This window comes from Streptomyces sp. NPDC090021 (assembly GCF_044748225.1).
Taxonomy (GTDB): domain Bacteria; phylum Actinomycetota; class Actinomycetes; order Streptomycetales; family Streptomycetaceae; genus Streptomyces.
On record NZ_JBIVFO010000016.1, the window covers coordinates 79,149 to 178,125 of the forward strand.

91 protein-coding genes, 1 tRNA gene and 1 pseudogene (1 of these 93 running past the window's edge) are annotated in these 98,977 nt (G+C 70.3%); 58 read left to right on the forward strand and 35 right to left on the reverse strand.

The features are described 5' to 3' along the window. On the forward strand, positions 1-537 hold the 3' portion of the coding sequence (locus ACIPXC_RS15150; protein ID WP_401617366.1) for a hypothetical protein. 36 nt of this gene lie to the left of the window's left edge; the window shows 537 of its 573 coding nt (coding positions 37-573); the start codon falls outside the window, past its left edge; its stop codon occupies positions 535-537. A 3-nt stretch (positions 538-540) separates the two neighbouring features. Then, positions 541-1,350, forward strand: a complete 810-nt coding sequence (locus tag ACIPXC_RS15155; protein ID WP_401617369.1) for a hypothetical protein — start codon at positions 541-543, stop codon at positions 1,348-1,350. Between the two features lie 94 nt (positions 1,351-1,444). On the opposite strand, the gene ACIPXC_RS15160 is transcribed toward ACIPXC_RS15155, so the two are convergent. Both ACIPXC_RS15160 and ACIPXC_RS15165 read right to left on the reverse strand, forming a co-directional pair. Further along, positions 1,445-1,708 carry a hypothetical protein gene (locus ACIPXC_RS15160; RefSeq protein ID WP_401617372.1) on the reverse strand — a complete coding sequence of 88 codons (264 nt, stop codon included), beginning with the start codon at positions 1,706-1,708 and terminating at the stop codon, positions 1,445-1,447. A 334-nt stretch (positions 1,709-2,042) separates the two neighbouring features. Next, entirely contained in the window at positions 2,043-3,611 is a 1,569-nt protein-coding gene (locus ACIPXC_RS15165; RefSeq protein WP_401617375.1) for a carboxylesterase/lipase family protein, read from the reverse strand. Positions 3,612-3,708: 97 nt separating this feature from the next. Between ACIPXC_RS15165 and ACIPXC_RS15170 the strand changes: the two genes are divergently transcribed. Beyond that, positions 3,709-4,281: a TetR/AcrR family transcriptional regulator gene (locus tag ACIPXC_RS15170; protein ID WP_401617378.1), complete on the forward strand. Its 573-nt coding sequence runs from the start codon at positions 3,709-3,711 to the stop codon at positions 4,279-4,281. 340 nt (positions 4,282-4,621) lie between these two features. Here the strand turns inward: ACIPXC_RS15170 and ACIPXC_RS15175 are convergent, their stop codons facing one another. Together ACIPXC_RS15175 and ACIPXC_RS15180 are read right to left on the reverse strand one after the other, a co-directional pair. Beyond that, complete coding sequence (locus tag ACIPXC_RS15175) at positions 4,622-4,843, reverse strand: hypothetical protein (protein WP_401617381.1); 222 nt, start codon at positions 4,841-4,843, stop codon at positions 4,622-4,624. Beyond that, positions 4,840-5,163 (reverse strand): hypothetical protein, encoded by a 324-nt coding sequence (locus ACIPXC_RS15180; RefSeq protein WP_401617384.1) that lies wholly within the window; start codon positions 5,161-5,163, stop codon positions 4,840-4,842. The genes ACIPXC_RS15175 and ACIPXC_RS15180 overlap by 4 nt, the downstream gene beginning before the upstream one ends. A gap of 717 nt (positions 5,164-5,880) precedes the next feature. Here ACIPXC_RS15180 and ACIPXC_RS15185 point away from each other — a divergent pair. After that, positions 5,881-7,032 carry a DUF4190 domain-containing protein gene (locus ACIPXC_RS15185; RefSeq protein ID WP_401617612.1) on the forward strand — a complete coding sequence of 384 codons (1,152 nt, stop codon included), beginning with the start codon at positions 5,881-5,883 and terminating at the stop codon, positions 7,030-7,032. A gap of 119 nt (positions 7,033-7,151) precedes the next feature. Here the strand turns inward: ACIPXC_RS15185 and ACIPXC_RS15190 are convergent, their stop codons facing one another. From ACIPXC_RS15190 to ACIPXC_RS15200, 3 genes are all read right to left on the reverse strand, one after another. Further along, entirely contained in the window at positions 7,152-7,301 is a 150-nt protein-coding gene (locus ACIPXC_RS15190; RefSeq protein WP_401617387.1) for a hypothetical protein, read from the reverse strand. A gap of 168 nt (positions 7,302-7,469) precedes the next feature. Further along, positions 7,470-8,228, reverse strand: a complete 759-nt coding sequence (locus ACIPXC_RS15195; RefSeq protein WP_401617390.1) for an ATP nucleotide 3'-pyrophosphokinase — start codon at positions 8,226-8,228, stop codon at positions 7,470-7,472. A 153-nt stretch (positions 8,229-8,381) separates the two neighbouring features. Beyond that, positions 8,382-8,699: a hypothetical protein gene (locus tag ACIPXC_RS15200; RefSeq protein WP_401617393.1), complete on the reverse strand. Its 318-nt coding sequence runs from the start codon at positions 8,697-8,699 to the stop codon at positions 8,382-8,384. Positions 8,700-8,920: 221 nt separating this feature from the next. On the opposite strand from ACIPXC_RS15200, the gene ACIPXC_RS15205 reads away from it, so the two are divergent. The 3 genes from ACIPXC_RS15205 to ACIPXC_RS15215 are packed head-to-tail and all read left to right on the forward strand — an operon-like array spanning position 8,921 to position 11,425. After that, a complete protein-coding gene (locus tag ACIPXC_RS15205) occupies positions 8,921-9,079 on the forward strand; it encodes a hypothetical protein (protein ID WP_401617396.1) in 159 nt (52 codons plus the stop codon). 34 nt (positions 9,080-9,113) lie between these two features. Next, positions 9,114-10,355 (forward strand): acetyl-CoA carboxylase biotin carboxylase subunit family protein, encoded by a 1,242-nt coding sequence (locus ACIPXC_RS15210; protein ID WP_401617398.1) that lies wholly within the window; start codon positions 9,114-9,116, stop codon positions 10,353-10,355. A 5-nt stretch (positions 10,356-10,360) separates the two neighbouring features. Beyond that, positions 10,361-11,425, forward strand: coding sequence for a branched-chain amino acid aminotransferase (locus ACIPXC_RS15215; protein ID WP_401617401.1), 1,065 nt, complete (start codon positions 10,361-10,363; stop codon positions 11,423-11,425). Between the two features lie 67 nt (positions 11,426-11,492). Here the strand turns inward: ACIPXC_RS15215 and ACIPXC_RS15220 are convergent, their stop codons facing one another. Further along, positions 11,493-12,533, reverse strand: a complete 1,041-nt coding sequence (locus ACIPXC_RS15220) for a LuxR C-terminal-related transcriptional regulator (RefSeq protein ID WP_401617404.1) — start codon at positions 12,531-12,533, stop codon at positions 11,493-11,495. Positions 12,534-12,866: 333 nt separating this feature from the next. Between ACIPXC_RS15220 and ACIPXC_RS15225 the strand changes: the two genes are divergently transcribed. Together ACIPXC_RS15225 and ACIPXC_RS15230 are read left to right on the forward strand one after the other, a co-directional pair. After that, a complete protein-coding gene (locus tag ACIPXC_RS15225; RefSeq protein ID WP_106967573.1) occupies positions 12,867-14,108 on the forward strand; it encodes an acetyl-CoA carboxylase biotin carboxylase subunit family protein in 1,242 nt (413 codons plus the stop codon). Further along, entirely contained in the window at positions 14,105-15,358 is a 1,254-nt protein-coding gene (locus ACIPXC_RS15230) for an MFS transporter (protein WP_401617408.1), read from the forward strand. Before ACIPXC_RS15225 ends, ACIPXC_RS15230 begins: the two co-directional genes overlap by 4 nt. A gap of 56 nt (positions 15,359-15,414) precedes the next feature. On the opposite strand, the gene ACIPXC_RS15235 is transcribed toward ACIPXC_RS15230, so the two are convergent. After that, entirely contained in the window at positions 15,415-16,944 is a 1,530-nt protein-coding gene (locus tag ACIPXC_RS15235; RefSeq protein WP_401617411.1) for a condensation domain-containing protein, read from the reverse strand. Further along, positions 16,941-17,960: an amino acid--tRNA ligase-related protein gene (locus ACIPXC_RS15240; protein WP_401617414.1), complete on the reverse strand. Its 1,020-nt coding sequence runs from the start codon at positions 17,958-17,960 to the stop codon at positions 16,941-16,943. The genes ACIPXC_RS15235 and ACIPXC_RS15240 overlap by 4 nt, the downstream gene beginning before the upstream one ends. A gap of 450 nt (positions 17,961-18,410) precedes the next feature. Here ACIPXC_RS15240 and ACIPXC_RS15245 point away from each other — a divergent pair, with 450 nt between their 5' ends. Then, positions 18,411-19,253, forward strand: a complete 843-nt coding sequence (locus ACIPXC_RS15245; RefSeq protein WP_037920718.1) for a bifunctional 2-polyprenyl-6-hydroxyphenol methylase/3-demethylubiquinol 3-O-methyltransferase UbiG — start codon at positions 18,411-18,413, stop codon at positions 19,251-19,253. 31 nt (positions 19,254-19,284) lie between these two features. After that, positions 19,285-20,496, forward strand: a complete 1,212-nt coding sequence (locus ACIPXC_RS15250; protein ID WP_401617417.1) for a cytochrome P450 — start codon at positions 19,285-19,287, stop codon at positions 20,494-20,496. A 210-nt stretch (positions 20,497-20,706) separates the two neighbouring features. On the opposite strand, the gene alaS is transcribed toward ACIPXC_RS15250, so the two are convergent. Continuing rightward, a complete protein-coding gene (gene alaS / locus ACIPXC_RS15255; RefSeq protein ID WP_401617420.1) occupies positions 20,707-23,334 on the reverse strand; it encodes an alanine--tRNA ligase in 2,628 nt (875 codons plus the stop codon). Between the two features lie 584 nt (positions 23,335-23,918). Between alaS and ACIPXC_RS15260 the strand changes: the two genes are divergently transcribed. The 4 genes from ACIPXC_RS15260 (at position 23,919) to ACIPXC_RS15275 (ending at position 27,438) form a co-directional block, all read left to right on the forward strand. After that, positions 23,919-25,979, forward strand: coding sequence for an LD-carboxypeptidase (locus ACIPXC_RS15260; protein ID WP_401617423.1), 2,061 nt, complete (start codon positions 23,919-23,921; stop codon positions 25,977-25,979). A 552-nt stretch (positions 25,980-26,531) separates the two neighbouring features. Beyond that, entirely contained in the window at positions 26,532-26,798 is a 267-nt protein-coding gene (locus tag ACIPXC_RS15265; protein WP_401617426.1) for a hypothetical protein, read from the forward strand. Beyond that, the gene (locus tag ACIPXC_RS15270) at positions 26,795-27,163 is read left to right on the forward strand and encodes a hypothetical protein (RefSeq protein WP_037920727.1); all 369 of its coding nucleotides are present in this window, start codon (positions 26,795-26,797) and stop codon (positions 27,161-27,163) included. The genes ACIPXC_RS15265 and ACIPXC_RS15270 overlap by 4 nt, the downstream gene beginning before the upstream one ends. After that, positions 27,160-27,438, forward strand: a complete 279-nt coding sequence (locus tag ACIPXC_RS15275) for a hypothetical protein (protein ID WP_401617429.1) — start codon at positions 27,160-27,162, stop codon at positions 27,436-27,438. Before ACIPXC_RS15270 ends, ACIPXC_RS15275 begins: the two co-directional genes overlap by 4 nt. Positions 27,439-27,473: 35 nt before the next feature. Here ACIPXC_RS15275 and ACIPXC_RS15280 read toward each other — a convergent pair whose 3' ends face one another. Both ACIPXC_RS15280 and ACIPXC_RS15285 read right to left on the reverse strand, forming a co-directional pair. Next, a complete protein-coding gene (locus ACIPXC_RS15280) occupies positions 27,474-27,839 on the reverse strand; it encodes a DUF1772 domain-containing protein (protein WP_401617432.1) in 366 nt (121 codons plus the stop codon). A 273-nt stretch (positions 27,840-28,112) separates the two neighbouring features. After that, a complete protein-coding gene (locus tag ACIPXC_RS15285) occupies positions 28,113-28,775 on the reverse strand; it encodes a maleylpyruvate isomerase family mycothiol-dependent enzyme (RefSeq protein ID WP_401617435.1) in 663 nt (220 codons plus the stop codon). A 71-nt stretch (positions 28,776-28,846) separates the two neighbouring features. Between ACIPXC_RS15285 and ACIPXC_RS15290 the strand changes: the two genes are divergently transcribed. Further along, positions 28,847-29,761, forward strand: coding sequence for a LysR family transcriptional regulator (locus ACIPXC_RS15290; RefSeq protein WP_401617438.1), 915 nt, complete (start codon positions 28,847-28,849; stop codon positions 29,759-29,761). Positions 29,762-30,065: 304 nt separating this feature from the next. Here the strand turns inward: ACIPXC_RS15290 and ACIPXC_RS15295 are convergent, their stop codons facing one another. The 3 genes from ACIPXC_RS15295 to ACIPXC_RS15305 all read right to left on the reverse strand — a co-directional run bounded on the left by ACIPXC_RS15295 (position 30,066) and on the right by ACIPXC_RS15305 (position 32,974). Next, positions 30,066-30,404, reverse strand: a complete 339-nt coding sequence (locus ACIPXC_RS15295) for a hypothetical protein (protein WP_401617441.1) — start codon at positions 30,402-30,404, stop codon at positions 30,066-30,068. Between the two features lie 438 nt (positions 30,405-30,842). After that, on the reverse strand, positions 30,843-31,664 hold the full coding sequence (locus ACIPXC_RS15300) for a class I SAM-dependent methyltransferase (RefSeq protein WP_401617444.1): 822 nt from the start codon (positions 31,662-31,664) through the stop codon (positions 30,843-30,845). Beyond that, entirely contained in the window at positions 31,661-32,974 is a 1,314-nt protein-coding gene (locus ACIPXC_RS15305; protein ID WP_401617447.1) for a multiprotein-bridging factor 1 family protein, read from the reverse strand. Before ACIPXC_RS15305 ends, ACIPXC_RS15300 begins: the two co-directional genes overlap by 4 nt. Positions 32,975-33,130: 156 nt before the next feature. Here ACIPXC_RS15305 and ACIPXC_RS15310 point away from each other — a divergent pair, with 156 nt between their 5' ends. The 8 genes from ACIPXC_RS15310 to ACIPXC_RS15345 all read left to right on the forward strand — a co-directional run bounded on the left by ACIPXC_RS15310 (position 33,131) and on the right by ACIPXC_RS15345 (position 37,973). Then, positions 33,131-33,337, forward strand: coding sequence for a hypothetical protein (locus ACIPXC_RS15310; RefSeq protein ID WP_401617450.1), 207 nt, complete (start codon positions 33,131-33,133; stop codon positions 33,335-33,337). Beyond that, the gene (locus tag ACIPXC_RS15315) at positions 33,334-33,693 is read left to right on the forward strand and encodes a DUF6415 family natural product biosynthesis protein (protein ID WP_401617453.1); all 360 of its coding nucleotides are present in this window, start codon (positions 33,334-33,336) and stop codon (positions 33,691-33,693) included. Before ACIPXC_RS15310 ends, ACIPXC_RS15315 begins: the two co-directional genes overlap by 4 nt. Before the next feature lie 155 nt (positions 33,694-33,848). Then, complete coding sequence (locus ACIPXC_RS15320; RefSeq protein WP_266906427.1) at positions 33,849-33,983, forward strand: hypothetical protein; 135 nt, start codon at positions 33,849-33,851, stop codon at positions 33,981-33,983. A gap of 96 nt (positions 33,984-34,079) precedes the next feature. Then, positions 34,080-35,579 carry an MBL fold metallo-hydrolase gene (locus ACIPXC_RS15325; protein ID WP_401617456.1) on the forward strand — a complete coding sequence of 500 codons (1,500 nt, stop codon included), beginning with the start codon at positions 34,080-34,082 and terminating at the stop codon, positions 35,577-35,579. After that, positions 35,576-36,445 carry a hypothetical protein gene (locus ACIPXC_RS15330; protein ID WP_401617459.1) on the forward strand — a complete coding sequence of 290 codons (870 nt, stop codon included), beginning with the start codon at positions 35,576-35,578 and terminating at the stop codon, positions 36,443-36,445. The genes ACIPXC_RS15325 and ACIPXC_RS15330 overlap by 4 nt, the downstream gene beginning before the upstream one ends. A gap of 47 nt (positions 36,446-36,492) precedes the next feature. Beyond that, a complete protein-coding gene (locus ACIPXC_RS15335; RefSeq protein ID WP_401617462.1) occupies positions 36,493-36,846 on the forward strand; it encodes a VOC family protein in 354 nt (117 codons plus the stop codon). A gap of 16 nt (positions 36,847-36,862) precedes the next feature. Then, the gene (locus tag ACIPXC_RS15340; RefSeq protein ID WP_401617465.1) at positions 36,863-37,498 is read left to right on the forward strand and encodes a GNAT family N-acetyltransferase; all 636 of its coding nucleotides are present in this window, start codon (positions 36,863-36,865) and stop codon (positions 37,496-37,498) included. Positions 37,499-37,559: 61 nt separating this feature from the next. Continuing rightward, positions 37,560-37,973, forward strand: coding sequence for an NUDIX hydrolase (locus tag ACIPXC_RS15345; RefSeq protein WP_401617468.1), 414 nt, complete (start codon positions 37,560-37,562; stop codon positions 37,971-37,973). A gap of 72 nt (positions 37,974-38,045) precedes the next feature. On the opposite strand, the gene ACIPXC_RS15350 is transcribed toward ACIPXC_RS15345, so the two are convergent. The 5 genes from ACIPXC_RS15350 to ACIPXC_RS15370 form a co-directional block, all read right to left on the reverse strand. Further along, positions 38,046-38,879, reverse strand: a complete 834-nt coding sequence (locus ACIPXC_RS15350) for a ParB/RepB/Spo0J family partition protein (RefSeq protein WP_401617471.1) — start codon at positions 38,877-38,879, stop codon at positions 38,046-38,048. Between the two features lie 180 nt (positions 38,880-39,059). Beyond that, complete coding sequence (locus ACIPXC_RS15355; protein ID WP_401617473.1) at positions 39,060-40,745, reverse strand: relaxase/mobilization nuclease domain-containing protein; 1,686 nt, start codon at positions 40,743-40,745, stop codon at positions 39,060-39,062. 3 nt (positions 40,746-40,748) lie between these two features. Further along, entirely contained in the window at positions 40,749-41,405 is a 657-nt protein-coding gene (locus ACIPXC_RS15360; protein WP_401617476.1) for a plasmid mobilization relaxosome protein MobC, read from the reverse strand. Positions 41,406-41,549: 144 nt separating this feature from the next. Next, positions 41,550-42,464, reverse strand: a complete 915-nt coding sequence (locus tag ACIPXC_RS15365) for a DUF2637 domain-containing protein (RefSeq protein WP_401617479.1) — start codon at positions 42,462-42,464, stop codon at positions 41,550-41,552. Positions 42,465-42,973: 509 nt separating this feature from the next. Further along, positions 42,974-44,203, reverse strand: a complete 1,230-nt coding sequence (locus tag ACIPXC_RS15370) for a DUF3631 domain-containing protein (protein ID WP_401617482.1) — start codon at positions 44,201-44,203, stop codon at positions 42,974-42,976. 307 nt (positions 44,204-44,510) lie between these two features. Between ACIPXC_RS15370 and ACIPXC_RS15375 the strand changes: the two genes are divergently transcribed. The 3 genes from ACIPXC_RS15375 to ACIPXC_RS15385 all read left to right on the forward strand — a co-directional run bounded on the left by ACIPXC_RS15375 (position 44,511) and on the right by ACIPXC_RS15385 (position 46,651). Beyond that, the gene (locus ACIPXC_RS15375) at positions 44,511-45,014 is read left to right on the forward strand and encodes a helix-turn-helix domain-containing protein (RefSeq protein WP_401617485.1); all 504 of its coding nucleotides are present in this window, start codon (positions 44,511-44,513) and stop codon (positions 45,012-45,014) included. A gap of 210 nt (positions 45,015-45,224) precedes the next feature. Further along, entirely contained in the window at positions 45,225-45,440 is a 216-nt protein-coding gene (locus ACIPXC_RS15380) for an excisionase family DNA-binding protein (RefSeq protein ID WP_401617487.1), read from the forward strand. Then, positions 45,440-46,651, forward strand: coding sequence for a tyrosine-type recombinase/integrase (locus tag ACIPXC_RS15385; protein ID WP_401617490.1), 1,212 nt, complete (start codon positions 45,440-45,442; stop codon positions 46,649-46,651). The genes ACIPXC_RS15380 and ACIPXC_RS15385 overlap by 1 nt, the downstream gene beginning before the upstream one ends. Positions 46,652-46,884: 233 nt before the next feature. On the opposite strand, the gene ACIPXC_RS15390 is transcribed toward ACIPXC_RS15385, so the two are convergent. Beyond that, positions 46,885-46,958: transfer RNA gene (locus ACIPXC_RS15390), tRNA-Gly, on the reverse strand. 179 nt (positions 46,959-47,137) lie between these two features. On the opposite strand from ACIPXC_RS15390, the gene ACIPXC_RS15395 reads away from it, so the two are divergent. The 3 genes from ACIPXC_RS15395 (at position 47,138) to ACIPXC_RS15405 (ending at position 48,506) form a co-directional block, all read left to right on the forward strand. Beyond that, the gene (locus ACIPXC_RS15395) at positions 47,138-47,350 is read left to right on the forward strand and encodes a hypothetical protein (protein WP_076044107.1); all 213 of its coding nucleotides are present in this window, start codon (positions 47,138-47,140) and stop codon (positions 47,348-47,350) included. A gap of 71 nt (positions 47,351-47,421) precedes the next feature. Further along, a complete protein-coding gene (dcd, locus tag ACIPXC_RS15400; protein ID WP_401617493.1) occupies positions 47,422-48,009 on the forward strand; it encodes a dCTP deaminase in 588 nt (195 codons plus the stop codon). Next, positions 48,006-48,506 carry a phosphoribosyltransferase gene (locus ACIPXC_RS15405; protein ID WP_401617496.1) on the forward strand — a complete coding sequence of 167 codons (501 nt, stop codon included), beginning with the start codon at positions 48,006-48,008 and terminating at the stop codon, positions 48,504-48,506. Before dcd ends, ACIPXC_RS15405 begins: the two co-directional genes overlap by 4 nt. A gap of 73 nt (positions 48,507-48,579) precedes the next feature. Here ACIPXC_RS15405 and ACIPXC_RS15410 read toward each other — a convergent pair whose 3' ends face one another. The 3 genes from ACIPXC_RS15410 to ACIPXC_RS15420 all read right to left on the reverse strand — a co-directional run bounded on the left by ACIPXC_RS15410 (position 48,580) and on the right by ACIPXC_RS15420 (position 53,226). After that, positions 48,580-49,488, reverse strand: a complete 909-nt coding sequence (locus ACIPXC_RS15410) for a Yip1 family protein (protein WP_401617499.1) — start codon at positions 49,486-49,488, stop codon at positions 48,580-48,582. Between the two features lie 481 nt (positions 49,489-49,969). Then, entirely contained in the window at positions 49,970-52,579 is a 2,610-nt protein-coding gene (locus ACIPXC_RS15415; RefSeq protein WP_401617502.1) for a (Fe-S)-binding protein, read from the reverse strand. 110 nt (positions 52,580-52,689) lie between these two features. Next, entirely contained in the window at positions 52,690-53,226 is a 537-nt protein-coding gene (locus ACIPXC_RS15420; RefSeq protein ID WP_401617504.1) for a sugar transferase, read from the reverse strand. Positions 53,227-53,432: 206 nt separating this feature from the next. On the opposite strand from ACIPXC_RS15420, the gene dnaK reads away from it, so the two are divergent. Genes dnaK through ACIPXC_RS15440 form a run of 4 tightly spaced genes read left to right on the forward strand, consistent with a single transcriptional unit; the run spans position 53,433 to position 57,629 of the window. Further along, positions 53,433-55,280, forward strand: coding sequence for a molecular chaperone DnaK (dnaK, locus tag ACIPXC_RS15425; protein ID WP_401617507.1), 1,848 nt, complete (start codon positions 53,433-53,435; stop codon positions 55,278-55,280). Next, positions 55,280-55,939 carry a nucleotide exchange factor GrpE gene (grpE, locus tag ACIPXC_RS15430; protein ID WP_030647929.1) on the forward strand — a complete coding sequence of 220 codons (660 nt, stop codon included), beginning with the start codon at positions 55,280-55,282 and terminating at the stop codon, positions 55,937-55,939. The genes dnaK and grpE overlap by 1 nt, the downstream gene beginning before the upstream one ends. A 39-nt stretch (positions 55,940-55,978) precedes the next feature. Beyond that, positions 55,979-57,157, forward strand: a complete 1,179-nt coding sequence (gene dnaJ / locus ACIPXC_RS15435) for a molecular chaperone DnaJ (protein ID WP_401617512.1) — start codon at positions 55,979-55,981, stop codon at positions 57,155-57,157. A gap of 1 nt (position 57,158) precedes the next feature. Next, positions 57,159-57,629, forward strand: coding sequence for a heat shock protein transcriptional repressor HspR (locus ACIPXC_RS15440; protein WP_030647935.1), 471 nt, complete (start codon positions 57,159-57,161; stop codon positions 57,627-57,629). A gap of 91 nt (positions 57,630-57,720) precedes the next feature. On the opposite strand, the gene ACIPXC_RS15445 is transcribed toward ACIPXC_RS15440, so the two are convergent. Both ACIPXC_RS15445 and ACIPXC_RS15450 read right to left on the reverse strand, forming a co-directional pair. Next, a complete protein-coding gene (locus tag ACIPXC_RS15445; RefSeq protein ID WP_401617516.1) occupies positions 57,721-57,966 on the reverse strand; it encodes a hypothetical protein in 246 nt (81 codons plus the stop codon). Positions 57,967-58,049: 83 nt separating this feature from the next. Then, on the reverse strand, positions 58,050-64,874 hold the full coding sequence (locus ACIPXC_RS15450) for a ricin-type beta-trefoil lectin domain protein (RefSeq protein WP_401617519.1): 6,825 nt from the start codon (positions 64,872-64,874) through the stop codon (positions 58,050-58,052). A gap of 369 nt (positions 64,875-65,243) precedes the next feature. Here ACIPXC_RS15450 and ACIPXC_RS15455 point away from each other — a divergent pair, with 369 nt between their 5' ends. Further along, positions 65,244-68,432 (forward strand): DNRLRE domain-containing protein, encoded by a 3,189-nt coding sequence (locus ACIPXC_RS15455; RefSeq protein WP_401617522.1) that lies wholly within the window; start codon positions 65,244-65,246, stop codon positions 68,430-68,432. A 69-nt stretch (positions 68,433-68,501) separates the two neighbouring features. Here the strand turns inward: ACIPXC_RS15455 and ACIPXC_RS15460 are convergent, their stop codons facing one another. Further along, positions 68,502-69,536: a helix-turn-helix transcriptional regulator gene (locus tag ACIPXC_RS15460; RefSeq protein WP_401617525.1), complete on the reverse strand. Its 1,035-nt coding sequence runs from the start codon at positions 69,534-69,536 to the stop codon at positions 68,502-68,504. Positions 69,537-69,638: 102 nt separating this feature from the next. Between ACIPXC_RS15460 and ACIPXC_RS15465 the strand changes: the two genes are divergently transcribed. Both ACIPXC_RS15465 and ACIPXC_RS15470 read left to right on the forward strand, forming a co-directional pair. Further along, entirely contained in the window at positions 69,639-69,896 is a 258-nt protein-coding gene (locus ACIPXC_RS15465; protein WP_401617528.1) for a hypothetical protein, read from the forward strand. After that, positions 69,893-70,207, forward strand: a complete 315-nt coding sequence (locus tag ACIPXC_RS15470) for a (2Fe-2S)-binding protein (RefSeq protein WP_401617531.1) — start codon at positions 69,893-69,895, stop codon at positions 70,205-70,207. Before ACIPXC_RS15465 ends, ACIPXC_RS15470 begins: the two co-directional genes overlap by 4 nt. A 134-nt stretch (positions 70,208-70,341) precedes the next feature. Here the strand turns inward: ACIPXC_RS15470 and ACIPXC_RS15475 are convergent, their stop codons facing one another. After that, complete coding sequence (locus tag ACIPXC_RS15475) at positions 70,342-70,752, reverse strand: pyridoxamine 5'-phosphate oxidase family protein (protein ID WP_401617534.1); 411 nt, start codon at positions 70,750-70,752, stop codon at positions 70,342-70,344. A 117-nt stretch (positions 70,753-70,869) separates the two neighbouring features. Here ACIPXC_RS15475 and clpB point away from each other — a divergent pair, with 117 nt between their 5' ends. Both clpB and ACIPXC_RS15485 read left to right on the forward strand, forming a co-directional pair. Continuing rightward, positions 70,870-73,470 (forward strand): ATP-dependent chaperone ClpB, encoded by a 2,601-nt coding sequence (gene clpB / locus ACIPXC_RS15480; protein ID WP_401617537.1) that lies wholly within the window; start codon positions 70,870-70,872, stop codon positions 73,468-73,470. Positions 73,471-73,628: 158 nt separating this feature from the next. After that, entirely contained in the window at positions 73,629-74,168 is a 540-nt protein-coding gene (locus ACIPXC_RS15485) for a YbjN domain-containing protein (protein ID WP_401617540.1), read from the forward strand. Positions 74,169-74,178: 10 nt separating this feature from the next. Here ACIPXC_RS15485 and ACIPXC_RS15490 read toward each other — a convergent pair whose 3' ends face one another. After that, positions 74,179-75,267 (reverse strand): glycosyltransferase family 39 protein, encoded by a 1,089-nt coding sequence (locus ACIPXC_RS15490; RefSeq protein ID WP_401617543.1) that lies wholly within the window; start codon positions 75,265-75,267, stop codon positions 74,179-74,181. Between the two features lie 525 nt (positions 75,268-75,792). Between ACIPXC_RS15490 and ACIPXC_RS15495 the strand changes: the two genes are divergently transcribed. Together ACIPXC_RS15495 and ACIPXC_RS15500 are read left to right on the forward strand one after the other, a co-directional pair. Continuing rightward, positions 75,793-76,278: a prevent-host-death family protein gene (locus tag ACIPXC_RS15495; protein ID WP_401617546.1), complete on the forward strand. Its 486-nt coding sequence runs from the start codon at positions 75,793-75,795 to the stop codon at positions 76,276-76,278. Then, positions 76,275-76,625 (forward strand): hypothetical protein, encoded by a 351-nt coding sequence (locus ACIPXC_RS15500; RefSeq protein ID WP_401617548.1) that lies wholly within the window; start codon positions 76,275-76,277, stop codon positions 76,623-76,625. Before ACIPXC_RS15495 ends, ACIPXC_RS15500 begins: the two co-directional genes overlap by 4 nt. A 73-nt stretch (positions 76,626-76,698) precedes the next feature. On the opposite strand, the gene ACIPXC_RS15505 is transcribed toward ACIPXC_RS15500, so the two are convergent. Next, positions 76,699-77,895, reverse strand: coding sequence for a pyridoxal phosphate-dependent aminotransferase (locus ACIPXC_RS15505; protein WP_401617551.1), 1,197 nt, complete (start codon positions 77,893-77,895; stop codon positions 76,699-76,701). A 664-nt stretch (positions 77,896-78,559) separates the two neighbouring features. Here ACIPXC_RS15505 and ACIPXC_RS15510 point away from each other — a divergent pair. From ACIPXC_RS15510 to fbaA, 6 genes are all read left to right on the forward strand, one after another. Next, a complete protein-coding gene (locus ACIPXC_RS15510) occupies positions 78,560-79,105 on the forward strand; it encodes a DUF2617 family protein (RefSeq protein WP_401617554.1) in 546 nt (181 codons plus the stop codon). Between the two features lie 321 nt (positions 79,106-79,426). Then, on the forward strand, positions 79,427-81,079 hold the full coding sequence (locus ACIPXC_RS15515; protein WP_401617556.1) for a polyamine aminopropyltransferase: 1,653 nt from the start codon (positions 79,427-79,429) through the stop codon (positions 81,077-81,079). A 32-nt stretch (positions 81,080-81,111) separates the two neighbouring features. Further along, positions 81,112-81,978, forward strand: a complete 867-nt coding sequence (locus ACIPXC_RS15520; RefSeq protein ID WP_401617558.1) for an SRPBCC family protein — start codon at positions 81,112-81,114, stop codon at positions 81,976-81,978. 50 nt (positions 81,979-82,028) lie between these two features. Beyond that, complete coding sequence (locus ACIPXC_RS15525) at positions 82,029-82,811, forward strand: aldose 1-epimerase (RefSeq protein ID WP_401617561.1); 783 nt, start codon at positions 82,029-82,031, stop codon at positions 82,809-82,811. Positions 82,812-82,832: 21 nt separating this feature from the next. Next, on the forward strand, positions 82,833-83,396 hold the full coding sequence (gene pyrE / locus ACIPXC_RS15530) for an orotate phosphoribosyltransferase (protein WP_401617564.1): 564 nt from the start codon (positions 82,833-82,835) through the stop codon (positions 83,394-83,396). 238 nt (positions 83,397-83,634) lie between these two features. Beyond that, positions 83,635-84,657 (forward strand): class II fructose-bisphosphate aldolase, encoded by a 1,023-nt coding sequence (gene fbaA / locus ACIPXC_RS15535; RefSeq protein ID WP_401617567.1) that lies wholly within the window; start codon positions 83,635-83,637, stop codon positions 84,655-84,657. Positions 84,658-84,850: 193 nt separating this feature from the next. Here fbaA and ACIPXC_RS15540 read toward each other — a convergent pair whose 3' ends face one another. Continuing rightward, entirely contained in the window at positions 84,851-85,270 is a 420-nt protein-coding gene (locus ACIPXC_RS15540) for a DUF3151 domain-containing protein (protein ID WP_401617570.1), read from the reverse strand. Positions 85,271-85,464: 194 nt separating this feature from the next. Here ACIPXC_RS15540 and ACIPXC_RS15545 point away from each other — a divergent pair, with 194 nt between their 5' ends. The 8 genes and pseudogenes from ACIPXC_RS15545 (at position 85,465) to ACIPXC_RS15580 (ending at position 91,941) form a co-directional block, all read left to right on the forward strand. Beyond that, positions 85,465-85,881 carry a prevent-host-death protein gene (locus ACIPXC_RS15545; protein ID WP_401617573.1) on the forward strand — a complete coding sequence of 139 codons (417 nt, stop codon included), beginning with the start codon at positions 85,465-85,467 and terminating at the stop codon, positions 85,879-85,881. Then, on the forward strand, positions 85,878-86,303 hold the full coding sequence (locus ACIPXC_RS15550; protein ID WP_401617575.1) for a cytotoxic translational repressor of toxin-antitoxin stability system: 426 nt from the start codon (positions 85,878-85,880) through the stop codon (positions 86,301-86,303). The genes ACIPXC_RS15545 and ACIPXC_RS15550 overlap by 4 nt, the downstream gene beginning before the upstream one ends. Positions 86,304-86,321: 18 nt before the next feature. Then, positions 86,322-86,489: pseudogene (locus ACIPXC_RS15555) on the forward strand (DUF3151 family protein); the annotation flags it as partial. Between the two features lie 166 nt (positions 86,490-86,655). Continuing rightward, complete coding sequence (locus ACIPXC_RS15560; protein ID WP_401617578.1) at positions 86,656-87,501, forward strand: tryptophan 2,3-dioxygenase family protein; 846 nt, start codon at positions 86,656-86,658, stop codon at positions 87,499-87,501. Beyond that, positions 87,494-88,705, forward strand: coding sequence for a kynureninase (kynU, locus tag ACIPXC_RS15565; RefSeq protein WP_401617581.1), 1,212 nt, complete (start codon positions 87,494-87,496; stop codon positions 88,703-88,705). The genes ACIPXC_RS15560 and kynU overlap by 8 nt, the downstream gene beginning before the upstream one ends. 171 nt (positions 88,706-88,876) lie before the next feature. Beyond that, positions 88,877-89,755, forward strand: a complete 879-nt coding sequence (locus tag ACIPXC_RS15570; protein ID WP_401617583.1) for an alpha/beta hydrolase — start codon at positions 88,877-88,879, stop codon at positions 89,753-89,755. 131 nt (positions 89,756-89,886) lie between these two features. Next, complete coding sequence (locus ACIPXC_RS15575; protein WP_401617585.1) at positions 89,887-90,102, forward strand: hypothetical protein; 216 nt, start codon at positions 89,887-89,889, stop codon at positions 90,100-90,102. 168 nt (positions 90,103-90,270) lie between these two features. Continuing rightward, a complete protein-coding gene (locus ACIPXC_RS15580) occupies positions 90,271-91,941 on the forward strand; it encodes a PKD domain-containing protein (RefSeq protein WP_401617587.1) in 1,671 nt (556 codons plus the stop codon). A 46-nt stretch (positions 91,942-91,987) separates the two neighbouring features. On the opposite strand, the gene ACIPXC_RS15585 is transcribed toward ACIPXC_RS15580, so the two are convergent. Next, the gene (locus tag ACIPXC_RS15585) at positions 91,988-92,947 is read right to left on the reverse strand and encodes an MASE1 domain-containing protein (RefSeq protein ID WP_401617590.1); all 960 of its coding nucleotides are present in this window, start codon (positions 92,945-92,947) and stop codon (positions 91,988-91,990) included. 46 nt (positions 92,948-92,993) lie between these two features. After that, positions 92,994-93,854, reverse strand: a complete 861-nt coding sequence (locus ACIPXC_RS15590; RefSeq protein WP_401617593.1) for a PP2C family protein-serine/threonine phosphatase — start codon at positions 93,852-93,854, stop codon at positions 92,994-92,996. Positions 93,855-94,016: 162 nt separating this feature from the next. Between ACIPXC_RS15590 and ACIPXC_RS15595 the strand changes: the two genes are divergently transcribed. After that, on the forward strand, positions 94,017-95,822 hold the full coding sequence (locus tag ACIPXC_RS15595) for a hypothetical protein (RefSeq protein WP_401617596.1): 1,806 nt from the start codon (positions 94,017-94,019) through the stop codon (positions 95,820-95,822). A 102-nt stretch (positions 95,823-95,924) separates the two neighbouring features. Here ACIPXC_RS15595 and ACIPXC_RS15600 read toward each other — a convergent pair whose 3' ends face one another. After that, complete coding sequence (locus tag ACIPXC_RS15600; RefSeq protein WP_046777800.1) at positions 95,925-97,208, reverse strand: adenylosuccinate synthase; 1,284 nt, start codon at positions 97,206-97,208, stop codon at positions 95,925-95,927. Between the two features lie 182 nt (positions 97,209-97,390). On the opposite strand from ACIPXC_RS15600, the gene ACIPXC_RS15605 reads away from it, so the two are divergent. Beyond that, positions 97,391-98,233, forward strand: coding sequence for a diacylglycerol kinase (locus ACIPXC_RS15605; protein ID WP_401617615.1), 843 nt, complete (start codon positions 97,391-97,393; stop codon positions 98,231-98,233). A gap of 110 nt (positions 98,234-98,343) precedes the next feature. After that, on the forward strand, positions 98,344-98,673 hold the full coding sequence (locus ACIPXC_RS15610; RefSeq protein WP_401617599.1) for a hypothetical protein: 330 nt from the start codon (positions 98,344-98,346) through the stop codon (positions 98,671-98,673). Positions 98,674-98,977: the final 304 nt, after the last annotated feature.

Genomic DNA, 98,977 nt, shown 5'->3' on the forward strand with positions numbered 1-98,977 from the left:
GAGCGGCGCGCGCTTCACTGGTCCACCACCTCGGAGGAGTTCGGTGACATCAAGGTGTGCTACCCGGCGGACATCCGCCCCGCGACGGGAACGGGCGCCAGGGCAGAAGGCAGCGCGATTCCGACCACGCTCCTGATCGGCTGGTCCATCTTCGAGGACAAGCCGCGGTTGAACGGTGCCCACCTCTGGGTGGACGGTCAGGAGGTGAAGCTGCGGCGGAATCGATGGGCGGTCCGCCGGAAAGGGCGCGCCCTTCGCATGACGCACGACGGAACCGAATACCGGTGCAGCGCGATCAGCCGGAAACGGTACGTCCTCACGCGGCCCGGACTCGCCGTAACGGTCACCGACTCGGGGATCGGTACGAAGCGGCGCCGCCTGCGGGTGGTGATCGACGGCGCCGCCGTGCCGGTCGACGTGTCCCTGGCGGTGCTCTTCGCCGGTGTCAACCGCTCGCACCTGACTATGGGCGGCGCCTTCCGCGCCGGCTTCTCAACGGTCTTCAACCTCTGGGCCGACAACGCAGCACGGAGCTGACTGATGCCTTCCTACGACAGCGCCCGATCCCGCTTCCGGCTGGCCCAGGACCACCTGGCGCTGCTGACCCACATGGTGAGCGGGGAGCCGCTGCCAGCCGGTTACGGCGCCGCCGCTGCCGAACTCCAGCACTCCGGGCTCGTGAGCGAGACGGGAGAGGTCTCCGTCCAGCTCGTTCCTCTGCTGGAGACTCTGGCCGCACCCGAGGTGGCGATCAGCGCGGAGGTGATCGGCCAGCAGGGTGTGCTGAACCACGGGCTGGTGGTCGGTGAGACGTACGTCTTCTCGCACGAGGAATGGCCGGGGCAGCGCGAGGTCGAGTATGCGCAGGTCGAGCCGAAACTGCTCGTATGGTCGCTGGCCCTTCTGGTGAACCTGCGGCAGGCCGATGCGCTCGATGTCGCGGTGCCGTACATAGAGACGTCCATCGGGACGATGGACGCAGGGCTCGCCGCCCTGGACGGCCCGGCGGACGACGATGCGCCCGAGCGGGTCCAGCGTGCCTTGGCCGAAGCGGGAAACCTCACCGAGCCCGCCTTGTCCCTCTTCTCCCACTTGCTCACCGAACTGCGTGTGCACTGGCGTCTCACCTCGGCGTGGCATGGCCGGGACGGCGGGCAGCTGACGGTCGGTGTGCGCGGGTTCGGTATCTGGGACTGCGGCCCGCTCGGCTACTGGCACCGGGAATCCCCGTCCGAGCCGGTGCACGAGGGCCAGGTGGGACCGGACAGCCCTCTGGTGCTCCGTCCGGTGGGCAGCAAGCGCATCTGGGAGATGATGGCCGACCTCCTCCCCGGTGAGAGCGACAGGTGAGGACGAGGTCCCGGGAGGCCGCAGAGCAACGGTAACGGTTCAGTGCGCGGCTGAGGTTGGGGTGTGCCGACCTGGCTGGTCGGCTGGTGGGTGATCACCGCTCTGCGGCGCGGCTGGAGACGAGGCCGGCGATCGCCAGGCGGGTCTCGTCGTCGTCCTCGCGGCGTCCGATGTACCGCTGGAGGGACCGCCTTTGCTTGTGCCCGGCGTTGGCGTGCTCCCCACGGATCCGCTCGGATGACTGCTGCCTGCGGGCTTCTTCCCCGGCCGCGGCTTCCGAGGCTCGGCTCGCCGGGCCGGGCTTGGCTCGCCCGCCGCTCCCGGTGTGGCGGGCGAGCCCTCGATCCGGTGCCGGCAAGTGGTGCTCCCGGGGCAGTGATTGGCTGCCGTCTTTGGCGTGGCAAATTTGTGAATCCATGCCGGATAGTGACGCGGCAGAATCCACCGGTCGCGATTGCCGATGCCATCACCCGCCTTGCGAAGGCCGGTGTACCACGCTTCGCCGACCTCTTGGCCGGGCATCTCGGGTAGCGCGCGGGGCGAGATGCCATTCGGCGTTGGGCGTCGAGGTAGTTCCTGACCTGCGAAAACAGCGGACCGGTAGCGCATTCCCGGGGTGTGCGAGGGGCCCGTGTTGACCGCTGTTCACCGGTCTGAAGGGCACGGATGGGGCACGAGCCGTGCGCTGCCCCTCAGCGGAGGCTCTTCCAGAACGCGTAGTCGTGGTCCTTGGTGAACTCCGCACGCTTGCACGGCCCCGAGGTCAGCGACTGCACGTAGCCCCCGCTGCGGAAGCTGGGCCAGTCCGTCTTCCCGGACTCGGCGAAGTTCGCCCAGGTGCGCGTCATCCGCTTGCCGAGGCGTTGCTGCGTCTCCGTAAGCTTCTCGTACAGGGGCAGCTTGAGGTCGAAGAGGTAGGGCAGCTCCGACATGTGCGAGGCGCGGAGCTCGAAACTGAGCTGCGGGGCGCCCGCCCACGCGGGCGTTTCGCGCTCGCTGAACTCGAACATCCTGGTTGGTGTCCACTGCGACAGCAGCCGGGCGGTGTCCAGCGTCGGAACCGACCAGGTGTGGTCGGTTAGTACGGTAGCCAGGGCCTCACCCGCCGAGCCGAAGCGGCTGAGTGGGTAGCGCGCCAGGACGGCATCGGCCTGCTCCCCGAATTCCTTGCGGATTTGGGGTTCGTACGCCTCGGGCGGCATGGGACCACCCATCAGTTCCTGGCCGAGGATCCGGCCGCGCTCCTCGTCGTGGTTGACCCCGATGAGGACCGGGACGCGGTTGAACTTGCCTGTGCGCAATGCCTTGGCGGGGGTCAACGGCATGAGGTCCGTACCGGCGATAGGGCGCGGCTCGTTCCAGGTCCCGTACGCCTTCATGAGCGTGCCCGGGTCCGTGCGGCGCAGGCAGGCCCCCGCGTCCTCGTGCGCATCGCACGCCTTCAGCTCCCGGAGGCGCGTGACGGTGGCCTCGGCCTCGGCCTCTGCTTCCGCCCGCGTGCGGGAGCCGCCCGTGGCGCAGGGCGCGCTCTGCAGGATGGCACGGTCGAACAGTCCGGCCGACTTCGGCGAGGCGAGGTGGCCGCAGACGCTGTAGCCGCCGCCGGACTCGCCCATGATCGTCACGTTGCGGGCATCGCCCCCGAAGGCGCCCGCGTTGGCGCGGACCCAGTGCAGCGCGGCCTGCTGGTCCTCCAGGCCGAGGCCGCCGGAGGTCCCCAGCGCCGGGTGGGACAGGAAGCCCATGACGCCGAGCCGATAGTTGACCGACACGACGACGGCGCCCTCGGAGGCCAGCCGCTCGGGACCGTAGAGGTCGCCGCTGCCGAACATCAGGCTGCCGCCGTGGATCCACACGATGACCGGCCGCTTGCCGGTCTGCTGCGCCGGGGCGGTGACGTTCAGATAGAGGCAGTCCTCGGCCTCGCTGGGGACTCCGATGGGGAGCCCCTCCGGCTGAGCGCAAGAGGATCCCGGCGCGGTCGCCTCTCGCACCCCCGTCCAGGCCGCTGCGGGCCGGGGCGGGGCCCAGCGCAGGTCACCGACGGGCGGGGCGGCGTACGGGATGCCCTGGAAGCTGCGCAGTCCGCTGCCGTCGACGGTGCCGCGCACGGTGCCGCCGGTGGTTGCGACGACCGTACCGGCATCGCTGCTGCCCGCTGCCGCTTGCGCAGGGCCGGCCAGCCCGAGGCCCATGCTCAGCGTGGCCAGTGTCAGCGCGGCGCCCGTGAACCTCGTGGAAACGTTCCTGGTGCGTCTCATACCCCGAACGCTACGACAGAGTGAAACGATCGTGCAATACGTATGTATAACTCGATCGTGTGAGACGTTCGTATCACAGGGGCGCTAGGCTCCGGGCATGGGAAACCGTGAAGCCCTGCTCGTCAGCGCAAAGGCCTGCCTGCGCGAAAAGGGCTACGACCGCACCTCCGTACGTGACATCGCCACGGCCGCCGGCGTGAGCACGGCCGCCGTCGGCTACCACTACGGCTCACGGGAGACGTTGCTCAACCAGGCCCTGTTCGAGATCCTCGACGAGTGGGGCGATGCGATGGGCCGGGCACTGGTCCCTGATGCGGACGGCTCCACCCGGGCGCACTTCGAGCGCATCTGGGAGGGCTTGATCGAGGACTTCGGCGCGCACCCTGACCTGTGGCTGGCCTCGGTGGAGCTGTTCATGCAGGCCCGGCGCCAGCCGGAGCTGCGACCCGCCCTGGCCGACGGCACCGCCCAGGGGCGGCGCGGTATGGCGGCCATCCTGGACGGCGTCCGCGAAGAGGACGTGGCGGAAACCTCCGTCCGCACCCTCGGGACCGTACAACTGGCGCTCGTGTCGGGTGTGATGTTCCAGTGCCTCAGCGACCCGGCCGGCGCGCCCACGGCTGCTGAGGTGCTCGAAGGCATTCAGGCCTTGGCGAGGATCGCGCACTGACCCCATCGCAGTGAGTGTCGACCGGAGACCAACCCGCCTCGTGGTGAGGCCACTTGTGGTTCGCGAATGGCATGCGGGTCCGGATGGGTCTAGGCAACAAACAAGCCCCAGGTCGCCGGCCTGGGGCTTTGTCGTGGAGCGGATGACGGGAATCGAACCCGCGCTACAAGCTTGGGAATCACCCGGCACTTGAGCTGCTACATGGCCTCTGAACTGCAGAAATACTACCCTCGGTGCTGGTCGGGAGGGGTTTGGACAGTCCCTTGCTGACCGCTGGTTACCGCCTCTACCGGCACGTTGTGGCACCGCCGTGCCGGAGGCGTCATGGGTGCGGACTTGCTCAGGCTCCGCGTCGCCGCGACTTCCAGTGCCGACGTGTCCAGTCGCCGGCCTCTCCGATGACGACCATCAGAGCCGCTGATGCCGCGCACGGACCGAGTGCTGTCGGCACACCGAGCATCCGGCCCAGGACCCACAGGGTGAGGGTGATCATTGCCCACCACGCGACCAGTGATGCGGCCTCGCGCCACAGACGCGGCAGGGAGGCTGCGGTCGGCTTCAACGCCAGGCCCCTTCAGGAGGTGCGGCCGGGGAACGGTGAGGGCGCCGGAGGGTGGCAACACCCAGTACCAGGCACCCGGCCACTGCGAGCCCGCCGCCGACGAGAGTGCAGGCCAGAGTGATGTCGGGGGAGGCTCCGGCGAGTCGGGGCACGGCATTGACGGGTGCGGTGGCGTAGATCAGCAGGAGGGCCCAGCCGCGCGGCCGCACGGGTGCCAGCCTGTTCCGCAGGCGCCGCGGCACCCGATCGGCGGTCATCGCCACTGCGGCGGGCAGCAGTGTGAGGGAGAAGGCGATCAGGCCGATCCACTGCCACTTCATGGGGTGCTTCCTTAAGGTGAGTGCGTCTCAGGGCTGTCCCGCAATCCCCGGCGGGCGCACGACGCCAGCTACGGCACCTCGCTGCGTTGTCGGAACGCCCGAATACGCCCAGTATGGGGACGCTCCTCCGCCTTGCGATGCACCGCATCTGACGCCGTGCGCTGATCCACCGGGGATTACGGGACAGCCCTTCGGCGATGGGTCCGCCAGTGGCTGATGTGGGCCGCGGGGTATTCCGCTTCGAGGTCCGCGTGGTCGCCCTGCTCATTTTCCGATGCGGCTCCTGCGCAGGCTACTGATGTCGAAGGGGTAGGGAAAGTAGGGGTCGGCGGGCATGAGTGGCTCGGGATTTTGCCGGGCTCCGGCAGTGATTGCGTGAGTGGGAGCTGCCACAATCCGTCTCAGGTCAGTTCCGTTTCTGGGGGCGTGGCCGCCTGGCCTTGTGCACTCGGAGCCGTGCTCGTGACAGCGGCGGCGCTAACGGTCGCATCACGTCCCGATCCCGGACGTGGTGCGGAGCGGCTGGTGGGGCCCGTGGCGTACTGCGCTGAGACCCCTGAACTGTCACAGACGACGGGGCAGACCAGGTCCCTGCCGATGTGCACGTAGGGGTGGCTCCGGCAGCCTTCGGGTGCCGACACAGCCTGCCTGGAACCCTGAGCGGAGCTCCTTGGCGTGGCTGTCATCCGCGTGCCCCTGAGAGAGAGCGAGTCGCAGATGTCCGTACCCCCACCGTCGACGGGACCGACACCGCCGCAGCAGCCGGGACCTCCGCCGTACGGTACGCACGGCGGCGGCCCCTGGTTGTCGCAGCCGAGTCCTGTTCCCACGCTCAACGGACTCGCGGTCGCTGCCCTCGTGCTGTCCCTGACCGTGTGCCTCACCCCACTCGGACTGGTGCTCGGGATCGTCGCCCTGGTCCAGATATCAGGCGGTGCCCGCCGAGGGAGACCCCAGCGAGGCCGGGGCCTGGCCATCGCAGGCGTCGCCGTGTCCGCGTCGGTGATCGTGATCGCCGCGCTGCTGATGGCCTTCGCCGACTTCCGGGTGTGGACCGTCTCCTCCCCCGACCGGGGTACGGACGGCAAGGTCGAGCAGCGGAGCACGGCAACTGTGCTCGATCTGCGGGAGGGCGACTGCTTCACACCGGGGAGCGGACTTCCCAAGGGGGACCGAGACCCCATGGCCAACCTCGCCGTGGAGCTGATCCCCTGCGACCGGCCGCACGAAGGCGAGGTCTACGGCATCACCCGGATCGACGGGCCGGCAGCCTTCCCCGGTACGGAGGCCGTCGCCGCCCAGGCGCGCACCCGCTGCGTACCGCTGCTGCTCGACTACATCCCCGACCCCGATGCCCAGCCTGGCACGAAGACGTTCTTCTACCACCCGGACGAGCAGGGCTGGCAGGCCGGACGACGGACCGTGGTGTGCTGGGTGTCGGGCTCGGGCCACTCGACGAGTGCCTCCATACAGCAGGATCTCGCCGCGATGGAGCCGGGGCAGCGCGCCTATCTGACGGCGATCCGCCCGCTCAGCACCGCTCTGCTGAGTCGTCCTCCGAAGAGTCCGGCCCAGGACCTGGCCGGTGCCCGCGAGTGGGCCCGCATGATGCCCGGCGCGATCGACGAGACCGCTCGCCTCCTGGAGCAGGCGCAACTCCCCGCCGCCGCCCGCGGTCCCGCCAGAGCCCTGGCGGAGAAGCTCCGCGCTTCCCGGCCTGACTGGGTGGACGCGGGCGCGGCCAAGAACGTGGACGAGCTCCGGAAGGCCCTGGCGAAGGTCGACGAACACCCGATCCAGGAGGATGTGACACGAGTGCGCACCGGACTGGGGCTGCCGACCACTGGGGCGGGGGGCGGACGAGCGTAGGCGGAGCGACGACGTCACCGGCAAGGCGGGCCACGACGATCGCGCCGACGAGGTGCGCGCCGGCCAGGCTCATGACCCCAGAGGCCGGCCGCGCGCTTGCCCCTCTTCTCTCATCCGCTTCAGTGGCCGGACTCGGCGTGCGCGCCGTGGTCGCCGAGCTGGGCTTCCAACCAGTCGTGCAAGGCGTCGACCAGCGCGGAATCCTCGGTGGTGTACGTCAGCGCCGCCTGGAGAACGGCCAGGTCATCGGCCCTGGGGTCCTTGAACATGGTTCGACCGCACAACCAGGAGGTTCGGCGGTGCAACCGGTTTCCACTGCGATGCTGCACCCGGTTCGCGAGGGGAAATCGGCGATGCCGATCAGGTCCTCGCTGTTCTTCTCCGGCGGCTTCCGACAGGATCCGGCGTCGGGTTCCTGGCGGCGTGCCCTCGTTCTCTCAACTTGTCCCCGGGACCGGCAGAGGCGTGGTCCTGGTCAGCCTGTCGGAACCCGGGGGCAGGGGAACGGCAGCGAACACGGCGTCCTGCTGGGCCTGGAGTTCCTTCTTCCGGGCCGGGGTGGTGGAGGGCAGGCGCTGCTCCTCGTACAGGAGGTGGGTCACCTCCTGGGCGTGCTTGCTGGCAGGGGTGTGGAACTGGACCTCGAAGAGCTGCCCGGAGCCGGGTGCTCGCCACCCCGTGTTGAGGCCCTTGTAGCCGTTGGTCCGGCCCCAGGTGTTGGACCACTTGGTGTTGTCGTTGCCCCAGGCGGACAGAAGGGTGGACGCGGTGGCGACGCCGTCCGTGTAGGTGCCCTCCGGCCACTGGAGGGTGTAGCGGACGGCGTCGCCCAAGCCCTGAAGGACCGTGTCCACGTTCCGCTCGGGGTGCTCCTTGAGGGAGGTGGCGACCTTCCGCTTGAGGGAGTCGGGCGACTTGAGGCGGTACTCGAAGCCGACCAGCTCCGCGCCCGACGCGAGCGCGGCGGTGCGCACGTCCACGCTGATCGACCGTTCGGCAGCCTTCGCCCGGTCGAGGTAGGCGTCGACCCTGGCGCTGTCCGTGGTGCTCAGGGTGAGCCCGCCCTCCCCCTTCCAGCCGTCGTCGCCGGGCGCGGCGGTTGCCGATGCCCCGGATCCGACGATCAGCGCGGTGGCGAACGCGGCCGGGAGCAGGCTTCGGCCGATGGCGGGAGTGGTGGTCGTGCTGTTGGTCATGAGCTTGCTTTCACGCCGACGATGATCTTGCGCAGGGTGCAACCCGTTGGGTGTCCACCCGGTTACGGCGGTCTGGGCGGTTCCGGGCACAGCTCTGGACGGTCGTCACCGGGATCAGCGCTCGGTCGTCGTGTCGGGTGACCGCGCTGTCTGTCAGTCGCCGGACGGCATCGAGGTTCCCGAGTGGTCGATGACGTTGCCGTTGGAGCAGTTGTTCCTGTGGTTGCCGGTCCAGTCGCTCAGGGCGGGCACGACGGCGAGTTCCTGAATGCACACGTCGGCGGCGGTGAAGTTCCAGTCGGCGCCGCACTCGCCCGCGCTCAGCTCCGCGCCGCCTGGCCGCCGCGGCCCTCGCCCGCTCGGGCACCGGCTGCTCGACCGGTTCGGCCGGTAGGTGACCCTGACGGAGGTGGGCGACGCCGCGCTGCCGTACGCGCGGGCGGCGCAGTTCTCGCCTACGGATGTCGGCATCTCCCGCGGGAGCACGGGCAACGATGCGGGTCCCGGCAACCGCCGAGCCCCTGGGCGAGGGCCCGCAGCAGAGTGACACCAAGGTGCCAGACTCCATGCTGCCAGCCACATCCCTTGGGCCCGCCGCGGCTCCTCATGCAGGATCACCACAAGGGGAAATCGGGCCGGAACGCAAAACGATCCGGCCGAATACCGGTAGTGAACCACGGGGGAAGCTGCACATGAAGTGTGTCGGGAATGCCGTTGCCGTCTTTGTCGCGCTCGTCGCCGTCGCGTTCGGGGCGGCCGAATTCGGAGCCGGGGACACGGTGAACTCCGCGTCGGCCGAGACCACGGCCGGCGTGGCCACCACCCCTCTGAGAAGCCTCAACTGGGACTGATCCGGCATCGCGAGAAGGACGTAGGGAGAAGCAAATGAATGTCTTGGTGTGCCGATGGGACCGGGTCACGCTGGAGGCCGTACTCGACCGGGGCGCCTCTGTGACCCTGGTATTCGACGAGTGGGAGGCCGCCAACCGGGGCATCGACCAGAAGCTGCTGGACCGGGTCGACCGCCACTACGTGATCCGCAGCTTCGACGCCCTCGACGAGCTGGCGCAGCTGGCCGTGGACATCCGCTCCAACGGTGTGAAGATCGACCGGCTGCTCAGTCTCTCCGAGTTCAGCCAGTTCGGTGCCGCCTACCTGGCACAGCTGCTGGGCCTGGCGCTGCCCGCCGTCGAGACCTCCGTGCTCATGCGGGACAAGCGCGCGATGAAGGACCGCGCCCAGCAGGCCGGCATCCGCTGTGCCCGCTACGTCTCCCTGTCCACCCGGGACATCGAGGGATCGGTCCGGCAGGTCGAGCAGGAGCTCGGGTTCCCGGTCATCGTGAAGCCGGCCGCGGGCCTGGGCTCGGTCGACACCTTCAAGGCCGAGGACGCGGCGCAGCTCACCGAGGCCCTGCGGGAGGCGGGCCGTGACGCGACGGTCAAGTTCCTGATGGCCGAACAGGTCCTGGACGGTGACGAGTACCACGTGGACGCGGTCTGGGCGGACGGGAAGGCGCGGGTCTTCGGCGTCAGCCGGTACCTCCGCCCGCGGATGACGGTCACGACGCCGGGCCGCGACAACGGCTCGATCCTCCTCCCCCGCGACCGCGAGGCCGCGCTGTACGAGGAGATCGAGCAGCTGCACGAGCGCATCAACACCGCCTTCGGCATCACCGACGAGATCACCCACCTGGAGATCTTCCGGCGAGCGGACGGTGAGCTGTGGTTCTCCGAGATGGCCACCCGTTTCGCCGGCGGCGCCATCCCGGAGAGCTTCGGGCCGCAGGGTGCTGACCTGCGGGAGCTGTGGATCGCCGCGGCCCTGGGCGAGCCCGGCGAGGAGCTGCCCGTGAAGACGGCGCCGTACCCCTATATCGGGTGGATCAACCTCGCGCCTGCCGGCACCGGACGGATCCTGGAGGATCCGTCCGACGAACTCATCTCCCGCTTCCCGTACGTGCTCAAGACAGTCCGCAGCCGCCCGGTCGGCTCCGAGATCGGCGAGCTGCACCCCTCGGTCTGGTGCACGCTGCTGGTCCTCGGCGCGGACAGCGAGGCCGAGTTCCGCCGGCGGGCCGCGGAGCTGGAGGCAGCGCTGCTGCCGTCCTACGTGATAGGGCAGTGAGCCGGGTGAGCACGGCACGGCTCGGCTTCGGCCGGCACTTCACGGAGCACATGGCGGTCGCGCGGTGGATCCACGGGGCGGGATGGTCCGGCGTGGAGCTGACCGAGCACGGTCCGCTGGCCCTGTCCCCCGCCGCCATGGCCCTGCACTACGGCCAGGCGATCTTCGAGGGGCTCAAGGCCTATCCGCAGCCGGACGGCTCACTCGCCCTGTTCCGGCCCGGGGTCAACGCGGAGCGCTTCAACAGCAGCGCCGCTCGTCTGGCCATGCCCGAACTGCCCGAGGAGCTGTTCGTCGAGGCGTGCGAGACGGTGGTCCGGGCGGACGCCGACCAGGTGCCGCGCGGGCCCGGGCAGAGCCTGTACCTGCGCCCGTTCATGATCGCAGTGGAGCCCTCGCTGGGCGTCAGGCCGGCGTTGGAGTACCTGTTCGCCGTCATCGCCTCCCCCGTCGACCACTTCTTCGCTGACGGCTACCAGGCCATCGAAGTGTGGTGCGCGAGCGACCAGATCCGTGCCGCCCGCGGGGGCACGGGGGCGGCCAAGTGCGCCGGCAACTATGCGGGCAGCCTGGCCGCCAAGGCGGAGGCAGTGGCCCAGGGCTGCCACGAGGTGCTGTGGTTGGACGCGGAAGAGCGCCGCTGGGTGGAGGAACTGGGTGCGATGAACTTCTTCTGTGTGACCAGGGACGAGGACGGCGCTCCACTCCTGGTCACTCCCGAGCTCTCGGGGACGATCCTGGCCGGCAACACCCGGGACAGCCTGCTGCGCATCGCGCCGGACCTGGGCGTGCGGGTCGTCGAACGGCCCGTCGCGCTGGACGAGCTGACGGCCGGCGACGGGAAGGTCACGGAGGCGTTCGCCTGCGGCACCGCCGCGTCGGTGGTGCCCATCGGCGGAGTGACCACGGCAGAGGGGCGTGTCCGGATCGGCGACGGGCGCCCGGGGAAGATCACCACGATGCTGCGGGACGAGCTGGCCGCCATCCAGTACGGCGTCCAGCAGGACCCCCGTGGCTGGATGCGCCCGGTTCCGGTACACGCGGCGGCCGGTGCGGCACCGGCCGGCTGAACGCGAGGCCGTGAGCCCGTGCGGTGCCGGGCCCTCGATCAGGGGGTCCGGCGCCGTCGGCCTTCGCCTACAGCCAGCCGCACTCCACGGCGCGCACCCCGGCCTCGAAGCGGCTGCGCGCCTCCAGCCGGGTCATGAGGTCCGCCATGACCCGGCGGACGCTGCGCAGGGAGAGCCCCAACCGCTTGCCCGCCGCCTCGTCCGTCAGCCCGGAGGCCAGGATGCGCAGCAGCTCGCGCTCCTGCGCCGTGAGGCCCTGGTCGTCGCGCTGCCCCGAGGTGCCGAGCGGGAGCGCCGATTCCCACAGCCGCTCGAAGAGGGCGATGACGGCGGCGATCACACTTTCCTCGCGCATCAGCACCGCTCCGGCGCGGCTGTCCTTGGGGTCGATGGGCAGGATGGCCGTCTTGCGGTCGATCACGATGATGCGCATCGGCAGGGTGGGCACCGTGCGGATCTCACCGCCGAGACCGGTGAGCCAGACCGCGTACTGCTGGGTGGCGGGGTGGTTGCGGACGCTGTCCAGGTACAGGGTGCGCAGCGACACCCCGCGGGCCAGTACCTCGCTGTCCAGCTTCTGGCTGGCCTCCAGGCTCTCGGGTGACAGCCCGGCCTTGGGGATCAGCGCGAGGATCTCCGACTGTACGTCCTTGGAGAGCTCGGCGATGCGGTTCCTGGTCGAGTCGAGGCTGCGCAGGTACTCGATCTCGCCGGTCTCGCGGGCGCCCTGGGCGGCCTCCCGCTCCCGCATCAGGTTCATCATCGCCGTGCGTGCCTGCTGCAGCTCGTGCTGCTCCTTCAGGAGCGCGGCCTCCCGCTCGGCGATGAGCGCGCCGAGGCCCAGGTTCGGCTGTATGGCGACCATGCGGCCGGGGTTCTCGTGGGACGGCCAGATCAGGCCCAGCGCCGCCAGCTCGGCGCGGCTCGCCTCGACCGCCTCCTCGGTGCTGCCGAGTTCCACGGCCAGCTCGGGCGTGTCCCATTCGGGACGCTGGAGCAGCAGCTGGTACATCGACTCCGCGAGCCGGGTCAGGCCGAGGCATTCGAGTACGGGGTCCGCCGAATCCGTCGAATCCGCCGCATCGCCCCCGAGGCGCTCCAAGATCATTTACATTCTCTTTCTTCAGCCCTGGGTGGTCGATTCAGGGCATCGCACCGCCGAGGAACTGTAGCCCGCAGGTGCTGCCATGTTCAAGGTCGTCACAGAGTGTGATCACCCCTGATCGGAAGGGTAGGGGTGCGGTGTGAGGTGACATCAAGGTGCCAGTCCCCAAGCTGCCCGGCGGATCGATTGAGTTCCCGATAATCCCGCCACGACAATTTGTTCACGGAATTCACATCTGTAGGGGTGGGATATCGGAAGAGAAATCCGCGGTATGCATCTCCCTGTCCGGGGCGGCATCGGCGGGTCCCGCCCACGGAAGATTGCACGAGGTGTTTCATGCGGTATCTGGTCTGTCGTTGGGAAGTGGGCGCCATCGAGGCCCTGTTGTCCCGCGGCGTGGACGTCGTCTTGCTCATCGACGCCTGGGAGGCCGAGCACCGCCATCTCGACCCCGGGATCACCGGCCGGCTGGAGCGGTTGATCCGGATCGACAGCTTCGAGGCCATGGACGAACTGGCCCTGCTCGTCACGGGTCTCCAGGAGGAGGGACTGGCCTTCGACCGGGTGCTGAGCGTCTGCGAGCGGGGCCAGTTCGCCGCGGCGTACCTGGCCGCTCTGCTCGGCCTGGGCCGGCCCACCATCGTCCAGAGTGTCCAGGTCCGCGACAAGCGCGCGATGAAGACCGCGGTCCGGCGGCTCGGCGTGCCCACCGCGCGCTTCACCACGGTCCCGTCCGGCGACCCGGGGGCGGCTGCCCGCCATGTTGAGCGGGAGATCGGATTCCCGGCCGTGGTCAAGCCCGTCGCCGGTGCCGGGGTGGTCAGCACCGCCCGGGTCGGGACGGCCCGGGAACTGGAGGCCTGGCTCGCGGTGAACGCCGCGGACGGTCAATTCATGGCCGAGCAGATGATCGACGGCGAGGAGTTCCACGTCGACGCGGTCTGGGTGGACGGCAAGGCCTGGGAGTTCGCCGTCAGCAGGTACCTGCGCCCCCGGATCGAACTCGACGACCCCGGCCACCTCAACGGCGCGATCCAGCTCCCCGCAGCCCGCGAACCCGAGCTGTACGCGGCCGTCGAGGAACTGCACAGCCGGGTCAACGAGGCGCTGGAGATCACCGACGGCATCACGCACACCGAGCTGTTCCGTTCCCCGGACGGCAGCCTGTGGTTCTCCGAGATCGCCACCCGTCCGGGCGGCGGCGGCACCACCCAGGCCTTCCGGGCCCGCGGGGCCGACCTGCGCGAGGTGTGGGCCGAGTCCCTGGTCAGCCCGGACCGGCGGTCGCAGCCACTGTCCGAGCCGCCCCACCCGTACATCGGCTGGGTCATGCTGACCCCCCGTACGCCGGGCCGTATCACCCGCGAGCCCGCGGACGCCGAGATCAGCGCGTTCCCGTACGTCCTGGACGTCGACCGGACCGCCCGTGTCGGTGACGTCGTCTGGACGAACAGCCTGGCGCCCGGCATGACCCTGGTCATCGGCGCCGACAGCGAGGAGCAGTTCACCGAGCGGGTCCTCGTCCTCGAATCCGCCCTCGTCCTCGAGACGACGCCCGCCGACGGGGCCGCCGCATGACCGTCGTCCAGGACTTCCGGGAGCTGCCCGCCCCGGCGAAGCTGCTGCTGCTGGCCAGAGCGGTCACGTCCTTCGGGTCCGGTCTGGTCCTCCCGCTGCTCGTCATCTATCTGGTCCAGGGGCGCGGCTTCGGGATCTCCGTCGCCACCAGCGCGATGGCCCTCACCTCCGTGACCGCGTTCGCCGGAGGGCTGGTGGCCGGCTGGGCCGCCGACCGGTTCGGCGGCGTACGCACCGTGTTCACCGCGCTGCTGTTCGCCGCGACCGGCACCGGACTGTACGCGTGGGTCACGGCGCCCTGGCACGCCCTTGCGGCCGGGGCGGTCTTCGGGCTCGGCGTGGGAGGCACCAGCGTCTGGCACGGGCTGTTCGCCGAGGCGGTGGAAGCCGACCGGCACCCGGTTGTGTTCGGGTTCTCCTTCGGTGTCGCCAACGCGGCGCTCGGCATCGGCGGCATCCTGGCCGGGATCGTCGTCAGCATCGAGCACCTGTGGACGTTCCAGGTCGTCTATCTGGCCGACGCCATCACCTTCGTCCTGGCCGGGCTGATCACCGTCGTCGCGGGCAGGCGCCTGCCGGCCCCGGCGAATCAGCCGGAGGAGCACGTGCGGCAGTCCTCCTACCTGCGGGTGCTGGCCAACCGGCCGCTGCTCGCGGCGCTGCTCGTCGCCTTCCTGATGTTCGCCATCGGCTACTCACAGCTGGAGTCGGGTATTCCCGCCGTGCTGGTCGCGCTCTCGGACGTCCGCCCCTCGGACATCGCGCTGATCTGCCTGGCGGACACCGCCTTCGCCGTGATCGCACAGATCGCCCTGATGCCGGTGGTCAAGCGCACCCCGCACCGGGTGTCCTTGGCGATCGCCGCGCTGACCTGGATGGTGTTCTGGGTCGTGCTGCTCGGGGCGCTCGAGGCCGGGTCCCGGGTCGTGATGCTCACTTCGATCTGTGCGGGCGTGGCGGTGGCCTCCGTGGGTGCGGCCTTCTACTCCATGGCGATGCCGACCCTGGTCAACGCCGCCGCGACCAGCGCCGACCGGGGGCGGGCGAACGCCCTCCTCGGGATCTCCACCTCGCTGGGGTTCACCGCCGGGCCGTTTGCCGCGGGTCTGCTCGCCGACCACGGCATGGCCCGGACCTGGGTGCTCGTCGCGGCGGTGACCACCGCGGCCACCGCACTGCTGGCCTGGGTGCTCCGGCTGTCCGGCACGACGCAGCCCGCGGAGCCGACGCGGCAGCCCGAAGCGGTCTGACGCCGGGGCGGGATGAAGCGGTCCGAAGGGGGGCAGGACTTCGTCCTGCCCCCGCTTCAGACCTCGGCCACGGCCTCCACGGCCAGCTCCATGAGCGCGGTACGGATCGCTCCCGCGAGCCGGCGCAGGCCCCGCGCCCCGAGCCGGGACGGGTCCGCGGTGAGCATCAACTGCCGTGCGCCGCCGGGCCGGTCGGCCCGCAGGAGCTCAGCGGCAAGGTCGGTGGAGGGGGCGGAGCGGGGCAGGTGTGCCGGCGCCAGCAGCGACGTGCCGAGACGCAAACCCCTGGCCGGCTCGCCCGGTTCCACGCACAGGGTCGCCTGGAGCAGGGGTGCCGACGTGTCGCCGTACCACCCGTGATCGGCCGAGAACAGCAGCTCCCGGTCGCAACGCCGCGCCAGCGAGACCAGCGACTCGCCCGGTACGCCCCGCACGTGGACGAGGAGCGTGAGCACCCGGCGGCCGAGCGTCGGCTCCTGCCACGGCTCCACCCGGCCCGAGACCACCAGGCCGACCCGGAACCCCTGCTGCCCGGTGAACTCCGCCAGACCACGGGCGTACGCGGTGAGCACCAGGGAGGTGAGGGACACGCCCAGGGCGCGGGTCGCCGCACGAAGCCGCCCCAGCAGCACGTCGTCGACCGGGACGGCCCACTCGACCACGTCGCCGCGGTCCTCGCCGCCGTCGGCGCCGCCGTCCTCGTCTCCGTCCTCGGCTTCGTCCGGTGCTCCGGCCGGCCACGCGATCGGGGGAAGCGCCGCCAGCCGCTGCTGCCAGTCGGCCACCGCGGGCCGGGGCTCGGTGCCGCCCGCCGACGGGTGGACGGCGCAGGCCGCCCGTCCGGAGCCCTCGGGGTCCGAGGGACGGGCGGCCGCGTAGGCGCTCTCGAGCTCGCGCTCGAAGGCGTCCAGCGACCAGGGGTCAAGTGCACTGCGGTGCAGATGGACGGCCAGCAGACGTCCGCCGTTCCAGGTGTACAGGGCGCAGCGCACCAGGGGGCCACGGACGGTGTCGAGCCCCTCCAGGGCTCCCGCCGCGGCGAGGTCGCGGGCCTGCTGCAGGGCCTCCCAGCCGGCGTCCGGCACGGGTACGACGTCGACGCCCAGCCGGTCCCAGTCCGGCAGGACCGCGGATCGGTGGGCGTCGTGCCCCGCCTCGCCGGGCGGGGTGCGCAGGGCGGCCTGGCGGGCGGCCACCATCCTCAGCGCCGTGGTCAGGCGGCCCGGGTCGATCCCGAGGTCCCCGGTGCCCGTATAGGCGAGGGACACGACATCGGCGGGCCGCCCGGACTCCGCTCCCACGTGCGGAAGGTACCGGCCGGGGGTGGGGGCTCCGCCTCCCGCCCCCGGCCGGCAGAGCCCGGCCGCGATGCGGCCGGGCGTCCGTCCCGTGTAGATGTCCGCGACGGACAGGCGGAGGCCGAACTCCTCGTACACGCAGGCCGCCAGCCGGATCGCAGCGCTCGGTTCGAGCCCGGCCTCCGCCAGGTCGGTGCCGGACCCGATCGGTACCTCCAGTACCTCGAAGGCCAGTTCCGCGATCCTGGTGGTGAGATCGGTCCCGCGCCAGGAAGGCGGTCGGGTCACGGGGTGAGCGCCACGCCGTTGAGGCGGGGGGCGAGCTGGAGCTCGCGGATGTCCTTGTGGTTGAGCACCCACATGAACCAGCGCTCGACACCGAGGCCGAAGCCGGAGGTGTGCATCGGCGCGCCCTCCTTCATCCGCACGTACCAGTCGTAGGACTCCTCCGGAACGTTGTGGTGCGCCAGGGCGGCGCGGGTCCGGGCGCCGTCCACGTGGCGCTCACCGCAGCCGACCGTCTCGCCGATGCCGAACAGCAGGTCGCCGTTGAGCGCGGTCCGCTGCTCCGCGTCGCCGTACGCCTGGTAGAAGGGCACCGACAGGTGGTCGAAATGGGTGACCCACAGCACCGGGCTGATCTCCTGCATCAGCCGGCGCTCGCCGTGCCGGGTCAGGGTCCGCCAGCCGTCGTGCTGCTCCACCGCGTACGGGTCGTTGCCCAGGTGGGCCACCGCCTCGTCGAAGGTCAGGCGCGGGAAGGTGTCCATGGCGAGCATCTGCTCGATGTGCGAGGTGGAGCCCGCCAGTTCACGGATCTCCTCGGACAGGTTCTCCATGACACCGGCGGCGAGCGAACGCACGTACGCGTCGACGACGTCCATGCAGTTCTCCAGGCCGCCCGGCAGCTCCGCCTCGCTGTGGAAGAACTGGTTGAGGTGCGATTCGTCCGCGTCCTCGCCCCGGAAGCTGGGCATCAGGTACCAGGCGCCGTTGCGGCTGAGCCGGCAGCCGTACTCCAGCATGAACTGCATCGAGTCGGCCAGGAACGTGCGCTCGCCGAACAGGTCGATCTCCACCGGGAGCGAGTCGCTGCCCAGGCCCATCGGGCTGGAGATGCTGTTCGTGGTGATCGGCAGGTGCACGGACTTGACGCCGCGCTCGCTCCAGAAGGAGGTCGTCCGGGTGGTCACGAGGTCCTGGAGGTCGACCAGGGTCCGGAACAGCGGCTGGTCCACGATCTCGAGGAACCGGTCCGCCGAAGGACGCCATCCGCCGTGGGAGAAGTCGTTCTTGAGGCTCATGTTTTCTTCCTGTTCGCTGGCAGACCGGCCGCCCGGAGGATCTCGTGGGTTCTCCGGCGCCGTCTTGGCATACGTAGTGATCGGGAGGGAGAGTCGCGCACGGATGTCGCGAATGGTCCCGGTGATGGAGACAGGACGATTCCCCCGCTCACCAATATGTCGGCGCGGTCTCGGCGGGCCAAGTGATATGGGTGGCAGCTATGTTCGTGGCAGCTTGGTGCCTGCCCCGGGACGTATTCCGTCGTTGATTGCCGCACAAGTCCGGGGATACATTCACGTCATCATCCTTCGGCAGGGCCCCTTCGGCGGAAGATTCGCCGAGTTTCCGCGTGCCCTTCGTGTCCCGCGCCGTCAGACCGTGCCTTTGCGGTGCCGCGTCGGCCATTTCACTTTTCGTGTCGCGGTGGGCCGTGCCGGAGCAACGCATCACCTTCAGAGGAGATACCTTTCATGACCGAGACCCTGCTCGCCGAGGTCCAGGACTACTTTTCCGTGAAGGCCGAGGCCTACGACGACGTCGACCTCCAGCCGTACTGGATGCTGTCCGACCGGCTGCTGGCCGCTGCCCTGAAGGACGAGGTGCTCTCGCGGCTGCCCGAGGGCTTCCGCTTCCTGGACGCCGGCTGCGGCACCGGGCGCTGGACCACCTTCTTCGCCGAGCAGGCGCCGACGAGCCGTGGTACGTCCTTCGACCTGACCGCCGAAATGCTGGGCGTCGCCGAGGAGAAGGCCCAGCGCCGCGGCTTCGCCGACCGCGTCTCGTTCGTCCGCGGTGACCTGGCCGACGTCTCCGAGACCCTGGACGGCCAGACGTTCGACCTCGCCTTCAACTTCCACAACGTTCTCGGCTTCGTCGCCGACCCCGAGAAGGTCATCGCCGACATCGCCGGTCTGCTCAACCCGGGCGGCCTGCTCGTGTCGTTCCTGCCGAGCGTCTGGCACACCGCCTTCTTCAACATCAGCGTGGGCAACCTGGACGAGGCCGAGAAGGCCCTCGGCCGCCGCGGCCGTTTCACCACCCAGATGCCGGACATGCACCTGTTCGACCTCGAGCGCATCGAGAAGATGCACGCGGCCGCCGGCCTGGAGCTGGCGGTGGTCTCCGGCTTCCCGAACCTGATCTACCCGGGCTACCAGGAGACCCAGCTGCACGGCTCCACCGAGAAGCTGGTGGACATCCTGGCCGACGACAACGTCGACCGGATCTTCGAGATGGAGAACCGGCTGCGCACCACCCCGGGCATCGCCCCGCGCGGCAACAACCTCTTCGTCGTCAGCCGCCGCCCGGCCTGATGACCCGGCATCGAGCTGAGCTGAACTGATCATGCGCGCAACACTGGCGGCCGAGCCGCTGTCGCTGCTGTCGGAGGAGTTCGCCCGCGCCCCCCACCCCCACTACCGGCGCCTGCGCGAGCAGGCGCCGGTGTGGTGGGACGCCGAAACGGAATGCTGGTACGCCACCGGCTACCGCGAGGTCAACGCCCTGCTCCGGGACTCCCGGCTGTCGGCCCGGATCGGAGCGGGCTTCTTCGGGGACCTCGACGTTTCCGCCCGCGCCGGCATCCAGGACGTGGTGGACTTCTTCGACGCGTGGCCCATGTTCACCGACCCTCCCGCACACACGCGGATCCGGTCTGCGGCAGGCCCGGGCTACCGCCCCGCCGGCGTCCGCCCCCTGCGCGAACGGATCGCGCGGGAGGCGCGGGAGCTGCTCGCCGACTGCGATCCCGGGACCACCGATCTGCTCGGGCGTTTCGTCCATCCGCTCGCCGTGTCGGTGACCTGCCGGCTGCTCGGCATCGACGACGAGCACCGCGAGTCGGTCCTCTCCTGGTCCTCCGACATCATCGAGTTCATCGGCGTACCGCAGTGCGAACCGGACCGGGCGCCCCGCTCCCGTGCGGCGATCCGCGAACTCCAGGACTACCTGCGTACGGTGATCCTGCCCATGGCCCGGGCCGGACAGGGCCCCCCGCAGATCCAGGCCTTCCTCGACCTGGAGCCGCGCCAGGGCGCCGCCCTGTACGCCCAGCTGCTCACCGGCGGCATCGAGCCGGTCGCGGCGAGCCTCGGCTCCGCGCTGGTCAGCCTTCTGGACGAGGCCGGGGACGTACTCGACGGGCTGCACCGGGGGCGCATCGACGCCGGTCAGGTGGCCGAGGAGGCGCTCCGGTACGACGCCCCGTTCCACTTCGTGCCGCGCAGTGCGACCGAGCCGATCCACGTGGCCGGGGCGACCGTCCGGCCCGGTGAACGGGTGGCCCTCGTGGTGGCTGCGGCCAACCGGGACCCCGCCGTGTTCGTGGACCCGGACCGGTTCCGGATCCCGGTGGAGGGGGAACGGGACCGCCCGCACCTGTCCTTCGGGGCGGGCCACCACTTCTGCCTGGGTGCCGGCATCGCCCGGGTGACCCTCACCGAGGCCATCGCGGCATTCGCCGAGTGGACCGCGGGACGGCCCGTCGGCCCGATCACGGCCGACCGGTCGGCCGCGTTCTGCAGGACGGTGTGGGAACGGGTCGCCGTGGGGCTCTGACCTCTGCCATCCGTACACCGTTGTCCTGCGTCGCGAGGGTTCCGGGTGGACCGCCGTCATCGGCGGTCCACCCGGAACCCTCGCTTTCGCGTACCGGCCTCCGTACCGGTGCTGCGCCCGGGACAACGGCCAAGGCCTCCCACCCGTACCCACGGGTGGGAGGCCCTGTGCGCGCGGTGCGCCCGCCGCCCGGCTACGGGCAGCCGTCCGTCATGCGGAAGCGTCCTCCAGCACCGTGCGGACGGCCGCCGCGGCCTCGGCCAGGGGGACGGTGATGTTGCCGCCCTGGGCGAACCGGGCGCTGCCACCGCCCCGGCCGCCGGTCACCGCCAGCACCTGTTCCAGCAGTTCCTTGGCCGTGCCCTGCCCGCCCAGTGCGGCCGGCACCCCCACGCCGATACGGAGGGTCCCGGTGCCGTCCGGCAGCAGGAACAGCACGACGGCGTTCAGCTCCTCGCCGAGCCGGCCGGCCTCGTCCGCCATCTGCTTGGGGTCCAGGGGCGGATCGACGAGCAGGACGTACCGTCGTCCGGACCCCGGTTCGCGGACCTCCGCGGCCAGCGACTGCGCACTGATCCGGGTCTGCCGGGCCTGCTTCTGCTCCTTGGCCGCGAGTGCCTCGATCCGCGCGGGCAGTTGCTCCGCCGATACCCGCAGCCGGCCGGCGAGCTGCTTGAGGGTCCGGTCGCGGTCCAGGGTGTAGGCGAGTGCGGCCTCACCGGTGACCGCCTCGATCCGGCGGACGCCGGCGCCCACGCTGCCCTCGCCGACGATCCGGAAGAGGCCGATCTCGGCCGTGCCGGACACGTGCGTACCGCCGCACAGCTCGCTGCTGACGTCCCCGAACGAGACCACCCGGACGTCGTCGCCGTACTTGTCGCCGAAGAAGGCGACCGCTCCGTCGCGCACCGCGTCCTGGTACGGCTTCACCTGCACGTCCCGGCCGGCGTTCACCAGCACCCGGCCGTTGACCAGGCGCTCGACCTGGTCGGCCTCCTCCTCGGTGAGCGCCCGGGGATGCTCGAAGTCGAACCGCAACCGGTCGGGCGCGACGAGCGAGCCCGCCTGCCGCACCTGGTCGCCGAGCACCTCGCGCAGCACCGCGTGCAGCAGGTGGGTCGCCGAATGGTTGCGCATCGTCGCCCGGCGGCGGGCCGCGTCCACGGACAGGTCCAGGGTGTCGCCGGCTCGCAGCACGCCCTTCGAGACCTGGACGACGTGCACATGGTGCCCGTCGATCCGGCGGGTGTCGGTCACCTCTGCGGACAGCTCCGGTCCGGTGATCGTGCCGGTGTCACCGACCTGGCCGCCGCCCTCCGGATAGAAGGGCGTGCGGTCCAGGACCACCAGGCCCTGCTCGCCCTCGCCAAGGCTGTAGGCGGGCCCGTCCGGGCCGGCCAGGGCGACGACCCGGGACTCGGACTCCAGCCGCTCGTAGCCGAGGAACTCCGTGGTGACCGAGCCGATGGCCGTGGTGAACTCGGGCGCGAGGGTCCGTACGGCGCCCTTCGGATCACCGGCGTCGGCCTTGCCCGTACCGCCTCGGGACAGCTCGCGGTGGGCCGAGAACAGCTCCGTGAAGCGCGCTTCGTCCACCGAACCGCCCTGCTCCGCGGCGAAGTCGCGGATGAGGTCCACCGGCATGCCCTGGGTGGCGTACAGGTTGAAGGCTTCCTCGCCGGAGATCCGGAACCCGGGGCCGGTGGCCAGCCCGGACAGCTGGTCCAGGCCGCGCCGGACGACCCGGCCGAAGTCTCGCTGCTCCCGGCCGAGCAGCTCCAGTGTGCGGTCCCGGTTGCGGCCGAGCTGGGGGTAGGCGCCCTTCAGCCCGTCGATCACGACCCCCGCCAGCTCGGGCACGTCGATTTCGTGGAAGCCGCTGCGGGTGGCCACGGCGATCGCCTTGCGCAGCAGGCGCCGCGGAATGTAGCCGCGGCCGTCGTTGGAGGGTACGACGCCCTCGCTCAGCATGAAGGTCGAGGACCGGATGTGGTCGGAGACGATCCGGACGTCCCGCTCGGAGGCCGCCGCCCCGCCCAGGCCTTCCCGGACCGCCCGGACGATCGGGGCCAGCAGGTCGGTCTCGTACGCCGAGTCATGTCCCTGGAGCACCATAGCCATGCGCTCCAGTCCGGACCCGGTGTCCACGCTGGGGAAACGCAGGCGCTCGAAGCGGCCGTCCGGCTGCTTGTCGAACTCCATGAAGACGCCGGCGTTCCAGATCTCGATGTACCGGCTCTTTGTGTCGAACTCCAGGCCCGGCCGGTACTCCTCACCGTGCTCGGCGCCGGTGTCGTAGAACACTTCGGTGCACGGGCCGCAGGGGCCGGTGTCGCCGGTGGACCAGAAGTTGTCCTCGCCGAGGTACACGATGTGGTCGCGGGCGATGCCGACCCGCTCCCAGGCGGCGGCCGATACGTCGTCCGGCGGCAGGCCGAGGGCCGGGTCGCCCTGGTAGACGGTGACGTACAGCTTGTCCGCGGGGAATCCGAAGCGCTCGGTGAGCAGCTCGAAAGCCAACTCGACGGCGCGTTCCTTGAAGTAGTTGTCGATCGACCAGCTGCCGAGCATTTCGAAGAACGTCAGGTGGTGGCGGTCGCCGACATCGGCGATGTCGTTGGTTCGCACGCACGGCTGGACATTGCAGAGGTCCGCCGCGGGCGGCAGTACCTCGCCGAGGAAATAGCGCTTGAGCGGCGCCATACCGGCGTTGATGAAGAGAAGAGACGGGTCGTTCACCGGAATGACCGACGCAGAGTCGATCCTGGTGTGGTTCTTCTCGACGAAGAATTCCAGGAACGTGTCCCGTATTTCATCGCTGGTGAATGTTCGGATCATGTGGAGTGCCTGATTCCTGGGGAATGATGCGTACGGGTGTGGGGCAGGCAGGGCCCGTGGGCGGGGCTGCGGACATCGGTGCCGTACCGACCCGAACAACTCCCAGGCCCAGGTGAATTCGACGAGTTCCACGAGTGGCGCGTCGGGCCGTCCTCGCCGATGCCGAGTCCCCGAACACCGAACGCCGGACCGCCGTGCCCGCGCAGCTGATGATGGCACAAGCCCGACAGCGAAACGCCCATTTATTTCCGATTCATCCACATATCGTGGGCGGCTGCGCTCCGGGCACCAAGCTGCCAGGGGAGTAGGTGCCACAGCGGAGCGCTGTCCGCCGCCCGCTCGCTGGCGAATGCTGGAACGGCCGGGGGTCACCGACCCCGGCCCGCGCCCCGAGTCCCCGGGGCGGCTGGGCGCCGGCGGTAAGCGCTCTCTTCAGGGTGGATCACCGATCAAGGAAGACGAAGATGATTGACGTCGCCCCTCATCCGACGCGGACGGCACCGCCGCCGTGCCAACCGGCCATTCGGCAGCGGATGTTCGCAACCGCATCGTCCGTGGGCGGGAGCTCGGCGACCCGGGGTGTGGTGACCGCGTTCCTGGACACCCTTACGGAGCGCGGATACGAACTGACCCCCGCGGCCCGGCTCACCGACGCGGACTCGTCGGTGACCTTCGTCAACGCGACCATCACCCCGTACAAGCGGGCCCTGGCCCGTGGCGGTCGCATCGGATCCATCTGCCACTACCAGCCGTGTTTCCGGGCGCACGGCGAGCACCCCTGGCTGTTCGCCTTCGGCATGGTGGGCCTGCTCGCCGACGTCGAGAGCCCCGACGACCTCGACCGGATCGCCGAGGACACCCACCTGGCGACCCTCGCCGCGCTCGGCCACCCCCCGGCGGACCGGCTGCACATCCTCATCGACTCCCGGGACACCGACCTCCAGGAGTCCGTGGGCAAGGCGGCGGCCCGCCACGGAGGTGTCCTGCACGTCCTGCCGGACTCCACCGTCGGCACGCGGTGGACGTACGGCAGCGACAGCCCGCTCACCGGGCGCGGCATCACCTACTACTACCGGCGCCCGGACGTGGGCTGCGAACCCGAATGCCGGCCCGACTGCCGGTGCCCGCGCTGGCAACCGCTGTCCAATCTGATCGTCGTCCACAACGGCGAACGCCGGTACGCCGAGGTCGGATTCGGCACCGAGGTCACCGCCGCGATCCCGTACGGTCCAAACCCCTTCTCCCTGCCGGAGATCGCCGACCGGTTTGCCATGGCCACCAGGGCGGGCCTCCCGGACGCGGCCGCCGCCGACGCGGTGAACCTCTTCCGCGCCGTCACCATGCTCGTGGAGGACGGCGCCCGGCTCTCCGGCAAGGGCCCCGGGTCGGTGGTGCGGAAGTTCGTCCTGCGACTGCTGGACCTGCTCGACGGCACGCTCGGCGTGGAAGGAGGCGAACAACTGCTGACCCGGTTCGGAGCCACCCGGCAGCTGTTCGACGTGCTGCGCGCCGAACGGCAGCGCAGGGAAAGCGCGATGGCCGATAACCTGCGCGCCGCGCTCTTCCTGCTGGACCGGAACCCGCACACCACGGACGCGGACCTCCGCTCCACCTACGGTGTCTCCGAGGGGCAGGCCCGCCGTCTGCGGCAGACCCGGCTGCGTCCGCCGCGGCTGAAGGGAGGCGACACGGTCACCGTGGTCTCCCCGTCCTGGCGCGGCGGGGAGGTCTTCCCGAAGCGGGTGGTCCGCGGCGCGGCCGATCTCTCGGCCCGCACCGGCCTGACCGTGGTGACCTCGTCCGTGAAGCCCGGGCTCTGCCCGGAGTCCCGCACGGCCCGCGCGGAGGAGTTCAACCGGGCCGTACGCGACCCCGGAACCCAGGGCATCCTGTGGATGATCGGCGGCCTGAACGCCTGCGAACTGCTGCCCCTGATCGACTACGAGGCGTTCGGGGCCCGCCCCAAGGTGCTCTGCGGCTACTCGGACGCGACGGTGCTGCACCACGCCCTGTACGCCCGGACCGGCGCCACGACCTTCTACGGCCCGGCGCTGCTGTCCCAGTTCGCCGAGAACGGCGGTACCCCCGAGCTCACGGTGGGCTCCTTCGCCGAGCTGACCATGCAGGGCTGGACGGGACGGTTCCCGACCGCATCCGAGGTGATCGAGGAGTTCGTCGACTGGGCTGACGACAGCCGCCCGCGCGACGCCGTCCCGGCACCCCCGCGCAAGGTGCTGCGCCCGGGACTGGCCCAGGGGCCCCTGCTTGCCGGATGCGTCCCGAGCGCGCTGCAACTGCTCGGCACGCCCTGGCTGCCTGACTACCAGGGCCACGTCCTCGCCTTCGAATTCACCGACGACAACGGCTACGGCCCCGGCCAGGCGGCCCGGGACCTGTGGCAGCTGCGCCACGCGGGCCTGCTCGACGGCGTCGAGGGGCTCGTCCTGGGCCGGCCGCGGCTATGGTCCGACGATCAGCGGGAGCAGCTGGAGCGCATCCTGCTTGACGTCTGCCACGGTACGGCGTTCCCCATCGTCACCGAGTTCGAGTTCGGCCACACCGACCCGGTCCTGACCCTCCCCACCGGCGTGCCGGTCCAGCTCGACAACACGACCCTCACTCTGCTGGAACCGGCGGTCCGCTGAGCCGGCGAACATGGCTCCTCCACTCCCCCTGCCTGGTGGCAGTGGGAGTGAGAATTCGAGGCGCCGCGGCGCGGGTGGATGTGAGCGGCGCCTCGGCATCCAATCTGACGCTCCGTTACGGCATTCCTGGCACGCGAATGGCACGCGGGCCCGGATAGGTCTAGACAACAAACAGGCCCCAGGTGGCTGACCTGGGGCTTTGCTATGGAGCGGATGACGGCAATCGAACCCGCGCTATAAGCTTGGGAATCACCCGGCATTTGGCCTTGTGTATGGCATCTGAGCTGCGGAAACGTCAACTGATGGACCTGGTCCGGCTGTCTCGGTGAACCCCTTGTTGACCGCTGTTCACCGCCTCTACTGGCACGTTGTGGCACGGCCGCCGACTTGACGCGCTTCCTGCCGGGCGAGAAGAGGTCCTTGGTGTCGGGCGGCCGTGCCTCACGGATCAGCGGTCGCCCCGTCGTCTTCAGGAGCCGTCGTCCCTCGGCTTGGGTGCATTTCCAGAGGGTCTCATAGCGTCAGGTCAAGGTGACGGTTTATGCTCGGGGTGTGCGAGCGACGAGCGACCCCCTGACCGCAGACGAGAAGACCGAGCTGGACGAGGCCCTCAAGGCCGTCCGGCGGGCCGAGCAGGCCCTGGCGCGGGCGCAGGCTCACCTCAACCACATGGCGGGTCGCATCGGCTCCGCTGACCGCTACGGGCAGAAGGCGGCGGTAGGTCGCCGCGTCGGCTGGTCCCGCCAGCACGTCACCGCCCTCGCCAATGCCTACCGGGCGGGCGCACTGGATCAAGAGGAGAGGGTCGAAGCCGCATGAGCACTGCGCCCCAGCCGTCCGCCATCCCGCAGCCGCCCGCTCAGCCTGAGGCCATCCGCGCGGCCCTCGCCCAGGTCGCCCCACAGCTGCTCGCCGATTTCGACCGCGACCGCGCGGCCAGCACGGCCCGCGCGCGTGCCGAGGTGTCCGCCGTTCCCCTCCGCACCTTCACCGAGGCGTGGGCTGTCGAGGTCGCCATTGCCCGGTACCCGGAGACCGCTGCCAGGCTTCGCGCGCTGGAGGCCCGTGCCGGAGAGGTCACCGACCTGGCCGAGGCGCGCGACGTCGCCGCCGAGATCAGCCGCATTCGCAATGCCGCCGCCGCCGAGGCAGGTATCCGTACGGCCGGCGAGGCCGCCCGGTGACCGACGACTGTTGGGTGTGGGAGTACGCCTTCCATGCCGAGGATGAGGTCGGCTTCCCGAAGGCTGTGCGCGATGAGGTGAAAGCCGTCGCCGACCAGATCGTGGAACTCGCCAACCTGGGCATTGACCCGGCGGAGCTAGGGGATCCCACCCCCGGCACGGCTCGCCGTCACATGCTCCCTTCCGGCGGATGGTTCGAGACTCAGGCGCTCCCGCGGATGAGGCCACGCCTCCTCGCCGTGGTCCTGGTCGTGCCGCCACTGCACCTGCTTTGATCGGCGTTCTGCAGGAGGCTTTCGGTCAGAGCGGTTCAGTGGTTCCTCTGTGGTCCGGAGGTGGTCCGCGGCTGTTTCTGGTCAGTCGGCGGTTGCCTTGGGGAGAGGGCGATCAGCAGAGCGAATGCGGCAACGGCGGTGAGCGTGCGCAGGTTGTTGAAGAGTTCCCAGCGTCGCAGGATCTCCGTGTGGTCGACCGGCGCCGATGTATGCGCCCATTCCTTGATCCGGCCGTTGATCGGCACATTGCCGAACCGGGTCATCAGGAAGGACGCGAGGGTCAGCAGACCTGCCGTACCCGCGATCAGCCGGGCACGTCCGCGGGTCAGGGCCGCGAGAGCCAGGGAGCTCAGCGTCGACACGGCCATCGCCGCTTGCATGGTGATGCCGTTCATCTTCATCAGCTCGGCGTGGAATGACAGCCGCATGTCGAGCGGTACCGCGTTGAAGGTGGGGACGAGGTGGCCGCTCCATAGCCGAACGCGCCGGCGAGGAGGCCGGTGGCGAGTAGGGCGAGTCCCTGAAGGAGTCGGATGCGCATGTTCGTTGGCTCCAGTGGACGGGTGCTTGTGTGGCTTGGTCCGGTCGACGGCTCTGAGTGGTCGAGGCGGGGCGGAGCCGGGCCTGTGGTGCGTCACCGGTAGGAGGACGGGCGACGGTCAGGCGTGCCGCCGTCACGCTCCCGCAGCAAGGAAGTGGACGCCCGGTTCGCCGCGAAGGTGCCCTGCGGGGAGCCGTCGGCCGTATGCGACCAGGAGGAGATCCTGTGCGGCGCCGTACAGAGGCGTTCCGGTGCCGAAGGACCAGTCCAGGTCGTCGGCGCGGAGTTCGATGCCGGCCAGGTCGGCTCCGAAGAACTTGAGGGTCCTGGGGCTGACGCCCTCCAGGAGGATGCGCACGCGATCCTCGGGAACCCGGCGGCCGAGGCCCAGCGCGACCGTGACGTCCAGGCCGTGGATCACGTCGTGGCCCAAGGCCGCCTCGATCCCGCCGACCGGCGGCCTCCAAGGGTGGTCCGCGTTGTCAGCGAGCAATGCGGCGAGCTCACGCGTCGAATGGGCAGCCGCGTCCTGGTGGGCGCAACGGTCGGTCATCCGATGGAGGTTGCCTCGCGACCTGATCAGTTCCCACGCCACCCTGGGGATGGAGTACCGGAACCCCATCATCATGTGGGCCGCGACTTCCCGTACCCGCCACCCTCCGCACAGGGTCGGCGCGTCCCACTGCGCGGCCGGCAGACCATCCAGCATGGCGGCCAGCTCGCGGCGTTCGGCAGCGATCGCGGCTCTGATGTCCGCGGCTGGTCTGCGGTGAGTCGTGCGAGTCGTGTTCCCCATGACCTCAAGGCTCTCGGCAGGCCCACCATAAGTCCAAGAGTTTGAATGTCTCGCAACTAGCATGATCAGTTATGGACATCCGGCAGTTGCGGTACTTTGTCACGGTCGCGGAGGAAGCCAACTTCACCCGCGCCGCCGCCCGTCTGCACCTGGCTCAGCCGGGGGTGAGTGCCCAAGTCCGCCAGCTCGAAAAGGAGCTCGGGCACCCGCTGCTCGACCGCTCCGGCCGGTCGGTGACCCTGACGGAAGTGGGCGAGGCCGTACTGCCGTACGCGCGGGCCGCGCTCACCGCCGTCGAAGCGGTTCGGCAGACCGCGGACGAGTTCACCGGGTTGCTGCGCGGGCACGTCAACCTCGGTCTCGTCTCGGGCGCGGCAGCGGCGGCCCACGAGTTCGGCCTGGCGGCCGTCCTGGCCGGATTCCACGAGGACCACCCCCAGGTGGAGATCGCCCTGACCGAGGACACCTCGGAGCGGATGCTCACCGCACTGCACCGAGGGGAACTCGACATCGCCGTGATCGGACTCGCGGACGAGGAGCCCCCGCCAGGCATCTCCATCCAAGTCCTGGTCGACGAACCCCTGGTCGCAGCCGTCACCCCGGACGACCCCGCCCTCATGCCCCCGGATCGCACGAGCATTCCGTTGACCGAGCTCCGCGATCGCCCGCTGATCAGCCTGCCGCGTGGCACAGGTATCCGTGGAGTGCTCGACCGCGGGTGCGTGCAGGCGGGGTTCCGGCCCCGCATCGCCTTCGAGGCGGCCGCTCCGCTGTTCCTTGCACAGCTCGCCGCCCGCGGTCTCGGCGTGGCGGTGGTTCCGGCCCTCCCCGCCGGTGCGGCGTCGGCCCTCGGGCTGCGGACGCTGGAGATCACCGAGCCGCGGCTACGCGGCCGGGTCGCCGTGGCCTGGCGGACGGACGGCCCCTCCAGCCCCGCCGCCACCGTCTTCCTGGACCTGCTGCGTACGGGGCTGGGTCCAACCTGATGCACGGTGAGGGCCGCTATGGCACGCGAAGGGCAGCTCGGACGCCGGAAGGTCTGGACAACAAACAAGCCCCAGGTTGTTGACCTGGGGCTTTGTCGTGGAGCGGATGACGGGAATCGAACCCGCGCTATAAGCTTGGGAATCACCCGGCACTTGGGCCTGCATACGGCTTCTGACCTGCGAAAACGGCGGTGACGGGCCTGCTTGTGGTCGCTCCCTGCTCACCCTTGTTGACCGCTGTTGACCGCCCCTACTGGCACGTTGTGGCACGCGACGCCGCAAAGCTCGGAGGAGGGTGGGCTTCTCAGTTGAAGACGACCGAGCGGAAGCGTGCGGGGACGGGGGTTCGCGCGCCGCCGGGGTTCACGACCCACCAGACGTCGCCTTCGCAGTCGGCGTCCCGGAAGACGGTGGCCTGCTTGTTGGTGAAGTTGCGTCCGAGGAGGGCGGGGAGGTTGGCCGTGCTGTCCAGGTTGATGCATTCCTCATCCACCGGGTCAATCAGCCTCTGCCTGACCTGGATGTTGTTCAGGTCCACGGTGGTGTACTGGAACTCTCCGATGGCAGCCGAGGAGGGGCTGGCGGCCGACAAGACGAGTGCGAGGGCTGCGGTGCTGCTGGCGAGGGCAGTGCGGAGGCGCATGCGTTTCCTTGTCTCGGGCGGGGAAATCGGCAGCAGTATGGCTTGGAGGGTGGCGCTCAGGATTGCTGTGGCGTCATGCTCCTCCGAAGCGGTGTTCAGATACGGCCGTTTGGCCCAGCCTCATCGGTGGGCGCCGTGGGGTCGGTGGCCGGGCCGTGTGACGGAAGAGGTCGCAGGCGGGAGCACCTCAGTCCGATGCCGGTGCGCGAGTGGTGCGGGATTCCAAGACCGGTCTGGACAACAACAAGGCCCAGGTCGCTGACCTGGGCCTTCGTATCTGAGCGGATGACGGGAATCGAACCCGCGCTTTAAGCTTGGGAATCACCCGGCACTTGGGCATGCGCATGGTGTCTGAGCTGCGAAAACGTCCCCCGGCGGCCCCGTTCTGGGTACCTTGGGCGTACCCCCTGTTGACCGCTGTTTACCGCCCCTCATCGCCTAGGGGTGCACTGCTCGACAGACGAGGATTCCGCCAAGGCAAGTGACCCGGAATGCGCCCTCAGTCTGGATGGTCTCGTCGACCCGTTGCCGGGCTCGTTCGATCGTTTCCTGGAAGGGGACGCCCATCTTGTCGGCCCACGCCTCGTACGAGGCCAGGTGGGCGATCACAGGCACGGCGTCGGTCACTTCGATCACTCCCGGGAGGGGGATCGTCCGGACATCCTGGAAGACGCTGCCCAGGATGGCGGGGGCGTCTTCCAGGGTGAAGCGGGCGGAGAGCTGGACGCGTGGGGGGCCCTCGGCGACGCCGAGTACGTCGCCGGCGGATCGTCGCCAGAGGTCCTCCAGTTCCCGCTTGTCGGTCCTGCTGTTGGTGGACGCGATGGCGATCCCGTCCTTGACCAGGACGCGGCCCAGCTCCTGGGCGGCTCGGGCCTGGTCCTCGACGTGGTAGAGCATGTGCATGGCCAGGACCGCGCCCAAGGCCCCGTCAGCGATCGGAAGCCGCTGGACGTCCGCGGCCACGGCTCCGGCGATGCCCGCCAGGATGCCGGGAGAGATGTCCATAGGGAGCACGCTCAGGTCCGGCCGCTCGGCGCGTACCCGCTGTACGAACTTCCCGTTGCCACAGCCCACGTCCGCTACTGCTCCGCGTGTGCCGGCCAGCTCGCCCACGACGATGCCGGGGAGGTCGTGTCGTGGGGTCTGCCATTGGTAGAGGGACTGGCGGGCTGCGAGGTGCTGGCCGGTGCCGTATGCCTGGGTGGAGAGCAGGCGCCGGTCGGTCACGGAAGGGTTGTTCGCGGGCTGGGTGGTCATCGCGGCTCCGTGGGTGTGCTGATGAGAGCGGGCCGGGCGGTCACCTCGTGGATGTGCTCCCGGAGATCGACCACCGGTCGTGAGTCACGGTACGGCCCGCTGCTGATGAGCGTGTCCAGTTTGCGGAGCCTGATGGTGATGCTCGCGGTGTACTGATCCGCGCCGAGGACCGCGGCGAGTTCCGTACCGGCGCCTTCGACCTCGCCGCTCGCCAGGTAGGCGGTGGCCAGGTCCAGGTGTGCAGCGTGCAGGTCTCCGGAGGACCGGTCGCCTTCAGGCCCGGACTGGTACAGCTCCACGGCGCGGTTGGACGCTGTTATCGCCCGCTGGATGTGCTCGTTGCCGCCGACGGCCAGCAGGGTGGTGCCCGTGTAGGCCCATTGCTTGGCCTCGGGGAAGGCGAAGATGCCGGGCCGTTCATCTGGTTCCGCGTTGCTGCGTGCCTCGTGGGCCAGTGCGAGGGAGCGCAACGCGCTGCGGCCGTCTCCCCCTGCTGCGAGGGCACGCGCTTCCAGGCTCAGCAGCCGAGCCGTGATTGTCCCTGAGCCGGGCCCTCGGCCGTCCTCACATCCGGTCCGTGCCAGATCTGAGGCCCGTCGGTAGTCGCCCGTCCAGTAGGCGGCCAGCGACTGGAAGGAGCGGGCCCATGCTCGCAGCCTCGGGTGCTCGGCGATGTCCGCGCACTGCACGACGGTCCGCGCGTGGGTGGAGGCGGAGGGCTGGTGGCCGAGGTCGAGGGACACGTGTGCGGCGAGGCCGGACAGCCATCCCGCGAGTACGTACAGGTGTCGCGTCTGACTGGGGTGCTGGCGTCCCTCGAGTAATCGGAACGCGTCCGTGCGCAGGGTACGGATCTCCGGGACCAGCAGGGGCAGGGGCCGGCTGACGAATTCCCTGGCGAGCCGCTCCACGTCGGCGTCGAACTGCTCCAGCACCAAGGCGTTGACGTTGGTCGCGGCAGCGAGCCGCGAGAGCCGGGCCGACAGCTCCGTGTCGGCGTGGAGGTTGCTCGTCTCATTGGCGGGTGCGGAAGATCCATCGTGTGTGGGAGGAACCGCTGCCGGTTCACCCTTCGGGTGCAGGCCCAGTTCCGCCTCGCTGCCGACCTGGAACACCACGCACAGCGCCGCCCGGTAGTCGCCCGAGGGCCAGGTGATCGCTCCGCGTTCCAGCCGGGATATCCAGTTCGCATCGAGTTCGGGGTCGCGGCCCGTGGCCGCCTGAACCTGGGCGCAGACCCGCTCCGCCACCTGTGCCTGCGTCCACCGCTCCTTGCGCCTGAGTGTGCGCAGGGTCTCGTTCGCCATCATCCCGCCGTCCACTGGTCGAGTTGGGCGCCCGGAAGCCTAGCGGGATTCTGCCTAGTCCGTGCCTACAACGTGCCTAGTGGAATGCCCTGTTCGGGGTTAAGGCCGCGGCGTTGACTGGTCTCCAGCCCCCGCACAGACAGCCCCGGGAGAGACCTCGTGATCACCCACGCAACTCCGGTCCGGCGCGACATCACGTACAACCACGGCGACCAGCAGGCAACCCTGCCGATCGCGCTGCACCGCCTTGACGGCACCACCGAGACCACGACCCTCCTCCTCGACCCCGCCCAGCTGGAGGTCCTGCACGCGCAGATGGATCGGGCGATCGGGATGCGGGAGGCGGCTGCGGGGCACCCGGCATGACGTCGCCGGCCCCCCAAGCGCCGGAAGTCGCAGACAGCGTTCGTGCCCTGTGCGCCCGAGTCCTCACGCCCAACACGTACCGGATACCGGGCAGTGAGGTACGGGAGACCACGAACCAGCTCTACGGCTACGTACGACTGCTGCTCCGCGAGCCGGGCAATGGCACCCAAGCCCGTACGGATGCCGAGCTGCTCCTGTCGCACGGGCCCGGCGAGGGGCGGCTCGGTGCCTGGATCCACATGCGTGCCCTTGCCCGTATCTGCCGCGTCCTGTTGATCGAACGCCAGGTGAGGCGGAAGCGCGGCAGCGAAGCCGGTCACGCGCGGCACGGCACGAACGTGGTGGCACCACAGTGAGGCAGCGGATCGCCGTGATCGTCTACGTGCTCCTCTGCAGCGCCCTCGTCGGCAGTCTCCTGTCCGCCACCGAACACTGACCACCCGCCGCTTGCGGCGGCGGGGAACGGCGGCTGCATCCGCACCGCCGAAAACCGAAGTGATGGAGGCACGTCATGAACCGACCGAAGCCCCAGACGAAGCCGAGCGCGCCCGTGACCGCGGAGGCGGTCCGCCGGCTCCAGCAGCGCGTGACGGCGTTCGCCGCCACCGGCACCACCCACAACTCCCCGACCACCTACCACCGGTAGGACCTGCCGGTCCGCAGACAAGTGCGGAGGGGGACGTCCGCTATCCCCCTCCGCGCCACCGCCGCACCCTTTCCCGACCGCGCAAAGGAGTTCGTCATGGCAGCAGCCCCCGTCGGCCTGGAACTGACCTTCCTCGGCCACCAGACCTGGCACATCACCGACGGCCTCTCCTCCGTCCTCCTCGACCCGATCCTGGCGCCGGCCTTCGGCGCGGGGAGCCTGGAGTTCGAGATCTGGCCGCCCCGCGCCGTGGACACCGAGGGCATGCCCGGCCCGGACGCGGTGATCCTCAGCCACGAGCACCTGGACCACTTCCACCTCCCCTCCCTCGACCTCCTCGCCCGGACCGTCCCGATCTACACCGGCACCACCACCCCGGCCGCCGTCACCGACGCCATCGAGGCGCTGGGCTTCACCGTCCACCGCACCGACCACTCCCAGCCGCTGCACGTCGGCGACATCGAGATCACCCTCTACCCCGCCGGCGCCCGCACCCTGTTCTGGGAGAAGCGCGTCGCCCAACCCCTGGTGCGCCTGGCCGGCACCACTGGCAAGGACGTCTTCATCGGCGTCGACGCCGATGTCTCCGACCTCTACATCGAGCAGCTGGCCCAGGGCATCCTCGCCCCGCCCCGGCTCGCCGTGGTCTCCAACAACGCCCAGACCGTCCCGTACGGAGCCCTCGGCGCGGACAACAACCTGCTGCCCGGCATGGACGGCCCCCGCAACCGCACCACCGGGATCCAGATCCTCAACGGGCTGCTCATCGACTACCTCAAGCCCCTCGACGGCGTACGGGACGTCGCCCTGTGCGGCAACGGCTTCACCGCGCCCCGCAGCCCCCACGGCCCGTTCCTCTACGCCGATCACAAGGCTCTGGCCGCTACCGCCAACGACCTCCAGCACCTCTTCCGCGTCCACGGCCCCCGGCCCGGCGATCGCCTCACCGTCCCGGCCGGCGACGGGCCGGTCACCACTTCCCGCGTCCCCTGGGTCACCCCCGACCCCGTAGCGGAGAAGTCCGCGCTCACCGCACTCGCTGACTTCCTCGACTCCCCACAACACGTCGAGCCCACACCGATCACCCCGCCGCTCGCGGAGGAGGAGTGGGAGAAGGCCGATGCCCTGGTGGCCGAGGAGCTTCCCCGGCTCGCCCGGGAGCTGATCGCCACCCGCACCGGCGCCCTGGCCACAAGCATCCACGACTACCTCGCCGGCCCTCTCGGAGCGCACCGCGCCGTCCTTCGCCTCCTCGACCCGCCTGGCAGGCCCGGCGAGATCGACTCGTATGCCTGGAACATCACCGGCCCCACCTGGGACAAGATCGCCACGACCAGCCGGGAGGAGGCCATGGCCGCCCACCCCTTCGGCATCGAGATCTACTTCCAGGACTTCGCCGCCGTCTTCCTCGGCCGCGCCCAGATCTGGGACGTCGTCGGCGGCTCGTACCAGGGCTGGCACATCGGCGAGAACCTCGACTCCCCGGTCTACGCCCTCTTCGCGATCTACGGCGAGCACCAGCGGCCCGACCTCGCCGCCCGCTGCTACGCCCACAGCCTGGCCACGCTCGGCATCGCCCAGGAGACCGCGGCATGACCCCAGCCCCCGCCGGGCCGCTGGACGGCGCCGCCCGCACACGGCCCGACGGGTGGCTGGCCAACCCGCTCACCACCGACCACGCCACCGCCGAGCGCCAGGCACACGTGATCCTCGCTCGCCACCACGCGGGCGAGCCGGGACCGGTGCGCTGCCTAACCGCCCGCTACCGCACAGCCGTCTTCGCCCTCGGCGTCCCTCCCCGCCGGGTCCTGAAACGGCACGCGGACGAGGCCGGCTACCTCGGCGAAGTCCTCGCCTACGAACTCCTGGCCGACGAGAGCGTCCTGCCGGACCTCCACCGCGCCTGCGACACCTCCCGCACCCTGCTGGTGGACCACCTCGACGAGGAGGTCATGCTCGCGGGCACCGACGCGTTCGACGAGCTGGTCCGGTCGGTCGCCCTCATCCACACCGCCTCTGCCCGCTGGCAGCCCGAGGTCGCCGAAACCATGGCCCTCTGGCACACTGCGACCGCCCTGGATGCCCCATCCCCGAACTGGATCACGCGGCCCGACGCCTGGCGCCGGCTCCTCCAGCTCGTCACCGGCGCCCACGGACCAGCCCACGTACCGCTCGGCCACCTGGACCTCAAGCCGGAACACGTCCGCCGCCGCGCCGACGGGCACCTCGCCCTCATCGACGCAGAAACCCTCCGCCCGGACATCACCGGCCTGCCCGACCTGATCACCCTCGCCCACATGGCAGGCCAGCAAGGACACCCGTCCCCGCGCTGGGTACGCCACGCCTACCTGCACCACGTACGCGAACTCGGCGCCCAGTGGAACGACCACGACCTCACACGCGCCCTGACGGCGTTCGACGCCGCCACCGGCCTGCATTCCCTGCACGGCGCCCACGAGTGACCACCCCGGCGGTACCGTGCCACTTCCCGACGCAAGGAGAATCCCAAGTGCGCGGTATCCGCACCGTCATGGTCTTCGTCGACGACCCCGAAGCCGCCGCCCGCTGGTGGGGCGAGATCTTCGAAGCCGAGGTCAAGCTCGACATCAACGGCACCTCCGTCTACGCCTGGCTCGACCTCGACGGACTCGAGTTCGGCTTCCACCCAGCGTCCCCCAAGGCCAACGTCCACGGGCGAAGCACCGTCCCGTACTGGTCCGTCGAGGACCTCGACACCGAACGCAAGCGCCTCCTGGAAGCGGGCTGCACCCACCACCGCGGCCCCCTCGACGTGGAGCCCGGCCGACGCATCTGCCAGCTCATCGACCCGTTCGGCACTGTCTTCGGACTCGATGGGCCCTGACCCCCCGGAGCCCCCAATGCGCCACTGGCCCCTCACCGCGCTCCAGCTCACCACCGCCGATCTCGTTCTGCGCCTCCCCTCGGACGACGAGCTCGACGCCCTCGCCCAGGTGGCCGCCGATGGAGTCGTCCCCGAGGGCGCCGTGTACTTCCCGCAGCCCTGGGCCTCTGCGCCGCCCGACGAGCGGGCCAGGAGCGTCGTACAGAACCACTGGTGGGCGCGAGGTGACTGGACCCGCGAGAACTGGCGTCTCCTCCTGGCCGTTTTCCACGATGGCCAGGTCGTAGGCCAGCAGAACCTCTCCGCCCGCGACTTCGCCACCACCGGCGAAGCCCGCACAGGCTTCTGGCTCGGCCACCGCTTCCAGGGCCAGGGCTACGGCACCCAGATGCGCGCCGCCGCCCTGGCCCTCGCCTTCGACGGCCTCGGCGCCGCTCGCGTCACCTCCTCTGCCTTCGCCGACAACGCCGCCTCCCGGGCGGTGTCCCGAAAGTTCGGCTACCGCCCCAACGGCGTCCACCGCATCGCCGTCGACGGTCGCCCCCACGACGTCCATGAGGAGGTCATAGAGGCGGCCAACTGGCAGGGCTACGCCAGCGTGGTGCCTGTCGGAATAGCCGGGCTGTCCGACTGCATCCCGCACTTCCACTGATCGGCGCGCTGGGCGTCGATACGATCTCCCGGCCCATCCTGGCCGTCCTGGAGGAGCAGACGTGACGCAGCAGAACGCTGACGAGCGACCGGGCATCGCCGCGGCCATCGTGGTGCACGAGGGCCGTGTGCTCATGGTGCGGCGCCGGGTCAGCGAGGGCCAGCTCTCCTGGCAGTTCCCGGCCGGCGAGGTCGAGCCCAACGAAGCCCGCGAGGACGCCGCCGTACGGGAGACCCAGGAGGAGACGGGTCTCACCGTGAAGGCGGTGAAGCTGCTCGGCGAGCGGATCCACCCGGCCACCAGCCGCCTGATGTCGTACACCGCCTGCGAGGTGGTCAGCGGTGACGCACACGTGGCGGACACTGACGAGCTGGCCGAGCTTGCGTGGGTTGCCCACGCTGAGATTCCGCAGTACGTCCCGTACGGGCTGTTCGAGCCGGTGCAGGAACACCTCGACTCTGCTTTGAACCGCTGACGGCGACCGTCGGCGTGCAACACCTCTGGGGGCCAACGCGTTTCGGCGTTGGCCCCCAGAGTGCTCATGGGGTCAGGATCCCGTCGTCAGCTGCGTGATGAGGGCTCGGGCTTCGGGCGTGAGGCCGTTGATGATCTCCTGGGCGTAGGGGGTTCCGGGTCGGGTCGTGAGGTCGTGGACGGCGGTCCAGTTCTCTGCGATGAGCTGGAGGGCCTGCTGGGCGCGGAGGATGGCCCCATGCCGGTGGGCGCGGTGTTCTTCGGCGCGCTGAGCCGCCTGATCCCAGGTGATCTCTCCACGATCCGCGAGCTGGGTGAGGGCGGGTGCGGTGTCGCCGTCGGCGGCACGCGTGGTGTCGGTATCTCTCACCACCTGGCGGAGGCGGGCTTCGTCGAGAGTGAGGTGTCCTTCAGTGACCTGGTCGGCGAGGTCGGGGGCGTGTCGACGCAGGTGTTCGTGCTGGGCGGCGATGGCTTCGCTGTGGGCTTTGCGTTCGAGGGCGGCTGCGTGGGCGGCGTCGAGTCCGAGTGTTCCGACGCGGACCCGTTCGGCGAGGTCGGGGGCGTGCTGGAGGACCACGTTGGCGGCGGAGAGGCGGCTGCGGCTGAGCCCGTGCTCCTTGGCCAGGGTGCGCAGGGAGTGTCCCGAAAAGGAACACGCCATCGCGGTGATCATGGCCTGCTGGCCCTTGCTGACGTGCCGGCGGATCACGTTGTGCGAGACGATCAACCGGAGCGGATCACTGTCGTCGGTGGTGAAGCGGGGTTCGACTCCGGCGATCTTGCAGGCGGCGAGGCGGTTGCGGCCGTCGATGAGCATGCCGCCGGGGTCGAGGACGATCGGATGGTGCAGGCCCTCTGCCTTGATGGACTCGGCGAGGTCGAGCAGCTCGTCCTGGTCGAGCATCGGGAGGGAATCGGCGAAGGGGTGGACCTTCAGGGTGCGCTCCTTACGGGGGTAGGGGCGCCGACGGCATGGGGGTGCCGTGCGGCCTGGGTGGGTGGGGTTGGGCGTCGGGCCCTGGAATCCATGGTCTGGAAGTTCCCCGGTTTGGCTAACCGGGGATCGCCGGTTACCTTCACCGGCTCAGCGCCGACGGGCGGCGCCGTTCGCGGCCTGGTTGGTGGGCTGCGCGGCGGGAGCTGGGGACACGGCGCGGTTGCCTTGGGTGGGTGTGTCGGTGCTGTCGGGGGTGTCGGTGGGGAGGTCGGCGGTGTGGCGCAGGCGCCAGACGAGGACGTCGCTGATGGAGGTGGCGGTATCGAGCTCCCTTCGGGTGGCCGCCTCGGTGAGTAGGACAGCCGGGTCACGGCCGACGGTCTGGGTGTCGGCGAGGGTGGCTGCGAGGGCGGGCCAGCCGGGCTCGGCCAGGATCTGCTCGGCCAGCTCCGGCAGCACCTGGCGGAGGATGGCCACCTGCCGATGCCGCACCTGGACGGTCAGGCGCTGGCCCCGTCGGGCGATCACGGCCGTGGGCTGGGCTGCGACTGCCTGGTAGGCGGCGTGTAGGTGCTCCGCGGTCCGGTGGGCGGCTTCGGCTTGCTGGTCGTGCTGGCGGACTTGGTGCCAGTGCCGGGCGGCGATGACCGCGAGCCAGATCACGTCGAGCATGATCGCCAGGGCTGCTCCGTCCTTCGGTGCGGGTTCGCGCACGATCGCCTTGACCGCCCGGCGCGTGGCCTGTGCTTGCTCGTGGCGGGCGCGGATGCGGGAGCGGCTGGCCCGTTCGAACGCGGCTGCCGCCTGCATGAGCTGTGGTTGAAGGTGGGCGGGTGCGATCAGGGGGAGGGCGTCGAGTGTTTCGGCGAGGACGGCGATGTGCGCCTGCGCGGCGCCGTCCTCGCTTTGGGTGAGGAGGTCGGGGATGCGGTCGGTGGCGTCGGTGAGCTGCTGCCACGCCGGACGCTTGGGGTCGGCTTGTGAGCGGGACGGCGTTGGGGCGTCGGTGAAGCGCTCTGCGATCTTGGGGTAGGACAGGTCGGGGGCCAGCTTGGAGCCGGAGAACCACACCGGCTGCCCGTCCTTGTTGGTGTCGCCGTCGAGGGCGACCTTGTAGCCGCGCACGTCCCCCGAAGGGAAGTGCTCGACCTCCACCCGCACGCCCGCCCCACGGAGGATGGCGAAGAACTCCTCGGTGCTGGTGGCTGCGGTCAGTGCGGTGCGGACGGTGGTGCGCAGCCTCTCCCGGGGCGTGGTGGTGTGGCCGGTGCGGCGGGCTTTCTCCTGCTCGGCGCGGGTGGGTCGCTTGGCTGCGGTGCGGTCACCGCGTACGACCTGGCGGAGGCCGTACTCCTTCTCGATGGCGGCGAGTTCCTTGTCAGCGCGCAGGTAGTCGTTCCAGTTCCGGGGCTGGCTGAGGTCGCCACGGACTTTGGTGGCGACGATGTGGATGTGGTCATCCGCGTGGCGGACGGCGACCCAGCGGCAGGCGTCGGGGTCGCCGGCGGGGGCGATGCCGGTGGCGTTCAGAACGCGGCGGGCGATCACCGCCCATTCCTCGTCCGACAGGATCCGGTCCTCGGGCGCGGCCCGGACCGAGCAGTGCCACACGTGCTTGTCGGGCGCGCGGTCGCCGGCCTGCTTCACCCGCAGGTCCAGGACGGTGGCGAGCTGGGCGAGCGTGGCCGTCTCGTCGCGGCCGGGATCCGGGGCGAAGCCGTCGAAGGACGCCACCAGGTGCGGGTCGGTGTGATCCTTGGCCCGCACGGTGTCGTACAGGTAGCGCAGGACACCTCGCGTGTTGGCGCCGGGCTTGCCGATCTTCGCAATCAAGCCTCAGGCCGCCTTCTTCGATGTGGCGGCCATATCCGCGGCGGTGTCGATCGCCCTGGCGGCAGCGTGCGCCCGGTCGAGGACGTCACCGACCGCGGCGAGGACCGTGCTGTCCCCAGGGTGTGGATGGCCTCCGGAGTTGAGCTTCTTGGCGATCTGGTTGAGGTTCTTGCCGATCGCCCCGACCTCGAAGCCCAGGGCGGCGAGTTCGTCGATCAGGTCATCGAGCCCGGTGCGCTGGCCGGGCAGTGCAAGATCGCCGTGGAGGTGCGCCATGACGATCGCGCCGACGAAGTGCGCGCCGGCCAGATTCAGCCGGCGGGCCTCGCCGAGGATCTCTGCCTTCTCCTCTACGCTCCAGCGGACATCCACGCGTTCCTTGCGCTGGACCTGCTTGCGCCTGCGGCGGCGGGCGACCCGGTAGAGGGCGGCCTTGTCGGCGGCCCGTACCACCACGACGGGACTGCTGCCGACGGCGGCGAGGCCCGACGGGTTCTGCTCCGGTGCGCCCTCGCGCCGGGGCTCCTCCTCCGCCACCCCTGGGGCGGAGGCTGTGTTGGACCGGCCCTTGGACGGTCCAACGCCATACCTTGCTGCGCTGTTAAGGCCGGTGATCGTCTCCTGCTGGGTGGTGGGGAGTTCGTGGTTCGGGTCGTGCATGGATCGGTTCTCCATGGGGTGCTGGGTGCTTGGCTGTGCGGCCCCGTGCCCCGTGCTCGGCTGCACGGGGACACGGGGTGCGCCGGAAGGGGGGCGGTGCCTTTGCGGCGGTCATGCGGTGCCGCCGCGGGGAAGGCGGCTTCTTCAAGTCCGTTGAGTGGTCTCGGCCTTGATGTCGTCGTCCGCGACGGGCTGGGCCTGGCCGGTGCGCTCGGCCCGCAGTTGGTCGCGTAGGAGGCGGGCCGGTTTCTGGCCGATCCGCAGTTCGGTGCGCAGGCGCTCGGCGGTCAGCTGGTCGTCGGTCCAGTCCGCGGTCAGGAGTCGAGCCTTGTCGAGGATTTCGGCGGCCGTGCGGGTGCGGTCGGCGGTCGACTTGGCGGCGGTGGGGACCCGACCGGTCGCCCGACGCGGGGCGGCTCCCGTCGACTCCGCCACCGTGGTCGGCCGGTCTGGTCGGGTGGCGTGGGCCGCTTCGGCACCCTTGGTCGGCCTCGTCACGGGTGCTTCGACGACCTTCGTGGGGGTCGACTCGGTCAGCTGATCGGGGATTGATTCGGCCCGGTCAGGCGCCGACTGTGGGGCCTGCTCGCCAGCCGACTGGCCAGAGGCCATGTCGGGGGAGTCGGGCGACTCGGGGTTGTGGTGCAGCACCTTGGCCACGAGGTCGGACCCGAAGTAGATCGACCCGACCGGGAGCGAGGTGGCCAGCAGTACGAGGGCCCAGTTCGCGTAGTCCAAGTCGGTCAGTCGGCCCCACTGGATCGAGTCGGTGTGCAGGGCCGGTACGAGGCCGTGCACGTAGTTCAGCAGGAGGCTGGCGATCGTGTAGGCCGCCAGGACCCGCAGCGCGAACTTCCGGTCGGCGCCGGTCAGCACGAGCGCGGCGATCAGCGCGAGGGCCATCAGGCCGTCGACCACGATCGGGTAGAGCAGGGCGGCGGTGGAGTCGGCGCCGATGGCGCGGGCCACGTCGGACAGTGCGTTCCACGACACCCGGAAGGCCATGAGGACGACGGCCACCAGGCCGATGACGAGGGCGATGCGTCCCGGGCGGTTCACGCGCCGACCCCCAGCGGGTGCGGGTACTCGGCGAGCATCGCCAGGATCGTCACCTTGTTTGAGGGCCTCGTCCTCGGAGGCCGAGGGCAGCACCGCGATGCCAGCGTGGATGCTGCGCATGGCTGCCTGGGCGCTTGGGGCAGGGGAGGGCAAGGGGCGGTCTCCAGGGTGGAAGCGGGCACGGGGGCGGGGTGGCCGTGAAGGGCGCGGACTCGTCCCACTCGTCCCGTCGCTGGTCAGAGCAGGTACGGGTGAGCGGCTGATGTCGACCCGACTCGTTGCGAGGGACGGGGCGTCCGGCGCGGAGACGGTCGGTGGGACGAGTGGGTACGGGTCGGTACGGGTCTTGGTTCGCAGACCGCGCCGACAGTCCTCGGGGGTGGCTGTGAGCCGCGCCTGACGTGTTCGGCGAGGTCAGCAGGGTGGTGATGTCGGGTTGACCCGTTGCGGCGTCCTGACCCGTCCCCGCGCTGACCTGCGCGGGGACGGGTGGGACGGGTCGCGACGGGTCACGCGTCGGGGGCGGGTGCTGCTTCGGGGGAGGGCCGTTCCGGCGGGCAGTACCGGGTCCAGGCGTCGGTGAACTGCGCGAGGGTGAAGCCCTTGGCCTGGTTGCCGCCGGGGAAGCGGCGGTTGCCGGAGCTGATGCCGTAGTCGGTCAGCAGGGCTCGCAGCTTCAGCGGGGTAAGCCCGGCGGAGCTGATCTCGGCCCACGGCGCCTCGGGGTCGGCGTTGAGGAAGTTCAGCAGGTCGGCGGTCCGCAGGGCGGGCGGGTTGCCCACGCTGGCGAAGGCTTTGCGGATGTCGGTCAGGATGCGGATCTTCAGCCCGCCGTCCTGGTCCCGTCCGGACTCGTAGTCCGTCATGGCCTTGCACGCCGTGCGGGCGATCAGCGGCCAGCGTCCGCCCGCGAGGTCGGCGACGCTGATCAGCGGCTCCCAGGTGTCGGCGGCGCGGTCGTCGACCGGGAGCTTGGGCTCCAGCGCGATGGCCTCGTCGCGGACGCTGCCCATCCAGGCCGCGAGCCGTTCCCGGAGTGCCTTGACCTTCAGGTCGTCGCGGCCGTAGCGCCAGGAGGTCACCTTCTCGACGTCGGCGCGGCGGCGCATGCGGATGACCACGGACCTGTCCATGATCGTGTCGGGCAGGTCCCCGATGCCGGCCAGGGCGGCCATGGCGAAGGTGGAGAACTTCTGCACGTCGTGGTTCGGGCCCGAGACGCGCAGGGTGGGGCGGTTGCGCTGGTGGCCCGCGTTGAGCAGGCCGCGCATCTCCTCGTTCTTCTCCGCGACCTTCGTCGACCCGAAGATCGTGTCGACCTCGTCCACCAGCAGAGTGGGCGGGTTGCCGTCGCTGATCGAGCGGAAGATCGCCGCCGCGGACGCGTTGACCGTGATCAGCGGATCGTGGACCGCCTCGATCAGGACCTCCAGCAGCCGCGACTTCCCGCACCGCTTCGCGGGCCCGACCACCGCCAGGCGCGGCGCGTGCTGCCACACCGTCTGCAGGTGCGTGGCCGCCGCCCACAGGGTGGCGGCGGTCAGGGCCTCCTCGCTGGGCATGACCACGTAGCGGCGGATCGTGGCCCGAAGCTCGTCCAGGATCCGCTCTCCGGTCGATGCCTCGTTGTTGGGAGGCTCGACGGGGGAGAGGTCGGCGGGGCGGCCGGGTACGGCGACCGGCGGCCAGACGGCCGGGGTTGCGGTGTGGGGTGGCGTGTTGTTGGTGGCTTCGTCCATACTGGACAAAGAGCTCCTCCGGTTGTGGGCCATAAGGGACGGCAATCCCGGTTCTGCGGCCAGTCGTTCAGGGATGGGCGGCGTGAGGTTTGCGCTTTGAGCCCCTTGGTGTTGGTAGCACCGAGGGGCTTTTTGCATGTCTGCGTCCGTGACGGACCTCCCGTGCGGCGAGTCTTCATGCGTTCTTCTGCATAACCATACATGATTCTGCGACACGAAGGAAGTCCCTGCCTGTGGCAGATTGCATGGTATGGTTTTTCCTGTCGACGCGACTCGGTGTCGACCTGCGGCAAAGAACGGAGGTGCGGTGACGCAAGACGCTCACCACGAGTACGACGAGGAGGCGCCCGAGGGCGTGCTCCTCAAGGGCGAGGACAACGTCGCCACGCGGATCAAGGTCGAGCGTGACAAGCGGGGATGGAGCACCACGCTGGTGTCCGACCTGCTCAACGAGGCCGGCTACGAGATGAACCCGTCCGCGGTCTGGCGCATCGAGAACCGCAAGCGCCGCATCAACCTCGACGAGGCAATCGGCTTCGCGGAGATCTTCGGCCTGTCCCTGACCAACCTGGTCGGACCGCCGACACTGGCCTCCGGCCCGGCCATGGAACTCATCGACGACGTGGTCGTCACCAACGCGACCGCCCAGCGCGCCCAGCACGCATACCGGCGCGCCACCGACGCCCTCGCCGCCTACCTCGCCGAGCACCCCGAGATCCGCGAGGAAGCCGAAGTGATGGTCAGCAACGCCATCGCCGAGAACACCATGAAGATCAACCAGGAGCAGTTCGGCCAGCCGCCGGCCTCGTAGCAGCCGACCGCTCCACCGGCCACCCTGGGCCCGCAAACCCCCAGGCCATTGGCCCGCACCACCCATCCCATCCCTGAACGACACACCGGCCCGGCTTTCAGGGGGTTGCCGCCCCCGCCCAGACTCACCCAGCCGAGGCCAGATACGGAGCACTGCTTGCGCCACACGGCGATACCCCACACCTCCGCCCAGCCGACCCACGGGAAGGAGGTGACCACCGACCGCCTCCTCACCGTGGACGAAGCTGCCGAACGCCTCGGCACCGGCGTGCGCTACATCCGCCGACTCATCTCCGAACGCCGCATCCGCTACGTCAAGCTCGGCAAGCACGTTCGCATCGCCGACAGCGTGCTGACCGCCTTCATCGAGGAGCGGACCGTCGAGCCCATCCGCGGCCGGCGCACGGGCTACGGGCTGGTGGCCTGATGACCCGAACCCGCAGGAAGGCGCCCCGCCGCAGCTTCGGCGCGATCCGCAAGCTCCCCTCCGGGCGCTACCAGGCCCGCTACCCTGGCGCGGGCGGGATCCTGCGCGCGGCGCCGCAGACGTACGAGACCAAGCGCGATGCCGAGGTCTTCCTCGCCCAGATCCAGGCTGACCAGGCACGTGGCGACTGGATCGACCCGATGGCCGGCGAGGTGCTCTTCGCCGAGTACGCCCAGCGATGGATCGACGAGCGCGGCATCGCGGCCACCACCGACGAGCTGTACCGCAGGCTCCTGCGCCTGCACCTGGAGCCGACCTTCGGCGGGCAGTACGTCAACACCATCAGCCCCGCCAAGGTCAGGACCTGGCGGGCCGAGCGACTGAAGGCCACAGGTAAGACCACGACGGCCAAGTCCTACCGGCTGCTGAAGGCCATCATGCAGACGGCCGTCGAGGACGAGCTGATCCGACGGAACCCCTGCTCCATCCGCGGGGCGGGGCGCGAGGACGCCGACGAGCGGCCCGTGGCCACCATCGAGCAGGTCTTCGCCCTCGCCGAGGCCATCGGGATCCGCTGGCGGCTGATGGTCCTCCTCGGAGCCTTCGCATCCATGCGGCCGGAGGAACTGGCCGAACTGCGCCGAGCCGACATCGATCTCGACACCGGCTCGGTCCGGGTGCGGAGGGCCGCTCCGGAGTTGAACACCGGCCGCCGCGTGATCGGCGACCCCAAGTCCCGTGCGGGCAAACGGGAGATCATGCTGCCCGGCTTCGTCCTGCTCGACGTCCGCCGGCACCTGGAGTGGTTCGCCAAGGACGGGCCCGACGGCCTGGTCTTCGTGGGGGAGAAGGGAGCAGCCCTGCGCGGCACCACGTTCGGACGGAAGTGGCGCAAGGCCCGCGACGCGGTCGGCATGCCAAAGGAGTTCCGCTTCTACGACCTGCGCCACACCGGCAACACCCTCGCCGCCGACACCGGCGCCAAGCTGAAGGACCTGATGGTCCGCGCAGGCCAGTCGTCCGAGCGGGCGCAGCTGATCTATCAGCACTCCACCAAGGAGCATCAGCGCAAGCTGGCCGACGACATCGACGCCAACGTCCGCAGCCAGCGCACGTCGGCGGACCGGGAGGCGGGCGTCGGCGCGAACGCCACCGTCCACAGGATCGTTCCCCCGCTCGCGGCTCCTGCGGGGGCGGCTCGGCGGAGGTGACGCGCAGGGGTGCGGTCCGGCAGCCAGTCGGGCCGCACGCCAGCGGCGCGTGACGCAGGTCACTCGAAATGCGTCTCGCGATTCGAGACGACTCGGCACCCGGTGGCCGCGCGTGACGATTCGGTGCCCAATCTGACGCCCCGTTACGGCACTTATGGCACGCGAATGGCACGCGGGCCCGGATAGGTCTAGACAACAAACAAGCCCCAGGTCGGTGACCTGGGGCTTTGTTATGGAGCGGATGACGGGAATCGAACCCGCGCTATAAGCTTGGGAAGCTCATGTTCTACCATTAAACTACATCCGCGCAGTGGGCCAGTTGCCTGGATCCCTACCGTTGCACACTCTACCCCATGATCGACCCCCGGTGGGTTCGCCCCGGGGTCGTTGTTGTCTGTCGTGTGCACGGAGGCGTGTGGGTGCGGGAGTTGGGGCGTACCGTGGGGTGGCGGAGCGGCGGCTGGAGCGGGTGAGGATCATCCCCTAATGTGGCGATTCGTCGCAGTACGGCTCGTTGGGGAAAGGGACTCGATGGAGCACACCGTCGTCCGTTGTGCCGAAGGGCACGTTTTCAGTACCGCCTCCTTCCCGCTGCAGCACCTCGGTGCCGGCCGGATCGGGCCCGGGCGGCTGCTGCGGTGTCCGCGGTGCGCGCGCCTGCGCCAGGCGGTGCCCGTCGGTGGTGCGGTCAAGCGCTAGACGTACGGCCGGGCGCGCGGGCGGTCCCTCTCGATTGGGGGAGGCCCGCGCGCTCTGCGTATCCTCGGGACGTGCTTCTCTCTGACAAAGACATCCGGGCCGAGATCGACAGCGGACGGGTTCGCATCGACCCGTTCGACGAGGCGATGGTGCAGCCCTCCAGCATCGATGTGCGTCTCGACCGGTACTTCCGGGTGTTCGAGAACCACCGCTACGCCCACATCGATCCCGCGGTCGAGCAGCCGGACCTGACCCGGATGGTCGAGCCCGATGGGGACGAGGCGTTCATCCTGCACCCCGGTGAGTTCGTCCTCGCATCGACCTACGAGGTCATCACGCTGCCCGACGACATCGCCTCCCGGCTGGAGGGGAAGTCCAGCCTGGGCCGCCTCGGTCTCGTGACGCACTCGACCGCCGGGTTCATCGACCCCGGGTTCTCGGGTCACGTGACCCTTGAGCTGTCGAACCTGGCCACGCTGCCGATCAAGCTCTGGCCGGGCATGAAGATCGGGCAGCTGTGCATGTTCCGGCTCAGCTCGCCCGCGGAGTTCCCGTACGGCAGCGAACGGTACGGCTCCAGGTACCAGGGGCAGCGCGGGCCGACCGCCTCGCGCTCCTTCCAGAACTTCCACCGCACCCAGGTGAGGCACGAGGCATGAGCGACGCGGTACGCGAGAACCTGACCTACGAGGGCTTCGGCGCCGCCGTGCGCGAGCTGGCGCAGACCATCGCCGACGACGGCTACGAGCCCGACATCATCCTGAGCATCGCCCGCGGCGGCGTGTTCGTCGCCGGCGGTCTGGCGTACGCCCTGGACTGCAAGAACATCCACCTGGTGAACGTGGAGTTCTACACCGGCGTCGGCACCACGCTGGAGATGCCGGTCATGCTGGCGCCCGTGCCCGAGGCGATCGACTTCACCGACAAGAGGGTCCTCATCGCCGACGACGTCGCCGACACCGGCAAGACGCTGAAGCTGGTGCACGACTTCTGCCTGGGCCACGTCGCCGAGGTGCGCTCCGCGGTCATCTACGAGAAGTCCCACTCCCTCGTGAAGTGCGAGTACGTGTGGAAGAAGACCGACGAGTGGATCAACTTCCCCTGGTCGGTCGAGCCGCCGGTCGTCAAGCGCGAGGGCCAGGTCCTCGACGCCTGATCGCGGATCCTCCCACCGCCTGCGCGAGGGGCCCCCGGCCATCGGCCGGGGGCCCCTCGCGCACGCATGTCCGCTAGATGGTGCCCAGCTTGATGATCGACAGCAGGGCGATCAGCTGGATCGCGGAGGCGCCCAGCGCCTTCGGCCACGGCAGGTCGTGCGACTTGCTGATCAGCGAGGCGAAGAGCGCGCCCGCGGCGACCCAGGTGGCCCAGCCCAGCACCTGGACGATCATGTTGTCGCCGCCGAGGAACACGGCGAAGAGCAGGCGCGGGGCGTCCGTGATGGACATGACCAGCATCGACAGGCCCACGGTGGGCTGCCAGCTGCCGTCGCCGCCCATCTGGCGGGCCAGCGTGTGCGTGACCGCGCCCAGGAGCAGACCGCAGATGACGAAGGCCACGCCGGCGGACAGCACGATCGGGACGGCCTGCGACAGCGTCGAGTTGATCACGTCCTGGCGGGCGTCGTCGAGGCCGAAGACCGCGAGGAGGCCGTAGAGGAAGGTCACGGTCAGCGCCGGCCCCCAGACGGGGTAGTCGCGCATCTGGAGGAAGGTCTGGCCGGGCCGCGTCACGATGCCGCGGAGCAGTTCCTTCCACGGCAGCCGCGGACCGGACGGCGCCGCGGCGACGGCACCCGCCTGGTAGGTGCCGCCCTGGCTGTACGGGTCCTCGCCGACGGCGAAGGCCTGCGTGTGCCCGGGGTTGTCGTTCGAGAAGCGCCCGCCGCCTCCCTGGCCGTACGGGGGCTGCTGCGCGGGCGGGTGCTGCTGCCCGTACGGGTCGAAGTACTCCGGCTCGCCGTGCCCCCCGGCGTTCGGCTGCGGCCACTGCTGCTGCGGTGGAGGGCCGCCGACGGGAGGGTACGGCGGCCGGCCGTACGGCGGCGGTTGCTGCTGACCGTACGACTGCTGCTGCTGCGGGGGTTGTTGCGGACCGCGGTTGTCGTCCCGGCCGCGTCCGATCCTGAATCCAGCCACGTGATCGAACGTACCTGGTCCGGAGCGCCCCGGTGGCCGGGCGGGGGGAACGGACACCCTTTGCGGCTGACCTGTGACATCCCCTAGGGGATCCCCGGGGGGTTGTCCGCCCCTCCGGACCCTCTCCGTTGTGTGTCCGGTTTACGTGCTTGCGCAGTGTTCTGTAGCTCGTCGTCACGTTTCCTATGGAATGCCCATATGTATGGCCCGTAGCTTCGTGTCCGTCGCCTCCACTCAGCACGAACGAGTACGAACGAGCATGAGGAAGAGTCCCATCATGCGCAGCACCCGCCGCACCGCCCTCCTGTACCGCCGCCGCCGTCGTCGCCGGCGCGGCCTCGGCCGGCGCGGCGGGGCTCGGCTTCGCCGTCCTGTCGGCCCGGGGCTGACGGGAGGCAGCACGGAAACGCCGGAACGGCCGGTCCCCGAGTGGGGACCGGCCGTTCCGGCGTGTCGTGTCGCCTGCGGGTGCGGGGCCCGCCTACTTGGCGTCCCCGGCCTTCGCCCCGTCCGCCTCGTCCGTCTTGGCCGCCTCATCCGTCTTGGGCTCGGCGTCCGCCGCTGCCCCGGTCTCGGTGCCGGTCTCGGTCGCGGCGTCGGCCTCGGCCTTGGGCTCGGTCTCCGGCTCGGCTTCCGCCGTGGCAGTCGGCTCGGCCTCGGCGGCCGGCGCAGCACCGGCCCCGGCCGCGGCTTCCGCCTCGGCCTCGGCCTCGGCCTCGGCCTCGGCCTCGGCCTTGGCCTTCGCCGCGGCTTCCGCCTCCGCCTTCGCCTTGGCCTCTTCGGCCGCCTTCGCCTTGGCCTCCGCCTCCGCCGCGGCGGCTGCCGCAGCGGCCTCCGCCTCGGCCTCGGCCGCCAGGGCGGCCAGTTCCTCCTCCGTCGGGCCCGGGGCCTTGACCGACTCCAGCAGCAGCTGGGCCACGTCCACGACCTGCACGGACTCCTTGGCCTGGCCCTCGTTCTTCTTGCCGTTGACCGAGTCGGTCAGCATGACCAGGCAGAACGGGCAGGCGGTGGAGACGATGTCGGGGTTCAGGGACAGGGCCTCGTCGACGCGCTCGTTGTTGATGCGCTTGCCGATCCGCTCCTCCATCCACATCCGCGCGCCACCGGCGCCACAGCAGAAGCCCCGCTCCTTGTGGCGGTGCATCTCCTGCTGGCGCAGGCCCGGCACGGCCGACATGATCTCGCGCGGCGGCGTGTAGACCTTGTTGTGGCGGCCCAGGTAGCACGGGTCGTGGTACGTGATCAGCCCGTCGACCGGCGTCACCGGCGTCAGCCGGCCCTCGTCGATCAGGTGCTGGAGCAGCTGCGTGTGGTGGATGACCTCGTACTCGCCGCCCAGCTGCGGGTACTCGTTCGCGATGGTGTTGAAGCAGTGCGGGCAGGTCGAGACGATGCGCTTCGCCGTCTTCGGCTTCTTCGTCGACGGGTCGTCGTCGTCCTCGCCGAAGGCCATGTTCAGCATGGCCACGTTCTCCTGGCCCAGCTGCTGGAACAGCGGCTCGTTGCCCAGGCGGCGCGGCGAGTCACCGGTGCACTTCTCGTCGCCGCCCATGATCGCGAACTTGACGCCGGCGATGTTCAGCAGCTCCGCGAAGGCCTTGGTGGTCTTCTTGGCCCGGTCCTCCAGTGCGCCGGCGCAGCCGACCCAGTAGAGGTAGTCGAACTCGGAGAGGTCCTCCGCGTCCTTGCCGATGATCGGGACCTCGAAGTCGACCTCCTTCGTCCACTCCACGCGCTGCTTCTTGGCCAGGCCCCAGGGGTTGCCCTTCTTCTCCAGGTTCTTGAGCATCGTGCCCGCCTCGGACGGGAAGGCGCTCTCGATCATCACCTGGTAGCGGCGCATGTCGACGATGTGGTCGATGTGCTCGATGTCGACCGGGCACTGTTCCACGCAGGCACCGCAGGTGGTGCAGGACCACAGCACGTCCGGGTCGATGACGCCGTTCTCCTCGACGGTGCCGATCAGCGGGCGCTCGGCCTCGGCGAGCGCGGTCGCCGGCACACCGGCCAGCTGCTCCTCGGAGGCCTTCTCCTCGCCCTCCATCGTCTTGCCGCCGCCGGCCAGCAGGTACGGGGCCTTGGCGTGCGCGTGGTCGCGCAGCGACATGATCAGGAGCTTCGGGGAGAGCGGCTTGCCGGTGTTCCAGGCGGGGCACTGCGACTGGCAGCGGCCGCACTCGGTGCAGGTGGAGAAGTCGAGGATGCCCTTCCAGGAGAACTGCTCGACCTGGGAGACGCCGAAGACGTCGTCCTCGCCCGGGTCCTCGAAGTCGATCTCCTTGCCGCCGCTGGTCATCGGCTGGAGCGCGCCCAGCGCGGTCGCGCCGTCGGCGTTGCGCTTGAACCAGATGTTCGGGAAGCCGAGGAAGCGGTGCCAGGCGACACCCATGTTGGTGTTCAGGGAGACCACGATCATCCAGATCAGCGAGGTGCCGATCTTGATCATCGCGGTGAAGTAGATGGCGTTCTGCAGGGCGCTCGGCGACAGCCCCTCGAAGACCGTGACCAGCGGGTACGAGATGAAGTACGCCGGCTCCCAGCTGTCCACGTGGTGGATCGCACCCTCAAGGCCGCGCAGGCACAGGATCGCGAGGCCGATGGTGAGGATGATGTACTCGACGAAGTACGCCTGCCAGGCCTTCGAACCCGCGAAGCGGGACTTGCGGCCGGCCCGCGAGGGCAGGCTGAGCAGCCGGATGGCGATCAGGACCAGGATGCCGAGCACCGTCATCAGGCCGATGAACTCGATGTACAGCTCGAACGGCAGGAATCCGCCGAGGACCGGCAGCGTCCAGTCGGCCTGGAAGAGCTGGCCGTAGGCCTGCGCCAGGGTCGGCGGGAGCGTCAGGAAGCCGATCGCGACGAACCAGTGCGCGAAGCCGACGATGCCCCAGCGGTTCATGCGGCTGTGGCCGAGGAACTCCCGGACGAGGGTGAGCGTTCGGGCCTTCGGGTCGTCCGTGCGGCTGCCGGCCGGCACGGGCTGGCCGATCTTCACGAAGCGGTAGATCTGCGCCACGGCTCGTGCGAGCAGCGCGACGCCGACCACGGTCAGGACCAGCGACACGATGATCGCGGCGAGTTGCATGGGAGGGCTCCTCGGGCGGCACTTACTAAGCGGTAACTTATGAAGTCAAGGCTTGAGGTTACCCATTCCCGACGCCGCAATGTAGCTGAGCGTGCGGTGATCTGTGTCGCTCAGGCGAGCCTTTGTCGGTAGGCCGCCCGCGGGGTCTGGGCGAGGATCGCGAGGTCCATCCCGAGCCAGTGGTTCTCCACATAATGCCGGTCGAGCAGGGCCATCTCCTCCCAGGGGAGGTCGGAGCGCGCGCTCACCTGCCACAACCCGGTCATTCCGGGACGTACGAGGAGCCGGTCGGGGCGGTCCGTACGGGCCTCGGGGCGCGGGCCGACCAGCGACATCTCCCCGCGGACCACGTTGAGCAGCTGGGGGAGCCCGTCGACGGCACAGCGCTCCAGGAGGGCGCCCGTCCGCCCCGCCCCGGTCGTGTCGAAGCGCCAGGTCCGGAAGGCCCGCCCGGCGAGGCCGGCCGCGGGCTCCCGTGCGAAGGGGCGCCCGCCCCGGACCGCGCACAGCAGTGTGGTGACGGCCGCGAGCGGGAGGGCGAGTGCGGCGAGCAGGGTCAGCGCCCCGACGAGGTCGAGCACCCGCTTCGCCGGCGGGGCCGCGGGTACCCGTACCCGCGGTCGGGGGGCGGTGAGTGTGAGCGGCATGCCAGCACGCTGCCGTACGGGTGCCCGGACCCCGGCGTGCCGCGCGGCGCGGGTCCCTCGTCCGGACGCCCGGCCGCCGGGAAAACCCAAGGTTGCGCGTAAGCGGCAGCTAAAGGTTGAGTCGACCCGACTCAGTTCTGTTGACGCACGCGCGGCGATGCGGCATGGTTGAGTCTGTTCCACTCAAGTCAGCTGGAGGAATCGAAATGGCACGTGCGGTCGGCATCGACCTGGGCACCACTAACTCCGTCGTCAGCGTTCTGGAAGGCGGCGAGCCCACCGTCATCACCAACGCCGAGGGCGCCAGGACCACGCCGTCCGTCGTCGCCTTCGCCAAGAACGGCGAGGTCCTCGTCGGCGAGGTGGCCAAGCGCCAGGCGGTCACCAACGTGGACCGGACCATCCGCTCCGTCAAGCGCCACATGGGCACTGACTGGAAGATCAACCTGGATGGCAAGGACTTCAACCCGCAGCAGATGAGCGCCTTCATCCTGCAGAAGCTGAAGCGCGACGCCGAGGCCTACCTGGGTGAGAAGGTCACGGACGCGGTCATCACCGTCCCGGCCTACTTCAACGACTCCGAGCGTCAGGCGACGAAGGAGGCCGGCGAGATCGCGGGCCTGAACGTCCTGCGCATCGTCAACGAGCCGACGGCCGCCGCCCTGGCCTACGGTCTCGACAAGGACGACCAGACCATCCTCGTCTTCGACCTCGGTGGCGGTACCTTCGACGTGTCGCTGCTGGAGATCGGTGACGGCGTCGTCGAGGTCAAGGCCACCAACGGTGACAACCACCTCGGTGGTGACGACTGGGACCAGCGCGTCGTCGACTACCTGGTGAAGCAGTTCGCGGGCGGCCACGGCGTCGACCTGTCCAAGGACAAGATGGCGCTCCAGCGTCTGCGCGAGGCCGCCGAGAAGGCGAAGATCGAGCTGTCCTCCTCCACGGAGACCTCGATCAACCTGCCCTACATCACGGCGTCCGCCGAGGGCCCGCTGCACCTGGACGAGAAGCTCACGCGCGCCCAGTTCCAGCAGCTGACCGCCGACCTGCTCGACCGCTGCAAGACCCCGTTCCACAACGTCATCAAGGACGCCGGCATCCAGCTGTCCGAGATCGACCACGTGGTCCTGGTCGGCGGCTCCACCCGCATGCCGGCCGTCGCCGAGCTCGTCAAGGAGCTGACCGGCGGTCAGGACGCCAACAAGGGCGTCAACCCGGACGAGGTCGTCGCCATCGGCGCCACCCTCCAGGCCGGTGTCCTCAAGGGTGAGGTCAAGGACGTCCTGCTCCTCGACGTGACCCCGCTGTCCCTCGGCATCGAGACCAAGGGCGGCATCATGACCAAGCTCATCGAGCGCAACACCACGATCCCGACCAAGCGGTCCGAGATCTTCACGACGGCCGAGGACAACCAGCCGTCCGTGCAGATCCAGGTCTACCAGGGCGAGCGCGAGATCGCGGCGTACAACAAGAAGCTCGGCATGTTCGAGCTGACCGGCCTGCCGCCGGCGCCGCGTGGCGTCCCGCAGATCGAGGTCTCCTTCGACATCGACGCGAACGGCATCATGCACGTGACCGCGAAGGACCTCGGCACGGGCAAGGAGCAGAAGATGACCGTCACCGGCGGCTCCTCGCTCGGCAAGGACGAGGTCGACCGCATGCGCCAGGAGGCGGAGCAGTACGCGGACGAGGACCTGCGCCGCAAGGAGGCCGCCGAGTCCCGCAACCAGGGCGAGCAGCTCGTCTACCAGACGGAGAAGTTCGTCAAGGACAACGAGGACAAGGTCCCGGCCGAGGTCAAGACCGAGGTCGAGTCGGCCGTCGCCGAGCTGAAGGACAAGCTCAAGGGCGATGACACCGGCGAGATCCGCACCGCGACGGAGAAGCTCGCCGCGGTCAGCCAGAAGCTCGGCCAGGCGATCTACGCCGACGCGCAGGCCGCCCAGGGCGCCGCCGGTGCCGCCGGTGACGCCGGCCAGGCCAAGGCCGACGACGACGTCGTCGACGCCGAGATCGTCGACGACGAGAAGCCGAAGGGTGGCGCTGCCTGATGTCGGAGGAGACCCCGGGCTTCGACGAGAAGCCCGAAGTCCCCGCCGACGCCGCTCAGGACGACGCCGAGCCGAAGGCCGCCGACTCCGCCGACACGGCGGAGGGGGCGGCCCCGGCCGGGGACAGCGCACAGGATGTGGCCCTGCTGGCGCAGCTGGACCAGGCCCGTACCGCGCTCGGTGAGCGCACCGCGGACCTCCAGCGGCTGCAGGCGGAGTACCAGAACTACCGCCGCCGGGTGGAGCGGGACCGGATCACCGTCAAGGAGATCGCGGTCGCGTCCCTCCTGACGGAGCTCCTGCCCACGCTCGACGACATCGGCCGGGCGCGGGAGCACGGCGAACTGGTCGGCGGCTTCAAGTCGGTGGCCGAGTCGCTGGAGACGGTCGCCGCCAAGATGGGCCTGCAGCAGTTCGGCAAGGAGGGCGAGCCCTTCGACCCGACGGTCCACGAGGCCCTGATGCACTCGTACGCGCCGGACGTCACCGAGACGACCTGCGTGGCGATCCTGCAGCCGGGATACCGGATCGGTGAGCGTACGATCCGTCCCGCACGGGTCGCGGTGGCCGAGCCCCAGCCGGGCGCGGCCCCCAAGTCCGAGTCCGCGGAGGGCGACAAGCCGTCCGGCGAGGACGCGGATGCAGCCGACAAGGGCTGATGCAGGACACGTAGCGGCACGGGAGGAGGGACACCGGGGATGAACACGAAGGACTTCGTCGAGAAGGACTACTACAAGGTCCTCGGTGTCCCGAAGGACGCCACCGAGGCCGAGATCAAGAAGGCGTACCGGAAGCTCGCGCGCGAGTTCCACCCGGACGCCAACAAGGGCGACGCCTCCGCCGAGGAGCGCTTCAAGGAGATCTCCGAGGCGAACGACATCCTCGGGGACGCCAAGAAGCGCAAGGAGTACGACGAGGCGCGCGCCCTGTTCGGCAACGGCGGCTTCCGCCCCGGGCCGGGCGGCGGCGGCTCGTTCAACTTCGACCTGGGCGACCTCTTCGGGGGCACCCAGCAGGGCGGCCAGGCCGGCGGCTTCGGCGGCGGCCTGGGTGACGTCTTCGGCGGCCTGTTCAATCGCGGCGCCGGCCCGGGTGCGGGCACCCGTACCCAGCCGCGCCGCGGCCAGGACATCGAGTCGGAGGTCACCCTCTCCTTCACGGAGGCGGTGGACGGGGCCACGGTCCCGCTCCGGATGTCCTCGCAGGCACCCTGCAAGGCCTGCTCGGGCACCGGCGACAAGAACGGCACGCCCAGGGTGTGCCCGACCTGTGTCGGCACCGGTCAGGTCTCGCGCGGCAGCGGCGGCGGCTTCTCGCTGACCGACCCCTGCGCGGACTGCAAGGGCCGCGGCCTGATCGCGGAGACCCCCTGCGACGTCTGCAAGGGCAGCGGCCGGGCCCGCAGCTCCCGCACCATGCAGGTCAGGATCCCGGCGGGCGTCTCCGACGGCCAGCGGATCCGGCTGCGCGGCAAGGGCGCCCCGGGCGAGCGCGGCGGTCCCGCCGGTGACCTCTACGTGGTGGTGCACGTCGGGACCCACCCGGTGTTCGGCCGCAAGGACGACAACCTGACGGTGACCGTTCCGGTGACGTTCGCGGAGGCGGCACTGGGCGCCGACATCAAGGTCCCGACCTTGAACGGACCGTCGGTCACGCTGAAACTGCCCCCGGGCACCCCGAACGGGCGTACGATGCGGGCCCGCGGCAAGGGTGCGGTCCGCAAGGACGGCACCCGCGGGGACCTGCTGGTTACCGTGGAAGTGGCGGTTCCGACCGAGCTGTCCGACAAGGCACGCGAGGCGCTGGAGATGTACCGCGAGGCGACGGAGTCGCAGGACCCGCGCTCCGCGCTGTTCGAGTCCGCGAAGGGAGCATGACATGGACGGCCGCCGACGACAGTCTTCCCGTCTGGGAAGCGGTTACCAACTCACCGACGAGACCCCGGTCTACGTGATCTCGGTGGCCGCCCAGCTCTCGGGCCTGCACCCGCAGACCCTCCGCCAGTACGACCGTCTCGGCCTGGTCTCCCCGGACCGTACGGCCGGCCGCGGCCGGCGCTATTCGGCCCGGGACATCGAGCTGCTCCGCACGGTGCAGGCGCTGTCCCAGGACGAGGGCATCAACCTGGCGGGCATCAAGCGGATCATCGAACTGGAGAACCAGGTGGCCGCGCTCCAGCAGCGCGTCGCCGAGCTCTCGGCCGCGGTGGACGGCGCGGCGGCCACCCTGCGGGCCCGCGAGGCCCAGGTGCACGCCTCGTACCGGCGCGACCTGGTCCCGTACCAGCCCCCGCAGCCGGGCAGCGCCCTGGTGGTCTGGCGCCCGAGCCCCAAGCGCCCGATGGACTGAGGCGCGCTCCGCGCCCGCGCAATCGAGAAGGCCCCGCCCGGATGATTCCGGGCGGGGCTTCTTCGTGCTCAGTGCTTCCCTGCGTTATCTCTCAACCAAGTAGGTTGCTCATGGACGAGAAAGTCAGAACGACACCTATGACCCCCGTAGCCAAACGGATCACCGTCGGGCTGAACCCTGCGCCAGGAGTAACGGGGCTGCGATCCATCGAATACTGGAAAATTCGATAGGCGCAGTCTCGAACATTGAATGCGATGGACAGAGCCACTACCGCCATTATTCCTTGCCAGATGGCGTGCAAATAGCCGACCGCTTCACCCTGGGCGGCTGTGATCATGATGTCCTCTTTCGTTAAACGAAACATGATATTGGAGCAAAGTGGCGGCGTTCGGACCGATCACGGCAGTGTCGGCCGGAACGTTACCAGAGGTGCAAGAAGTCACCCACGTGGTCGAATACAGTTCCCACTGTTGCGATGTGCGTCTTCCCCGAGCCGAAGTTGCCACCCAGGCCAAGATTGAGACCGCCCGAGGTGGTCACGCCGTGCACGATGTCTCCACGTTCGTTTCTGGTCCCGAAGGTGCCCCGATGACTGAGAGTCAGAGGCCCGAGGGTGCCACCCACACCTGCGGCCTCCCCTCTTACCTGATCAACTGAGTCCGCGTTGCTGAACACGAGCCCCGCGGTGATACCCACCCCGGCTTCAAGGCCTGCTTGCTCTTCTGTGACGGCGGCCAGGGCGTAGTCGTCACCCACTCGCATGAAGCACCCGGATCCCTCGAACCCGGCGCCGAACGTGGCGTTGGCGCTCACGCAAACGCCAGAGGTCTTGCTGTAGGACATTACATACGAAGCCGCATTTTTGATCGATTTCCCAGCTTCCTTGATCCGGCCTGAGGAATTTCCGTAGGAGAACAGACCGAGACTCGCGGCCCCTTGGCAGAAGGCGCCCTCCTGATCCTTGGGGAGGTAGCACTTCTCCGTACTCAGCCAGGCGTTCAGCCGCTCCACATAGGTCTTCTTGGTGGGGTAGCGGATCTTCAGTTCCTTGTCGGAGAGGAGCCGCCCGCCGTTGACGTGGATGTTGCCGCGCTTGTCGACGGTGACGGTGACCTTGGGCTTGTCGTTTTTACCCTCGGATTTATTGTGCTCCTCAATGGTCTTTCCGTTGGTTTCGCCGCCGCCACCGCAGTAGCCGTACCCGAAGCAGCTTTCGAGACCCGTTGGGTCCATCTGCGAGATCGGGTTGTTGTTCGCGTAGTTGTACCCGTTCATCTGGAGCGGGTTGGTGATGTCGATGATCGGGTCGACGGAGATGAAGCGGCCGGTGGCCGGTTCGTATTCGCGGGCGCCGATGTGGGTGAGGCCGGTGCTCGCGTCGTCGTTGCCGGTGCCGAGGAAGGTACGGCTGCCGGGCCAGTTGTTGACCGGGTTGCCGCGGGTGTTGCCGTACGGGTCGAACTTGCGGCGGGTGACCGGCTGTCCCGTCGACTGCTCGACCGCGACGGTCGCCGTGTTGTGGTGGTCGGCCAGCAGGACGGTCAGCTTGTGGCCGGTCGCCTTGCCGTTCGTCTGCCGGGTGGTGGTGACACCACCGGGGCCGCTGTAGTAGCGGACGGCGTCGATGGCCTGCCCGGCCTTGTTCACGGTGAACTCGGTCTCGCCGAGGTAGAGCGTCCGGCCGGTGCCGGTCTCCTCGACGAGGCGGTTGCCGCTCGCGTCGTAGATGTACTTCGTGGTGGGCTCGGCAGGGTTCCACTTCTGGTTGGTGCCGTTGTTGCAGGCGTAGACCAGGAGGTCGGTGCCGTCCGCGGTGTTGCCGTTCGGGACGTCGACGCAGGCTTTGGCGTCCTCGTTGTAGAGGGCCTTGTCAGTGTCGCCGCGGTGGACGAACTCCTGCTCGACGCCACCGTTGCAGGTGGCCAGGACCGCCTTGCCCTGCAGCGCGGTCAGGCACTTGTCCAGTGCGCGGACGGTGTTGCCGGTCAGGCGCCACTCCTGCGCCTTGGAGGTGTTGCAGGGCCACAGCTGGACGGGGGTGCCGTCCGCGGTGCGGCCCCCGTCGACGTCGAGGCACTTGCCGGCCAGGCCGGTGATGGCGACGGCGCCGATGCCGGGGCTTGACGCCTCGGTCAGCTTGTTGTTGCGGTCCCAGGTCAGGGCCTGGGTGTCGGCGTCGATCTTCCGTGACGTGGTGTTGCCGGCCGCGTCGTACTCGTAGGTGGAGCGGGACAGGAGGGTCGTCCCCTGCTTCTTCTCCGCCTTGGAGAGGGCGTGCGGCTTGGTGGTCGCGACCGGCGGCTGGCCGCCGCCGGGGCCGACGCCGTAGGTGTACGTCGTCGTCTGGTCCAGTGCCGGGTTGGTGAGGTGGTGGTTCACCAGCTGGGTGCGGTTGCCGATGGCGTCGAACGCGTACGACTGCCAGTAGCCGTCACCGTCCGGACCGGCGGTGACGTCGCTCAGGGAGGGCCCCGTGCACGCGGACGTCTTGCCGGTCCAGGCCTTGGTGAGCTGTCCCAGCGGACTGTACGCGAAGCACTGCCGGTCGATCAGGCCGCCGGGGCGGGTGTCCGTGATCGAGGTGGGGTTGCCCGCAACGTCGTAGCTGTAGGACAGCTCCGAGATCCGGTGGTCCTTCGGAGTTTCCCGGTCGGCGATCGCCTGGGTGACGCGGCCCGTGTCCGGGTCGTGCGTCGTGGTCGTCCACACCCGGTTCGGAGCCTGGCCCGACGCGGTCCGCAGGACCTCCCCGAAGGGGCTGTACAGCACCTCGCCGGTGTACCAGGACAGGCCCGACACGGTCTGCGGCAGCCCGTCGGCGTTGTACCGGGTGATCAGCTTCTCGGCGGCGAGGCCGCCCGGCGTGGCGGGAAGGGTCGTCGAATGGACCGCGCCCGTGGGGGTGTAGGTGGTGCTGTAGGCGTACGTGCCGGCCAGGCCCTTGGTGGCGGCCTTGTCCGGGATGGTGATCTTCGAACCGGTGGGCCGGTACTCGCTGTCGTAGCCGGTGATCTCGCTCTTGTACGCCGTCTCGCCGTCCGCCTCCGTGCGGGTGTACGAGGTGGCGGAGACGGGCTTGCCCTTGCCTCCCGCCAGCGTGTCGTACGTCCACGAGGCCGTCAGCGGACCGGTCGCCGACTCCTCGCGCGACTCCGTCTTGCGGCCGAGCTTGTCGTAGACGTGGTAGGTCCGCTTGCCGGCGGCGCTCTGCGCCCACTCCTGCTGGTCGAGGGTGTTGTAGCCGAAGGAGGCCGCACCCATGTCCGGGTCGGTGGAGCCGGTCAGGCGGCCGCGGGCGTCGTAGGTGTACGTCCACTCGTTGGTGAGGGCGTCGGTGACCTTGGCCAGCTTGCCGCGGACGTCGTACGTGTAGGTGGTGTCGTTCCAGGTGGTCAGGTCACTGGCCGTGGCCCTCTGGATCCGTGTCGTGCGGTTCAGCACGTCGGTCCAGGTCTTGGTGGACTGGCTGCCCGGCAGCGCGGTCGTGCCGTTCGCCGACATGCCGCTGCGCTGGAGAGTCCAGTTGCCTCCGTACGCGACGGTGTCGGAGTGGTGGTCGTTTCCTCCGAGGAGAGTGGTGGTGCGCACGGGGCGGCCGAGGCCGTCGTATGCGGTCGTGGTGGAGTTCGGGACGTGGAAGTCGGTTTCGGGGACGAAGATCTTCCGGTTCGGTTCGCCCTCCGCGTAGTAGGCGTTGTTGGTCCGGCGGACGGTGCCGTTCGCGTTGTACAGCTTGTCGTTGACCACGCGTCCGCCGCCGACGGCTTCCGTCTGGGTCTGGCGCGGGCGCAGCAGGCCGTCGTAGATCTCGATGGAGCTCTCGTAGGTGCCGTCGTCCCGCAGGATGCGCGAGGTGACGGCCGGGGGCTCGTGTTCCGCGACCTGGTAGTCGAAGGTCTGCCGGGCCTTGTCGGAGGCCGGGTTCTGGGAAGGTGTCCAGACCGCGCTGGTCCGGCCCAGCGCGTCGTACTCGGAGGTGATCTTCCGGTTGTTCTGGTCGGTGACCTCCAGGACGAGGCCCCGGCCCGGGTCGAGCTTGGTGGTCGACTTGTGGTTCAGGGCGTTGGTGGCGCTCTGGGTGAACGCCGGCCCGGTCGTCGGGTTGAACGTGGTGGTGACGGCGTTGCCGGTGGGGTCGTACGTCTTGACCGTGCGGCCGAGGGAGTCGTACTCGAAGCGTCCGGTGGTGATCCAGCCGGTGCCCGCTCCGTCCTGGGTGTCCGTCTGGAAGACCAGTCCCTTGACGGGCGGGGTACCGAAGGCGTTCAGCGCGTCGTACGAGGTACGGGTTTTGGAGAGCAGGGTGCCGGTCGCGGTCTGGGCGCACGTGCCGGCCGTGGCGCGCACGTCCCACGCCAGTCCGATCAGGTGCTTGGTGGTGTTGTGGACGTAGGCGGTGGTGGTGCAGGCCTGGTCCTGGACCGTCCAGCCGCCCGAGCCGTTCGACGTGGCGGCCTCGGCCTCCGAGGTGGTCCTCAGGCCGTGGACGGGCTCGAAGGTGTCGATCACGCGGTTGCGCCGGGTGCCGCCGTCGATCGCCTCGTACTGGTCGGTCTGCCTGGTGTTGACGCGGAAGGCGTCCAGGGCGGTGGTGCCGGGGCGGGCCTGGGTGGCCGTCTTCGTGCTCTCGTACCGGGTCACCTCGCGGGCGGCGACGGTGCCGCCCGTCCCGGCCTTGGTGTAGGTGAGGGTTTCCGCGGTCTTGCCCGCGTACTGGCGCAGGTCGTCGCCGAGCGTCTCGCCGGTGGAGTCCTTGACCGTGATCACGGCCCGGCCGGCGTCGCCTGACATGCCCCGGAAGTAGTGGGCCTCCGTCCGGGACTCCTGGGTGGCCTCACGTGCGACCGCGGTGTCGGTGACGCCCTTGGTGGTGATCACCGTCGCGTAGCCGCGCCACTGGTTGTAGGTGCGCAGCTCCGGCTTGGTGAACGGGTCGTCGTCCTTGGCCCAGGCCGCGCCGTCCTTGTACTGGTAGACGGTCTTGACGTCGGGCTGGCGGGCGACGCGGTCCTTCTCGACGACCTCTTCGACGACGTACTTGTTGAACCACTCCAGCGGCGGTGTCTTCAGGTCGCCGTCGGGGGACCAGTGCGTGGGGAAGCAGCGGCTGGTGTTCTCCTCGGGCTTGGTGCTGATGGGGCCGACCGGGCACGGATCGGAGTAGTTGACGTGGATCTCACCGCCGGTCTCGTTGCGGATGGTCTCCACGCGCAGCCGGTCGAAGTCCGGGGTCGCGTCGTCCGAGCTCTTGGCGACGCGGTTGGGCATGTCCTGCTCGTTCGCAAGGAACGAGACCGCCGGCAGCGGGGCGGTGATCAGGTTGCCGCTGTCGTCCTTCTTGGTGCTGTAGCCGGTGCGCTTGATCGACTCCAGCCACAGCGGCGGGTGGGTGTCGGTGCGCTGCTTCGGGAACGACTGGGTCAGGGCCCAGTGGTCGACCTCGGTGAGGGCGGTGCTGCCCTCGGTGCGCTGCGCGAAGGTGGTGATGCCGGTCAGGCGCTTGCGGGACCAGAAGGAAGGGACCGAGACCTGGCAGGTTGTCGCGGAGAAGGTGCAGTTCAGGGTGGACGGGGTGTCCCACCAGGGTTGCTTCTTCTCGTAGTCCTTCGACTCGAAGTCGGTTTTCGCGCACGTCGACTTGCCTTCGGCCGGGATGCAGCGCTCGTCCACGTCGAACGCGACGCGGGCGGCCGGCGGTCCGGACAGGTTGTTCGAGCGCAGGCCGTAGGTGATCTGGGTCGGGTGGCCGCCGCGGACGTAGCCGACCTTGGCGGGGTCCTTCTCCGTGTACTGCTCGTTCTTCGAGTAGCGGTTTTCCTCCGGTTCCCAGTCGATGATGAGGGCATTGCCGTGGACGTCCTCGACGTAGTCGAGGTTCCACCGCCAGGCCTGCTTGCAGGAGGAGTCGGCGAATTTGTCCGTGTTGCAGGGCTCGCCGGCGTGGTTGCCGAACACCGGGACGTTGAAGACGGACTTGGTCACCGGGCGGGTGCCGGAGCCGTCGACATCGTGGCGGCCGAAGAAGTAGCGCGTGCCGTCGCGGGTGGTGACGACCCAGTACTCGTTGTCCTTGGCGCCGTTGGCGACGTTCGCGTCGGTCAGGCGCTCGACCCTGGAGCCGTCGTCGTCCGCCGGGATCCACTTGCCGGAGGCCGCGTGGAACACGAGTGCCGTGGTGCTGCCGCCGAGCGACATCACCATGTTGTCGCCGGCCCAGCAGAGGTCGTTCTTCTTCTTGTCCGCGTCGTTGGCGTTGTTGGGTGCACCGGGCGCCGGCGCCAGGTCGTCCGAGCAGGAACGGTAGCGCCGCTCGATGAAACCGGGGTGGTAGTCCCAGCCGTCACCGATCCAGGAGGCCTGCCCGTTGGCGACCGAGGTCTTGCCGTCAACCGCTTGGGAGCTGTACGAGAGGGCGACCTTGGGTGCGGGGCCGGCCGGCGGCTGCGGGACGCCCACCGGATAGCTCCAGGAGAACCCGCCGCCGCTGCTGCCCGCGCTCCAGGAGCCGGACGGGGAGAGGGAGGTGGCCTTGTACGTGCCGCCCGCCCCGGAGGCGGAGTCGGTCGCGGCCAGCACGGTGGGACCGCCCCCGCCGGTCAGGGCCATCGTGCGCAGTCCCTGACCGGGCGCGGTGGCCGGGTCGACGGTCGCCCGGACCGTACCCGTCTCCGGGTCGTTGGTGCTCGGGACGGTCTTTGCTTTGCTGCAGTCGGGAATCTCCGGCGTGGTGAGGAAGCACGTGGGGAGCTGCTTGATCTCCAGCCGGGAGGCCCACTCGGTGCCGTACAGGTCCTTGAACTGCTTGTAGTCAAGCTGGACGTCGACCGGGGTCGAGCCCTCTACCGGCGGCGTGACCTTGATGATCGCACCGTCCAGACCGGCTGCCTCGGTCGTCTCGCGGTCCTTGACCTCCACCGACCAGGTACCGGACGGGGCCGGGGGAGTCGGGTCGGCCTCGGTGGGGGAGGCCTTGCCGATCATGACGGGCAGGGTGCCTGCCTGGACCAGGTCCGTCCCGTTTTCGGAGCTGAGCGGGACGGGCTCGGCCCCGCCCGTCGGCGGCTGCTCCTTCTGCGGCTCGTACTCCTGCGAGGGCTTGGCCGCATCGCCGTCCCAGCCTTCGAGCTTCGCGGCCTCGACCTTGTCGAGCTTCGCCTTCACGTCCTCCTGGAGGCCCGGCAGCTCGACGCCGATCCGGTTGCCGGGTGGTGCCGCCCACGCCTGGGTGGGCAGAAGAGTGGACACCAGGACCACGGAGAGCGTGATCCCGGTGCGCGCCAGATGTTTGCGCGCCTTCCCGTTTCCGGGTAGGCGCAAATTACGCGCCGCAAAGGGCGACATGTGTACCCCCCATACCGCTGCGGCCCGGGTGTCGAAAATGCGGGCCGCAGGGAGTTGACAAATTGCCAGCAGATCTTGGAGCCGACATGCGGGGTAAGTCCACTTCAAGCCAGGCGTGAGTGGGCTACATCACACGGAGTCGAATGGATGTCCTGAAAATTCAGGCAATCCGCGTTTTTTACTGCGGGTAAATTCATGGCGAGCGGATTTGGGCAATGGGGGGATGAGCCATGATCGGGTCGCACTTTTGTGAAGGGCCCGAGGGGGAGAGAGATGGAAGTCAGTGACACCGCCGCCGAGCCGGAGTCCGTGGCGGACGATCCGCCGAGACGTCGCTGGTTCCGGCGCCGCAGGGCCATCGGCGGCTTGGCGGCCCTGCTGGCGGTGGCCGTGGCGGTGCCGGTCGGAGTGCGGGTCGGCGGGGGCGAGAAGCCGAAGGCCGGCACCTCCGACGGGGCGACCGGGCCCGTGACAGCCCCGCAGGCGCGGAAGCTGGCCGCCGAGGTGGGCAAGGACGTGGAGGTTTCCGCAGAGCGGAGCGCGAACACCACGACATGGGCGCAGCCCGACGGTGTCTTCAAGAAGCACATTTCCAGCTCCGCCGTCCGCGCGCGGGTTGGCGAGGAGTGGAAGGCGATCGACACCGATCTCCATCAGGTCGAGGGCGGTTTCGCCGCGAAGGCTGTGAACGGTGCCGTCGTCTTCAGCGGCGGCAGCGCCGGAGGCCGCGCCGCACGCGGCACCGTGCGCCCCGCCGTGAAGACGGACACGCCCGGGCCGGTATGGACCGAGCTGGTCCGGCTCGGCGTCGACGGGCACGAGATGACGGTGAGCTGGCCGGGCGAGCTGCCGGCGCCCGTGATCGACGGTCCGCGCGCGCTGTACGAGAACGTCCGGCCCGGGGTGGACCTGCTCATGACCGCGCAGGACGGCGGCTACTCGCACCTGCTGGTCGTGAAGGACAAGCAGGCCGCGGCCGATCCGCTGCTCGCCGAGCTCAACTACCGGCTCGCCTCCCCCGACCTGCAGTTCAAGCTCGACGCCGAGTCCGGTTCCCTCAGTGCCCGCGACGCCGCGGGTGAGGAGGTCGCGGGCTCCCCATCGCCCCTGATGTGGGATTCGTCGGGCAAGGTGGCGACGACTGACGACGTTCCGGCGTGGAAGCCGTCGGCGCTGGCCGCTCGGCACCCGACGCTCGGACTGGCGGGCCTGGCCGGCGCGGAGAGGGCGCACCTGTCGGTCGCGGCGGCGTCCTACAAGGACGGCACACTCACCCTCAAGCCTGACACGGCCCTGCTGAACGCCGCGGACACCGTTTACCCGGTGTTCTTGGACCCGTCGTTCAAGGGGCACAAGCGGTCCTGGTCGCTTCTTTACAAAACGGCCGGTAGTACGAGCTTCTACAACGGTCAGAATTACAACGCCTCGGGCACGAACGAGGCGCGAGTGGGTTACGAATCCGATTCCGGCGGCACCTCCCGATCGATCTTCAATTTCGACTTCGGGTCGGAGCTCCATGGAGCGGGAATCCGCACGGCGGTCGTCCGGGCACTGCAGACCTATTCGTGGTCCTGCACGCGCAAGAACATGGACATCTACTCCACCCCCTACGTCTCCTCCTCATCCACGTGGAACAACACCACGGGCTGGTGGGGCAACAAGATCGGCACCGAGGGTGCCGGCTACGGCTACAACAGCTCCTGCCCCGACAACTGGGTCGCCCCGGACATCAAGGGCCTGGTCTCCCAGGCGGCGAGCGCCCGCTGGAACGCCCTGTCCCTCGGTTTCAAAGCGCCCAACGAGTCGGACTCGTACTACTGGAAGAAGCTGCTCGCCAACGGCGAGAGCGCCCCGTACATCGAGGTCACCTACAACAGCCCGCCCGACATCCCGGTCGCCGCGAACATGAGCACCTCCCCGGGTGGAGCGTGCCTGACCAGCGGTACGGGCACCTCCATCGGCCTGACCGATGTGTCGTTCACGGTCAAGGGCACCGACCGGGACGGCAACCTGAAGCGCCTGCAGATCGAGATCTGGGACGCCGGGACCGGCCAGCCCGTCTTCGACGAGTGGCACGACGCCAACAGCGACGGGGTCCTCACGTACTCCGTGCCCTCGTCGACGTTCACCAACGGCCGCACGTACAAGTGGCTCTCCCGCGCCGTCGACCACGACGGCTTCGGCTCGCCCGGTGCGGGCCCGCGGGAATCCGGCTCCCCGGACTGGTGCACCTTCACTGTCGACCACACCGCCCCCGCCAACCCCGCGGTCTCCTCCCCGCACTTCCCGAAGGCGGACAGCGACGCCTCTCAGTGGAGCGTGAATCCGGCCTCCACCCCGGACCAGGTCGTCGAGTTCCGCGGAAACGGCACAGCGGCGGGCACGATCCGCGAATACCAGTGGTCCCTGAACAAGCCCACCTGGGAGGGGAAGGCTCCCCCCACCAACGGTGACCTGGCGTCCGTCAAGCTCCGGGTCGACACCGCCGGCCCCAACGTCCTGTACGTGCGGACCGTCAACCACGCGGGGAACGTCTCGGTCCCGACCGAGTACCTCTTCTACGTCAGCCCCCGCATCGGCACGGACAAGCCGGGCGACGTGACCGGCGACCACTTCGCCGACCTCCTCGCCATCGACAAGGACGGCAACCTGCGCACCTACGCCGGCGACAGCACGGGCGACACCGACGTCTTCATCCCGGGTGCCGTGCGCGACGGCAAGCCCGTCGAGCCCGGACACTTCAAGGACCCGGCCTCCACCATCCCGGCGCTGATCGGCCACGCCACCGACTGGTACCCCGGCGACGGCATCACCGACATGATCGCCCGGATGCCCGACGGGAAGCTGTACATCTATCCCGGCATCGGCACCGGCCAGTTCGACGCCGGCCGCCGCATCGAGATGCGGCTGCCGCTGTCCGCGCCGGACCCGGCGACGTTCCGGCAGATCGTCGTCACCGAGGACGTAGACGGCGACGGCCTTCCCGACCTGTTCGCGCTGGACGCCGACGGCTTCTGGGCGTTCTCCGGCTACACCGGGTCCAGCTTCGCTTCCTACCGCAAGATGGCGACCGGCTGGGCCGCCCGCGACATCGTCGGGGTCCGGGACGTGTCCGGGGACAACGTGCCCGACCTCCTCTTCCGCGACAATGCCAATGCCAACCGCACCATGGCGCTGCGCAAGGGCAAGCCGGGCGTCAACGGGGGCGCGGACCTGGCCTCGCTGCAGTTCGCGTCGAGTGCGGAGGGCGGCGTCGACCACACCTACGCGACCACCGCCTGGAAGCGCACGGACTGGCCCAAGGTACTGGGCACGGAGGACAACACCGGGGACGGTATTCCCGACATCTGGGGTGTCCGCTCCGACGGCTACCAGTACTACTTCCAGGGCGGCACGACGACCTACGGCGAAGCCACCGGGCGGGACGAGGACGCCTGGAACACCTTCCTCGCCATCGGGTAGCGGCGGCGGCGCCGCACACGGCCCGGGTGCCCTCCCCGAGCGTCACGCGGGGAGGGCACCCGCGCGTTCTCAGTGCAGGGTCTCCGGCGGTGGCTCTGCCGTCGTGCCCAGGATGCCGGACTGGGCGATGAGGAAGCCGAGCTGGGCCCGGCTGCCGCTGCCGAGGGTGGTGGCGAGCTTGGCTATGTGGGCGCGGCAGGTGCGCACGTTCATGCCCAGGCGCCGGGCGATGGCCTCGTCCACGTGTCCCTCGATGAGGAGCTGGGCGATGGTGCGCTGCACGCCGGTGACGCCGCCGGGGGTGCTGCGGTACGTCACCTCCTCCGTCAGGGGCACGGCGCGGTGCCACAGCTGCTCGAATACCTTGATGAGGTAGTCGACGAGGCCGGGGTGGCGCAGTTCCAGCGCGACCCGGCGGTCGTCGCTCACCGGGATGAAGGCGACCGTGCGGTCGAAGACGATGAGGCGCTCTATCAGCTCTTCGAGGGTGCGGATCTCGACCTTGCCGGTGGAGATGCGGTCCACGTAGGCGAGGGTGCCCTGGCTGTGCCGTGCGGTGTGCTGGTAGAGGGTCCGTATGCTGACCCCGCGGTCGATCAGCGGCTGGTCGCGCTCCAGGGCCTGTGTGAGGGCCTCGGAGGGCCGCGCTCCGCCCGGCTGGACCGTCAGCACCTCGGTGTGGCATTCGGCCGTCGCGAGGTTCAGCGCGGCGTTGATCCTTTCGAAACCCTCCAGCACCGTGATGGCATGGGTGTCGGCCGGACTCTGTGCGCTGATGGCCAGGAAAGGCTCGAAAGTGTCGGTGAGATCTACAGCGCTGCGTCGGCGGTCCTGGATCTCGCGTTCAATCGGATGGAGCCGTTGAGCCAAAGCCACGGACGGGGGAACCGGGCGGAGTTGGTTCGCGTCATCCGGGTCGGGCTGCAGAAGGGCGAGTTCCAGCAGGCAGGGGGCGTTCTGGATCTCTCCCCGGGCGATCCGGCCGGTGCTCAGGGCAGCCGCGTAGAGCCGCGTCCCCTCGGCGCACATGGACGTGACGGGGTGGGGATGTGTCGCCATTGTCGGTTTTTGTGTCAAATCTCCACCCCCCAGGGTCCTGAACATGCAAGAACATGATGCATCGTCCCTGTGGCATTGACGTGCCTGAATGAGCCATCGTCTGACACGCGGGGGAGAGGATTCCATCAAGTGAGGACGAAGCCGACCATGTACAAGAGAATGCTTCGCTCGGTGCTTGCCATAGGTTTCTCCGCCGTTGCGGTTTTTGGGGCAGTCAGCGCCGTCGAAAGTGACGCGGGGAGCGCTAGGGACGTTCAGGGCACGAGCCTGACGAGCACGGAGTTCGACACCGGCTGGACCACGGCGCCCGTGGGCAAGTACGCGGACACCGGCTGGACCGCCGCGGAGCTGGGCGGCAAGGACGACACGGGCTGGACCGATGCTCCTGCGACGGTGTCCGCATGACCCCCGACGACCGCGGCTTCCGCCGCGAGATGGCGTCCGCGTACCGCTCGGGCTGGCAGTTCATCGACCTCGCCACGGCCATCCCCCACCCCGGCGACTCGTTGATGGTCACCCTGTTCGGCCAACCGATCGTCATCGTGCGCGAGGAGGACGAGGACGTACGTGCCTACCGGTGCCTGCGCCGCCCGCGCGGCGCGCCGCAGCCCGTCCGCTGCGAGGTGCGCTACGGAATGGTCTTCGTCAATCTCGACCAGCGGGACCACCGGCTCTTCGAGCCCGACATCACCACCGCCACCCCCCGCAGTGCCTGAAGCGATTCCCCCGTCGTTGCAGATCGCTCAGGCGCTACCCCCACACAACGGCGCCATCGTGGACCTGACCACGATGGCGCCGTTGTGATGCCGCCGTCCAGTGCGTGATCCGGACAAGATGAAGGATCAACGGCTCACGCGCGCCCCATGGCCCGGTCCAGGGTGATCTCCACGACCACGCGGTCGGGGTTGGGCGACGGCGTCCGCCCGTACCGCTCCGCGTAGCGCGCCACCGCGTCGGCGACCGACGCCTCGTCCGTGCGGATCACCGCACGCCCCTCCAGCGTGGCCCAGCGGCGCCCCTCCATCTGGCAGACCGCCACCCGGGCCCCGCCGTCCGCGGCCTGCGCCGCCAGGACGTTGCGGACCTTCCTGCTGTGCCTGTTGCTGATCACCCGGGCCAGGCCGGCCTCCGGGTCGTACGTCACGCCCACCGGCACCACGTGCGGGGTCCCGTCCGGGCGGGGGGTGGTCAGCGTGCAGACGTGCCGCTCCCGCCAGAAGGCGAGGTACTCGGGCGTCGGGTTGAGTACGTCATGGGACATGGCCCGAAGGGTACGGGCCGGCGGTCCCGTCAACTGCCTTGAGTGGAATAGACTCAACTTTGCATACGCTGACTCTGTCAGACCCAGTTGTGCATCCCTCGGAGAGGAGAAGACGCAGTGGACGCCGAGCTGACCAACAAGAGCCGGGACGCGCTGAACGCGGCCACCAGCAGGGCCGTCAAGGAAGGCCATGCGGATCTGACCCCCGCGCACCTGCTGCTGGCCCTGCTCGCCGGCGAGGACAACGAGAACGTGACCGACCTGCTGATCGCGACGGAGGCCGACCAGGCCGCCGTGCGCAGCGGCGCCGAACGCCTCCTCGCCGCGCTGCCCAGCGTCACCGGTTCCACGGTGGCGCCCCCGCAGCCCACCCGCGACCTGCTCGCCGTACTGGCCGAGGCCGACAGCGAGGCCGGCAAGCTCGGCGACGAGTACCTCTCCACCGAGCACCTGCTCATCGCCATCGCCGCCAAGGGCGGCGCGGCCGGTGAGGTCCTTTCCGCCCAGGGCGCGACGGCGAAGAAGCTGCTGGACGCCTTCCAGAACGCACGAGGAGCACGGCGGGTGACCACCCCCGACCCCGAGGGCCAGTACAAGGCCCTGGAGAAGTTCGGCACCGACTTCACGGCCGCCGCGCGCGACGGCAAGCTCGACCCGGTCATCGGCCGCGACCACGAGATCCGGCGCGTCGTCCAGGTGCTCTCGCGCCGCACGAAGAACAACCCGGTGCTCATCGGCGAGCCCGGCGTCGGCAAGACGGCCGTCGTCGAGGGCCTGGCCCAGCGCATCGTCAAGGGTGACGTGCCCGAGTCCCTGAAGAACAAGCGGCTCGTCTCCCTCGACCTCGGCGCCATGGTCGCCGGCGCCAAGTACCGCGGTGAGTTCGAGGAGCGGCTCAAGACCGTCCTCGCGGAGATCAAGTCCAGCGAGGGCCAGATCATCACCTTCATCGACGAGCTGCACACGGTCGTCGGCGCGGGCGCCGGCGGCGACTCCGCCATGGACGCCGGCAACATGCTCAAGCCCATGCTGGCCCGCGGCGAGCTCCGCATGGTCGGCGCGACCACCCTCGACGAGTACCGCGAGCGCATCGAGAAGGACCCGGCGCTGGAGCGGCGATTCCAGCAGGTGCTGGTCGCCGAACCGTCCGTCGAGGACACCATCGCGATCCTGCGCGGACTCAAGGGACGCTACGAGGCCCACCACAAGGTCGTCATCAACGACAGCGCGCTGGTCGCCGCCGCGACCCTCTCCGACCGGTACATCACCTCCCGCTTCCTGCCCGACAAGGCCATCGACCTCGTCGACGAGGCCGCGTCCCGGCTGCGCATGGAGATCGACTCCTCGCCCGTCGAGATCGACGAGCTCCAGCGCGCGGTGGACCGCCTGCGGATGGAGGAGCTGGCGCTGAACAACGAGTCCGACCCGGCCTCGCGCGAGCGTCTCGACAAGATCCGCAAGGACCTCGCCGACCGGGAGGAGGAGCTGCGCGGCCTGACCGCCCGCTGGGAGAAGGAGAAGCAGTCCCTCAACCGGGTCGGTGAGCTCAAGGAGCGCCTGGACGACCTGCGCGGCCAGGCCGAGCGGGCCCAGCGCGACGGCGACTTCGACGCCGCCTCCAAGCTGCTCTACGGCGAGATCCCGGCCCTGGAGCGCGAGCTGGCCGAGGCCACCGAGGAGGAGGCCGAGGCCTCCAAGGCCGGTGCCTCGAAGAACACGATGGTCAAGGACGAGGTCGGCCCGGACGACATCGCCGACGTGGTGGGCGCCTGGACCGGCATCCCCGCGGGCCGCCTGCTGGAGGGCGAGACCCAGAAGCTGCTCCGCATGGAGGACGAGCTGGGCCGCCGCCTGATCGGCCAGACCGAGGCCGTACGGGCCGTCTCCGACGCCGTGCGCCGCACCCGCGCCGGCATCGCCGACCCGGACCGGCCGACCGGCTCCTTCCTCTTCCTCGGGCCGACGGGCGTGGGCAAGACCGAGCTGGCCAAGGCGCTCGCCGACTTCCTCTTCGACGACGAGCGGGCCATGGTCCGCATCGACATGTCGGAGTACTCCGAGAAGCACAGCGTGGCCCGGCTCGTCGGTGCGCCGCCCGGCTACGTCGGCTACGAGGAGGGCGGCCAGCTCACCGAGGCCGTCCGGCGCCGCCCGTACAGCGTGGTGCTCCTCGACGAGGTGGAGAAGGCCCACCCGGAGGTCTTCGACATCCTGCTCCAGGTCCTGGACGACGGCCGGCTCACGGACGGCCAGGGCCGCACCGTGGACTTCCGCAACACCATCCTGATCCTGACCTCGAACCTGGGCAGCCAGTTCCTGATGGACCCGGCCACCCCCGCCGACCAGAAGAAGCAGCAGGTCCTGGACGTGGTCCGGGCGAGCTTCAAGCCGGAGTTCCTCAACCGCCTGGACGACCTGGTGGTCTTCTCCGCGCTGAGCCGGGACGAGCTGGCGCACATCGCCGAGCTCCAGATCCGCCGCCTCGCGCAGCGCCTGGCCGACCGGCGCCTCACCCTGGACGTCACCCCCGAGGCCCTGGCCTGGGTCGCGGACAAGGGCAACGACCCGGCGTACGGCGCCCGGCCGCTGCGCCGCCTGATCCAGACGGCGATCGGCGACCGCCTGGCGAAGGAGATCCTCTCCGGCGAGGTGCGCGACGGCGACACCGTACGGGTCGACGTGGCAGGCGAGGACCTGCTGGTGGGCAAGGCGCTCTGACCGGGCGTTCCACCCGTCGGACCGCCGGGCACCCCGCGTACAGGAACGTGCGCGGGGTGCACTCCTGTCCGCCCGCAGCGGATCCGTGACCGTCGGGCTGGACATGGGGTGGGCGGGATGGGGGAGGATGCAAGTATCCGCACGAAGGGAAGTACACGGTGAGCATCGACCCGGCCTCGATTCCGAACTTCGGAGGGCAGCAGCCCGATCCGCAGGCCACAGGACCGGCGGGCCCCGTCGTCCCCGACCAGGATCTGGTCAAGCAGCTGCTGGAGCAGATGGAGCTCAAGTACGTCGTCGACGACGAGGGTGACCTCGCGGCGCCGTGGGAGGAGTTCCGTACGTACTTCATGTTCCGCGGCGAAGCGGAGCAGCAGGTCTTCTCGGTGCGGACCTTCTACGACCGTCCGCACAAGATCGACGAGAAGCCGCAGCTCCTTGAGTCGATCGACGACTGGAACCGCCGCACCCTGTGGCCGAAGGTCTACAGCCACACGCACGACGACGGCTCCGTCCGCCTGATCGGCGAGGCGCAGATGCTGATCGGCACCGGCGTCAACCTGGAGCACTTCGTGTCCTCCACGGTCAGCTGGGTCCGCGCGTCCATCGAGTTCGACAAGTGGCTCACGGAGCAGCTCGGACTGGAGAAGGACATCGACTCCGCCGACGGCGAGGGCGAGGACGGCGGGGACAGCTGACCCCGCGGTCTCACAGGGGCATCTTGGCGAACACCAGGAGGTAGACCCCGTAGCCGTAACCGAGCCCGGCCAGCCCCGCGGTCACCACGACCGCGGAGCGCGGCCGGGCTCGCGCCATCACGGCGGCCAGCGGCAGCAGCAGGGGGAACGCCGGCAGCAGGAAGCGAGGCTTCGACTCGAAGTAGCCCGCCCCGCCCACGGCGATCACCAGCAGCACCGCGGTGTAGACGAGCAGCGGCAGCGGCGGCCGGTCCAACAGCAGCAGGACCGCGAGCAGCAGGGCGGTGCCCAGCAGCACCACGGTGGCGGCGGTGGCGAGGGCCACGGGGCCGCCGTTCAGCACCCGCCAGGTCATCGACAGCGCGTACCCGCCCCCGTCGAAGCGGGACCCCCACTGCCGCTGCACGGCGAAGTACCCCGCCGGGTCCCCCCTGCGCACCCCGACAGCCACCACGTACGCCAGCCAGCCCGCCGGTGCCAGCAGCCCGGCCGCCCACACCTCGGGCGCGCGGGATCGTCGGACGAGCAGTGCGTGCAGGGCCGTGACGGACACGGCCGCGGCCACGGCGATCCCGGTCGGCCGGGTCAGCCCCGCGACCAGCGCCAGCGACCCGGCGAGCAGCCAGCGCTCGCGCAGCAGCGCGTACAGCGACCAGGCGGCGAGCGCGACCAGCAGCGGCTCGGTGTAGGCGAGGGTGAGCACCACCGCGTGCGGCACCGCCGCCCACAGCGCGACCAGCAGCAGCGCGACGCGCCGCCCGGCCACCAGCTCCCCGACCCGGTACACGCCGACCGCGGCCACCGCGGCCGCGGTCCAGGAGACCAGCAGCCCTCCCCACTCGCCGCCGCCGGCCAGGCGCACCAGCGCCGGGTAGAGCGGGAAGAAGGCGTAGTCGCTCTGCACCAGCCCGGTGACCGGCCAGATCTGGGTGCGGCCGTAGCCGTGCCGGGCGATGGCGAGGTACCAGACGGAGTCCCAGGAGTGCCCCAGCACCCGTACCGGGCTGCGCCCGGCCCACCAGGCGGCCAGGGCCAGCACGGCGGCCCCCGCCACGCGGACGGCGGCGAACACGCCGAGCGCGAGAGCGGCCGTGGGCACACCGACGGCCCTGACGTCCCGCGGCCGCACGAAAACAGACGTACCGCCCGTCGCCGTCATCTCCCCCGATACCCCAACTTCCTGCGCGCGTGCGTGAGGACGCCCATCCGGACCAGGAGGAGCCTCGGGCACACTAAGCGCCCCCGCCGCGCACCGGGCGTGAATGTCACCGGAAGGTCCGGTGACATCGCACACGCCGCCGCACCCGGTCCGCCGCCCCTCCGGTCCGTCCAGAGCCCCCCGGACGAACCGCGGGCCGGTCCCGGGCCGCCATGCCGGGCCCTGTGCTCACACGTCCATCTGGCTCGCTCTCAGCGAGCCAGCCGGCCGAGGCGGTCCACCGCCTCGGCCCATACAGCCGTTCGCTTGCAGAAGGGCACGGCGTGAGCACCTACGGGCGGTCGGACGCCCGGGCGCCATCGACACGAAGCCTGCACTTCGCGTCACGAGACTGGGGTGAGCGTCGTTCGTTCGTTCGTTCACTCAGCGCTGGAAATCAGACCAAGATCTGAGTACGATCTGAGTATGAGCCTTGATTACCTGGGAGCCGAGACCGAGACGGTTTCGTTCACGGATCTGTCGAGAAACCCGAAGGTCGTAGCCGCCCGGGCCGCTGCCCTCGGTGCTCTGCGTGTCACGCATCGGGACGCGCCCGACATGGTGCTGACGACGGCCGTGCACGCGGAGCGCACCGAGGAGAACCTCACCACGGCGTCCCGGCTCTTCCTCGCGCTCATGAGGCACGACGACGGAGCCCGGTCGCTCCTGCTGGCGCTGCCCGAAGTCTTCCCGTGGGTGCGGCACCTGGACGACGAAGAGATGCGTGCGTTCACCGTGGAACTCCTGGAAGCGCTTTCCGATGCGGCGGAGCTGGGCGCGCGGGAGGCCGTGCACCGTGCGCTCGTCTCCTGGAGGGCGACGGCTCGTATCAACGCGGATCCGGAGCAGCTCAAGGAAGCTCTGCGTCCGCTCGACGGGGATGACCTGGGGTTGGTCGAGGTGGGCGGGTGAGCCCGAAGAAGGGCGATCGTGTCAGCGTCCCGCCCCTGAGCGGGTGGAATGTGGTCTTCGGGACCACGGAGGCGGTGACGGGGTGGGAGGAACTGTGCCGCGCGGCGCTGCCCAGCGCCCACCGATGCCTTGAGGCGTTGCGCACCGACCCGCTGTCGCGCGACAACTGGAACCGTCAGCACCAGCTACGCGGGCGGCTCGCCACCAAGGAGTGGAAGGGCTCCGCGCTGGAGCAATGGGAGTTCGAGGTTACGAGTGGCGGTCGTGTGCGCTACCTGGTCAGCCCCGAGACATCGACCGTCATCCTGGTCCACGCATCCACGCGGCACCCCAAGGACACCGAGTAACTCGTGGTTCCCGTGCGGCACGGGCTCCGGCTGAATGGCCGGGCCCTGTGCCCACACGTCCACCTGGCCGCTCTCAGCGAGCCAGCCGGCCGAGGCGGTCCACCGCCTCGGCCAATACAGCCGTTCGCTTGCAGAACGCCCAGCGGACCTGCGTGGCACCGGCGGACTCGTCGTCGTAGAAGACCTGGTTCGGGACGGCGACGACCCCGCAGCGCTCGGGCAGCGCCCGGCAGAAGGCCAGGCCGTCCTTCTCGCCCAGGGGGGTGATGTCGGTGGTGATGAAGTAGGTGCCGCGCGGGCGGAAGACCTGGAAGCCGGCCGCGGCGAGGCCGTCGGCGAGGATGTCGCGTTTGGCGGCGAGGTCCGCGCGGAGGGTGTCGTAGTAGTCGTCCGGCAGGTTCAGGGCCTCGGCGACGGCGTACTGGAAGGGGCCCGAGGCGACGTAGGTGAGGAACTGCTTCGCCGAGCGGACCGCCGAGACGAGCGCCGGCGGGGCGGTGATCCAGCCGACCTTCCAGCCCGTGAACGAGTACGTCTTGCCCGCGCTGCTGATGGTGACGGTGCGCTCGCGCATGCCGGGGAAGCCCGCCAGGGGGAGGTGGGAGCCCTCGAAGACCAGGTGCTCGTACACCTCGTCGGTGACGACCAGCAGATCGCGCTCGACGGCCAGCGCGGCGATCGCCGCGAGCTCGCCGGAGGTGAGGACGGTGCCCGTCGGGTTGTGCGGGGTGTTCAGCAGCAGCAGCCGGGTGCGCGGGGTGACGGCGGCGCGCAGTTCGTCCAGGTCGAGGGCGAAGGCCCCGCCGTGCGGGCGCAGGGTGACGGGGACGCGGGTGGCGCCGGCCATCGCGATGCAGGCCGCGTAGGAGTCGTAGAACGGCTCCAGGGCGATGACCTCGTCGCCCGGCTCCAGGAGGGCGAGCAGGGAGGCGGCGATGGCCTCGGTGGCGCCCGCGGTGACCAGGACCTCGGTCTCGGGGTCGTAGCCGAGGCCGTAGAAGCGCTGCTGGTGCGAGGCGATCGCGGTGCGCAGCTCCGGGACGCCGGGACCGGGCGGGTACTGGTTGCCGAGGCCGGTGAGGACCGCGCGGGAGGCCGCCTCGGCGATCCGCGCCGGACCGTCGGTGTCGGGGAAACCCTGGCCGAGGTTGATCGACCCGGTGCGTGCCGCCAGCGCCGACATCTCCGCGAAGATCGTCGTGCCGAAGGCCGCCAGCCGGCGGTTGAGGAAGGGGCGGTCGCTGCTCACGGGTGCGCTCATGGGCGCCATCCTGAGTGCAACCTCTGGACTTGCTCAAGTGCGCTTTGGGCCGTGCGGGCCGGGGGCATCCCCCCTTCACGCGGGACGCGGGGATCCCGCTCCCCGGAGGACCGGGGTGTGAGAGAGGGGCGGACATGGAGTTCGTCGCGATAGCGATCGTGATCGGTGTGCTGTTCGTGCTCCTCGTGAGAGGGCTCGCCCGCAGGCCGGCGGGACGCGGCTCGCGCACGTACCGGACGAGCCGAAGCAGGAGCAGCTGGTGGGCGGGTGACTCGGGCTCGTCCGGGTGCGGGTCGTCCTCCTCGTGCGGGTCGTCGTCCTCGTGCGGGGGCGGGGGGTGCGGCAGCAGCTGACGGGGCGGTCGGCGCCGTCCTGACGTGGGCGTCCGAGGTCCGTTCTCCCCCGGGCGCCCCGTCCGCCGTCCGTGCATCGCGACGCGCGGGGCGCAACCTGTTGAACACGTGAACTGCCGAGCCCCCGGGGGGATGTAAACCCCTTCAACTTGGGTAAAAACGCTGTGAGTGCCGTGCCTTTCATGATTCCCTCGGTTGAGTAGACCAGTCCTCGGACCTCCCTGGACTTCCTGTGGACCCGTGCCGGTTTCCCCCCACCCGTGCTTGCTACCGCTGGCGGGCCCCGGCCCATCTCCCTCGCGCGTTTGCGGAGCCGACTCATGCTCACGACCCTCCAGACCTCATACACCGACACGCGTGCCGCCGATCTCGCCTGGGCCCTGGGTCGGGACCGACTGCCCGCCCTGGCCGTACTGAACCTCGAACTTTCGGGTGCGAAGGTCGAGTTGCGTCTGCTCGGGGCCTCCCATCAGGTTCTGCTGGAGGAGCGCGACGTGCTCTGTTCGGAGACGGTCGCCTGCATGCCCGGCAGCAGTACGCCGCTGCCGCTGGGCGTCGCGAAGCGGGTGGGCGACTGGGAGTACGAGTTCGCGGCGCGGGTCGAGACCCTGTCCCGGGGATCTTTCGCGGGGCGGGCCCAGGAGCTGCTCGCACTGGTGGCGGATCACCCGAACGGACTGGCGGGGACGTTCCCGGGAAGCCCGCACGCCTTCACCGCCATGCTCGCCCAGCGGTACGAGGGCCAGGTGCGGTGGCGCACCTGGCACGCGTACCCGCAGGAAGGACAGTTGGTGGCCACCCGGACGCGGGTCGGGCTCGGGATGGGCGCCGCGACGCCGCCCCTGGAATCGCCCGCCCTGCTCTAGGGCCTGTATTGAGTTGCCCCGCGGCGTCGCGACGCCCGGCACGCACCCTTGGCGCACGAGCCGAATGTCCTAGTAGCTCCGCTACGAGGATATTCGTCCCGCACGCCGAGGGCACGCACCGAACGCCGCTCCTTGCTCCACGGGGCAACTCAATACAGGCCCTAGGCCGAGCGGGGGACGGGCTGCCCGGCGGTGCGTGGCCGGTCGGCCCTCCGTGATGCGGGGCGTGCGATGTGGTTACGTCAACTGGCCCAATCAGTGAGCCACTTGCACCCATGTGGGTGACCGGATGCGAGTGGGCGGTGACGTACGGTTCGCTGCATGATCGACCGTTCCGTCCCGCGCCGGGTCCTCCCGGCTCCGGAGCCGGGAGGCGCCGTGGCCGTCCCGGCCGTCCCGGCCGAACTGCCCGTACGGCCCCGGACCGGCCGACTCCTCGTCCTGGCCACCGTGTTCGTCTGCGCCGCCTGCGGGCTCGTGTACGAGCTGGAGCTCCTCGCCCTGGGCACCTACCTCATCGGCGACTCCGTCACCCAGGCGTCGGTCGTGCTGTCCGTCATGGTCTTCGCCATGGGCATCGGCTCGCTGCTCGCGAAACGGCTGCGGCACCGGCCCGCCCTCGGCTTCGCCGCCATCGAGGCCGGGCTCGCCCTGCTCGGAGGCCTGTCCGCCATAGCGCTGTACGCGAGTTTCGCCTGGCTGGGCGAGTCCCGTCCGGCGCTCGTCGCGTTCTCCTTCGCCATCGGCATGCTCATCGGCGCGGAGATCCCGCTGTTGATGGTCCTCATCCAGCGCATCCGCAGACAGGACGCGGGCGGCGCGGTCGCCGACCTGTTCGCTGCGGACTACGTGGGCGCCCTCGTCGGAGGCCTCGCCTTTCCCTTCCTGCTGTTGCCGATGCTCGGCCAGCTCACCGGCGCCATGCTCACCGGCACCGTCAACGCGGTCGTCGGCGGCGGGCTGGTCCTGTGGCTCTTCCGCCACGACCTGAGCAGGCGCTGCCGCTGGCTGCTCATCGCCGTGAACCTCGCCGTCCTCGTGGTCCTGGCCTCCGCCACCGTGCTCGCCGACGACTTCGAGCGGGTTGCCCGGCGCGCCGTCTACGGCGCCGAGGTGCGCGTCGCCGTCCAGACCGGGGTGCAGGAGCTGGTGCTCACCGGCCCCGCGACCGGCTCCCCGAGCTCCCTCGACCTGTACCTCGACGGACGGCTGCGGGTCAGCGGCTACGACGAGCACCGCTACCACGAGGCCCTGGTCCACCCCGCGATGACCGGCCCGCACGCCCGGGTCCTGGTCCTCGGCGGCGGCGACGGGCTCGCCGCCCGCGAGGTGCTCCGCTACCGGGACGTCGCCTCCGTCACCGTCGTCGAGGTCGACCCCGGCGTCGTCCGCCTCGCCCGCACCGATCCGATGCTCTCCGCGCTCAACGCCGGGGTGTACGCCGACCCCCGCCTGGCCGTCGTCCACCAGGACGCCTTCAGCTGGCTGCGCGGGCCCGCCGCGAACGACCGCTTCGACGTGATCGTCTCCGACCTCCCCGACCCCGGCATCACCCCCAGCACGAAGCTGTACTCGCAGGAGTTCTACGGGCTGGCCGCGCGGGCCCTGGCCCCCGGCGGCCGGATGGCCGTGCACGCCGGGCCGCTGGCCACGCGCCCCCGTACGTACTGGACCGTCGACGCCACGCTGCGCGCGGCCGGGCTGCGCACCGCCCCCTACAGCGCGGGCGGCCGCCTCACGGGCTTCGCCGCCGGACCCGACCGGACCCCCCTCGGCGGGACCGGCGAGCCGCCCGGGGACTGGGGCTTCGTCCTTGCCGCCCGCGACCAGGAGCCCCGGCTGCGCGTCGACCGTGGGACGCCCGCGCTGCGCTCGCTGACGACCGGCTCCCTCCAGGACGCGGCGCGCGACGCCGAACGCTTCCGGATGAGCGGACTTCCGCCGTCGACGCTGCCGCATCCCCGGTATTCGTGACCGGCTGCGGTCCAGGCCGTAGGCTCGACCGCATGGAGCATCAGGTGTTCGTCCCGGTACCGGCAGACGACCTCCGCGCCGTGCTGCGCGACCCCGCACGGGTGGCCCGGTGCGTGCCGGGACTCCAGCAGGACGCCGACACGGGCGTCGGCCCGCTCTCCGGGCGGCTCAAGGTGCGGGTCGGCGGGAGCACCGTGACCTACCGGGGGTCCGCGGCCGTCATCGAGCAGGACCCCGACCACTTCACCATTGAGGGTGAGGGCACAGAGGTGCGCGGCAGCGGCACCGTGAAGTTCTCGCTCGGTCTGCGCCTGGCACCCGCCCCGGACGGGACCCGGCTGGAGGTCACCGCCCGCGCCACCGCCGACGGGCGGGCCGCCGCCTTCGCCCCCGAGGCCGCGGCCACCGCCCTGCGCCGGCTGTTCGACCGGGCCGCGGGCCGGCTGGCCGACGGATCCGCGATCGGTGACCCCGTCGCCGAGGCCGAGGACGCGGTGGGGAGCGAGGACGCGGTGGGGAGCGAGGGCGAGCCCGAGGGCGCCGACGGTCCGGTGGGGCCGGACGACGATGTCACCGAGGTCAGTGCCACGGTCTTCGAGACCGAGGTGCCGCCCCCGTCCCTGGACCCCTCCCTGGACCCGTTCCTGGCCGGCGGTTTCCAGGACCTCGATGCGGCCGGAGCGGCACGGCCACCGGCCGAGGCCGCCCACGCCCGCCGCACCATGATCGGCCGCAGCGCCGAGGAGGTGGATCACGCGCCCCCGCGCGGCCGGTACGCCCCGGTGCCCGCGCCGGCCGCGACCGCCACCGGTGACAGCATGCGCTGGATCGCCCCGGCCGCGGCGCTCGCGATCGCCTCGGCCGTCGTCATCGGCCGGGCCCTGCGCCGCCGCCGCTGACCTGCGCCCTCGGCCTCTCGACCGGCGCGACACCCCCTAGGGTCGACCGCATGAGTACGCAACTGAGCGCCGGCGGCACCGAGGTGACTGTCGACCAGGAGAACGGCTGCCGGATCGGCAGTCTGCGCATCGACGGGACCGAGCTGCTGCGCCAGGGGCCGCGGTACGGATCGTTCCCGATGGTGCCGTGGTGCGGCCGTATGAAGGACGGCCGTTTCCACAACGGTGCGACCGTGCACCAGATGCCCCTGGACCACCCGCCGCACGCCCTCCACGGCCTCGGCCGTGACGCGCGGTGGCGGCCGGCCGGCGCCACCGCCACCGAGGCCGCCTTCACCTACGACCTCGTCGACCCGTGGCCGGTCCCCGGCCGCATCACCCAGGTCGTCACGCTCACCGAGGACTCGCTGACCCTCACCATGGGCGTCGAGACGTACGGGGACTCCTTCCCGGCCCAGGCCGGATGGCACCCCTGGTTCCTGCGCAACCTCGGGGGCCAGGACGTGGAGATCTCCTTCGATCCCGCCTGGCAGGAGGAGCGCGGCGCCGACCACCTCCCCACCGGCAACCGCATCGACCGGAAGCCCGGTCCCTGGGACGACTGCTTCGGCATGCCCGACGGGGTCGATGTCACCCTCACCTGGCCCGGCGCCCTGGAACTGCGCATCACCAGCAGGTCCGAATGGGTGGTCGTCTACGACCAGGAGGACGAGGCCGTCTGTGTCGAGCCGCAGTCCGGCCCTCCGAACGGGATCAACACGGCTCCGCGCCTGGTCACCCCCGTCGACCCGCTGGAGGTCTCCACGACCTGGACGTGGCGGCGGCTCGCCTAGCCCGCAACTAAGCTCGTCGGCATGAGTGACGTGAACGAAGTAACGCCGGCAGGCACACGGGATGCGCTTCTGCAGCAGATCAAGGACAAGGCCGTCGTGCACGGCAAGGTGATCCTTTCCTCCGGCCGGGAGGCCGACTACTACATCGACCTCCGCCGGATCACCCTCGACGGCGAGGCGGCGCCCCTGGTCGGCCAGGTCATGCTCGACCTCACCGCCGAGCTCGACTTCGACTGCGTCGGTGGCCTGACGCTGGGCGCGGACCCGGTCGCCACCTCGATGCTGCACGCTTCCGCCGCCCGGGGGCAGCGCCTGGACGCCTTCGTCGTCCGCAAGGCGCAGAAGGCGCACGGTATGCAGCGCCGCATCGAGGGCACCGACGTGAAGGGCAAGCGCTGCCTGGTCGTCGAGGACACCTCGACCACCGGCGGGTCCCCGCTGACCGCCGTGGAGGCCGTCCGCGAGGCCGGCGGCGAGGTCGTCGCCGTCGCCACGATCGTCGACCGCGGTGCGGCCGACGCGATCGCCGAGGCGGGCCTGCCGTACCTCACCGGCTACCGCCTTGAGGACCTCGGCCTGTCCTGACCGGCCACTGCGACAACGGGTGACAAAGGGCCTCGGTCGCTGGCGAGGCGGTCCTGACCTGGCCTTTCCCTGCGGCCCGGGATGTTTCACGTGAAACATCCCGGGCCGTTCGCCCACCACGTGAGACCGGTGGGCTGGACCCTTGCGCGGAGTCTGGAAAGATAAGCGCGACGATGACGTCGCCCCCAGGTCAGGGCCCGTAATAAGCACACTCCCCGCACATCCAAGGAGCGGACAGATGCCCATCGCAACCCCCGAGGTCTACAACGAGATGCTCGACCGGGCGAAGGCAGGCAAGTTCGCCTACCCGGCCATCAACGTGACCTCGTCCCAGACCCTGCACGCTGCGCTGCGGGGCTTCGCGGAGGCCGAGAGCGACGGCATCATCCAGATCTCCACCGGTGGTGCGGAGTTCCTGGGTGGTCAGCACAACAAGGACATGGTCACCGGTGCGGTCGCCCTGGCGGAGTTCGCGCACGTCGTCGCCGCCAAGTACGACATCACCGTCGCGCTGCACACGGACCACTGCCCCAAGGACAAGCTGGACGGCTACGTACGTCCGCTCCTGGACATCTCCGCCGAGCGTGTCGCCCGCGGTCTGAACCCGCTCTTCCAGTCGCACATGTGGGACGGCTCCGCCGAGACCCTGGCCGACAACCTGGCCATCGGCCAGGAGCTGCTGGCCAAGGCCGTCGCGGCGAAGATCATCCTTGAGGTCGAGATCACCCCGACCGGTGGCGAGGAGGACGGCGTCAGCCACGAGATCAACGACGAGCTCTACACCACGGTCGAGGACGCGATCCGTACCGCCGAGGCCCTGGGTCTGGGCGAGAAGGGCCGCTACCTGCTGGCCGCCTCCTTCGGCAACGTCCACGGCGTCTACAAGCCGGGCAACGTCGTCCTGCGCCCCGAGCTCCTCAAGGACCTCCAGGCCGGTGTGGCGGAGAAGTTCGGCAAGGCCTCGCCGTTCGACTTCGTCTTCCACGGCGGTTCGGGCTCCACGGCCGAGGAGATCGCCACCGCGCTGGAGAACGGCGTCGTGAAGATGAACCTGGACACCGACACCCAGTACGCCTTCACCCGCCCGGTCGTGGACCACATGTTCACCAACTACGCCGGTGTCCTGAAGGTCGACGGCGAGGTCGGCACCAAGTCGAAGTACGACCCGCGCACCTGGGGCAAGGCCGCCGAGGCCGGCATGGCCGCGCGCGTCGTCGAGGCGTGCGCGAACCTGCGTTCCGCCGGCACCAGGATCAAGTAGTCGGCCGCCGCAGTAGCGGCAGCACGCGCACAGGAGGGCCCGGCCCCGTCCCAGGACGGTGGCCGGGCCCTCCGGCGTTCGCTCCGGCTTTGCTCCGGTCGGCAGTGCGCTGTGGGCAGTGGGCAGTGGCCCCGCGTCCGCTGCCCGCGCCGTCTGAGTGACGGCGGCACGGACGTCTCAGCTGCGGTGATCGCTACCGCTTCAGCTCGGCGTACGCCTCGGCGCTACTGTCCTTCAGGAACTGCCAGCACCGCTCCGTCTCGTCCTTCTCGTTGATCTCGCCGGCGGCGCGAGCGAGGGCGGCGAGGCAGCGCAGGAACCCGCGATTGGCCCGGTGGTCCCAAGGGATGGGGCCATGCCCCTTCCATCCGGCCCGGCGCAGCGCGTCCAGACCGCGGTGGTAGCCGGTGCGCGCGTACGCGTACGACTCGACCACCCGGCCCGCCTCGAAGGCGTCGTCGGCGAGCATCGCCCAGGCGAGCGAGAACGTGGGATCCTTCGCCACCACTTCGGCCGGCGGCAGGGACCCCTCGCCAAGCAGGCGGTACGCCTCTTCGTTCTCCGGCAGGTACGTCGGCTCCGGGCCGCCGAGCAGGTTCTCGCGTGTCGTCATGGAAGCAGTCTGCCAGCTGTGCGCCGTCGCCTGACGGGTCCGGCCGGGAGAGCCCGGTTGCAGGCCGCAAGTCGTCACGAGAGGCCGGCATGCCAAGGGGGGCATGAGCGCTGTCCACTCCCGTTCGAGTACGTGAAGTACTTGACGTACTTATCCTTGGGGGTCACCCTTGAGGGGAAGCTAGGAGGCAGGGCATGCCGGCAGTGCACTACGAGAGCTACACCCAGGCGCGCGCACATCTCAAGGACCTCCTCGACGCGGCCGACGAGGGGCGGGTGGCGACTGTACGCCGCGACTCGGGGCGGGCGGCGGTCGTGGACGTGGAGCGGCTGAGGCGCTACCTGGCGCTGGTCTGCCCGTCGAAGGCGCAGGTCGTGGCGGAGGCGGGAGGCTGGTCGGTGTTCATCCCCGGCCTGCCGGTCGCCGCGGACGGAGCGACCTTCGACGAGGCCATAGGGGAGATGGTGCAGGCCCTGCGCGAGTACGTCGAGGACTGGCAGGACCGGCTGCGGACCGCCCCCAATCACCAGGACCACTGGGGTCTGGTACAGCTGATCGCCCTCAGCGAGGACCAGCAGGTGCGGGACTGGCTGGTGGGTGCCGCACCGTGAGCCGACCTCAGCCGGACCGTGAGCGCCACGACCGCTTCTGTGGTGTCGAGGGCTGGATGCGGGTACGGGACGCACGTGGCCGCACCGGCACTCACCACGTCACCTACGAGTTGACGCTCCACGACGGGCGCGTGCTGCGTACCCGGATCTCGCACCCGGTGGACCGTACGGTCTACGGCCCGGCGATGTGGAGCCACATCCTGCGCGATCAACTCGACGTCACCGACGACGAGTTCTGGGCCTGCGTCCTGCGGGGGGAGCTCCCGGACCGGGGGGTTCCCGAGGCGCCGAAGGAGGCGTTGCCCGCGGATCTGGTGTATCTGCTGATCAACCGCGTGGGGCTGGCGGAGAAGACGGTTGCCACCCTGTCCAAGGAGGAGGCGGTGGCCCGGCTCCAGCAGTATTGGACCCACGGGACCTGAGCGACTTCTCCGGATGCCGGGCGAGGCTTCGACGCCTGGGAGCACAATCCGAACCGCGGATTCCTGCGGGCCCTGCACGCCCTGGCCCGCGCGGCCGAGGCGATCGGCGAGAAGGAGGAGTACGGGCGCTGCACGACCTTCCTGCGCGACTCGTCCCCGACGGCCGCGGACACGCTGGGCGCCTGAGACCGTACGGCGGGGAGTGACGCGCGGACATGTCGTGTGGTCTGTGTCACTCCCCGCTGGAGCGGCGGCGCGACGGGGTCCTATGATGCGGGCAGGGGACCGGGGCTCCACTCACCTCACGGAAGGAGCGGACCGCTACCCGGAAGCACGTGTCGAGGAGACAGCGATGTCGAACACCCTTGATGCCTCCGGAGTCGGCGGGGACACCCCGAACCTCGACTTCGACGGCACGACCCCGTACGAGGACTACGTGCAGGCGGACGTCCTCACCCACCTCCAGCACCTCCGCTCGGACGACCCCGGCGAGATGGTCTTCCTGGTCACGACCCAGGTCATGGAGCTGTGGTTCACGGTCATCGTCCATGAGTGGGAAACCGCCGCGAACGCGCTGCGCGAGGACCGCATCCCGGTCGCGATGGACGCGCTGAAACGTTCCCTTCGTGAGCTGGAGGCCCTCAACGCCTCCTGGCGTCCGCTCGCCCAGCTCACCCCGGCGCAGTTCAACGCCTACCGCGGCGCCCTCGGTGAAGGTTCCGGTTTCCAGTCGGCGATGTACCGCCGGATGGAGTTCCTGCTCGGTGAGAAGTCCGCCTCCATGCTGGTGCCGCACCGCGGCGCACCGCGCGTCCACGCGGAGCTGGAGAAGGCCCTCCAGGAGCCGAGCCTCTACGACGAGGTGCTGCGCCTGCTGGCCCGCCGCGGCCTGCCGGTCCCGGAGTCCGTCCTGGACCGCGACCTCTCGCAGCGCTACGAGGCTTCGGCCGAGGTCGAGGCCGTCTGGACCGGCCTGTACGCCGCCCCGGACGAGTACCCGGACCTCCACCGGCTCGGTGAGGTCCTCACCGACGTCGCCGAACTCGTCTGGCGCTGGCGCAACGACCACCTGGTGGCCACCCGCCGTGCGATGGGCGCGAAGACCGGCACGGGCGGTTCGGCCGGTGTGACCTGGCTGGAGAAGCGGGCGACGAAGAACGTCTTCCCGGAGCTCTGGACGGCGCGCAGCCATGTCTGAGACCTCCGAGGACACAGCGACGGACCTCCGCACCCGCGCGGCCGCCCTGGACGCCGCCGACGAGCTGGCGAAGCTGCGCGAGCGCTTCACCCTCCCCGACGGCGTCGTCTACCTGGACGGCAACTCGCTCGGCGCACTCCCGGCCGGCGTGGCCGCGGCCACCGCCGACGTCGTGGCCCGGCAGTGGGGCGAGCTCCTGATCCGCTCGTGGGACGAGAGTGGCTGGTGGACCGCGCCCGAGCGGATCGGCGACAAGATCGCCCCGCTGGTCGGTGCCGCCCCCGGACAGGTGGTCGTCGGCGACTCCACCAGCGTCAACCTCTTCAAGGCGCTGGTCGGCGGCGCCCGCCTCGCGGCTCCCGGCCGGACGAAGCTGCTCGTCGACTCCGCCACCTTCCCCACCGACGGCTACATCGCGGGGTCGGCGGCCCGGCTGGCGGGCCTGACCGTCGTCCCGGTCGACCCCTCGCGGGCGGCGGAGGCGATGGACGCGGACACCGCCGTGGTGCTCCTCAACCACGTCGACTACCGCAGCGGCCGGCTCCACGACCTGCCCGCCCTCACGGCGGCGGCCCGAGCCGTCGGGGCGGTCGTGGTCTGGGACCTCTGCCACTCCGCGGGCGCCCTGCCCGTGGGGCTCGACGAGCACGACGTCGACCTCGCGGTGGGCTGCACGTACAAGTACCTCAACGGAGGCCCCGGCGCCCCCGCGTACCTGTACATCGCCGCCCGTCACCAGGACGCCTTCGACTCTCCCCTGCCCGGCTGGAACGGCCACGCGGATCCCTTCGCGATGACCCCGGACTACGAGGCGGCGCGGGGCGCCACCCGCGGCCGCGTCGGAACCCCGGACATCCTGTCCATGCTGGCGCTGGAGTCGGCGCTCGACGCCTGGGACGGCGTCGCCGTCGAGGCGGTGCGCGCCAAGTCCCTTGCCCTGACCGACTTCTTCCTCGAATGCGTGGCGGCGTACGTCCCGCACGGCCTGGTGGAGTCGGTCACCCCGGCCGAGCACGAGCACCGCGGCAGCCAGGTCTCGCTGCGGTGCGCGAACGCCCGCGAGGTCATGGGGGAGCTCATCGCCCGGGGCGTCATCGGCGACTTCCGCGCACCCGACGTCCTGCGCTTCGGCTTCACCCCGCTCTACGTCGGTTTCGCCGACACGGAGCGCGCGGCGCGCACCCTGGGTCACGTTTTCGGGTGACGCGGTAGCGAAACGTCACATCGCTGGGCGGACGGGGCTACGGCTCCGTCCGCCCGGTCATATTCCGGGCCCCGCACGGAACGGGCTGTTCCAGACTGATACGGTCCCGCTCTGCCGGAACACCGGAACATCTGTCCCCGCTGTCCCACGCGTTACCGAGAGGTTGAGCCGATGACGGACCCCGCCGCCGTGGAACGGGACGCCGCCGAGGCCGCCTCGGCCTTCGCCCATCCGGCGGTCGCGCCGGACGTGACGGCCGCGTACGGAGAACACCCCGACCACGTCGTCGACTTCTACGCCCCGCGCGGCGAGATCCCTGGCCCGGTCCCGCTGGTGGTGGTCCTGCACGGCGGCGCGTGGCGGGCCCCCTACGACAGGCAGCACATCACGCCCTTCGCGGACTTCCTGGCCCGGCGCGGTTTCGCCGTCGCCAACGTCGAGTACCGGCGCGGCAGTTTCCTGCCGCACCAGAACGCCGAGGGGCCGGTCGCCGGGCGCTGGCCGGAGACCTTCGACGACGTCGCCGCCGCGATGGACGCCCTGCCTGCCCTCGTCGGGACCGCCCTGCCGCAGGCCGATGTCCGCCGCGTGGTCGTCACCGGTCACTCGGCGGGCGGCCACCTCGCGTTGTGGGCAGCGGCCCGGCACGTGCTCCCGTACGGCTCCCCGTGGCGGCTGCCGGACCCGCCGATGCTGCGGGGGGTGGTGGCGCTGGCGCCGATCGCGGACTTCGCGGTGGCGGAGGAGCTGGACGTGTGCGGCGGGGCGAGCGCGCAACTGCTGGGTGGCGCGGACCACTGGGACGAGCGGCTGCCCTCGGCCGACCCGGCGTCGCTGCTGCCGACCGGCATCGCCACGGCGGTGGTCCAGGGCCGGGACGACATCGTGGTCCCGCAGGCGGTGGCCGAGGCGTATGTGGCGGCGGCGGCCAAGGCGGGGGAGATGGTGGGGCTGACCCTGCTCGACGGGGTCGGGCACTTCCCGCTGATCGATCCGGCGGCGGACGCCTGCGCGGTGGTCGCGGAGGAGATCTCCCAGCTGGCCTGGTAGCGGACTCCGGCCCTCCGCCCACACCCCCCCCGTGACCAGGGCGAAAACCCTGGCGGATCCGGCCGGTGCGGTGGGTACGCTGGCCGGGACTTGATCAGTTCGCGCGATGCGCGCACACCATGGGGGGGCCGGTGCGCAATCACCGACTCGTAGTTTCCGCTGCCTTCGTCGCGGCGGGTCTGGCTCTCGTTCCCGGCCCGGCCTCGGCGGCCGGGGGACCGGCCGGGCCCGTCGCGCCGGGCCCGGCCAAGGCCGGGGCAGCTGCAGGGGCCAAGGCCGACGTCGAGATCGCGAAGTCCGGCGAGAAGTTCCACAGCCCGGCCGACCGCACGGTCCGCACCCGCTGAGGGTCCCGCCCGATCTCACGATCGGGCGGGACCCTCCCGGCGTACGGCCCGGTTCGGGGCGCAATCGCGCCAACTCCCCTTCTTCGCAGGCCTCTTCGTGATCCGGCGGGCGAAGATCTGTGTACCCTGAAGCCCAGACCTGAGCACGTTCAAAAATGGGGGGGATCGGTGCGCAGTCGCCGTCTCGTAATTTCCGTCGCCGTCATAGCGGCCACCATCGGTCTCGCGCCGGGCATCGCCCAGGCCGCGGAGCCGGTCGCGCAGGAGCCGGTCGCGCAAGGGGTGGGCGCGCCCGCCGTGGACCTGGCCAAGGCCGCGGCGCCGAACCTGAACACCTTCAAGAGCCCGGCGGAACGTTCCGTCCGCAAGGCCATGCCCGGCGCCAAGGGCGGGGTGTCCGCCCAGCAGGCGGCCGGCAACCCGGACCTGGCCCTCGTCCTGAACGCCGCGGCCACCACCGCGCACGCGTTCGACCTGGAAACCACCGTCATCAGTGCCGACTCCACCCTGAAGGTCACCGTCGACTGGGGCGACGGCAGCAGCCCCGACGGCATGGACGCGTACGGTTCGACCGTGCTGAGGAGCAGTCACACCTACGCGAAGCTCGGCCAGTACACCGTCAGGGTCACCGTGACGGACCCGGCCAACCAGGCCGAGGTGGTCAACGACTTCCAGGTCATGACCGCCGGTTCGGACTTCGTCGCGCACACCCCGACCCGGCTGCTGGACACCCGCGACGGGACCGGCGCGGTCCGGGGCAAGGTCCCGGCGTACGGCTCGACCCGCGTGAAGGTCGGCGGCAACGGGGCGATTCCGGAAGGGGCCACCGCCGTCGCCCTCAACGTGACCGTCACGAACACCACCAGCGGCGGCCACATCACCGCCTTCGCGGAGGGCACCGAGCGGCCGACGACCTCGAACGTGAACTTCGAGGCGGGCCAGTCCGTCCCGAACCTGGTCATCGTGCCCGTCGGCAAGAACGGCTACGTCGAGCTCGCCAACCGCGGCTCGGAGTCCGTCGACCTGATCGCGGACGTGACCGGCTACTTCACGCGCTCCGACGCCGCCGGCTACACGCCGATGACGCCGGTCCGGTTCGTCGACACCCGTGAGGGCCTCGGCACGGCCCGCGGCCGGCTGGCCGGGCAGAGGACCTTCGGTACGAAGATCAGCGGCCTGCGCGGAGTGCCGGAGGGCATCACGGCCGTGGCGCTGAACGTGACGGTGACCAACCCGAGGGAGGCCGGGCACCTGACGGTCTTCCCTGGCGGTGGGAACGTCCCGATCACGTCCAACCTGAACTTCACCGCGGGCCAGACGGTCGCGAACGCGGTGATCGTGCCGGTCGGCCCCGACGGCACCATCAACGTGCGCAACGGCGCCTGGGCCGGTACGGACGTGATCGTCGACGTCGTCGGCTACTACAGCACCGACAGCAAGGGCGCCTACATGCCGATCAAGTCGGTCCGGCTGATCGACACCCGCGACCCGCGCTGGACCCACGGTCCGCTGCAGGGCCGCGGATACATCTGGCAGGCGCTGTCCCCGGACGAACCCGGCATCGCCGGCTACGTCCTCAACACCACGGTCACCAACACCGCCGGCGTGGGCTTCCTGTCGGTCGCCCCGGACCCGAACACGCGCGAGCAGTACCGCCAGGGCCGCCAGGTCTTCCCGGAGCGCCCCACCGCCTCGACCCTGAACTGGACGGCCGGCAAGACCGTCCCGAACCTGGTCCAGGCGGGCTCCGGGAAGAACGGCATCGTCGACTTCTGGAACCAGGGCTGGGACAAGACCGATCTCGTCGTCGACATCTTCGGCTACTACGAGAGCAACTGATCCACCGCCGGGCGCCCCGGGGACGGCCTCGGCCTCCCCGGGGCGTTCAGCGTTCGGGCGGTCTGCCGCCCGGGGCCAGGTGCTCCACCAGTTCGGCCAGGTCCTCGCAGACCTGCTCGATCCGCAGCCGTACGTTGTTCTGCTCGGTGACCAGCGCGGACAGCAGCAGCCCGGTCAGCGCGGCCGCTCCGTTGAGGGCCTGCAGGTTGACCATCAGCTCCAGCAGGCCGTAGTCGACGAACGGTCCGGCATGGTCGTGCGCCGCCGAGATCGCCAGGACCGAGATCAACAGGGCGCACGGCGCGCTCCCGGCGAACTGGAAGCGCACGGCCGCCCAGATCAGCAGCGGGAAGACGAGGAAGAGCACGGACAGGTGGCTCCGGGTGGCCACCAGGGTGACGATCACGGACGTGACCGCCAGGGCCGACACCTCGGCCAGCCGGTAGTCGTCGCGGGGCAGCCGGGCCCGGCGCAGGACCAGCAGCAGTGGGGTCACCACGAGCACCCCCATGGCGTCACCGACCCACCAGGCCGCCCACACCGGCCAGAATTCGCCCCGGGGCATGTCTCCGGTGAACACGAGGGTCCAGGTCCCGGCCGTCGCGCTGAGCAGCGTCGGCAGCAGGCCGCCCAGGAAGACGAGCGCCAGCGCGTCGCGCAGCCGGTCCATCTGCGGGCGGAAGTCCACCCGGCGCAGCATCAGGTACGCGCACACCGGCGCGAGGGTGTTCCCCGCGAGGATGCCGAGGTCGCTGGGGTCGAAGTCGCTGATGCGTTCGATGGCGAAGTAGGTGCCGAGGGAGATGCCCGGCCAGACCCGCAGGCCCAGCCAGAGCAGGGCGGCCAGCGCGATGCCGGTGGGCAGCCACAGCGGGGTGACCTGGGCGCCGTCGACGGTCACGCTCTGGCGCAGGCCGATCCGCCCGCCGATGTAGTAGGCGACGGCGACGGTGAGGATCAGTAGGAGCAGTTCGGCCGGACGTCGCCATCCCTCGGTGCGCACCACGTCATCAGACAACAGACCACGGGCCCTGCGGGACGTGACACGCGCTTCACCTCTCCTGGGGGAGGTCGGTGTCGTCCGGTGCCGGGGCGGGTGCGGCCGCGTCGTGGCTGAGGACGAGCACCGCGGCGTCGTCGGCGTGTCCCGTCGAATCGGCCACCTTCATCACCTCGGCGGCGAGCTCGGCCGGGTCGGTGCCCGCCGCCTCCCGGACGACCCTGACCACACGCTCCAGCCCCACCTCCAGCGGGAACCGCGGGCCCTCGACCACCCCGTCGGTGAGCAGGACGATCGATCCCGCCTGCGTCAGCCGGCGCCGGGTCACGGCGTACGGCGATCCGGGTACCAGGTTCAGCGGCAGCCCGCCGTGGTCCTCGGCTATGCCGTACTGGCCGTCGGCCGTGGCCCAGACCGCCGGGACGTGACCGGCCCGGGCGCTCTCCAGCTCCCAGGTGTCCGGGTCGAAGCGGAGCAGGCTGCAGGTCGCGAAGAGGTCGCGGTTCATCGAGAGCAGCACCTCGTTGGCCCGGCTCAGCACCTCGCCGGGGTCGACGAGCACGGCCGCCACGGCCCGCAGACAGATCCTGACCTGCCCCATGAAGGCGGCGGCGTCGACGTCGTGGCCCTGGACGTCGCCGATGCAGAAGGCGAGGGCGCCCTCCGGCAGCCGGAAGCCGTCGTACCAGTCGCCCCCGATGTCCAGGCCGTGCCGGGCGGGCGAGTACCGGGCCGCCGTGCGCAGCCCCGGCAGGCACGGCAGCGCGGTGGGCAGCATCTCGCGTTGCAGGGCCTCGGCCAGTTCCACGCGGGCCTGCTGGAGCTCCACGCCCTGCCGCGCCTGGTCGGTCAGCCTGCCGAGCAGGCTCAGCAGGTCGGCGCTGGCCACCCGCGGGGGACGGCGCCGGCTCATGGATGGCTCCGACGATGGTGCATCCGTCCCTGCTTCCGCCGTGGAAAGGACCTGCCCATCATATTTCCGCCCACCCGGACACCGCCCGCCGAGACGGCTCCCACGGGCGATCTTGCAACCGGACCGGTCTCGCACGCGTGTTCAAAGGAGACCGTTCGACCGTTGAAGAAGTACATGGGGGGATCGGTGCGCAATCGCCGACTCGTGGTTTCCGCTGCCCTGCTGGCGGCCGGTGCAGGGCTCGTACCCGGGATCGCCCAGGCGGCGCCCGGCACGCCGGCGGGGCCGGCCGGCCAGGGTGTGGCCGCGGCCACACCCGCACCCGCGGGCGCAGCCCTGTCCGGGGCCGGGCCGGACGCGGCGGGGAGATCCGGGGGCCGGACGTTCAGCAGTCCCGCCGAGCGTACGGTCGTCACCTCGCGGTCCGGCGCGCAGACCGGGGGGAACGCGCCGGCCAAGGGGGCTCAGGGCGCTCGGGGCGCTCAGCAGGCGGCGCAGGGCGCGCAGGATGCGCAGGATTCGTCCACTTCGATCTATCTGACCGCCCACACCGACGGCGCGCGCTCGATCGACCTGCGGTCCCACGTCATCGACTACGACGCCCCGGCCCTCGATGTCGTCGTCGCGTGGGGCGACGGTACGACGGACACCTACTCCCTGCCTGCCGGCGGCGGCTCCGACGCGCGGGACCTCACGCACAGGTACACGGTGCTCGGCACCTACGACGTCAAGGTCACGGCCAAGGACACCGTCAACGGCACCGAGGCGGTGAACCAGCTCAGGTTCACGACCATGGGCGCCGAGTTCACCGCACACGAGCCGACCCGGCTGCTCGACACCCGTGCGGGCATCGGCGCCGCGAAGGCCAAGGTCGGCCCGCGCAGCTCGGTGGCCCTGAAGGTCGCGGGCGCGGCGAAGGTCCCCGCCGGGGCGACCGGGGTCGCCCTCAACGTCACCGTCACCAACACCACGGGCGCGGGCCACATCTCGGTGCAGTCCACGAAGGCCGACGCCGAGGCCGCCGTGACGTCGAACGTGAACTTCGCCGCCGGCCGGACCGTCCCGAACCTGGTGATCGACGCGATCGGCGAGGACGGGTACGTCCACCTGTTCAACGCGGGCTGGGAGCCGGTCGACCTGATCGCGGACGTCACCGGCTACTTCGCGCCGGAGGCCGCCAACGGCTGGGGCGCGCTGGCCCCGACCCGGGTCGTGGACACCCGCGAGGGCCTCGGTACGGCCAAGGGCCAGGTCCCCGGTCAGGGCGGCTTCGGCATCGAGATCGCCGGGCGGAGCGGTGTGCCGAAGACCGCCACCGCGGTGGCGGTCAACCTGACCGTGGCCAATCCGCGGTCGGCCGGTCACCTGACCGCCTACCCGAGCGGGAAGGCGGCTCCGACGACGTCGAACGTGAACTTCGCCGCCGGGCAGACGGTCGCCAACTCGGCGGTCGTGCCGATCGGGCCCGACGGGAGGATCAACGTGCGCAACGGCGGCTGGGACCCGGCCGACGTGGTGGTCGACGTCGTCGGCTACTACACCCCCGAAAGCCGGTCCGCCCTGGTGGCCTACGGGATCCCGTACCGGCTCCTGGACACCCGCAAGGACAGCTGGGGCCGGAAGGCCGGCCCGCTGAAGGCCCGTACGCACTTCCCGATGCGGTTCGAGGGCGACACGACGAAGCCCGACGTCGACGGCTGGGTGCTCAACACCACGGTCACCAACACCCGCGGGGACGGCTTCCTGTCCGTGACCCCGGACCCGAATTTCTGGTCCGACTACGTGAACGGCACCGCGGTGACGCCGCCGCGGCCCGTCTCCTCGGCCCTGAACTGGACGAAGGGCGCGACCGTCGCCAACCTCGCGCAGACGCCCGGGGGCAAGGGCGGCATGATCGACTTCTGGAACCAGGGCTGGGAGGAGACCGACCTGCTCGTCGACCTGCTCGCCTTCTACAAGACGGACTGACGGTCCGGGAGGGGCCGGGAGGGACCGGGGACCGGGAGACCGAACGCCGAGGGGCGGGACGCCGTGTGCGCGTCCCGCCCCTCGCGGTGTTGGCCCGCCCGCTTACAGGAAGGAGTTGATCTCGATCGTCTCGGTGCGGCCGGGGCCGACGCCGATCGCGGAGATCGGGGCGCCCGACATCTCCTCCAGGGCCTTGACGTAGGCCTGGGCGTTCGCCGGCAGGTCCGCGAAGGTCTTGGCCTTGGTGATGTCCTCGGACCAGCCGGGGAGGTATTCGTAGATCGGCTTCGCGTGGTGGAAGTCGGTCTGCGAGTAGGGGAGCTCCTCGACGCGCTTGCCGTCGATCTCGTACGCGACGCAGACCGGGATCTGCTCCCAGCCGGTCAGTACGTCCAGCTTGGTGAGGAAGAAGTCCGTGAGACCGTTCACGCGGGTGGCGTAACGTGCGATCGGCGCGTCGAACCAGCCGCAGCGACGGTCGCGGCCGGTGGTCACGCCGCGCTCGCCGCCGATGCGGCGCAGGTCCTCGCCGTCCTGGTCGAACAGCTCGGTCGGGAACGGGCCCGCGCCGACGCGGGTGGTGTAGGCCTTGAGGATGCCGATGACACGGCTGATCTTCGTCGGGCCGACGCCGGTACCGGTGCAGGCGCCGCCTGCGGTGGGGTTCGACGAGGTGACGAAGGGGTAGGTGCCGTGGTCGACGTCGAGCAGGGTGCCCTGGCCGCCCTCGAAGAGCACGACCTTGTCCTCGTCCAGCGCGTTGTTGAGGATCAGGGTGGTGTCGGCGACGTACGGCTTGATCTGCTCCGCGTACTGGAGCATCTCCTCGACGATCTGGCCGGCCTCGATCGCGCGGCGGTTGTAGAGCTTCGCGAGGAGCTGGTTCTTGCCCTCCAGCGCCGCCTCGACCTTCTGGGTGAGGATCGACTCGTCGTAGAGGTCCTGGACCCGGATGCCGACGCGGTTGATCTTGTCCGCGTAGGTCGGGCCGATGCCGCGACCGGTGGTGCCGATCTTGCGCTTGCCGAGGAAGCGCTCGCCGACCTTGTCGAGGGTGACGTTGTACGGCGTGATCAGGTGCGCGTTGCCGCTGATGAGCAGCTTGGAGGTGTCGATGCCGCGCTCGTTCAGGCCGCGCAGCTCGGAGAGCAGGACGGCCGGGTCGACGACGACGCCGTTACCGATGACCGGGGTGCATCCGGGGGAGAGGATGCCGGAAGGGAGAAGGTGCAGCGCGTACTTCTGGTCGCCTACGACGACCGTGTGGCCGGCGTTGTTGCCGCCCTGGTAGCGCACTACATAGTCAACGGATCCACCGAGCAGGTCGGTGGCCTTTCCCTTGCCCTCGTCACCCCACTGAGCTCCGAGCAGCACAAGAGCGGGCACAGGCGTACACCTCTTCCGGATGGGGCATGTCCAAGGTCAGGGGGCGTACGACGATGTACGCGGGCTGAGCCGTCGGACGGGTTGCCCCGGAATAGACGAAGGCCCTGGCGCAATAGCGCAAGGGCCTCTTGCACAAAGATGCTACCCGAGGAAGGACCGAGGTGTCGGCTCCAGAGCCCACCATGAGCGAAGCGGGCGCGCCGGTAGGCGGTCTGCTGGTGCTCATCGACCCGGTCGCCCGCCGTCTTGACGGCGAGTCCGTGCGGATCGCGAAGGATGTGCTGTCAGCGGGCGCGGCGGCGAAGATCTGCCTCCCGGATTCGCAGGAGGAGTTTGCGCGGGCGCTCGCCCGCCGGGGTCATCGGCAGCCGGTGATCGTGGGCGACGACCGGGCCCTGGTACGCACCGTGGCGCTGCTGCACCGGGAGCGGGGGCTGGGCGAGAGCGCTCTGGCGCTGGTACCGGTGGGGCCGGTGGGGTCCCTGGCGCTGGCGCGGTCCCTGGGCGTGCCCGAGTCCGCCGTCGCGGCGGCCCGGGCGGTGCTGGACGGGTCGGTGCGGGTGTGCGACCTGCTGGTCGACGACAGCGACGGGGTGGTGCTGGGCGAGCTGCGGATCCCGCCGCTGCGGGGGCCGGAGCGGGGGGTCCCGCGGCCGGCCGGGCCGTCGGTGTGGAGCGCGTACCGCTCGCTGGTGCGCACGCTGGTCCGCCCGGTGGCGGCGGCGGGCGGGGTGGGCGGCGGGCACCGACGGCTGAGGGTGGAGGCCGACGGGGTCGTGCTGGCCGATGTGGACCAGCCCGTGGCGGACGTCTCGGTGCGCACGCGGGGCGACGGGGAACCGGCGGAGGTGTCGGTGCGCACGGGCGGCGGTTTCGGCGGCTCGACGGTGACGGCCCGGGCGAAGACGGTGACGGTGTCGGGCGCGGACTTCCGCTACCGCGCCGACGGCGCGATGACCGGCCCGGTCCGCCGCCGTACGTGGACACTGCGCCCCGGGGCATGGACGCTGACCCTGCCGCGGTGACGGCGGACGAGGGACGGGGGCGTGGCCGGGGCCGGTGCCGGGGCCGCGATCGAAGCCGGTGACGGGTCCGGTGACGGGTCCGGTGACGGGTCAGGGCCGGGGCGGAGGCGGTGCGGGGGGCGCTGGGCGACTGGCGGCGGGACGCGCTGCTGCTGTGCCTGCTGCCGGCGTTCTGCTGGCCCGCGGTGGCCGCGGCGGTGCTCACGCGCCCGGTGATGCTGGCGGTGCTGCTGGGGCCGGTGCTGCTCGGGGCGCGTGAGCCGCGCGCGGTTCGCCGGGTGCGGCGCGTACTGCGGCACCCGGAGGTGCGCCGGGTGCCGTACGAGGCCGAAGTGGTCCGTGCGCGGTGGCGGCCGCCGGTGGTGGTCCTGGGGGAGGGGCGGCAGGTCCTGACCCTGGGGGTGCTGGGCCGGCGGGTCCTGCCGCCGAGGCCGTGGTGAGGGCGGCCGGACCGACCACCGCGGCGGCCACGGGTCCTGCGCCAGTGCTGTGACCGCAAAGGTTCACCGCCTCACGACGCCCGGTACGGCGCCTCGCCGCGTTGTCGGACCACGGAAGTACGTCCAGTACGAGCCGTGGCCCTCCGCCTTGCGATGCACCGCACCCGACGCCGCGAGACGGCAAACCCTTCCGGCCACAGCACTAGCCGCAATGCCGTTCGGTTAGCCGTCTGGCGGGTTTGGCAAGGGGTTGTGCTCGATATGGATGGTGGTCCTGTGGGTTCGGTGGTCGACGTCGCGGCCG

Coding starts and splice junctions, on each gene's coding strand:
- ACIPXC_RS15155 (WP_401617369.1), top strand. CDS start 541: ATGCCTTCCTACGACAGCGCCCGATCCCGCTTCCGGCTGGCCCAGGAC.
- ACIPXC_RS15165 (WP_401617375.1), bottom strand. CDS start 3,611: ATGAGACGCACCAGGAACGTTTCCACGAGGTTCACGGGCGCCGCGCTG.
- ACIPXC_RS15170 (WP_401617378.1), top strand. CDS start 3,709: ATGGGAAACCGTGAAGCCCTGCTCGTCAGCGCAAAGGCCTGCCTGCGC.
- ACIPXC_RS15180 (WP_401617384.1), bottom strand. CDS start 5,163: ATGAAGTGGCAGTGGATCGGCCTGATCGCCTTCTCCCTCACACTGCTG.
- ACIPXC_RS15185 (WP_401617612.1), top strand. CDS start 5,881: ATGTCCGTACCCCCACCGTCGACGGGACCGACACCGCCGCAGCAGCCG.
- ACIPXC_RS15190 (WP_401617387.1), bottom strand. CDS start 7,301: ATGTTCAAGGACCCCAGGGCCGATGACCTGGCCGTTCTCCAGGCGGCG.
- ACIPXC_RS15195 (WP_401617390.1), bottom strand. CDS start 8,228: ATGACCAACAGCACGACCACCACTCCCGCCATCGGCCGAAGCCTGCTC.
- ACIPXC_RS15200 (WP_401617393.1), bottom strand. CDS start 8,699: ATGCCGACATCCGTAGGCGAGAACTGCGCCGCCCGCGCGTACGGCAGC.
- ACIPXC_RS15205 (WP_401617396.1), top strand. CDS start 8,921: ATGAAGTGTGTCGGGAATGCCGTTGCCGTCTTTGTCGCGCTCGTCGCC.
- ACIPXC_RS15210 (WP_401617398.1), top strand. CDS start 9,114: ATGAATGTCTTGGTGTGCCGATGGGACCGGGTCACGCTGGAGGCCGTA.
- ACIPXC_RS15220 (WP_401617404.1), bottom strand. CDS start 12,533: ATGATCTTGGAGCGCCTCGGGGGCGATGCGGCGGATTCGACGGATTCG.
- ACIPXC_RS15225 (WP_106967573.1), top strand. CDS start 12,867: ATGCGGTATCTGGTCTGTCGTTGGGAAGTGGGCGCCATCGAGGCCCTG.
- ACIPXC_RS15230 (WP_401617408.1), top strand. CDS start 14,105: ATGACCGTCGTCCAGGACTTCCGGGAGCTGCCCGCCCCGGCGAAGCTG.
- ACIPXC_RS15240 (WP_401617414.1), bottom strand. CDS start 17,960: ATGAGCCTCAAGAACGACTTCTCCCACGGCGGATGGCGTCCTTCGGCG.
- ACIPXC_RS15245 (WP_037920718.1), top strand. CDS start 18,411: ATGACCGAGACCCTGCTCGCCGAGGTCCAGGACTACTTTTCCGTGAAG.
- ACIPXC_RS15250 (WP_401617417.1), top strand. CDS start 19,285: ATGCGCGCAACACTGGCGGCCGAGCCGCTGTCGCTGCTGTCGGAGGAG.
- alaS (WP_401617420.1), bottom strand. CDS start 23,334: ATGATCCGAACATTCACCAGCGATGAAATACGGGACACGTTCCTGGAA.
- ACIPXC_RS15270 (WP_037920727.1), top strand. CDS start 26,795: ATGAGCACTGCGCCCCAGCCGTCCGCCATCCCGCAGCCGCCCGCTCAG.
- ACIPXC_RS15280 (WP_401617432.1), bottom strand. CDS start 27,839: ATGAAGATGAACGGCATCACCATGCAAGCGGCGATGGCCGTGTCGACG.
- ACIPXC_RS15285 (WP_401617435.1), bottom strand. CDS start 28,775: ATGGGGAACACGACTCGCACGACTCACCGCAGACCAGCCGCGGACATC.
- ACIPXC_RS15290 (WP_401617438.1), top strand. CDS start 28,847: ATGGACATCCGGCAGTTGCGGTACTTTGTCACGGTCGCGGAGGAAGCC.
- ACIPXC_RS15295 (WP_401617441.1), bottom strand. CDS start 30,404: ATGCGCCTCCGCACTGCCCTCGCCAGCAGCACCGCAGCCCTCGCACTC.
- ACIPXC_RS15300 (WP_401617444.1), bottom strand. CDS start 31,664: ATGACCACCCAGCCCGCGAACAACCCTTCCGTGACCGACCGGCGCCTG.
- ACIPXC_RS15305 (WP_401617447.1), bottom strand. CDS start 32,974: ATGATGGCGAACGAGACCCTGCGCACACTCAGGCGCAAGGAGCGGTGG.
- ACIPXC_RS15315 (WP_401617453.1), top strand. CDS start 33,334: ATGACGTCGCCGGCCCCCCAAGCGCCGGAAGTCGCAGACAGCGTTCGT.
- ACIPXC_RS15320 (WP_266906427.1), top strand. CDS start 33,849: ATGAACCGACCGAAGCCCCAGACGAAGCCGAGCGCGCCCGTGACCGCG.
- ACIPXC_RS15325 (WP_401617456.1), top strand. CDS start 34,080: ATGGCAGCAGCCCCCGTCGGCCTGGAACTGACCTTCCTCGGCCACCAG.
- ACIPXC_RS15330 (WP_401617459.1), top strand. CDS start 35,576: ATGACCCCAGCCCCCGCCGGGCCGCTGGACGGCGCCGCCCGCACACGG.
- ACIPXC_RS15340 (WP_401617465.1), top strand. CDS start 36,863: ATGCGCCACTGGCCCCTCACCGCGCTCCAGCTCACCACCGCCGATCTC.
- ACIPXC_RS15350 (WP_401617471.1), bottom strand. CDS start 38,879: ATGCTCGACCAGGACGAGCTGCTCGACCTCGCCGAGTCCATCAAGGCA.
- ACIPXC_RS15360 (WP_401617476.1), bottom strand. CDS start 41,405: ATGCACGACCCGAACCACGAACTCCCCACCACCCAGCAGGAGACGATC.
- ACIPXC_RS15370 (WP_401617482.1), bottom strand. CDS start 44,203: ATGGACGAAGCCACCAACAACACGCCACCCCACACCGCAACCCCGGCC.
- ACIPXC_RS15385 (WP_401617490.1), top strand. CDS start 45,440: ATGACCCGAACCCGCAGGAAGGCGCCCCGCCGCAGCTTCGGCGCGATC.
- ACIPXC_RS15395 (WP_076044107.1), top strand. CDS start 47,138: ATGTGGCGATTCGTCGCAGTACGGCTCGTTGGGGAAAGGGACTCGATG.
- ACIPXC_RS15405 (WP_401617496.1), top strand. CDS start 48,006: ATGAGCGACGCGGTACGCGAGAACCTGACCTACGAGGGCTTCGGCGCC.
- ACIPXC_RS15415 (WP_401617502.1), bottom strand. CDS start 52,579: ATGCAACTCGCCGCGATCATCGTGTCGCTGGTCCTGACCGTGGTCGGC.
- ACIPXC_RS15420 (WP_401617504.1), bottom strand. CDS start 53,226: ATGCCGCTCACACTCACCGCCCCCCGACCGCGGGTACGGGTACCCGCG.
- dnaK (WP_401617507.1), top strand. CDS start 53,433: ATGGCACGTGCGGTCGGCATCGACCTGGGCACCACTAACTCCGTCGTC.
- grpE (WP_030647929.1), top strand. CDS start 55,280: ATGTCGGAGGAGACCCCGGGCTTCGACGAGAAGCCCGAAGTCCCCGCC.
- dnaJ (WP_401617512.1), top strand. CDS start 55,979: ATGAACACGAAGGACTTCGTCGAGAAGGACTACTACAAGGTCCTCGGT.
- ACIPXC_RS15440 (WP_030647935.1), top strand. CDS start 57,159: ATGGACGGCCGCCGACGACAGTCTTCCCGTCTGGGAAGCGGTTACCAA.
- ACIPXC_RS15445 (WP_401617516.1), bottom strand. CDS start 57,966: ATGATCACAGCCGCCCAGGGTGAAGCGGTCGGCTATTTGCACGCCATC.
- ACIPXC_RS15455 (WP_401617522.1), top strand. CDS start 65,244: ATGGAAGTCAGTGACACCGCCGCCGAGCCGGAGTCCGTGGCGGACGAT.
- ACIPXC_RS15460 (WP_401617525.1), bottom strand. CDS start 69,536: ATGTTCAGGACCCTGGGGGGTGGAGATTTGACACAAAAACCGACAATG.
- ACIPXC_RS15465 (WP_401617528.1), top strand. CDS start 69,639: ATGTACAAGAGAATGCTTCGCTCGGTGCTTGCCATAGGTTTCTCCGCC.
- ACIPXC_RS15470 (WP_401617531.1), top strand. CDS start 69,893: ATGACCCCCGACGACCGCGGCTTCCGCCGCGAGATGGCGTCCGCGTAC.
- ACIPXC_RS15475 (WP_401617534.1), bottom strand. CDS start 70,752: ATGTCCCATGACGTACTCAACCCGACGCCCGAGTACCTCGCCTTCTGG.
- ACIPXC_RS15495 (WP_401617546.1), top strand. CDS start 75,793: ATGAGCCTTGATTACCTGGGAGCCGAGACCGAGACGGTTTCGTTCACG.
- ACIPXC_RS15505 (WP_401617551.1), bottom strand. CDS start 77,895: ATGGCGCCCATGAGCGCACCCGTGAGCAGCGACCGCCCCTTCCTCAAC.
- ACIPXC_RS15510 (WP_401617554.1), top strand. CDS start 78,560: ATGCTCACGACCCTCCAGACCTCATACACCGACACGCGTGCCGCCGAT.
- ACIPXC_RS15515 (WP_401617556.1), top strand. CDS start 79,427: ATGATCGACCGTTCCGTCCCGCGCCGGGTCCTCCCGGCTCCGGAGCCG.
- ACIPXC_RS15520 (WP_401617558.1), top strand. CDS start 81,112: ATGGAGCATCAGGTGTTCGTCCCGGTACCGGCAGACGACCTCCGCGCC.
- ACIPXC_RS15525 (WP_401617561.1), top strand. CDS start 82,029: ATGAGTACGCAACTGAGCGCCGGCGGCACCGAGGTGACTGTCGACCAG.
- pyrE (WP_401617564.1), top strand. CDS start 82,833: ATGAGTGACGTGAACGAAGTAACGCCGGCAGGCACACGGGATGCGCTT.
- fbaA (WP_401617567.1), top strand. CDS start 83,635: ATGCCCATCGCAACCCCCGAGGTCTACAACGAGATGCTCGACCGGGCG.
- ACIPXC_RS15540 (WP_401617570.1), bottom strand. CDS start 85,270: ATGACGACACGCGAGAACCTGCTCGGCGGCCCGGAGCCGACGTACCTG.
- ACIPXC_RS15545 (WP_401617573.1), top strand. CDS start 85,465: ATGCCGGCAGTGCACTACGAGAGCTACACCCAGGCGCGCGCACATCTC.
- ACIPXC_RS15560 (WP_401617578.1), top strand. CDS start 86,656: ATGTCGAACACCCTTGATGCCTCCGGAGTCGGCGGGGACACCCCGAAC.
- kynU (WP_401617581.1), top strand. CDS start 87,494: ATGTCTGAGACCTCCGAGGACACAGCGACGGACCTCCGCACCCGCGCG.
- ACIPXC_RS15570 (WP_401617583.1), top strand. CDS start 88,877: ATGACGGACCCCGCCGCCGTGGAACGGGACGCCGCCGAGGCCGCCTCG.
- ACIPXC_RS15590 (WP_401617593.1), bottom strand. CDS start 93,854: ATGAGCCGGCGCCGTCCCCCGCGGGTGGCCAGCGCCGACCTGCTGAGC.
- ACIPXC_RS15605 (WP_401617615.1), top strand. CDS start 97,391: ATGAGCGAAGCGGGCGCGCCGGTAGGCGGTCTGCTGGTGCTCATCGAC.